Source organism: Enterococcus sp. 3G1_DIV0629 (assembly GCF_002141285.1).
GTDB classification, from domain to species: domain Bacteria; phylum Bacillota; class Bacilli; order Lactobacillales; family Enterococcaceae; genus Enterococcus_B; species Enterococcus_B lactis.
The window spans coordinates 682,884-798,226 of record NZ_NGLI01000001.1 but is presented as its reverse complement, the minus strand read 5'-3'; the positions used below and the strand labels follow the sequence as shown (position 1 = coordinate 798,226).

106 protein-coding genes (2 of these 106 cut by a window edge) are annotated in these 115,343 nt (G+C 36.9%); 18 read left to right on the top strand and 88 right to left on the bottom strand.

From position 1 onward, the window contains the following. Both cdaA and nifJ read right to left on the bottom strand, forming a co-directional pair. Positions 1–745, bottom strand: the 5' portion of a protein-coding gene (gene cdaA, locus A5816_RS04115; RefSeq protein ID WP_002287821.1) for a diadenylate cyclase CdaA. The gene continues 143 nt to the left of window position 1, outside the view; only the first 745 of its 888 coding nucleotides appear in the window; the start codon lies at positions 743–745; the stop codon falls past the left edge of the window. 188 nt (positions 746–933) lie between these two features. Next, on the bottom strand, positions 934–4,626 hold the full coding sequence (gene nifJ / locus A5816_RS04110) for a pyruvate:ferredoxin (flavodoxin) oxidoreductase (RefSeq protein WP_086310800.1): 3,693 nt from the start codon (positions 4,624–4,626) through the stop codon (positions 934–936). A 190-nt stretch (positions 4,627–4,816) separates the two neighbouring features. On the opposite strand from nifJ, the gene A5816_RS04105 reads away from it, so the two are divergent. Further along, positions 4,817–5,338, top strand: coding sequence for a DsbA family protein (locus A5816_RS04105; RefSeq protein WP_086310799.1), 522 nt, complete (start codon positions 4,817–4,819; stop codon positions 5,336–5,338). Between the two features lie 188 nt (positions 5,339–5,526). Here the strand turns inward: A5816_RS04105 and A5816_RS04095 are convergent, their stop codons facing one another. From A5816_RS04095 to uvrB, 8 genes are all read right to left on the bottom strand, one after another. Then, entirely contained in the window at positions 5,527–7,758 is a 2,232-nt protein-coding gene (locus A5816_RS04095) for an excinuclease ABC subunit UvrA (RefSeq protein ID WP_086310798.1), read from the bottom strand. Between the two features lie 169 nt (positions 7,759–7,927). Further along, a complete protein-coding gene (whiA, locus tag A5816_RS04090) occupies positions 7,928–8,863 on the bottom strand; it encodes a DNA-binding protein WhiA (RefSeq protein ID WP_002289698.1) in 936 nt (311 codons plus the stop codon). Between the two features lie 33 nt (positions 8,864–8,896). After that, positions 8,897–9,895 (bottom strand): YvcK family protein, encoded by a 999-nt coding sequence (yvcK, locus tag A5816_RS04085; RefSeq protein WP_002400289.1) that lies wholly within the window; start codon positions 9,893–9,895, stop codon positions 8,897–8,899. Then, on the bottom strand, positions 9,892–10,776 hold the full coding sequence (gene rapZ / locus A5816_RS04080) for an RNase adapter RapZ (protein WP_002292102.1): 885 nt from the start codon (positions 10,774–10,776) through the stop codon (positions 9,892–9,894). The genes yvcK and rapZ overlap by 4 nt, the downstream gene beginning before the upstream one ends. Before the next feature lie 136 nt (positions 10,777–10,912). Beyond that, positions 10,913–11,644 carry an aspartate racemase gene (locus A5816_RS04075; protein ID WP_038398745.1) on the bottom strand — a complete coding sequence of 244 codons (732 nt, stop codon included), beginning with the start codon at positions 11,642–11,644 and terminating at the stop codon, positions 10,913–10,915. A gap of 3 nt (positions 11,645–11,647) precedes the next feature. Next, the gene (locus A5816_RS04070) at positions 11,648–12,913 is read right to left on the bottom strand and encodes a D-aspartate ligase (RefSeq protein ID WP_086310797.1); all 1,266 of its coding nucleotides are present in this window, start codon (positions 12,911–12,913) and stop codon (positions 11,648–11,650) included. A gap of 262 nt (positions 12,914–13,175) precedes the next feature. Continuing rightward, complete coding sequence (gene uvrA / locus A5816_RS04065) at positions 13,176–15,992, bottom strand: excinuclease ABC subunit UvrA (protein WP_002400292.1); 2,817 nt, start codon at positions 15,990–15,992, stop codon at positions 13,176–13,178. Between the two features lie 9 nt (positions 15,993–16,001). Continuing rightward, the gene (gene uvrB / locus A5816_RS04060; RefSeq protein WP_002292109.1) at positions 16,002–17,996 is read right to left on the bottom strand and encodes an excinuclease ABC subunit UvrB; all 1,995 of its coding nucleotides are present in this window, start codon (positions 17,994–17,996) and stop codon (positions 16,002–16,004) included. Positions 17,997–18,254: 258 nt separating this feature from the next. Here uvrB and A5816_RS04050 point away from each other — a divergent pair, with 258 nt between their 5' ends. Both A5816_RS04050 and A5816_RS04045 read left to right on the top strand, forming a co-directional pair. After that, the gene (locus A5816_RS04050) at positions 18,255–19,757 is read left to right on the top strand and encodes an amino acid ABC transporter substrate-binding protein/permease (RefSeq protein ID WP_086310795.1); all 1,503 of its coding nucleotides are present in this window, start codon (positions 18,255–18,257) and stop codon (positions 19,755–19,757) included. A gap of 1 nt (position 19,758) precedes the next feature. Then, positions 19,759–20,496 (top strand): amino acid ABC transporter ATP-binding protein, encoded by a 738-nt coding sequence (locus A5816_RS04045; protein ID WP_002292113.1) that lies wholly within the window; start codon positions 19,759–19,761, stop codon positions 20,494–20,496. 126 nt (positions 20,497–20,622) lie between these two features. On the opposite strand, the gene A5816_RS04040 is transcribed toward A5816_RS04045, so the two are convergent. The 21 genes from A5816_RS04040 to A5816_RS03940 form a co-directional block, all read right to left on the bottom strand. Further along, positions 20,623–21,561 (bottom strand): hypothetical protein, encoded by a 939-nt coding sequence (locus A5816_RS04040; RefSeq protein WP_086310794.1) that lies wholly within the window; start codon positions 21,559–21,561, stop codon positions 20,623–20,625. Positions 21,562–21,563: 2 nt separating this feature from the next. Beyond that, positions 21,564–22,190, bottom strand: a complete 627-nt coding sequence (locus A5816_RS04035) for an ATP-binding cassette domain-containing protein (RefSeq protein WP_086310793.1) — start codon at positions 22,188–22,190, stop codon at positions 21,564–21,566. Positions 22,191–22,530: 340 nt separating this feature from the next. Continuing rightward, positions 22,531–23,697: a molecular chaperone DnaJ gene (gene dnaJ, locus A5816_RS04030; RefSeq protein WP_002289374.1), complete on the bottom strand. Its 1,167-nt coding sequence runs from the start codon at positions 23,695–23,697 to the stop codon at positions 22,531–22,533. Between the two features lie 150 nt (positions 23,698–23,847). Then, positions 23,848–25,677, bottom strand: coding sequence for a molecular chaperone DnaK (dnaK, locus tag A5816_RS04025; RefSeq protein WP_002400297.1), 1,830 nt, complete (start codon positions 25,675–25,677; stop codon positions 23,848–23,850). 50 nt (positions 25,678–25,727) lie between these two features. Beyond that, positions 25,728–26,291, bottom strand: coding sequence for a nucleotide exchange factor GrpE (gene grpE, locus A5816_RS04020; protein WP_002292135.1), 564 nt, complete (start codon positions 26,289–26,291; stop codon positions 25,728–25,730). A gap of 93 nt (positions 26,292–26,384) precedes the next feature. Further along, positions 26,385–27,428: a heat-inducible transcriptional repressor HrcA gene (hrcA, locus tag A5816_RS04015; RefSeq protein ID WP_086310792.1), complete on the bottom strand. Its 1,044-nt coding sequence runs from the start codon at positions 27,426–27,428 to the stop codon at positions 26,385–26,387. A 233-nt stretch (positions 27,429–27,661) separates the two neighbouring features. Beyond that, the gene (gene hemW / locus A5816_RS04010; RefSeq protein ID WP_010732441.1) at positions 27,662–28,828 is read right to left on the bottom strand and encodes a radical SAM family heme chaperone HemW; all 1,167 of its coding nucleotides are present in this window, start codon (positions 28,826–28,828) and stop codon (positions 27,662–27,664) included. Between the two features lie 89 nt (positions 28,829–28,917). Beyond that, positions 28,918–30,300 carry a site-specific integrase gene (locus A5816_RS04005; RefSeq protein ID WP_086310791.1) on the bottom strand — a complete coding sequence of 461 codons (1,383 nt, stop codon included), beginning with the start codon at positions 30,298–30,300 and terminating at the stop codon, positions 28,918–28,920. An 86-nt stretch (positions 30,301–30,386) separates the two neighbouring features. Next, a complete protein-coding gene (locus A5816_RS04000) occupies positions 30,387–32,171 on the bottom strand; it encodes a retron Ec67 family RNA-directed DNA polymerase/endonuclease (protein WP_086310790.1) in 1,785 nt (594 codons plus the stop codon). A 191-nt stretch (positions 32,172–32,362) separates the two neighbouring features. Next, positions 32,363–32,902: an EF0163 family protein gene (locus tag A5816_RS03995; protein ID WP_086310789.1), complete on the bottom strand. Its 540-nt coding sequence runs from the start codon at positions 32,900–32,902 to the stop codon at positions 32,363–32,365. After that, positions 32,899–33,126 (bottom strand): hypothetical protein, encoded by a 228-nt coding sequence (locus A5816_RS16495; protein ID WP_086310788.1) that lies wholly within the window; start codon positions 33,124–33,126, stop codon positions 32,899–32,901. Before A5816_RS16495 ends, A5816_RS03995 begins: the two co-directional genes overlap by 4 nt. Positions 33,127–33,139: 13 nt before the next feature. Continuing rightward, positions 33,140–34,174 (bottom strand): phage tail tip lysozyme, encoded by a 1,035-nt coding sequence (locus A5816_RS03985; protein ID WP_086310787.1) that lies wholly within the window; start codon positions 34,172–34,174, stop codon positions 33,140–33,142. A 57-nt stretch (positions 34,175–34,231) separates the two neighbouring features. Continuing rightward, on the bottom strand, positions 34,232–36,193 hold the full coding sequence (locus tag A5816_RS03980; protein ID WP_086310786.1) for a hypothetical protein: 1,962 nt from the start codon (positions 36,191–36,193) through the stop codon (positions 34,232–34,234). A gap of 14 nt (positions 36,194–36,207) precedes the next feature. After that, positions 36,208–38,712 carry an ATP-binding protein gene (locus A5816_RS03975; RefSeq protein WP_086310785.1) on the bottom strand — a complete coding sequence of 835 codons (2,505 nt, stop codon included), beginning with the start codon at positions 38,710–38,712 and terminating at the stop codon, positions 36,208–36,210. 19 nt (positions 38,713–38,731) lie between these two features. Continuing rightward, the gene (locus A5816_RS03970) at positions 38,732–39,121 is read right to left on the bottom strand and encodes a TcpE family conjugal transfer membrane protein (protein ID WP_086310784.1); all 390 of its coding nucleotides are present in this window, start codon (positions 39,119–39,121) and stop codon (positions 38,732–38,734) included. Between the two features lie 9 nt (positions 39,122–39,130). Further along, the gene (locus A5816_RS03965) at positions 39,131–39,355 is read right to left on the bottom strand and encodes a hypothetical protein (protein ID WP_086310783.1); all 225 of its coding nucleotides are present in this window, start codon (positions 39,353–39,355) and stop codon (positions 39,131–39,133) included. A 3-nt stretch (positions 39,356–39,358) separates the two neighbouring features. Next, the gene (locus tag A5816_RS03960; RefSeq protein ID WP_086310782.1) at positions 39,359–40,342 is read right to left on the bottom strand and encodes a conjugal transfer protein; all 984 of its coding nucleotides are present in this window, start codon (positions 40,340–40,342) and stop codon (positions 39,359–39,361) included. A 119-nt stretch (positions 40,343–40,461) separates the two neighbouring features. Continuing rightward, positions 40,462–43,545, bottom strand: a complete 3,084-nt coding sequence (locus A5816_RS03955; RefSeq protein WP_086310781.1) for a SpaA isopeptide-forming pilin-related protein — start codon at positions 43,543–43,545, stop codon at positions 40,462–40,464. A 123-nt stretch (positions 43,546–43,668) separates the two neighbouring features. Continuing rightward, positions 43,669–44,955: a hypothetical protein gene (locus A5816_RS03950; RefSeq protein WP_143354098.1), complete on the bottom strand. Its 1,287-nt coding sequence runs from the start codon at positions 44,953–44,955 to the stop codon at positions 43,669–43,671. Between the two features lie 98 nt (positions 44,956–45,053). Beyond that, positions 45,054–45,440: a hypothetical protein gene (locus A5816_RS03945; protein WP_086310780.1), complete on the bottom strand. Its 387-nt coding sequence runs from the start codon at positions 45,438–45,440 to the stop codon at positions 45,054–45,056. 8 nt (positions 45,441–45,448) lie between these two features. Continuing rightward, positions 45,449–46,003, bottom strand: coding sequence for a hypothetical protein (locus A5816_RS03940; protein ID WP_256925996.1), 555 nt, complete (start codon positions 46,001–46,003; stop codon positions 45,449–45,451). 102 nt (positions 46,004–46,105) lie between these two features. Here A5816_RS03940 and A5816_RS03935 point away from each other — a divergent pair, with 102 nt between their 5' ends. Beyond that, a complete protein-coding gene (locus tag A5816_RS03935) occupies positions 46,106–46,666 on the top strand; it encodes a hypothetical protein (protein ID WP_086310778.1) in 561 nt (186 codons plus the stop codon). A gap of 36 nt (positions 46,667–46,702) precedes the next feature. On the opposite strand, the gene A5816_RS03930 is transcribed toward A5816_RS03935, so the two are convergent. From A5816_RS03930 to A5816_RS03920, 3 genes are read right to left on the bottom strand one after another with little or no spacing between them, the layout of a single operon-like run. Continuing rightward, positions 46,703–46,915, bottom strand: a complete 213-nt coding sequence (locus A5816_RS03930) for a hypothetical protein (protein ID WP_086310777.1) — start codon at positions 46,913–46,915, stop codon at positions 46,703–46,705. A gap of 14 nt (positions 46,916–46,929) precedes the next feature. Next, complete coding sequence (locus tag A5816_RS03925; protein WP_172892055.1) at positions 46,930–47,541, bottom strand: hypothetical protein; 612 nt, start codon at positions 47,539–47,541, stop codon at positions 46,930–46,932. A gap of 14 nt (positions 47,542–47,555) precedes the next feature. Next, complete coding sequence (locus tag A5816_RS03920) at positions 47,556–48,743, bottom strand: XRE family transcriptional regulator (RefSeq protein WP_256925995.1); 1,188 nt, start codon at positions 48,741–48,743, stop codon at positions 47,556–47,558. Between the two features lie 344 nt (positions 48,744–49,087). Here A5816_RS03920 and A5816_RS03915 point away from each other — a divergent pair, with 344 nt between their 5' ends. Then, positions 49,088–49,705: a hypothetical protein gene (locus A5816_RS03915; protein WP_086310775.1), complete on the top strand. Its 618-nt coding sequence runs from the start codon at positions 49,088–49,090 to the stop codon at positions 49,703–49,705. 12 nt (positions 49,706–49,717) lie between these two features. On the opposite strand, the gene A5816_RS03910 is transcribed toward A5816_RS03915, so the two are convergent. Continuing rightward, positions 49,718–50,068, bottom strand: coding sequence for a hypothetical protein (locus tag A5816_RS03910; RefSeq protein ID WP_086310774.1), 351 nt, complete (start codon positions 50,066–50,068; stop codon positions 49,718–49,720). A 40-nt stretch (positions 50,069–50,108) separates the two neighbouring features. Here A5816_RS03910 and A5816_RS03905 point away from each other — a divergent pair, with 40 nt between their 5' ends. Further along, positions 50,109–50,849, top strand: a complete 741-nt coding sequence (locus A5816_RS03905; protein ID WP_086310773.1) for a DUF6710 family protein — start codon at positions 50,109–50,111, stop codon at positions 50,847–50,849. Between the two features lie 36 nt (positions 50,850–50,885). Here A5816_RS03905 and A5816_RS03900 read toward each other — a convergent pair whose 3' ends face one another. From A5816_RS03900 to A5816_RS03860, 10 genes are all read right to left on the bottom strand, one after another. Then, positions 50,886–52,280 carry an FtsK/SpoIIIE domain-containing protein gene (locus tag A5816_RS03900; protein WP_086310772.1) on the bottom strand — a complete coding sequence of 465 codons (1,395 nt, stop codon included), beginning with the start codon at positions 52,278–52,280 and terminating at the stop codon, positions 50,886–50,888. A 45-nt stretch (positions 52,281–52,325) separates the two neighbouring features. Beyond that, positions 52,326–52,481, bottom strand: coding sequence for a hypothetical protein (locus A5816_RS16215; RefSeq protein ID WP_174123965.1), 156 nt, complete (start codon positions 52,479–52,481; stop codon positions 52,326–52,328). Continuing rightward, entirely contained in the window at positions 52,453–52,740 is a 288-nt protein-coding gene (locus A5816_RS03895; RefSeq protein WP_256926078.1) for a DUF3850 domain-containing protein, read from the bottom strand. The genes A5816_RS16215 and A5816_RS03895 overlap by 29 nt, the downstream gene beginning before the upstream one ends. Next, the gene (locus A5816_RS03890; RefSeq protein ID WP_086310770.1) at positions 52,740–53,123 is read right to left on the bottom strand and encodes a DUF961 family protein; all 384 of its coding nucleotides are present in this window, start codon (positions 53,121–53,123) and stop codon (positions 52,740–52,742) included. Before A5816_RS03890 ends, A5816_RS03895 begins: the two co-directional genes overlap by 1 nt. 12 nt (positions 53,124–53,135) lie before the next feature. Next, entirely contained in the window at positions 53,136–53,453 is a 318-nt protein-coding gene (locus A5816_RS03885; RefSeq protein ID WP_002308940.1) for a DUF961 family protein, read from the bottom strand. Between the two features lie 72 nt (positions 53,454–53,525). Further along, entirely contained in the window at positions 53,526–53,897 is a 372-nt protein-coding gene (locus tag A5816_RS03880) for a DUF86 domain-containing protein (RefSeq protein ID WP_086310769.1), read from the bottom strand. After that, complete coding sequence (locus A5816_RS03875; protein WP_086310768.1) at positions 53,887–54,213, bottom strand: nucleotidyltransferase family protein; 327 nt, start codon at positions 54,211–54,213, stop codon at positions 53,887–53,889. The genes A5816_RS03880 and A5816_RS03875 overlap by 11 nt, the downstream gene beginning before the upstream one ends. Positions 54,214–54,256: 43 nt before the next feature. Next, on the bottom strand, positions 54,257–55,339 hold the full coding sequence (locus A5816_RS03870; protein WP_086310767.1) for a toll/interleukin-1 receptor domain-containing protein: 1,083 nt from the start codon (positions 55,337–55,339) through the stop codon (positions 54,257–54,259). A 297-nt stretch (positions 55,340–55,636) separates the two neighbouring features. Next, positions 55,637–55,861 carry a hypothetical protein gene (locus tag A5816_RS03865; protein WP_256925992.1) on the bottom strand — a complete coding sequence of 75 codons (225 nt, stop codon included), beginning with the start codon at positions 55,859–55,861 and terminating at the stop codon, positions 55,637–55,639. Positions 55,862–55,980: 119 nt separating this feature from the next. Then, complete coding sequence (locus tag A5816_RS03860; RefSeq protein WP_086310765.1) at positions 55,981–56,301, bottom strand: hypothetical protein; 321 nt, start codon at positions 56,299–56,301, stop codon at positions 55,981–55,983. 877 nt (positions 56,302–57,178) lie between these two features. On the opposite strand from A5816_RS03860, the gene A5816_RS03855 reads away from it, so the two are divergent. Together A5816_RS03855 and A5816_RS03850 are read left to right on the top strand one after the other, a co-directional pair. After that, entirely contained in the window at positions 57,179–57,553 is a 375-nt protein-coding gene (locus A5816_RS03855; protein WP_065773013.1) for a helix-turn-helix domain-containing protein, read from the top strand. 17 nt (positions 57,554–57,570) lie between these two features. After that, complete coding sequence (locus A5816_RS03850; protein WP_086310764.1) at positions 57,571–58,206, top strand: ImmA/IrrE family metallo-endopeptidase; 636 nt, start codon at positions 57,571–57,573, stop codon at positions 58,204–58,206. Positions 58,207–58,459: 253 nt separating this feature from the next. Here the strand turns inward: A5816_RS03850 and A5816_RS03845 are convergent, their stop codons facing one another. Both A5816_RS03845 and A5816_RS03840 read right to left on the bottom strand, forming a co-directional pair. Then, on the bottom strand, positions 58,460–59,251 hold the full coding sequence (locus A5816_RS03845; protein ID WP_086310763.1) for a hypothetical protein: 792 nt from the start codon (positions 59,249–59,251) through the stop codon (positions 58,460–58,462). Positions 59,252–59,367: 116 nt separating this feature from the next. Continuing rightward, complete coding sequence (locus A5816_RS03840) at positions 59,368–60,747, bottom strand: hypothetical protein (RefSeq protein ID WP_086310762.1); 1,380 nt, start codon at positions 60,745–60,747, stop codon at positions 59,368–59,370. Positions 60,748–61,451: 704 nt separating this feature from the next. Between A5816_RS03840 and A5816_RS03835 the strand changes: the two genes are divergently transcribed. Next, on the top strand, positions 61,452–63,116 hold the full coding sequence (locus tag A5816_RS03835) for a DNA/RNA helicase domain-containing protein (RefSeq protein WP_086310761.1): 1,665 nt from the start codon (positions 61,452–61,454) through the stop codon (positions 63,114–63,116). Between the two features lie 463 nt (positions 63,117–63,579). Then, positions 63,580–64,053, top strand: a complete 474-nt coding sequence (locus A5816_RS03825) for a toxin (RefSeq protein WP_256925991.1) — start codon at positions 63,580–63,582, stop codon at positions 64,051–64,053. Positions 64,054–64,109: 56 nt separating this feature from the next. On the opposite strand, the gene A5816_RS03815 is transcribed toward A5816_RS03825, so the two are convergent. The 9 genes from A5816_RS03815 to A5816_RS03770 all read right to left on the bottom strand — a co-directional run bounded on the left by A5816_RS03815 (position 64,110) and on the right by A5816_RS03770 (position 70,330). Next, the gene (locus tag A5816_RS03815; protein WP_086310760.1) at positions 64,110–64,868 is read right to left on the bottom strand and encodes a restriction endonuclease; all 759 of its coding nucleotides are present in this window, start codon (positions 64,866–64,868) and stop codon (positions 64,110–64,112) included. A 479-nt stretch (positions 64,869–65,347) separates the two neighbouring features. Continuing rightward, entirely contained in the window at positions 65,348–66,373 is a 1,026-nt protein-coding gene (locus tag A5816_RS03805; protein WP_086310758.1) for an HNH endonuclease, read from the bottom strand. Between the two features lie 484 nt (positions 66,374–66,857). Further along, positions 66,858–67,019 (bottom strand): hypothetical protein, encoded by a 162-nt coding sequence (locus A5816_RS16030; RefSeq protein ID WP_143351658.1) that lies wholly within the window; start codon positions 67,017–67,019, stop codon positions 66,858–66,860. Continuing rightward, positions 67,012–67,686, bottom strand: coding sequence for a zeta toxin family protein (locus A5816_RS03800; protein ID WP_086310757.1), 675 nt, complete (start codon positions 67,684–67,686; stop codon positions 67,012–67,014). Before A5816_RS03800 ends, A5816_RS16030 begins: the two co-directional genes overlap by 8 nt. A gap of 195 nt (positions 67,687–67,881) precedes the next feature. After that, entirely contained in the window at positions 67,882–68,109 is a 228-nt protein-coding gene (locus tag A5816_RS03795; RefSeq protein ID WP_086310756.1) for a hypothetical protein, read from the bottom strand. 250 nt (positions 68,110–68,359) lie between these two features. After that, positions 68,360–68,626 carry a type II toxin-antitoxin system RelE/ParE family toxin gene (locus tag A5816_RS03790; RefSeq protein ID WP_002400299.1) on the bottom strand — a complete coding sequence of 89 codons (267 nt, stop codon included), beginning with the start codon at positions 68,624–68,626 and terminating at the stop codon, positions 68,360–68,362. Then, the gene (relB, locus tag A5816_RS03785) at positions 68,623–68,853 is read right to left on the bottom strand and encodes a type II toxin-antitoxin system RelB family antitoxin (protein ID WP_086310755.1); all 231 of its coding nucleotides are present in this window, start codon (positions 68,851–68,853) and stop codon (positions 68,623–68,625) included. Before relB ends, A5816_RS03790 begins: the two co-directional genes overlap by 4 nt. A gap of 580 nt (positions 68,854–69,433) precedes the next feature. Next, positions 69,434–69,652, bottom strand: a complete 219-nt coding sequence (locus tag A5816_RS03775) for a hypothetical protein (RefSeq protein WP_010732437.1) — start codon at positions 69,650–69,652, stop codon at positions 69,434–69,436. Positions 69,653–69,667: 15 nt separating this feature from the next. Then, positions 69,668–70,330, bottom strand: coding sequence for a hypothetical protein (locus A5816_RS03770; RefSeq protein ID WP_010732436.1), 663 nt, complete (start codon positions 70,328–70,330; stop codon positions 69,668–69,670). A 761-nt stretch (positions 70,331–71,091) separates the two neighbouring features. On the opposite strand from A5816_RS03770, the gene A5816_RS03765 reads away from it, so the two are divergent. Beyond that, a complete protein-coding gene (locus A5816_RS03765; protein ID WP_086310754.1) occupies positions 71,092–71,682 on the top strand; it encodes a type 1 glutamine amidotransferase family protein in 591 nt (196 codons plus the stop codon). A gap of 208 nt (positions 71,683–71,890) precedes the next feature. On the opposite strand, the gene A5816_RS03760 is transcribed toward A5816_RS03765, so the two are convergent. From A5816_RS03760 to A5816_RS03745, 4 genes are all read right to left on the bottom strand, one after another. Next, the gene (locus tag A5816_RS03760) at positions 71,891–72,334 is read right to left on the bottom strand and encodes a hypothetical protein (protein ID WP_086310753.1); all 444 of its coding nucleotides are present in this window, start codon (positions 72,332–72,334) and stop codon (positions 71,891–71,893) included. Positions 72,335–72,339: 5 nt separating this feature from the next. Next, positions 72,340–73,107 carry a MurR/RpiR family transcriptional regulator gene (locus tag A5816_RS03755; protein ID WP_086310752.1) on the bottom strand — a complete coding sequence of 256 codons (768 nt, stop codon included), beginning with the start codon at positions 73,105–73,107 and terminating at the stop codon, positions 72,340–72,342. A gap of 84 nt (positions 73,108–73,191) precedes the next feature. After that, a complete protein-coding gene (locus tag A5816_RS03750; protein WP_086310751.1) occupies positions 73,192–74,523 on the bottom strand; it encodes a 6-phospho-alpha-glucosidase in 1,332 nt (443 codons plus the stop codon). A gap of 44 nt (positions 74,524–74,567) precedes the next feature. Beyond that, entirely contained in the window at positions 74,568–76,157 is a 1,590-nt protein-coding gene (locus A5816_RS03745; RefSeq protein WP_086310750.1) for an alpha-glucoside-specific PTS transporter subunit IIBC, read from the bottom strand. A 263-nt stretch (positions 76,158–76,420) separates the two neighbouring features. Here A5816_RS03745 and A5816_RS03740 point away from each other — a divergent pair, with 263 nt between their 5' ends. Next, positions 76,421–77,134, top strand: coding sequence for a hypothetical protein (locus A5816_RS03740; protein WP_086310749.1), 714 nt, complete (start codon positions 76,421–76,423; stop codon positions 77,132–77,134). A 115-nt stretch (positions 77,135–77,249) separates the two neighbouring features. On the opposite strand, the gene A5816_RS03735 is transcribed toward A5816_RS03740, so the two are convergent. Then, entirely contained in the window at positions 77,250–78,260 is a 1,011-nt protein-coding gene (locus tag A5816_RS03735; RefSeq protein ID WP_086310748.1) for a S66 peptidase family protein, read from the bottom strand. A 36-nt stretch (positions 78,261–78,296) separates the two neighbouring features. Then, positions 78,297–78,779, bottom strand: coding sequence for a YbaK/EbsC family protein (locus tag A5816_RS03730; RefSeq protein WP_086310747.1), 483 nt, complete (start codon positions 78,777–78,779; stop codon positions 78,297–78,299). A gap of 149 nt (positions 78,780–78,928) precedes the next feature. Between A5816_RS03730 and A5816_RS03720 the strand changes: the two genes are divergently transcribed. Continuing rightward, a complete protein-coding gene (locus A5816_RS03720) occupies positions 78,929–79,297 on the top strand; it encodes an iron chaperone (protein WP_086310745.1) in 369 nt (122 codons plus the stop codon). A gap of 460 nt (positions 79,298–79,757) precedes the next feature. Further along, entirely contained in the window at positions 79,758–80,210 is a 453-nt protein-coding gene (locus A5816_RS03715; RefSeq protein WP_002329339.1) for a helix-turn-helix domain-containing protein, read from the top strand. Positions 80,211–80,273: 63 nt separating this feature from the next. Here the strand turns inward: A5816_RS03715 and A5816_RS03710 are convergent, their stop codons facing one another. The 7 genes from A5816_RS03710 to A5816_RS03680 all read right to left on the bottom strand — a co-directional run bounded on the left by A5816_RS03710 (position 80,274) and on the right by A5816_RS03680 (position 89,116). Beyond that, complete coding sequence (locus A5816_RS03710) at positions 80,274–81,761, bottom strand: PH domain-containing protein (protein WP_086310744.1); 1,488 nt, start codon at positions 81,759–81,761, stop codon at positions 80,274–80,276. Next, entirely contained in the window at positions 81,754–82,245 is a 492-nt protein-coding gene (locus A5816_RS03705) for a PH domain-containing protein (RefSeq protein ID WP_086310743.1), read from the bottom strand. Before A5816_RS03705 ends, A5816_RS03710 begins: the two co-directional genes overlap by 8 nt. Before the next feature lie 228 nt (positions 82,246–82,473). After that, positions 82,474–83,325 (bottom strand): GRP family sugar transporter, encoded by an 852-nt coding sequence (locus tag A5816_RS03700; RefSeq protein WP_002288523.1) that lies wholly within the window; start codon positions 83,323–83,325, stop codon positions 82,474–82,476. Between the two features lie 12 nt (positions 83,326–83,337). Continuing rightward, positions 83,338–84,123 carry a glucose-1-dehydrogenase gene (locus A5816_RS03695; RefSeq protein ID WP_002308914.1) on the bottom strand — a complete coding sequence of 262 codons (786 nt, stop codon included), beginning with the start codon at positions 84,121–84,123 and terminating at the stop codon, positions 83,338–83,340. A gap of 392 nt (positions 84,124–84,515) precedes the next feature. Beyond that, on the bottom strand, positions 84,516–85,457 hold the full coding sequence (gene ribF, locus A5816_RS03690) for a riboflavin biosynthesis protein RibF (RefSeq protein ID WP_002400329.1): 942 nt from the start codon (positions 85,455–85,457) through the stop codon (positions 84,516–84,518). A gap of 3 nt (positions 85,458–85,460) precedes the next feature. Further along, positions 85,461–86,384, bottom strand: a complete 924-nt coding sequence (gene truB, locus A5816_RS03685) for a tRNA pseudouridine(55) synthase TruB (RefSeq protein WP_086310742.1) — start codon at positions 86,382–86,384, stop codon at positions 85,461–85,463. Between the two features lie 368 nt (positions 86,385–86,752). Then, the gene (locus A5816_RS03680; RefSeq protein ID WP_086310741.1) at positions 86,753–89,116 is read right to left on the bottom strand and encodes a phosphoketolase; all 2,364 of its coding nucleotides are present in this window, start codon (positions 89,114–89,116) and stop codon (positions 86,753–86,755) included. Positions 89,117–89,230: 114 nt separating this feature from the next. Here A5816_RS03680 and A5816_RS16630 point away from each other — a divergent pair, with 114 nt between their 5' ends. After that, on the top strand, positions 89,231–89,455 hold the full coding sequence (locus A5816_RS16630; RefSeq protein ID WP_086310740.1) for a sugar ABC transporter permease: 225 nt from the start codon (positions 89,231–89,233) through the stop codon (positions 89,453–89,455). Between the two features lie 108 nt (positions 89,456–89,563). On the opposite strand, the gene rbfA is transcribed toward A5816_RS16630, so the two are convergent. The 15 genes from rbfA to rpsB all read right to left on the bottom strand — a co-directional run bounded on the left by rbfA (position 89,564) and on the right by rpsB (position 107,444). After that, entirely contained in the window at positions 89,564–89,911 is a 348-nt protein-coding gene (rbfA, locus tag A5816_RS03670; protein WP_002308906.1) for a 30S ribosome-binding factor RbfA, read from the bottom strand. A gap of 22 nt (positions 89,912–89,933) precedes the next feature. Next, positions 89,934–92,240 carry a translation initiation factor IF-2 gene (gene infB / locus A5816_RS03665; RefSeq protein ID WP_086310739.1) on the bottom strand — a complete coding sequence of 769 codons (2,307 nt, stop codon included), beginning with the start codon at positions 92,238–92,240 and terminating at the stop codon, positions 89,934–89,936. Positions 92,241–92,252: 12 nt separating this feature from the next. After that, on the bottom strand, positions 92,253–92,564 hold the full coding sequence (locus tag A5816_RS03660) for a YlxQ-related RNA-binding protein (protein WP_086310738.1): 312 nt from the start codon (positions 92,562–92,564) through the stop codon (positions 92,253–92,255). Further along, positions 92,561–92,854, bottom strand: a complete 294-nt coding sequence (gene rnpM, locus A5816_RS03655; RefSeq protein ID WP_002288501.1) for an RNase P modulator RnpM — start codon at positions 92,852–92,854, stop codon at positions 92,561–92,563. The genes A5816_RS03660 and rnpM overlap by 4 nt, the downstream gene beginning before the upstream one ends. A 21-nt stretch (positions 92,855–92,875) precedes the next feature. Then, on the bottom strand, positions 92,876–94,051 hold the full coding sequence (gene nusA, locus A5816_RS03650; protein WP_002308903.1) for a transcription termination factor NusA: 1,176 nt from the start codon (positions 94,049–94,051) through the stop codon (positions 92,876–92,878). 22 nt (positions 94,052–94,073) lie between these two features. Further along, the gene (rimP, locus tag A5816_RS03645) at positions 94,074–94,547 is read right to left on the bottom strand and encodes a ribosome maturation factor RimP (protein ID WP_002288499.1); all 474 of its coding nucleotides are present in this window, start codon (positions 94,545–94,547) and stop codon (positions 94,074–94,076) included. A gap of 143 nt (positions 94,548–94,690) precedes the next feature. Then, complete coding sequence (locus A5816_RS03640) at positions 94,691–99,043, bottom strand: PolC-type DNA polymerase III (RefSeq protein WP_086310737.1); 4,353 nt, start codon at positions 99,041–99,043, stop codon at positions 94,691–94,693. 211 nt (positions 99,044–99,254) lie between these two features. Beyond that, complete coding sequence (locus A5816_RS03635) at positions 99,255–100,964, bottom strand: proline--tRNA ligase (RefSeq protein WP_002314809.1); 1,710 nt, start codon at positions 100,962–100,964, stop codon at positions 99,255–99,257. A gap of 67 nt (positions 100,965–101,031) precedes the next feature. Beyond that, entirely contained in the window at positions 101,032–102,300 is a 1,269-nt protein-coding gene (rseP, locus tag A5816_RS03630) for an RIP metalloprotease RseP (RefSeq protein ID WP_086310736.1), read from the bottom strand. Positions 102,301–102,460: 160 nt separating this feature from the next. Beyond that, entirely contained in the window at positions 102,461–103,261 is an 801-nt protein-coding gene (locus A5816_RS03625) for a phosphatidate cytidylyltransferase (RefSeq protein ID WP_002308898.1), read from the bottom strand. Beyond that, on the bottom strand, positions 103,258–104,070 hold the full coding sequence (locus tag A5816_RS03620; protein WP_086310735.1) for an isoprenyl transferase: 813 nt from the start codon (positions 104,068–104,070) through the stop codon (positions 103,258–103,260). The genes A5816_RS03625 and A5816_RS03620 overlap by 4 nt, the downstream gene beginning before the upstream one ends. A 194-nt stretch (positions 104,071–104,264) precedes the next feature. Then, positions 104,265–104,822: a ribosome recycling factor gene (gene frr / locus A5816_RS03615; protein WP_002293875.1), complete on the bottom strand. Its 558-nt coding sequence runs from the start codon at positions 104,820–104,822 to the stop codon at positions 104,265–104,267. Positions 104,823–104,824: 2 nt separating this feature from the next. Then, positions 104,825–105,547 (bottom strand): UMP kinase, encoded by a 723-nt coding sequence (gene pyrH / locus A5816_RS03610; RefSeq protein ID WP_002293877.1) that lies wholly within the window; start codon positions 105,545–105,547, stop codon positions 104,825–104,827. A 135-nt stretch (positions 105,548–105,682) separates the two neighbouring features. Continuing rightward, positions 105,683–106,564, bottom strand: a complete 882-nt coding sequence (gene tsf, locus A5816_RS03605) for a translation elongation factor Ts (protein ID WP_086310734.1) — start codon at positions 106,562–106,564, stop codon at positions 105,683–105,685. 97 nt (positions 106,565–106,661) lie between these two features. Next, the gene (rpsB, locus tag A5816_RS03600; RefSeq protein ID WP_002293880.1) at positions 106,662–107,444 is read right to left on the bottom strand and encodes a 30S ribosomal protein S2; all 783 of its coding nucleotides are present in this window, start codon (positions 107,442–107,444) and stop codon (positions 106,662–106,664) included. Positions 107,445–107,802: 358 nt separating this feature from the next. Here rpsB and A5816_RS03595 point away from each other — a divergent pair, with 358 nt between their 5' ends. The 3 genes from A5816_RS03595 to phnX all read left to right on the top strand — a co-directional run bounded on the left by A5816_RS03595 (position 107,803) and on the right by phnX (position 110,371). Further along, positions 107,803–108,282 carry an arginine repressor gene (locus tag A5816_RS03595; protein ID WP_086310733.1) on the top strand — a complete coding sequence of 160 codons (480 nt, stop codon included), beginning with the start codon at positions 107,803–107,805 and terminating at the stop codon, positions 108,280–108,282. Between the two features lie 219 nt (positions 108,283–108,501). Next, complete coding sequence (gene phnW, locus A5816_RS03590; RefSeq protein ID WP_086311165.1) at positions 108,502–109,593, top strand: 2-aminoethylphosphonate--pyruvate transaminase; 1,092 nt, start codon at positions 108,502–108,504, stop codon at positions 109,591–109,593. Continuing rightward, positions 109,586–110,371, top strand: coding sequence for a phosphonoacetaldehyde hydrolase (gene phnX, locus A5816_RS03585; RefSeq protein WP_086310732.1), 786 nt, complete (start codon positions 109,586–109,588; stop codon positions 110,369–110,371). The genes phnW and phnX overlap by 8 nt, the downstream gene beginning before the upstream one ends. Positions 110,372–110,550: 179 nt before the next feature. Here phnX and argS read toward each other — a convergent pair whose 3' ends face one another. The 4 genes from argS to arcA all read right to left on the bottom strand — a co-directional run. Then, positions 110,551–112,242, bottom strand: a complete 1,692-nt coding sequence (argS, locus tag A5816_RS03580; RefSeq protein ID WP_086310731.1) for an arginine--tRNA ligase — start codon at positions 112,240–112,242, stop codon at positions 110,551–110,553. A 421-nt stretch (positions 112,243–112,663) separates the two neighbouring features. Continuing rightward, the gene (gene arcC, locus A5816_RS03575; protein WP_002313642.1) at positions 112,664–113,611 is read right to left on the bottom strand and encodes a carbamate kinase; all 948 of its coding nucleotides are present in this window, start codon (positions 113,609–113,611) and stop codon (positions 112,664–112,666) included. A gap of 114 nt (positions 113,612–113,725) precedes the next feature. Further along, entirely contained in the window at positions 113,726–114,745 is a 1,020-nt protein-coding gene (argF, locus tag A5816_RS03570; RefSeq protein WP_002288437.1) for an ornithine carbamoyltransferase, read from the bottom strand. A gap of 90 nt (positions 114,746–114,835) precedes the next feature. Beyond that, positions 114,836–115,343, bottom strand: partial view of an arginine deiminase gene (gene arcA, locus A5816_RS03565; protein WP_086310730.1) — the final stretch only. It continues 722 nt past the right edge of the window; the window shows 508 of its 1,230 coding nt (coding positions 723–1,230); its start codon lies off the right edge, out of view; its stop codon occupies positions 114,836–114,838.

Below are 115,343 nucleotides of genomic sequence, written 5' to 3'. Positions count from 1 at the left end.
TATCTAACGTGATGCTGACGTCCCCGGTTTCTTCAGAGACAACGATGGTGATCGCGTCGCTGACTTCGCTTATACCGACAGCTGCCCGGTGTCGAGTCCCGAATTCTTTAGGGATCAACATACTTTCTGATAGAGGAAGATAGGCGCTTGCTACTGCGATCTTTCCTTCTTTTACAATAACTGCACCATCATGCAGCGGTGTATTAGGAATAAAGATATTGATCAGCAGCTCCCCAGTGATATCTGCATCTAAAGCAATCCCTGTCTCAATATACTCATCTAATCCAGTATGACGTTCGATAGTGATCAGCGCACCGATTTTTCGCTTGGACATATATTGGATGGCTTTGTCAAAAGACAAGATCATCTTCTCATCTTCCTGCTGTTCGCTTTTTGATTGTTTGAAAAGCGAACTGCGTCCAAGATGCTCCAGTCCTCTCCGGATTTCCGGCTGAAAAATCACGATAGCAGCTATCACCCCGTACGTAATGACTTGGTTCATCAGCCAAGACAAGGTGTGCAGACCAATGATTTCCGCTACGATTCGGATAACAATAAAAATAGCTACACCTTTCAGAAGCTGAATCGCTTTTGTGCCTCGCAGCAGTTGGATCAGTTTGTATACAAGATACCAGACAACCAGAATATCAAGTATGTTCACCAAAAAATTCAGAGAGAACAAGTCACCGGAAAACATTTGCTGCCAATAGTCCAAATTAAAAAGTTCCCCGATTTGAAATGACATAAAAAGCCTCTCTTCTCTTTTGAGATTTCCTCTCTAGTATATCATATGTTTTAATTTTAGAGGCTGATCTGCTCGTATTTTTCTTGAGAAAAACACATAATTTTCAAGAAAATTACAAGTATGCGTTTTATTTTTCTCTAGAATAAAAATTTTTAAACCTCAGAGAATTATTCATTACATTTTTTCTGTTATTTTTCACTTTTTTCTTCTGTAACGTGTTCCGTTTTTTTACGTCGTTCCGCTCTGGCGGCTCTTCGGGCAGCTCTTCTTTCTTCCGCTTCAGGATCCGTCGTTTTTTCTTTTCTCGTCTTAACGACTACATCAATAGACTCTTCTGGTTCAAGTCTTTTCTTGATTTTTTCTAATTCTCCTGACAGTGCAGCATAGTTGTAAAAACGTGTTTTAGCATCTTGGACAGTCTTTTCAAATAAAGCTTTTGCAAGATTTGGATTTGCGTTCTCTAGCGAGGAAAAGCGAACTTGTTTCCTCATGAAATCAGGCATAGCAGAGAAATCAGGTTTTTTGTAGTCCAAAGTCATTGGTTTCTTGTTTTTTTCGACCATTGCAGGGTTATATCGATATAATGACCAATAACCAGAAGAAACAGCTTCTTTTGCTTCTTTAAGCGATTCTTTCATTCCACCAAGCAAACCATGTGTGATACAAGGCGTATAGGCAATAATCAGAGAAGGACCAGGATACTTTTCTGCTTCTTCAAATGCTTTGATTGTCTGCATTTGATTGGCACCTGAAGCGATTTGTGCTACATAGACATTCCCATATGTCATCGCCATCATCCCTAAGTCTTTCTTTGAAGCATATTTTCCACTAGCTGAAAATTTAGCGATTGCCGAAGCTGGTGTTGCTTTTGAGGTTTGACCGCCGGTATTGGAATAAACTTCGTTATCCAAAACAAGGATATTTACGTCTGCTCCGCTGGCAAGTACATGATCGATTCCGCCAAAACCAATGTCGTAAGCCCATCCGTCTCCGCCAATCATCCATTGGCTGTTTTTTACGAATAGATCTCTTCTCTTGTATATATCTTCCAGTTCAGGGACAATTGATCGTTCGTTTTCGATTGCTGCTTGCAGTTTTGCTGCTCTTTGCTGCGTTCCTTCACTCTCAAAGAGATGTTCCAACCAGTCTTCCATCAATTCTCGCAGTTCTTCTGATACTTTTGGCAATACTTCTTTGATTGAATTTGCCAAAGCCTCACGACGAGTCTGTGCCGCCAGAAGCATACCATAACCAAATTCAGCATTATCTTCCAATAAAGAATTTGACCATGCAGGCCCTTGACCACATTCGTTTGTCGTATAAGGAGAAGCCGGAGAGGCACCGCCCCAAATAGAAGAACAGCCTGTCGCATTCGCGATCATCATTCGATCGCCGAACATTTGTGTCAATAATTTTACATAAGGTGTTTCGCCACAGCCTGAGCAAGCACCTGAGAATTCAAGAAGCGGTTGGTTGAATTGTGTCGATAAAACCGTATTTTTCCCTTTCACTGGATTTTCTTTTTGTCTTAGCGTCATTGCAAAAGCCCAATTCATAGCTTGTTCTTTCTGTTCTTCATAAGGTTTCATTACTAAAGCTTTGCCTTTTGCGGGACAAGCCTCTACGCAAAGACCACAACCTGTACAGTCTTCCACTGAAACTTGGATACGATATTTTACGCCGTCTGCGCCTCGCATTTCTCTCACGATAAATCCTTCTGGCGCTTCTTCCATTTCCTCTTCATCTGCTAAAAATGGACGGATGGCAGCATGAGGACAAACAAAGGCACATTCATTACACATCGTACAGCGATCACTAATCCACTCGGGTACTTCTAAAGCGACACCTCGCTTTTCAACAGAAGCCGTCCCTAAAGGCATTTCGCCAGTTGTCATTCCATTTGCTACAAGCGTACCAACAGAGAGATCATTCCCTTCCTGCGCATTCACTGGCTCAAGGATTTCTTGTACATATCCCCTGTTTCTTTTATTGATTTTTTCAGGCATCTCCAATGTTTTCCAATTTTCTGGAATCACAACTTCATGAAGCAGTTCGATTGTCCGATCGATCGCCTGTATGTTTTTTTCTACGATAGCCATTGATTTATGCCCGTAGCTTTTTAGTGCTTCTTCTTTTAGCAACGGGATCACTTCATCAAATGGAATGATGTCAGCTAATTTAAAAAATGCTGTTTCCATTGCCGTATTGATCCGGCGTCCCAAACCAACTTCTTGGGCCAATCTCATGGCATTGATCGTATAGAACCGAATGTTATTTTCAGCCAAGTAACGTTTTAATTTTATGGGCAGATGCGTTTCTAATTGTTCGTCACTCCAAAGAGTATTCAGCAAAAAGATTCCACCTGGCTTCAATCCTTTGACCAAGTCATAGCTATGCAGGTAAGCTGGTGTGTGACAAGCAACAAGGTCCGCATGCTCGACAAGATACGCTGAACGTATCGGCGTATCTCCAAAACGAAGATGAGAGACAGTTAGACCGCCAGATTTTTTCGAGTCATAATAAAAATAGCCTTGAGCATATTTGTCTGTGTGATCCCCGATAATCTTGATAGCTGATTTATTTGCACCAACTGTTCCGTCAGATCCAAATCCCCAAAACTTTGCCTGGAATGTTTGCGGTTCTGTTAAATCCAGACTTTCTTTTGTTTCCAAAGATTGATAAGTCACATCATCCACGATCCCTATGGTGAACCGTTTTTTGCGTATACTTGGATCTTTTTGCAATTCATTAAAAACTGCCGAGATTTGATCGGGCGTCACATCTTTCGAACCTAATCCGTAGCGACCACCAATAATAGCCGGGCGAAATTCAGAATCATATAACGCACTTTGAACGTCTAATAAAAGGGGTTCTCCCCCTGCTCCTGGCTCTTTACTTCGATCAAGAACAGCGATTGCTTTTACTGTATGAGGTAACTTTTGCACGAATGTTTCCACTGGAAAAGGTCGATAAAGATGGATATTCAAAAAACCTGTTTTCCGTCCGTTTGCATTCAAATAATCAACTGTTTGCTCAATCGTCTGTGCAACTGATCCCATTGAAACAATGACCTCTTCTGCATCAGCTACTCCGTAATAAGTCACCAGATCATAAGAAGTACCTCGTAATCGATTGATCTCTTTCATATATTTTTGTACGATTGCAGGTAACTTATCATAATACGGATTGATTGTTTCCCGTTGTTGAAAATGAATATCTGGATTCTGGTTCGTGCCACTAACTGTCGGGTGATTGGGATTCATCCCTCGTTTACGAAAAGAAGCTAATTTCTCCTGATTGATCAAAGGAGCTAATTCTTCATATTCCAAAACTTCGATTTTTTGAATTTCGTGACTCGTACGGAACCCATCAAAGAAATTCAAAAAAGGCAATTCACCTTCAATCGAAGCAAGATGGGCAACAGGTGCCAAATCCATCACTTCTTGCACACTGCTTTCAGCTAGCATCGCAAACCCTGTTTGTCTTGCAGCCATCACGTCTCCATGATCTCCAAATATATTTAAAGCATTCGTCGTCACTGCCCGACTAGCAACGTGAAAAACACTTGGCAGTAGTTCCCCAGCAATTTTATACATATTCGGTATCATCAAAAGCAACCCTTGTGAGGCGGTATATGTAGTTGTCAGCGCACCAGTTTTCAGTGAACCGTGAACCACGCCAGCTGCTCCTGCTTCGGACTGCATTTCCACTACTTTTACTGGTTGACCAAATACATTTTCTTTTCCTGCTGCTGACCATTGATCGACTAATTCAGCCATGGTCGAACTTGGCGTTATCGGATATATTGCAGCAATCTCGGTAAAAGCATAAGAAATATACGCGGCTGCCGTATTGCCGTCCATTGTTTTCATTTTTCGCATGATTCATCATCCTTGTTCATATTCTCTCTTATTATCTGTTCTATTATAACGTAAAATATTCCTTTTTTTCTTTTATTTAGAAAAATATTTCACATACGTCTATTTCAATCATTTTTTTAGAGAAACAGTCTAAATCGTTGCCTTTTTTTGTCAGACATGTATAAACTATAACCGAAAGAGGTGTTTTTACATGGATATATCAGTGATTGATGCAACAAAAACAACTACAGAAAAAGGTATTACTTATGGTTCATCAGATGCTCCTAAAAAAATGATCGAATTCATCAACTTAGCTTGCCCATATTGCCGACAATGGTTTGAAGAATCTCATGAGCTATTGGAAGAAGCCGTCCAAAGCGGTCAATTGCAGCGAGTGATCAAATTATTCGATAAAGAAAAAGAAAGCTTGCAGCGAGGAAACGTGATGCACCGATATATCACGATCAGCGATGGGCAACAAGCAATCAAAGAGATCAAACAAATATTCGATACTCAAGATGAGTGGAAACATCTTTCGCTCCAAGGAGTAGCGGATTTTGCAGCAGATAAATTAGGGCTGGCAGAACAAAAAGACGAACAGCTGAGCCAAGCAATCATCAACGAAGCTGAGCAAGCACATATTCGATTTGTTCCAACTGTCATCTTGAGTAAAGAAATCTTTGATGAATCTATTTCAAAAGAAAAACTAAAAGAATTGATCCAAGCAAAATAAAACAACAAGGGGGCTGTGACAAAAGTCTTGTCACAGCCCTTTTTTCCGAATAAATGGTGTTCCAGAAGTAGCTTCTTCGGAAATAAGCCGAAATTTCACAAAAATTTGAGAAGCAATTTTCGTAAATTCCTTCTTATTTCTTGAAGCTGACCACTTCTGTCACAGCCTCTCCACTAAACAGTGTTCAATCAGATATAGTTTCCAGTAATCGTTTGTGCGTTCTTTAATCCTCCTGGAATCCCTTCATAAAGAATATTTCCACCACCAGATCCACCTTCTGGTCCAAGATCAATGATCCAATCAGCACTTCGGATCACATCTAGATTATGTTCAATAACAATGACCGTGTTCCCTTTATCCACTAAGTTATTGATAATTCGAATCACATTTTCGACATCTGACATATGCAGTCCTGTTGTTGGCTCATCTAGAATGTATATTTGTCCATTTGTTTTCAATTCATTAGCTAATTTCAGCCTTTGCGCTTCTCCGCCAGACAAGGTATCCATCGGCTGTCCAAGAGTCAGGTAACCAATACCAACTTCTTTTAGATTCTCAAGCTTTCGCTGGATCTCTTTCTCATCAAAAAATTCAAGTGCTTCTTCTATGGTCATATCCATAACTTCTACGATATTTTTTCCACGATAACGATAATCCAAAACAGCTGGATCATAACGTTTCCCATGGCAATTTGAACAAACTACCTCTGATTTGTCCATAAAGGATAGATTAAGCTCGATTACACCCATTCCTTTGCATTCTGGACAAGCCCCTTTAGAATTGTAGCTGAAATATCCAGCATCAACTTGATTTTCTTTACCAAAGGCTTTCCGAATATTATTCATGATTCCACTGAATGTGGCTGGATTTGACCGTTTGTTCGTATGGATTGGATTTTGATCAATAAGTAGGCTTTCTGGAAAGTCTTTTACAAATACTTGATTGACCAATGTACTCTTGCCAGAACCAGCTACCCCTGAAACAACGGTAAAAACACCTTTAGGGATTTCTAAGCGAATATTTTTTAAATTATGCAAAGAGCTCTGGCGGCTAATGAAGGTTTCTGAAAATGTCCGTACTTCTTTTTTGATTGGTAATTGATGTCGCAAATAGTTTCCCGTTAACGTACCAGAATCCAGTAATCCATCATAATCCCCAGTATACATGATCTCACCGCCGTGACTTCCAGCATAAGGTCCTACATCCACGATATGATCGGCCACCTTGATGACATCAGGGTCATGTTCGACTACCAGAACTGTATTCCCTTCATCTCGGATTTTTTTTAATAAATCATTAAGTAGGTGGACATCTCTAGGATGCAATCCTGTACTTGGCTCATCAAAAATATACATCATATTAGTCAAACTGCTAGCTAATTGCTTCACCATTTTTACTCGCTGTGATTCCCCTCCAGATAAACTTGAAGTCTCGCGTGTCAATGTCATATAGCCTAATCCAATATCAATCAAATCTTGGATACGTTTTTTGATACTGGCAATCAATGGATGACGCTCTTTGTTATCTAACGTTTCTAGTATTTGTAATAGTGAAGATAATTCTTTTGCTGTCAAATCGTATATATTATAACCGTTTATTTTAGAGTTTAGGACTTCGTGTGAGAAACGTTTTCCTTGGCATTCTGGACAAGTGTCCATCTTGGTATACGTCTCCAGAACCTTTGCTGTTTTTTTCGTTGTTTCTTTTTCAGTATGGACATTGGTTCGCATGAATCGAGTGACAATCCCTTCATAAGTCACATTCATATCTCCCGCACTTGGTATATTGATTCTCTCTGCTTTTCCATACAATAATCGATCGTATTCTTCTGATGTGTATTCGGAGATTGGTTTGTTTGGGTCGAATAAACCAGTCTCTGCATACATTTTCCAATACCAAGTCCCTACCGTGAAATTGGGAAGCAAGATTGCTCCTTCATTTAGTGAGCGTGTCGCATCTACAGCGGCATCGATATTCAATGTTATCGTTTTTCCAATTCCTTGGCAGACAGGGCACATACCTTGAGGATCATTAAATGAATACGCATTGGCATAACCTAATGGCGTTTCAGCAAAGCGTGAAAATAAAATTCGAAAAAGTGCCTGGATATCCGTTGCAGTACCTAAAGTGGATCGAGCATTTCCTCCCAGTTTCTTCTGATTGATCAAAACAGCCGTAGATAAATGCTTGATCTCATCAATATCAGGTCTGCTATATTTAGGCAAAAAATTACGTGCAAAACTACTAAAAGTCTCATTCAGTTGTCTGCCCGCCTCCTGTGCAATCGTATCAAAAACAATAGAAGATTTGCCAGATCCTGATACGCCAGTAAAGATAGTAATTTTATTTTTTGGGATACGCAAATCAATGTTTTTCAAGTTGTTTTCTCGTGCATGAATCAATTCAATATACTCTGTCATCCTTGTTTCTCCTTTAAAATCGATTTTTAAACAAATCTATGGCGAACAACGGGCAGTAATAGGGATTTATAGTTTGACAGAAGAAGAAAAGAAAAGCAAGTAATATTTTGTTAAATAAAAAAACTGATACATCCGCATCTCTGCTTCATGTATCAGCTTTTACATTGGATTACACTGCTTCTTCACGTAGTTTTTCCGCAAATTCATTGATTTTGCGAATGCGGTGATTGATTCCCGATTTGGATATCGCACCTGAGGGAATCATTTCCCCTAACTCTTTCAAACTGACTTCTGGATGCTGAAGCCGGAGTTCAGCAATTTCCTGAAGTTTTTCAGGAAGGGCATGCAGACCGACCTTTGCTTCGATCAATTCGATGTTTTCAATTTGTTTAGAAGCCGCATCGATCGTCTTATTCAAATTTGCTGTCTCACAATTAACTAGGCGATTGACCGAATTTCTCATATCCCGTACGATCCGCACGTCTTCAAATCGAAGCATCGAATTGGTTGCACCAATCAGTGTCAAGAAATCAGCAATCTTTTCTGCACCTTTTAAATAGGAAATATAGCCATTGCGTCGTTCAAGCGTTCGAGCATGCAGTCCGTAATAATTCAACATATCGCAAATGTCTTGGTTATGCTGTTCATAAATGGAAAATATCTCTAAATGATAACGGCTTGTTTCCGGATTATTGACTGAACCCGAGGCCATAAAAGCCCCACGTAAATACGAACGCATTTTTTGCGAATTCCCCATAATCTCGTCCGAAACGTGTCCATTGAACATCATACCATCCATAATATCAAGATCCATCAACACATCTTTTGTGCCTTGCTTCAAGCGGACGATATAGACATTGTTCTTTTTTAATTTCATTTTTTTACGAACGAGTAGCTCACTTCGTACCTGATAATGATCTTTCAAAAGAGAATAGATACGTCTGGCAATTGCAGCATTTTCTGTTTGGACGTTCAAAATAAACTGCTGGTTCACAATACCTAAAGAGCCGTTCATTCGCAACAAAGCAGCTAATTCTGCTTTCGCATGTTCTCGATGAACTTCCAAACCAGTTAGTTCTTTCTTCACATCTGCAGCAAATGACATCCTATTCTCCTCCTTTCTCCAACAATAAATTGCTTAATATTTTGAACCGAAAACTAATCGGAACAATTCTTCTACCACTTTGTCTCCATCATGGAAGACACCACCGTCTTTCAATTCTAAAAAGTCGGTAGAAACCACTCGACAGCCTTCATTTCTCAATCCGTTGAAATCATGTGCGACTTGTACTAAGTACTCATCATAGATTTCCGGGTCCATATAATCTTCTGGTACTTTTTCCGTATTGACTAGTACCGTGTCGATAAAGGGCTGCTTCAAATGCTTGTGTAAGACACGTATATGATCGGCATCGGTGAAGTGTTCAGTTTCCCCTTTTTGGGTCATGATATTACAGATATACACGGTTTCAGCAGTTGTATTAATCATAGCTTCGCCAATTTCTGGTATCACTAAATTGGGAAGGATGCTGGTGAATAAACTGCCGGGACCCAAAACGACCATGTCGGCATCCATAATTGCTGAAACGACTTTTCGTGCCGCTTTAGCTTCACTTTTATCATTCGTGTTGCAAACATAGACATGATCGATCGTTTTGCGATCAATCGCGATTTTAGATTCTCCTACTGCAGTCGTTCCGTCTTTAAAGACCGCATGCAAGGTCAAAGGCGTTTCTGAAGAAGGATAGACGTGTCCATCCACATGCATCATTTTCGCTAATAATTGAATCGCCTCGTATGTGCTTCCTCGCATTTCGGAAACTGCAGCAATGATCAGGTTACCGATCGTATGATTGGCTAAGAACTGATCTTCTTTTTTAAAACGATATTGGAAAATATCTTCATAGAATTGCGGCATATCCGATAACGCTACTAAGACATTTCTCAAGTCACCAGGAGGAGCCATAGCAATCGATTCTCTGATTGCGCCGCTGCTTCCACCATCATCCGCAACAGTCACTACTGCCGTGATATCTGCTCCCTGATTTCGTAAACTTTTTAGGATAACCGGCAGACCCGTGCCACCGCCGACCACTACGATCTTTGGTTTTCTTATCCGGTAGGTTTTCATTTTCACGACCGGTTCACCGTCTCTTTCCTTTTATCCTTGTCCCGATGTGTCACATTGACTTTATATGTTTTTCCTAAAGCATTTGCCAAACGTTCAGTCAACGCCACAGAACGGTGTTGGCCACCTGTACAGCCGATTGCGACCGTCAAGCTGCTTTTTCCTTCTTTGATATATCCAGGTAATACGGTTTCCAGAAGATCCAAGAATTTATGGTAGAAAGATTGTGTTTCATCAAAGGACATCACATAATCATAGACTGGCTGGTCTTTACCGGTTAGTGGTCTTAGTTCTGGAATATAATGAGGATTTGGCAAAAAACGTACATCCATCACGATATCAGAGTCAATCGGCAACCCATATTTAAAGCCAAATGATACAAATTCAATTCGAAATCCTTGGTCTCCCTTTGACTTGAAAGACTCGTTGATTTTTTCGCGTAATTGTCGTGGTGTCAATGTCGTGGTGTCAATGATCACGGAAGCTTGTGCTTTCAAATCGTCTAGTATTGCCCGCTCTTTACGGATTCCTTCAGTGATCAAACCGTCCATTGCCATCGGATGCGCTCGTCTTGTTTCTTTGTAACGAGCAACTAGTTCTTCGTCCGAAGCATCTAAAAACAAGATAGAAGTGTCGATGAAGTTCGTATTTTCGATTTCAATCAGCATGTTTTGAATTTCTTCAAAGAAGGAACGAGAACGTAAATCTACTCCTAAAGCCATTTTTGTGACTTTACCTGATTCTTTGATCAATTCCCAGAATTTTGGAATCAATCGAGGTGGCATATTATCGATACAAAAATAGCCCATATCCTCAAAACTTTGGATAGCTACTGTTTTTCCTGCACCGCTCATACCTGTTATGATGACTAATTGCAAATTATCTGTCATATTTACGAACCCCTCTCACATTGTACATAATAAAATTATATCATTCCGGGCGTATCATTACCAGCTTTCTTTCTCTTTTACAAAAAGATTTGGGGCAAATATCTTTTAGGATATTTGCCCCAAATCCAAGATTTTTCTACTTTTCAGATACTGTATCTAATGCTTCGTTTCTTTCAGCTAATGCTCGTTCGATCGTCCGATCCGCTAAAATAGATTGAGCATCGATCACTGGGTAATGATTATCTTCAGCAAATTCATTCATCAAAGATAATTCCGTGCAACCTAGGATAACTTTTTCACAGTTTAATCGCTCTACCGCTTCTTCCAAAATCTCATAGTAGAGTTCTTGATTCAAGTGATCTGACTCTTTGATTTCATGATAGATCAAATAATTGATTTTTTCTTGAAGCGCAGTATCAGGAATCACTGTTTCGAATCCAAGATTTTTGACTTCGCGTTCATAGATTCCAGCTTTCATACTTCCTTCTGTTCCTAGAATCGCTACTCTCCCTGTCGTATGCTGACGGACAAGTTCATTTGCTGCTTCTCTTGGCATATGCAGGATAGGAATATCCGTTGCCGCTTGTAATTCTTCAAAAAAGTAATGTGCTGTGTTACAAGTCAACACAATGAAGTTTGGTCGCAATAAATTTTGTTTCTCAATATCATCCAGCAGAAACGGCATTGGATTTTCTTCTGATCGATCTAAAATATAAGCTGTACGATCAGGAACTGTTGCATGATTGAATAAGACATAATTCAAATATTCTTGATCTTTTGTAGCTTTCGTTCGGTGGTTAATCAAGCGAACAAAACTTTCTGTCGCCATCGTGCCCATTCCGCCTAAAATACTGAAAAAATTCTCCATGAACTAGCCTTCTTTCACATGAAAATACTTTTTGAATCTTGGAATATAGTTATGGAACATATATTTCATCAACATCCAGCGTTTGATTGACCGGTCTTTTTCATAAAATACAGTAGTGCCGTAACGATTTTCTTTGATCATTTGCTCAGCTAGTTTTTTGTCTTTATTTTCCCGAGCATATTCCAAAAAGATTTTTTTGGGCACACCCATCCATAATCTTGCCTTATCTGATTGATTCGTTCCATAGGTCGTTTCAACAAAGGGTTTGTTGAACACTCGATCTTCTGTGACGAAACGAGCCAGATTCAAGCCGTTCAATGTCACAAAGAAACTGCTACGACCTTGTCTCAAATTGATTTCAAATAATTTATATTCTCCATCTCTAGGATCATACTTCATATCGAAATTGGCAAAGCCGGTATATTCGATTTTTTCCAAAAATGCTTTAATGGTTTGATAGATTTTTTCGTTATAATCTGGCATGATCACAACGTAATTCCCAATCGATGCTGGTGTAGGATCTTCTAACAGTGGATGACCAAGACACATCATCCGAACTTGATGATCTTCATCTACATACGCATTTAGCACACGCATATTACTATCATCACCCGGGATAAAATCTTGTACGATCATTTCACTAGTATAACCGGCTTCATAGATCCGACCTAAGATCAAATCAAACTCTTCTCTCGTTTCTAGAATAAACGCTTTTTTTCTTCCTTCAAATTGAACAGAAAGGTACTCCACACTGTTTGCGGGTTTCAAAGCAACCGGGAATTCAAAAGGTAATTCCTGTTCCAAGCGTCCATTTACTAACATTTCTTCTCTGACGATCAATGTTTTAGGATACGGAAGATCATATTCTTCACAAACTTCATAAAAGCTTACTTTATTGATCAGTCTTTCAAATAAAGAATAATCAATATACGGACAGATAAAATATTCTGACAGCTCTTGCTTATGTTGAGAGATCAATTCTGCATACCCATCACCACAAGCGATCAAAAGATATTTTTCACTCTTATCAGAATATCTTTCTTTTGCCAAACGAAGCATCGTCTCGATAAATACAGGATCTTTATCAAATCCTGGAATGACTTCTACATTGACGATTTTACTGTAGCGGGTAGGGGCTAATTGATCAGAAGCATATGCTTGGCAGACTTTGCCGTATGCTTCGTTAAAAGAACGTGCCATACCATAAACGTTCATGTCGCTTCCTAATAATATAGGGATAAATTCTTCATTTTCAATACTGTTCATCATTATCTCTCACTTACTCATAATCTCTTGTTTTTCTTTTCTAACTACACAAGGAATATCATACCATAAAGAAAAAAGCAATCAAAGGAAACTCCTCCGATTGCTCAATTCTTTTTTGAACGGATTGAACTTATAGGAAGTTTTTATCTATACCAATCAGTGTAGAAAGAACTACCATGTAATGATTCTAGAACACTGGTATTAAGAAAACAAGCAAAAATTCATTTTTTTATGTTTTTTTAACTATCTCAGCGATCTATCTTCTTTATACCATTATTTTTTTCAAATAGTGACCTGTATAGCTTTCTTTTACATCAATGATTTCTTCTGGAGTTCCAGTCGCAAGGATCGTTCCTCCGCCTTCTCCGCCTTCTGGCCCTAAATCAATGATATGATCGGCTGTTTTGATTACATCTAGATTGTGTTCGATCACTAAAACTGTGTTACCAGCGTCTACTAATCTTTGTAATACTTGCAGCAAACGGGCGATATCGTCGCTATGAAGACCAGTCGTTGGTTCATCTAATATATAGAAATTCTTTCCATTAGAGATTTTGTGTAATTCACTGGCAAGTTTCATCCGTTGCGCCTCTCCACCGGACAATGTCGTTGCTGGTTGTCCCATCGTCACATACCCTAAGCCAACATCAACGATCGTTTGCAGTTTGCGATGGATCTTTGGAATATGCTTGAAGAATTCTACAGCATCTTCTACCGTCATTTCCAAAACATCTGCAATGCTTTTTCCTTTGTAATGCACTTCTAATGTTTCAGAGTTATATCGTTTGCCATGACATACTTCACAAGGAACATAGACATCAGGCAAAAAGTGCATTTCGATCTTAATAATTCCATCCCCGCGACACGCTTCACAACGACCGCCTTTTACGTTGAAACTAAAACGACCTTTCTTATATCCCCGCATTTTTGCCTCGTTTGTTTGAGCAAATAACCCACGGATATCATCAAAGACACTCGTATAAGTCGCTGGATTACTTCTCGGCGTCCGTCCGATTGGGCTTTGATCGATATCGATGATTTTTTCGATACTTTCGTAGCCGGAAATTGTCTTGAATTTACCTGGCTTGGCAGAATTCTTATTTAATTTCTGCGCTAATGATTTCTTTAAGATACTATTGACCAATGTACTCTTCCCAGAACCAGACACACCTGTTACTGCTACAAATTCTCCTAAAGGAAATTCGACACTGATATTTTTCAGATTGTTTTCTGAAGCACCAGTGATCTTGATTGCTTTCCCATTACCTTTACGGCGTTCTTTTGGCACCGGGATCGATTTTTTCCCTGAAAGATATTTCCCTGTCAAAGAATTTTCATCATTAGCTACTTCTTCAGGAGTGCCTGCAGCAACGATTTGTCCGCCTTGTTCCCCTGCTCCAGGTCCAACGTCGATCAGATAATCTGCTGCCCACATCGTATCTTCATCATGTTCGACCACAACGAGTGTATTGCCAAGATCACGCATTTTCTTCAATGAGCCAATCAGTCGATCATTGTCGCGTTGATGTAATCCGATCGATGGTTCATCTAAAATATACAAAACTCCAGAAAGATTCGATCCAATTTGCGTAGCCAATCTGATTCGCTGTGCTTCTCCTCCAGATAACGTTCCCGAAGCACGACTCAAGGTTAGATAATCTAATCCGACATTTTCTAAGAATGAAAGTCTGTCATTCACTTCTTTTAAAATTGGTTTGGCAATCACTTTTTCTTGTTCAGATAATGTAAGGTTTGAGAAGAAGTCTACTGCTTTTTGGATAGACAATTCATTTGTTTGCCCAATATTCGTTCCATTGATTTGAACAGATAATGCTTGGGGATTCAACCGATAACCTTTACACGTCTGACAAGTCAATTCGGTCATATAAAGTCGCATTTGCTCACGCGTGAAATCACTGTTCGTATCATGATAACGACGTTTGATATTTTTCAATACTCCTTCGAAAGTTGTTTCTACATCGCGAACGCCACCAAAATCATTTTCATAATGGAAATGGAAAAGTTCATCTGTCCCATTTAAGATGATCTCCTGATGTTCTTCCGGTAATTCTTCGAATGGTGTATCCAAATCGATACCGAAACTTTCGCAAGCCTGCGCTAACATTTGAGGATAATACTGAGAGCTGATTGGATTCCATGGAACGATTGCACCTTGACTAAGCGTCTTCGTTCTATCTGGAATGACTAAATCTTGATCGACTTCTAATTTGACGCCTAATCCGTCACAGTCTGGACAAGCTCCAAAAGGCGCATTGAAGGAGAACAGTCTTGGTTCTAGTTCACCAACAGTAAATCCGCAATAAGGACAAGCATAGTGTTCACTAAACAACATTTCTTCTTCGCCAATCACGTCAACCAAAGCATAGCCGTCTGCCAGTCGCAAGGCTGCCTCTAAAGAATCAAATAGACGAGAACGAATCCCTTCTTTCACAATGATCCGGTCGATGACGATCGCGATATCGTGTTTTTTATTTTTCTCCAGCTCAGGCACTTCACTTAAATCATAGATTTCGCCATCGACTCGAACGCGGACGTATCCTTCTTTTTGGATTCGTTCGAATATTTTTTTATGTTGTCCTTTTTTCTTTACCACGATCGGTGCCAATACTTGGATCTTTGTGCGCTCAGGCAAAGCCATTACTTGATCTGCCATTTGATCTACTGATTGACTGGTAATCTCGATATGATCGTTGGGACAAATCGGATGTCCTACACGAGCAAACAACAAGCGTAAATAGTCATTGATTTCCGTCACAGTACCTACTGTCGAACGAGGGTTTTTACTTGTTGTTTTCTGATCAATAGAAATCGCCGGACTCAATCCGTCGATGCTGTCTACATCTGGTTTATCCATTTGACCTAAAAACTGGCGGGCATACGCAGAAAGACTTTCTACGTATCTACGCTGTCCTTCGGCATACAGTGTATCAAATGCTAAGGAACTTTTTCCAGAACCGGACAAACCTGTAACGACCACGAATTTGTCTCGTGGAATCGTGACATCTATATTTTTCAAGTTATGGGCACGTGCACCATGAATCGTAATTTTATCGTTAGCCATGTTGTCCTCCTACTTCGAAGCTTTTAATTCTAAAATCATATCTCGCACATTAGCGGCTGTTTCAAAATCCAAAGCTTTTGCCGCATCTTTCATTTCTTTTTCTAATTTCATCAATAACGTGTCTTTTTCTTCCTTCGTCATTTCTTCGTACGAGACTTGTACCGCTTCTTTTGTATCATCTTCCGATTCTTTCGTAATAGAAATCAAATCTCGGATTTCTTTAATGATCGTTTTTGGAACGATCCCATGTTCTTCATTGTACTTCTGCTGAATCGTACGACGTCTTGACGTTTCATCCATCGCTAAACGCATAGAATCCGTCACCTTGTCTGCGTACATGATTACTTTCCCTTCTTCATTACGAGCAGCTCGCCCAATCGTTTGGACTAAGGAACGTTCGCTACGTAAAAAGCCTTCTTTATCTGCATCCAAGATAGCAACAAGGGAAACTTCAGGTACATCTAATCCCTCACGAAGTAAATTGATTCCGACTAACACATCAAATTCGCCTAATCGTAAATCTCGAATGATCTCTGTTCGTTCCAACGTTTTGATATCGCTATGCAGATATTTGACTTTGATTCCTAATTCTTTGAAATAATCTGTGAGGTCTTCTGCCATTTTTTTCGTCAATGTGGTTACAAACACCCGTTGATCTTTTTCGACCCGTTCATTTATTTCGCCTACTAGATCATCGATTTGTCCCATGATTGGACGGACTTCGATTACTGGATCAAGCAGCCCTGTCGGACGGATGATTTGTTGGATAACGGTATCAGTTTGTTCATATTCATATGGTCCTGGTGTCGCAGAGACATAAATGATCTGATTGACATGTTTTTCAAATTCTTCTAGACGAAGCGGCCGATTATCTAAAGCAGATGGCAAGCGGAAACCGTAATCTACTAGCATCTGTTTTCTCGCTCGGTCGCCATTATACATTCCTCTGATTTGAGGCATGGTCACGTGCGATTCGTCAGCCACGATTAAAAAATCTTCAGGAAAGAAATCCAATAGCGTATAAGGCGGTTCGCCTTCTTTACGTCCGTCCATATGCCGAGAATAATTTTCGATTCCTGAAGTGTAGCCCATTTCTAACATCATTTCAATATCATAATTGGTTCGCTGTTCTAAACGTTGAGCTTCTAGAAGTTTGTTTTCATTTCGTAAAACAGCTAAACGCTGCTCTAATTCTGCTTTGATATTCGCTACGGCATGCTCCATATGTTCGTCATTCGTCACAAAGTGAGTTGCCGGGAAGATTGCTACATGTTCCGTTTCTCCTAAAACTTCACCTGTCAGCGCATTGACTTCTCGGATACGTTCGACTTCATCTCCAAAAAACTCCACTCGTAAGGCACGTTCATCTCTTGAAGCCGGGAAAATCTCCACGACGTCACCACGCACTCGAAAACGACCGCGCTGAAAATCTATATCATTTCTTTCGAACTGGATACTGACTAAGTCACGAATCAACTGGTTGCGATCTAATTCTGCTCCTTGTCGAATCGAAACGACTTGTTTTTGATACTCAAAAGGCGAACCTAATCCAAAAATACATGAAACGGATGCAATGACGATCACATCATTTCTTTCTAATAATGAACTAGTAGCCGAATGTCGTAATTTATCGATCTCATCATTTACACTTGAATCTTTTTCGATATACGTATCGCTTGAAGGCACATAAGCTTCAGGCTGATAATAATCATAATAAGAAACAAAATATTCAACAGCATTGTTAGGGAAAAATTCCTTGAATTCCCCGTACAGCTGACCAGCCAATGTTTTGTTATGGGCAATAATCAGTGTTGGTTTATTCACTTTCTCAATAAGATTGGAAATCGTATATGTTTTCCCTGTTCCAGTCGCACCTAATAAAATTTGTGCTTTTTTCCCGCCGACTACGCCATCCACTAATTGGTTAATCGCTTCAGGCTGATCACCAGCCGGTTGGTATTTCGAGACAAGCTCAAAGCGTCGGGAGGTATCTCTTTCAATCATTCTTTGTCCTCCTTTTCATTCATTCCTTTTCATTTTACGACCAATAAAAAGAAAAGGAAAGCAAAGGCATTCCTTACTAAAAAATTATACCACACCGAACATACTTTCGCCACATTTTTCTCTCGATATATATGTTACTTTTTATAACATCGAATGTTAGAAATTCGCATTTTTTTCATTTTTTCAAGCTTACAGTCTTGTCTGATTCAGCACTTTTCGCCTATAATAATAAAATATTGGAAATTTAGGAGGTTGATTATGAAAAGAAAGCATTTATTTCACTCATTTGTTTTCTTAATGACAGGACTTGTGACACTTGCGTTTGGTCATGTTGCACAAGCTGACAACACTACAACGGCAGAGTCAAGCACAAGCGAGACAATGCAAAAAATAGAGCCCAAAAAAGACGTATACGTAATTGCCAGCGACTCTGCTTTTGCTCCATTTGAATTTCAAAACGCAAACGGTGAGTACGAGGGCATCGATGTAAAATTGATGGAAAGCATCGCCAAGCTGCAAGGATTCAACATCCGAATGGACTATCGTGGATTCTCCGCCGCTTTGCAAGCTTTAGAATCAGGACAAGCAGACGGGATGATTGCCGGAATGACGGTAACGGACGAAAGAAAGAAAAGCTACGATTTTTCTGATTCTTACTTTGACAGCGGAATTCAATTAGCTGTCAAAAAAGGCGACACTTCGATCAAGTCTTATGAAGATTTGAAAGGAAAAACAGTCGGAGCAAAAGTTGGAACCGAAAGTGCAGAATTTTTAAGCGATCATGAATCTGAATACGGCTATTCTATCAAATATTTTGATGCTGCTGATCAATTGTATGACGGGTTGAAAGTTGGCGCAATCGATGCCATGATGGATGATTATCCAGTAATTGGTTATGCGATCAAACAAGGACAAGAATTGGAAACACCGATTGAAAAAGAATCTGGCGGAAAGTATGCATTTGCCGTCAAAAAAGGGCAAAACCCTGAACTTCTTAATATGTTCAATGAAGGATTGAAAGAATTAAAAAGAACAGGCGAGTACGATAAGATCATCAAAGAATATGTAGCAGATGGTTCAGAATCTTCTAGTGATTCTTCCACAGCTGATGAATCGACATTTCTTGGACTTATCCAAAACAACTATCAAGCATTGTTAAAAGGACTTTGGCGAACGATTCTCTTGACTTTGATCTCCTTTGCTTTGGCTATAGTAATCGGTGTGATTTTTGGATTATTCAGTGTAGCACCAATACGCGCGCTTCGCATGGTAGCTAGCATTTATGTCGATATCATCCGTGGGATTCCGATGATGGTTCTTGCATTCTTTATTTTCTTTGGATTGCCTGGTATCGTTGGATTTACGATCCCCGACTTCATCGCTGGTGTTATCACCTTGACTCTTAACGCAAGTGCTTATATCGCAGAGATTGTTCGAGGCGGAATCAATGCCGTTCCTGTCGGACAAATGGAAGCTTCTAGAAGTTTGGGTCTTTCTTATAATCGGACGATGCAAAAAATCATTTTACCACAAGCGATACGCATCATGATTCCATCATTCGTGAATCAGTTCGTTATCTCATTGAAAGATACAACGATCATTTCCGCAATCGGTGTAGTCGAATTGCTACAAACTGGTAAGATCATCGTTGCACGTACGACACAAAGTACGTATGTTTATTTGATCATCGCGATCATGTACTTGATCTTGATTACAGCATTGACAAAATTAGCGAAAGTTTTAGAAAAGAAGGTGAAGTAAGATGGCAGAAAAAATCTTAGTTGAGCATCTAGTCAAAAAATACGGCGATAACACAGTATTAAACGACATCAACGTATCCATCAACGAAGGAGATGTCGTCTGTATCATCGGCCCTTCAGGTTCAGGAAAAAGTACATTCTTGCGTTGCTTGAATCGTTTAGAAGAACCTTCTGACGGTGAGATCATTATTGACGGCGCCCACTTGATGGATAAAAGCACAGACATCAACTTGGTGAGACAACATATCGGAATGGTATTCCAGCATTTTAACCTGTTCCCTCATCTTTCTATTTTGGAAAACATCATTTTAGCACCGATGGATCTGAAGAAAGAATCCAGAGAAGAAGCAGAGAAAAAAGCAATCAAATTGCTACAGACAGTTGGTCTAGAAGATAAAAAAGATATGTATCCTGAAATGCTTTCCGGTGGACAAAAACAACGTGTAGCTATCGCTCGTGCTCTAGCGATGAATCCTGACATCATGCTTTTTGATGAGCCTACTTCTGCACTCGATCCTGAAATGGTCGGTGATGTCTTGAACGTCATGAAAAAATTGGCAGAACAAGGTATGACGATGGTTATCGTTACGCACGAAATGGGGTTCGCTAAAGAAGTGGCCAATCGCGTCATGTTCATTGACGACGGAAACTTTTTAGAAGATGGAACGCCTCAACAGATCTTTGAAAATCCGCAAAACGAACGGACAAAAGATTTCTTGAATAAAGTATTAAATATTTAAATTTACTCCTATAGACTGAGACAAAGTCACTGAAAACAGGTATCTCCAAAAGATTGATGTATGAAGTTACAAAGAAATACACCTATCTCTTGGAGACCTATTTACTTGACTTATGTTTCAGCCTTTTTATTTTTCCGTGATAACACTATATTTTTGTTGCACGAATTCCATCAAGTATACATATAGAACAATCATTCCACATAGAATGCACACATGGAACATACCAAACTCAACCCTCATCCCCGAATTTATCCTAAAAGTTGAAGCGTTTGTATTAAATATTTTAGGATATAGATATAACAAAATATTCTTGAGATCATATTTTCCTAGTGGTGGTAAAAAAAGAAAATAGCTTCCTAAGAGACATAGGCTGATAAAAGAATTCTTTACGACTGTTGTAAAATAATAACAAACTAAAAAGGAAAGAAATGCAAACCCCAATAGGACACTCAATTGAAGCGGCGCTTTCTCAAGATAAGATATTTGCCTAATTAACGCTTCATCGATTTGTGTCGATTTGTCAGCATGAACAAAAAATCTTGAAAAAGACTGCAACATCAAAAATAAACTGAGAGAAGCAAGTATAAAAATAGTCAAACTAAGAAACCCCGCTCCTATCTTATGTCGATTGATTTGCCATTGAGAATCCAAACAGCGCCTGATTTTCATTGTATGGTATTTGATATCTGCATTTGCTATTACTATCTCGTATACCCCCGAAAAAAAAGGAAAGAGAACAAAAAACGAAGAAGACAATAATTGATTGATCCCGTTTTGGACATTTAAAGCTGCAAAACTGGAATGATAAGCAACGTAATGATATTTCAACGGATTGTCAACTATTTCAGTATTTTGGTTCATACTGATAGAAAAAGGTTGTTCAAGTATTTCTTGGATCGTTTCACCCCTTGCCAAGGCTTCCTCTACATAATATTGGAAATGACGAAGATGACTTTGAATGAGCATTATTTGAGAAACGAACATTAAAGTAGAAAGCAACAATATTACTGAAAGAAAAAGGTAAAATATTTTCGAACGTCTTTGATAATAAAATTCAAAAAGCATTTTTACCTCCTTTTTGTTGAAATAAAAAAGCTGCGTAGATCCTCGGATGTGATAAGTTCTATTTTTCCGTTTTTTACATTTAATAACTCATCAGCCATTTCCAAGTAATATTCTTCATGACCACTTAAGATGACAGTAGCTTCTTTTTTCAGCTGAACCAAGCAATAAAGTAGCACTTTTCGATTCTTTTGATCTAATCCATTCAACACTTCATCTAATAAAACAACTCGGGGCGCAAGCAACAATAGCAATAGCAGCGAAAGTATCTTTTTTTCTCCCAGAGAATAGTTCTTAACTTTCACATACGATAAAAATGAAAGGGGTAAAAAATCGATTTTTTGTTTAGAGATTAGTTCTTTTATTTGCCGATTTTTTGTCAGTAAAATCAGATTATCTAATCCAGTTAGATTCAAGTAAAAAGGGGTAGAGTCAAAAACACAAAAACAACTACCTGTTTTTTCAATCGTTCCCGAGTAGCTATCAATACCGACAATGCAGCGAAATAAAGTCGTTTTGCCAATGCCATTATCCCCATAAAGATAATAGATTTTATTTTGATCAAATGTGAATGACAGATGATCAAATAAGATTTTTTGCCCAAATCGTTTAGAAAAATCAATAACTTTCATAGACAAACTCCTGAATAGATTAGTACCATGTAGAACCACCATTACCATATACTTTTTTAACTTTTTCAATCAAAATGAACTAATTCAATCAATCGACTTTTTTATTTATTTATATTTTACCAAAATATAGTAATGGCTCATTATCAACTTTTTATCAATATAGAAAGTGATGGCCATCCCCTTATCTCATCTCCCAGATTCCTTTTTCCCCCTAATAAACGCTATTGAAAACTAACATTACTAAGTGTTAATACATAAAAAATAAAAGACTTACCAATTTTTTCTAGAAATAGAAAATTTTGGTAAGTCTTTTTGACACTTGTATTTTTTACTAGAAAAGCTACTTCCGCTTTTTCCCGCCAAAAGCATCTTTGAATTTATCGAAGAAACCATCTTCTTGTTGTTCTTCTACTTTGATGCCGCCAGCTTCAGCGAATGCACGTAACGCTTCTCTTTGTTGTTCATTTAGATTTTTCGGCGTGATCAGTTTTACTTTGACATGTTGGTCACCTGTTGCGCCACCACGTAACTTCGGTGCACCTTTTCCACGTAAACGGAAGTTCGTACCTGTCTGTGTACCAGCAGGAATCTTCAGTTTCACATCTCCATGGACAGTTGGTACTTGCACTTCGTCACCCAAAGCTGCTTGTACAAAACTTAAAGGCAATTCATAGTAAATTTCAGAGCCTTCACGGTCAAAGATATCACTTTCTTCTACACGGAAGACCACATACAAATCACCAAATGGGCCGCCGTTTTCTCCGGCTTCTCCTTGACCAGCTAAACGCATTTGTTGTCCTTCTTCTACCCCAGCTGGTACATTCACTTTGACTGAGTGAGCTTTCTTCTCATGACCTGAGCCATGACATGTTGGACAAGGTTCTTTGATTTCTTTTCCTGTCCCATGACAAACATCACAAGTTTGACGGCTCATCACTCGTCCAAGCGGTGTTTGGCGTTCTACATTGATCGTACCTGCACCATGGCATTTATGACAAGTAGTTGGTTGCGTACCTGGTTTTGCTCCATTTCCGCCACAAGTATGACAGATTTCTTCCCGATTGTACTTGATTTCTTTCTCTACGCCAAAAATTGCTTCTTCAAAAGATAAGTCGACCGTATATTGCAAATCAGCTCCTTGACGAGGCGCATTGGGATCGACTGAACGACCGCCTCCTCCAAAGAACGAGTCGAAGATATCTTCAAAACCACCGAAGCCGCCGCCAGAGAAGCCGCCGAATCCACCAAATCCGCCACCAGCTCCTCCGGCACCGTAATTTGGATCTGTACCTGCATGCCCGTATTGGTCGTATGCAGCGCGTTTTTGCGGATCACTTAAAATTTCATAAGCTTCTGATACTTCTTTGAATTTTTCTTCCGCATCAGGTTCTTTATTGATATCAGGATGGTATTTTTTTGAAAGCTTACGATAAGCTTTCTTTATTTCATCTTCTGATGCTCCTTTTGAGAGCCCTAAGACTTCATAATAATCACGTTTTGTTGCCATAGGCTTTCCTCCTATTGGTTCTCATCATTTTCACGTCGCTTGTTATCATATCATATTTTGTTTGAAACAAAAACCGATACTTCAAACTATTTTTCAAAAGAAAAAGCCAAAGTAGCAACTTTGGCCTTCTCTCGAAATTCAGTGAACTGATTATTTATCGTCGCCATCGACTTCTTCAAAATCAGCATCAACGACATCATCTGCTCCGCCTTGAGCTGCTTCTGGGTTTTCTTGAGCTTGTTGTTGTGCCGCTTGTTCGTATAGTTTAACAGTCAAGTTTTGAACGATTTCGTTCAATGCATCACGTTTAGTTTTCATTTCTTCGATGTTGTTTGCTTCAACAGCGGCTTTCAATTCATCGCGAGCTGTTTCTGCTTTTTTCACTTCTTCTTCGTCCACTTTGCCTTCTAATTCTTTCAATGTTTTATCAACAGAGAATAGCAATGCGTCTACATCATTACGTAGGTCAACTTCCTCTTTACGAGCTTTATCTGCTTCAGCGTTTGCCTCTGCATCTTTTACCATACGTTCGATTTCTTCGTCTGTTAGACCTGAAGAAGATTTGATCGTGATTTTTTGTTCTTTTTGTGTACCTAGATCTTTCGCAGATACATTTACAATCCCGTTTTTATCAATGTCGAATGTTACTTCGATTTGTGGGATACCACGAGGAGCTGCTGGAATATCTGTCAATTGGAATCTTCCTAGAGTTTTGTTGTCAGCAGCCATTGGACGTTCACCTTGCAATACATGGATATCTACTGCTGGTTGATTATCTGCCGCAGTTGAGAATACTTGTGATTTACTTGTTGGAATCGTTGTATTGCGGTCAATCAATTTAGTGAACACACCACCCATTGTTTCGATACCTAATGACAATGGTGTAACGTCAAGTAAAACAACATCTTTCACATCACCAGTGATCACGCCACCTTGGATAGCAGCACCCATCGCAACTACTTCATCAGGGTTAACTGATTTGTTTGGTTCTTTTCCTGTTTCTTTACGTACTGCTTCTACAACTGCAGGGATACGAGTAGATCCACCGACTAAAATAACTTCGTCGATTTCTGATTGTGATAGACCTGCATCTTTTAGCGCTTGACGTACTGGTACTTTCGTACGTTCTACTAAGTCAGCTGTTAATTCATCAAATTTTGCACGTGTCAATGTCATTTCCAAGTGCAATGGTCCAGCTTCTCCTGCTGTGATAAATGGTAAGCTGATTTGTGTGCTTGATACGCCAGATAAATCTTTTTTCGCTTTTTCAGCAGCATCTTTCAAGCGTTGTAACGCCATTTTATCTTGAGATAAGTCAATGCTGTTTTCTTTTTTGAATTCTGCTACCATGTAGTCGATGATTTTGTTATCAAAGTCATCCCCACCTAGATGGTTGTCACCAGCTGTTGACAATACATCAAAGACACCGTCTCCTAATTCAAGGATTGATACGTCAAAAGTACCACCACCAAGGTCGAATACTAAGATTTTTTCGTCACGATCTGTTTTATCCAAACCATAAGCAAGAGCAGCTGCAGTTGGTTCATTGACGATACGTTCTACTTCTAAACCAGCGATTTTACCAGCATCTTTTGTTGCTTGACGTTGTGCATCGTTAAAGTAAGCTGGTACAGTAATAACTGCTTTTTCGACTTTTTCACCTAAGTAATCTTCTGCAAATCCTTTGATATATTGAAGAATCATTGCTGAGATTTCTTGAGGTGTGTATGATTTGCCTTCTACGTCTACTTTGTAACCAGCTTCACCGATATGGCGTTTGATTGATGAAATCGTATTTGGGTTTGTCACAGCTTGACGTTTTGCCACTTCCCCTACTTGGATTTCTCCATTTTTGAATGATACAACAGAAGGTGTTGTACGGTTTCCTTCTGGGTTAGCGATGATTTTTGCTTCGTTTCCTTCTAGTACTGCTACTGCAGAGTTAGTCGTACCTAAGTCAATACCGATAATTTTACTCATAATTAACGTCTCCTTCTTTAATTGAAAGTGTAAGTTTTATATCCGCACAATTATTGTGCAACAATGACCATAGTTGGTCTTAACACGCGATCATGTAATTTATAGCCTTCTTGTAGTACTTCTACAATCGTATCGGCTGGTGTATCTTCAGTCGCTGGAACAGTTTGTACTGCTTGATGAAGATTAGGATCAAAGGATTCTCCTTTAGCAGGGATTTTCTCGATACCTTCTTCTTCCAGTGCATTACGTAAACTTTCCAAGACCATTTCCACGCCTTTTTTCAAGCTTGCTCCTTGATCATCTGACACTTCGGTGGCTAATGCACGTTCCAGATTGTCAATTGATGGAAGCAATTTTTTGGCTAAATCTTGTGAACGGTATTTTTGTAATTGCTCACGTTCATTTTTTCCTCGATTTGCCATATTTGCGATTTCCGCACGAGCTCGCAAATATTTATCTTCCATTTCTTCTAATTCAGCTTTTAATTTTGCTGATTCGAATTCTTCCGCTTCAACTTCTGAAATGCCTGAATCTTCTGCAGCTTCGACATCGATTTCCGGTTCTGGCTGAGCATCTGTCATTTCTTTATCTAGTTCTTCTTGATTTTCTTTCACGATACAGTCTTCCTTTCATTATTCAGTCAGCTGTTTGATTGCTCTTACTAAGAAAGAGAGAACGATCAGCTGCAAATAGCTTCGTTATTCACATTACGAGTTTGACAAGTCAAGTGATCGATAGTAATCAGCAAGCTTAGTTGCTAGTTCTCTTCGATAAACATCCACTAGACCAAACATCCGAGAATAAGGCATACTAGTCGGCCCCAACAAGGCTATTGTACCTCTTCCATGACCATCTATCTCGTAACTTGCTTGAATCATGCTCATATTCTGCAATAAATCATTACCTAATTCAGCACCGATCTTGATATGAATATTACTATCCATCGGAGTGATCATTTGTGTAAGTCCATCGGAGTCTTTCATAAAAGAAAACATCGATTTAAACTGATCAAGATCTTGACGGGGCTCATAATCCAAGAGATTCATTTGTCCACTGACATAAACTTTTTCTTCAAATACATGACCAAGAACGGTGTCAAACAACTGGGACATCCCTTCTGTCGTCTGGAAATATTTATGAAGAATCATCGGAATCTCTGTACGTAGTTTATGGTACACCGTCATCAGAGGATCCCCGACTAGACGGTCGTTTACAATTTGCACCATTTTTTCTAGTTCCTGACTTCCCATGTATTCGGGAAGAGTGAACACTTGGCTTTCTACATTTCCCATATCTGTCACGACAATCGCAATGATCTGTCGATTATTCAAGGGTACGATACGAAAGCCAGTTAGTCGGCGGTCTTTTATTTCAGGTCCCAACGAAAAAGTCGTATAACTTGTCAGCTCAGATAAGATCTCAGCAGATTGTTTAATGATCTCATTGATCTCATGAAATTCTCTACCTAAAGACTGACGTATCAGCAGCAGATCATCTTCTGCTACGCGAGCAGGTTTTAACAAATGATCCACATAATAACGATAGCCTAAAGCAGATGGAATCCGCCCAGAAGAAGAGTGAGTCTTCAACAGCAACCCTTCATCTTCTAATGCCTTCATATCATTGCGAATCGTTGCTGAGCTGGCCTTGACTCCCTCAGACATCAATGTTTTGGAACCAACGGGCACGCCACTACTCGTATAGTGTTGGATGATCAGACGTAAAATGTCGTTTTGTCGCTTTGTTAACATCTTCCTCACCTCTCATTAGCACTCATAGATTCTAAGTGCTAATCCACTTATAAATATAGCAAGAAGCCCTTCTCCTGTCAAGAGAAAGACTTCATTTTTTAGCACTCTATCGTTCAGAGTGCTAATTCTGAGCAATTGCTATAAATTCAGTTATATCAACGTTTCAATAGTCCTTTATTGTATTTTTGAACTTTTTTTATTTAAATTCCGATAAAAAACAAATATTCTTTAAACTATTTTTCAAACAAAAAACGCTCAAACACATTGTTTCCCAAAAAAGTCCCTCTAGGTGTCAAATAAATACGGTCTTCTTCATTAACAAGTAACCCTTCTTCCTCTAACTTCATCAACACATCTCCGTACACCGATTCAATCGTTTGTTGATAGCGATCATAGAAGTGTTTTTTAGCAATCCCAGTTTTTTTTCTTAGCCCCAAGAACATTTCTTCTTCTATTTGATTTTTTCGTGTCAATTTTTCTTCTTCCAATACCGGGCGTTCATTGACTCGTAATGGACGTAAATAGTGTTGAATTGGTCCTTTGTTGCGGTAACGAATATTTCCAAGATAACCGCTAGCTCCTGCTCCAAACCCAAAATAATGGTCATTGTTCCAATACATCAAGTTATGCTGCGACTCGTGTCCGGAAAGCCCAAAGTTACTTATTTCATATTGGTGACGTCCATGCTTTTCCATTGCTTCAATGGTCTCTTCAAACATTTTAGTTTCCGTTTCCTGATCAGGCAGTTCGAGTCTTCCTTGTCGTACCCAGTTCATGAACATTGTTTTGTTTTCTAGGATCAATGAGTACAAAGAATAGTGAGGCAGATCCAAAGCCAAAGCTTTTTCCAAAGTATCCCGATACCCTTCTAGTGTTTGTCCCGGTAATGCATAAATCAAATCGATGCTTACATTGGTAAAATTTTCTGCTTCTAAAAATTGCATCGTTTGATACACATCTTCTGCGGTGTGTTTACGTCCAATTTTTTTCAATAAGCGATTGTCAAATGTCTGAACCCCCATGGATAAACGATTGACGCCATAGTTTTTCATCACTTGAAGCTTTTCACGGGTCAAATCACCAGGATTCGCTTCTACAGTAAACTCTTTACCATCCTGGAAAGGCAAGATCTCTCTAGCTCCTGATAACAATCGATCAAGTTGTTTAGCAGATAAAGAGGTTGGTGTTCCGCCCCCTACATAAAGTGTTTCCAAATTCGCTGTTGGATGACTTTCCAGCATTAATCTCATTTCATTCAGCAGCATTTCCACATACTCATCTACCGGTTGCCCTTCTAAAAAAACTTTATTAAAGTCACAGTAATAGCAGATATGCTCGCAAAATGGGATATGAATGTACGCAGAAACCTTATTTTCTGCGGGATTATTTGTTTCTTTCATTGAAATTCTTTCTCCTTACGTCGAAAAGTCGTACCAATTTTCGACCACTCTTATATACGCATACTAAACGTATTTGGCAAACAAATCCACTAAAAAATCCAAGAATCGACTTCTTGGATGATTTTTTCTTTCATTGAACTGGTTACCTGGTTATAGATCTCTAGGGTTGTTTTCATGTCTGAGTGACCAACACGATCCATGATAGCTTTTATAGGTAATCCAGCTTCTGCTAATAAAGAGATATGGGTATAGCGAAACGTATGTGTACTAACCTTCTTTTGGAATTCCGGGTATTTTTCTTTCAAGATATCTTGGACACTACGAACGGTTTTTTTATTGTTGCCACGACCATTCAGAAATTCATTTAGCGAATGGTAAACAACTGGCGTACCATTTTGTGTTTGGAAGATCGTTTCAGAAAAAATGAATTTTTTAGAAGCAGCTATCCTTCTATTATAAGTTGCGTTTTCTGTTCGTTTGTATGTTTGATAAAAATTGCCTTCTTCTCGTTGTTTCATTTCTACTTGGCGTGCTTGATTGATCCTGATCCTATTTTGAATAATTTCTACAGAGCGTGTATCTAAAGCAATTTCTCTAATGGAAGCAATTGTTTTTGGTGGACTGCGTACATACTCTTTTACGGATCGTCCTGCCGCCACTACTCCTTCGTTAATTAAAAGCTTTTTCGCAGAAAAGTCGACTTTCTCAATCGTCAAAGCACTTACTTCTCCAATACGCAGACCATTTCGAATCATAAATTCGACTAAGTCTAAATAAAGCATGCCCATTTTGTTGATTTCTTTATTAGTTTCGTATTTTTCATGGATTGCCGCTAATAAAATGCGTACTTCCTGTTTTTCTAAGAATTTCTTTTTCCTACGCTGAATCGCTCGAATTTTTCGATCATTGGGAATTTTTAATACAATCTTATTCAAATCAAATAAGATTAAATCATGACGATACCCATAGGAAAGGATTTGTTTGAGTAAGGAGCGGATCTTTTCTAACGTTGCTTTTTCTAAAAGGGTTTTGGTTTGTTTCGAGCGAACCATCAGAATATCCGCCCACGCCCCCTCAACAAATAAAGGAGTCAGCTGTTTAAGTCGCAGATTGTCTACAAAATGCGGTTGGAGGTATCGGTGAAGAATCTCTTTCTGATAATGTACAGTTGTTTGACGAACCGTTGGCGACCACGCCTTCAGCCAAAGATCCGTCAATTCGCCAAACGTCTCACATTGATTTACATCAGAAAACATTGTATATTTGTTGAACTCTTTTTCAATCTGTTCTTTCAGATAGCGTAGTGCTTGTTTTTCACTCTTGAAACTTTTTGCTTTCCAATTGACACTTTTCTTTCTCGTCTTCCCTTTGACCGGATCATAATAAGTCTGGAACGTACGCAAATAATTCTTTTTATCGATTGTTGTATACGAACTTCGCAAATACTGTTTCCATTCTGACGACCGCAGCAACTCCTCCTCCTTTCACCAAAATAAAAAGCACACAAGCAAAAGATTTCTCTTTTTTCTTGTGTGCTTTTTTACTATAATTAATTCTTCTAATTTTTATACTCAGTAATTATCTTATTTATATTATCAAGCATAGGTCGAAAATTTTCAAAATTTATATACTTATAATTTTTCAAAATATATTTTGAAAATATCTCTTTACCATAATGATTGTTAGAATCTCCTTTCGGAGAAAATGTCTTCCCTCCAATTATATGGCCTCTCGTTTTTTCATCAAATAAATCTTCTATCTCATTTTCTTTACATCCATCTAAAACTTGATGAGTAACTATATACAAATTTTCTTCAATTTTTAAATATAATTTTTCTTTCATCTCTTCTGCTTTAGCGCTTTGAGACTTAGCATACACGTAATTAATAAATGTTTTTAATGGTTTATCTTTATTAGAAATTTCATTATCAAATATAAAAAAGTTAGGACTAGCTGGTTTACTTGATTCAAATGAACTGAAGTATTTTAAGTAGTTTGGACACAAAGTGTTTTTATCAGAAAAAAAGTTATATAAATTTTTCATTGCATCTGCTCCATCAATTGGTAAGTTGAAAAAATATTTAAAGCGTGAGACTTCTCTCTTATCTTTCTTTTTACTTCTCTTCAAAAAATATACTTTAAAATTAAAGTTTTCTCCCACTTTTTCAACCAAATTAGGATAATCTTTATATAAACTTTTTAATGCTGCCATCAAATACCTAATATCTGTTTTACCTTCCGTCACTATTGTTGATTTTTCATTACTATAAAAGTATTTATAATAAAGAAATTTTTGATATTCTCGTTCACGTCTATTTAACAATTTAAGCATATTGTAATGATTTTTTTCTTTTCTTTTTATTGTTAAAAGGTGTTTTTGATATTCAAGATTGTTGTTATCTAGAGAAGTCTCATATTCTAATACATTATTCCATTTATCAATTTGATTGATGAAAGCAAAACGCCCTTCCAATTGATTGATAGTACCTGGAACATTATCAATAAAATATTCTTTATTTTTGTAAAGATTATACGCCATTGCCCGAGTTTTTTTATAGTATTCTTTTGGTACGCTAATTTTTTTATTTACCACAAGACCTGTGACTTCTTGACGTGAATTACTAAATTGAATTCGAGTTTTTTTAGGGTTTACTTTAAATCCAGCTCGAACTATTTCTTTTTCTAGTTTAATTAAAAATTCTTTTTCAAAATGCAAGAAAACGATATCGTTTGTTGAAAAAGTCAAATCATCTGCATATCTTGTATAATCTAATTTATACTTTCTGGCTAATTTTAATATTCTGAGATCCATTATGTTACATATTAGATTTGTGATTATTGGAGAACTAGGAGCCCCTTGTGGCAAAACACCTTTATAACATGTAAGTTGAGCAATCACTAAAGCAACTTCTTGAGGTACTTTAAAATTTCTGTCTTTCTCAAAGAAACCTTTTACACGTCCAAAGTGAAAACTAGAAAAAAAGTCTTCTAAATCAATATTTAAAACAAATTTTTTATTTCTGTGAATTCTAGCATTAGTAATTATACTTTTATTTTTTTCAAAGCCATGAGATATAGTGGATTTAATATTGTTTTCTCTCCATATCTTTTTTTGAGTAACCCATAGTAGATTAGCCAACCGTCTTTGTACAAATTTTAATTCATTATTTGGAGCACAGATTATCCTATCTTCTCCATTCCTTTTTTTTATTGTGAACGTAGTATAAGAATTTTCAGTGCCTTTTTTGTCTTTATTATAAAGTAAGTAAGTCATATTTTTTTTAGGTATATTTAATAATCTAAACAAATCTTCACGACTCTTAATTTCAGAAAGATTGCTCATTAGAATACCTCCTTAAAAGCGTGTGGCAACTCATTAGGCTGAAATATGCGAAGAAAAAGGTTAAACACCCTTATACCTACTGGCTATTGTCCCTAGCAATTTAATCAATACTTGCGAAACACAAGTACAAAATCTAGCCACACGCAAGTTTATTATATCACAATATCTTTATTCTTGTAATAAATTATTTCTTAATACTCCCGCTTCAACGTATTATAGGTCATTTCTGCTATTTTGTTGTCTTCGACTTTTGCAAGCAGTAGGATTCGGATGGGCGATCCGTTTTGAATACATTCTAGTAAAACAGCGTATTCGTCTCGATCGTTTTGATAAATGGACGTGACTTTGCCTTCGCTTCCTAAGGCGTTCCCAGTCTCGACATCGATGCCGTTCATTTGGATACATTCTTCTGTCATCAATTCTTTTAATTTTTCATTGCGGTGATTGATTGTTTTGAAATTCGCATAAGCTTCTCCATATGCTTGGAGTAATTCCATATGATCTTCTGTAGGATTTTCTCCTCTATCCTCTTCTACGATTTCTTGTGTTTCTGTTGGTTGACTAGACTCTGCTTTTGCATTCTCAAGCTTCAAGGAACTGTTTTCTACAGCTTCCATGATACTGGAATCTTTTACACTCTCAGTAGTTTCAACTTGTTCATCTGGTGAACTACATGCTACCAAAGTAAGTACGGATAAGGTCGTTCCTAATAGAAATAATATTCGTTTCATCTTCTTCCCTGCTTTCTATTTGATGTCACTCGAATCATTTCTTTCGCAAAGACGATCTGAGAAAATCTTCCTGGTGAAAACTTTACCCGATACTCTTTATTTCTCAATGATACTAAAAAACCATCTTCAAATCTTCTGGCAACAAATTCGTTTTGTGAACACTGGAATTTGGCGCAGATTTCCTTTACTTGCCTTCTTGTTAATCCTGGGTGAGTAAAAAACATAACTGATCTCCTTTTATTTTTTTCGCACAACACTGGCTACTCGATTGAATTCTCTCCCCCATTGCCGTGCGTATTTGGCACAAATTTGTCCTTGTTCTGCATTTTGTTCATAGGTAATAAATTTCCCTTCACTTTCGACACTTGCAATGATTCCTGTATGTCCATAGATTCCTGGAGATAGAACTTCTCCTGCATACCAATTAATGACGTCTCCTGCTTTGATTTCTGAAGGTTTAGGATCAAATATGACCGCCCATCCGTATTTCTGCCAATCATAATCACTGCCAATCGATTGAGCATACATAAATCCTGAACCCATCATCTGTGGTCCACCTAGTTTTCGAACATAATAAGCCGTGAGCCCATAACATTGACCACCATTGATCGTTTGCCCCATGACAGATTCTAAAATATCGATTTTGCCTCCACCAATATTAGCGGAGCCTCCTCCTAAAGAACCTTCGAATAATCGTTTATACCAATTTACGGCACTTGTCTTCCGCTTATTTTGTTCGACTGGATCATCTTTTGTTCCGGCACGTTCCCAATATTTCAATATATCGACTGCCAACTTTTCAATTTCTGTTCCATTAGACATATTCTTCAATAAGTCACTATCCGATCCATCATGATACCAGGCAAAATCCATTTGAAAAGCCACAGTCTTCCAATCTTCATTTTGCTCTCTGGCAAGATTCAACATGTTCACACGGCGACTACTATCCCACTGCGCTAATCCCATCGCATAGCCACCAATTTCAGGATTATATGCCCATACTGGATTAAAGGCCAAATCACTTTGGATGCGGGAAGGGATCAATCCACTCTCATGTTCCATGTTACCGATCCATGCTGCTGCAAATTCTTTTGTTCCTCCCTGTTGTTGCACATATTGAGCCACTTCTAAAGCAACTTGTTCTTGAGGTGTACCTGGTTCAAATTCTGACGTACTTCCATTTTGATTGGCGGAAAATATACCTATAAATAAAAGAAACGGTAACAAAAAGGCAAAACAAGTTCCTAAAATGATATACGCAATTTTTTTCATTTTTCACCTCGCTTTATAAAAAAACTTTGTTTATCTACAAAAAAGAAGACTGATCAATCACCAGTCTTCCATTGGTTCCTGTTGTTCTTCTTCCCATGCATCAAAAAATGTTTCTTCAGACTCCAAACTTTTGAAATTCTCCTCTATTTGATCAATCGGTTCTACTTCCGACGAATAGTTGGCAATCAACTCTGGATCATATGCATGATCAAAATAGGCTTGTTCCTCTTGTGCTAATTGTAGTTCATCGAAATTATCGACTGTCACATTCATTTTTTCAGATAAAACCGTTGGATCAATTGGTATTTCATTCTCACTCATTGCTACCTCATCCTGTTCAAACAACACTTCTGGGTCATTCGTCAAATCAGAATCAGATAAATCAGACATAAGAACATCATCCGAAACCAACGCATCTGATTCACTTAAGGATTGATCAAAAGTCGGATCTGCTTCATTGATTTCTGCTAATACACCTTCTAATGCTTTGTCATCTACTTCTTCATCAACTAGCACTTCATCTTCTACTTGCTGATCTACTTGATCCATTTCCATTTTATCTTCTTCAGGGATAGACAATTCTGTATCATCATAATCAGACGGACGGAATAGGGATCCCAATCCTTGCTTGACACCAGTAAATTGATTTTCTTCATCCAAAAAGTGTTCTTTCCCAAGAGTCATTGCTTTATCCGGTAGTATTTTTGATAACCCATTTAAGGCTATGTTCGGATTTCCTGTGTACGCACCAGCAGCTAATTGCGCTGCCCCTATGCTCGCACCACTAATTTGTTCTGCTCCTTCCTTAGCCTTTTCGTTTACCTTCTTTTCGAATATCGGCTGTTGTATCTGACCATCAGCAAAGAATCCTAGTATTCGGTAACGATTTTTCCACACTGTACTTATAAAAACAATTTTTACAAGAACCATGATCAATCTAGTTCCTAATAGAAGAATACTGCCTGATAAGACATTCAATAGATTTTCATTGATTCCTTGAGCAGCATGTAAAAATACTTGATCGATTAGTTGATTGACCCAAAAAAGAACTGAAATAAATACACCATAGATCACTGGCATAAATAAAATGCCAATCAGTGTTTTGAAAAATTTAAACATGAGCATTTGACATCTAGGAAAAAAAGAGGCTAATGCAAGGATTGGAAATGCAAGAATCAAGAGGTTCACTAAAATCTGAATGATAGTTAACATAATATTAATGTATAAAACTGGTAAGGCAAGGATAAACAAATTCGCAACACCTACCCAAATCGCAAAGCTTTTTTCCATTGTCTTTGTCCCATCTTGAGCAAAATAAGGATTTTCATTTTCAAGTGAATCGATATATTGTTCTCTATCTTTTTTGAAAGTCTCTTTTTCTTCTTTGGACAAATTCGGTACTTGTAATAGTTTTGCCTCGTCCAATTTCTCTCCATTCTCCATCGTTCCATCCAATGAACCACTATTCACAAAATAAAATGTCTGTTTGACTGTTGCATTAAACATCGGGCTTTGATCTGAATCTGAACCATAATTCGTGCCAGAAATAAACTGATTTTGAACTGTCTTTACTATACTGTTGACAGATTGGATAAAGAAACTAGACATATTGTATGTTCCTTGCCTAGTGGTTATTTGTCCAAACCAACCAAAAAACAACAAAAGGACCACGACATAGTGCAATAAAGATTGAGAAAAATTATGTCGATTGGAAAAGAAATGATACAGCAAGTAGTAAGCACTTAACATAATTGCTAACCCCATCAACGTGCCTCTACCAAATCCTGTGCCACCAAAATTCCTTAAAATTTGTACAGACATATCAAACATCTCTGCTTGTTTAGCGATAAAATAATCTGACTGATTCAATACACTTTCACAGAACAAAAAGAAGGACACACATAGTTTCAGAAAAAAGAAAGGCAAGCCTACAAAGAACCAATTAACGACTTGCCACCCTTTATCTAATAATCCACCACCGACCATATAAGCATCATAGCTATCGATCAAAAACTTCATTGCAGTCCTCCTTTCTAAACAGCAAAGTGATTTTCCATTACTGAGGCATCTGAATCGTCTACTGTCTTGAAAAGCTCCAACCATTCATCAAAAAGGACATGGACAACCACTCGATTGACTTGGTTGAACATGTCTTTTAATAAGCATTGACCTTGCACCATATTCGAGACCCATTTCATATTTTGTTCGTTTATCGGCAAATTCAAATACTGCAGGATTCCCTCTCGATTCTGCACTTCATCAAAGCAAATAACCGTACCAAATCCTGTGCCATCTTCTTTATCATCCAGATCATTGACTGATTGCGTGATTAACACTAAAAAATTATTGAAGGAACGACCGATCCGTTTCATAGATTTCAAAATCGCTTTTCCTTCTGGCGACGATTGAAAGATCCAACTTTCATCAAAGAAAGTCACTGTTTCTTGTTTTGGATTGCGTGAACCGAATTTCGAACAAAAGGTGCCTAAAGCGAACATCAAAGTCACAGACAAACGCTTGTTTTCATCCATGTGTTCATTTTTATCTGTTGGCAGATCCAAATCTTCAATTTCTAAAATCGTCACTTTCTTTTCAAAGGATAGGCCTGGAACTTCTCCATGAGAAAATGCCAACTCTAAAATTGTTCCTTTGATTGTCGAAATCAAAAATCTGCCCATATCTTGTACATCTGGAATACTACTAGAAGCTAACCTTTCAACAACCTGCCAAAATCCTACTTTTTTGCCGGACTTACGTTCTTTTACAACTGTTGCAATGGTTTCATTGATCTCCGTTTTTTGCTTTAAGTTCCAAATTCCTTCGTAGATATTGGTCAGCATGGCTTTGGCTGTCGCAATGGCTTCTGTTTCATCAAATAGAACGATTGGGTCAAGTACGCCTAGGTTATTTTTATCTCGTATATCTAAAGTCACAAAATTAAAGGAACGGACAAAAGCTGTATCTAAAGGATATTTTTTCTGATACGCTGGATCGTTGATCGTTCGCATGAATTGTCGTCGCATCTCTTTTTTGGGATCGATATATAGTACTCGATCTTTCAATGTAGCACATTCCATGAACAATTTTTTAGCAGTCACTGATTTTCCATTTCCGGTATCACCAGTTAATGCCCAATGCGGATTATTGGTTTTCTTACCGACAATATCTTGTTTATTTGCTAAAAATAGATTCATATAGATCAGATTCTTAGAATTCAATAAAATACTTTTCCGGTCTTCTTTTTCTTCCAACGTCGTATCGACACGACCAAAATAATAGCCTAAGTTTGTTCCAGCTTTAAGCGAAGTGAAGAAATTCAACTCTGCAAAAGATTCAATGGTACTCGTATGTTGCCATTTTTTGTCTTTCATTCGCAGGAAGTTCCCAAATAAAGTGGATTGGAAAAGATACGGATCATCGAATGTTGCTTTTAATAATGGGATACCTAATCCATCAAATCGATTGATCAAATATTTCTTCCGTGCTTGCAGTTGTTTTTTAGTGTTACCACTAACAACTAAGACAACTTTCCAATCAAGAATATCCACACCATCATCGATTTTCTGATCTAGATCGTCTAAAGAAAGCTGTCCTTCTACGATTTTTCGTTTCTGCTTTGATCCGGCTAAATGCGCTTCTTGCATGATATTTTTCGTTCGAGTACGTGCACGAGCGGAACGACCAGATAATGCTAATTGCCCTTTACTTTCCGCAAAAGAAGCTTGGATTTTCACTTCTACTGGAAAAGGCATTTTTTGCACGATTTCCAGCAAATGATTTCCATCTAAAAACACGCCGATATCTCCGACTGGCAAATAGGAAACATAGCTTTCGCCATAATCACACTGAAAGTGTAAGCCACCAGAAAAAATAGGTTGGATCTTTGTTTCCATCAAATTCTCAAATGTTTGGCTCGCTAAGACATCTTGACGTTCATGAGGAATATTCTTCAGAAATTGGTAGGCTTGATAATAATACAGTTCGTCTTCTGTCAAACGTTCGATCAATAGTTCGGATAAATTCTGATAGATTTCTTGCTCCTGTTCCTGGTAATCTTTCGCCCACTCTTTTTCCAATGCCACATCAAATCCTAGCCCTTTCACAATTGTTTCTGTTACATGATTGACTGCTTTGGAAATATTTTCTTTTAGATCGATAGCAATCTCTTTTTTCACCAATGGCACCCCAATGATCCAGGCATATTCATAGACCATGCCCATTTCATTTTCTAAAATTTGTGCTGTTTTCATCAATTTATCAACACCTACTGCGTGATTTTCAGGATCGATCAATGAACGCATGGCGCCCATCTTCCCTCGAATATCTGCATTTACAGGTAATAGATTGATTTCAAAGCCGCCGCTGCCTTTTAACCGTTTCAGCGCACGGGCAACTTTTTTCTTCGTTTTTTGTTTCTTTTCAAAATCCGTCAACATCACCGTTTCAGAACGTATCCTGTAATAAGCAATCGCAGTTTTCTCTTGCGTCAGAAGCATATTTTCATGCATATATTCTGACAAAGGGTATTCTAATTGCATCTCATTCTCCTTTTCTTTTTTATCGTTTGAATGAAAATTCTTCTAGTTGATCCACTCGTTCAAAAGCTATGATTGGACGCTGATCCACCACAAAATTCTTTAAATAAACGATAAAATCCTTCAAAAACAAATTCGTTGATTTACCGTCTAATTCTGCCTCGGAGTACCATCTCGCTACTTTATGGGGAACAGAAAGCATCAGCAATAAATTCAGGTTGATTCCAGCTATATTGGGAATCCTTACTTTATACCAAAAGACACCTGTGACAAAAAGCAGAAAGAATAACATCAATAGATAAGACATATTCAATGGCTGAGCGAAGACCCACAGCGCCTTCCCTTTTGGTGACGAGATCACCTGGATCGAGTATGGGGCTTTCAGTCCTCTGGAGTAATCGTAATGTTTCATTGTCCCACCTCACATAGTAATTCCAAATAGACCAAGGAACCATTTCACTACATTAAAAATATTTCTTCCTTGATTCGTCGCAAAATCATTTAAAATCAATGCAATCAAAATGACCGAACCAATCTTAAGCCATTCTGCTCCTCGCCAATGTTTAAAGATCAGCAAAATGACTGCAAAACTTAAAAGCGTGATAAAACCTGTTCGCATAAAATTATCTAAATTACTCACATTCATAAATTAATTTCCTTCCTTTTCCGTAAAGTAATGTTTGAGGGTACGCACAAAATAAGAATTTTCTGTTTGAGTAAGCCACAACGAAAAATCTTCTGTGTGGGTCATTCCCGTTTGTTTGTCGGCAAAAGTGACTGAAACTTGTATCCCCTTGACTTCTTTTTGCTTAGTTTCAAAGTATTTGATTTCATTCTCATTTAACGAAATAAACTCTGTAACGCCAGAAGTTTGAACGGGTTCTTTCATCAATAACATCAACTCTTGCTTCTCACCGTTTGCATATTTTTCAAAAAATAGAGTCAAGAATTTTTCGATAGCCTCTTTTTCTTGCTGAGGTACATCTAAACTCGCTTCTGCTTGTTTTAGTTCTGTTGTTTTACCTTGTGGCAAGGTGGTAGCTAAGAAATAAGGGCGCCCGATTATCGAAAATAACTGATCTTCTGTTTGGATCGGTAACACCATTTCTTGCGTTACCGTTTGTTTTGTTTCCTCGTCTTCCGTTTCATAAATGACATTCAAAGAAACCAATAAGCACTCTGATTCCTCTTTGATTTGAACGACTGCAGCACTCTTGAATCTCCGAACAAACTCTTTTTGACTCTTACTTGTCTCATCCACTGCATCAACATCGACTGATAAATACTTCTCTAAGCGATCGAGTCGCTCCTTTTTTTCTTCTTCACTCGCCGAAGCATCGTAATTTAGATATTCTTCTGCAAAACTAGTCGCATAAAAAGAGAGCGCTGAATAATCAAATACTTCTTTTTGTATCGACTTTTCATTTTTAGATTTAGCTAACTGATCTACTTTATCTGTTAGATTATCAAAATTTGTAGCTACGACATTGGCTCGAATTACACCTACTGCAGAAGCGATCATTAGTATACTCATACCTATAAACACAATTTTATTTGCTCGTTTTTGTGATAATTTTTTGACTTTCGGTTTCTTTTCTTTTTTCTTTTTCTTTTTGATGGTTTTTAGTTTCATGGGTCCTCCTATTTCTTTTTTTAGGCAAAAAAATAGACCTAGTTAAACTTGATTTTTCAAGGAAATAACTAGATCTATATGCTATAAATGACAAAAAATAGCCGTTAATTTAGCTAAGACTACTTTTTGGCTCTGCTTAGCCACACGAATACAACTAATGTAACCAGCAAGCCCCCTAGTACTACCCCAAGAATCGTGTGGACACTTCCCGTTTTCGGCAAGGTCGTTTGTTTTTTGGGCGTCTCTGACTTGTTTTCTTTTGGCTGTTCAGGTGTTTTGAAGCTAACGGTTTGTTCTTTGTTGGTGAGATCATCTTCTCGAGCGACTTCATTGAGTTGCTCTTCTTCGTAATAGAGAACGTGTGTAGCGGTCAGCTGATCCCCGTCTTTCACTGTGTTGCCTTTGAGATCTAAAAAGACTTCGAACTCATCTTCTTTGCTTTTAGCCGTATACGTCGAGGCGGCTTCACTGACGACTTCTCCTGTTTTAGTATTTTTGTATTGAGTGAAGACAGTGTAAGTATGCCCAATTTCAATTGCTTCTCCTTTGACCCAAACGACGTCTCTCAAGCGGTGATCAATGGTTGGATCAAGTTCTTTCTTCCCATTTATATCCGTAAATAAAGACCTCAATTCCAACTGTTCTCGTTCATTAAACGCTTCTAGTACGATCAATTCCCCATCATTTTCAACCGTAACTGAAAAATCGATTGATTCTTCTAATGGTAAGTAACCTTCCAACGGTTCGCCTTCCACAAATTTGTACTCTCCATAAGGCAATCCTTCGATGTTAATTTCGCCTGCCTCATCTGTCAAATATTCATCGATCAACACTTCTGTCGATTCCCCTGCTTCGTCTGTTTCCAGTTTAAACAAGTTGAATGGCACGTTGGCTAATGGTTGTTCATTCAAACGATCTCGCTTGATCAATTGAATATTTTGTCGGGCTAAGCGGTTTGGCACTTCTAGTCGGATCAATGCACCAGCATCTTCTTCCGTCACACTGAAGACAAGTGGTTCTTCTAATGGTACATACCCTTCTGGTGCTTTGATCTCGTGGAGTTCATACCGATCGATTCCCCAAGCCAGACTTTCAGTTGTGACGATTTCGCCTTTTTCGTTGGTTTCAAAAATATCGGTGCTTTCGGTGTCATTGGAACGTTGCATGGAGACAAAATCGCCTTCACCCTCATTGGCCCAGGTGTCGAAGATTTTGAATTGAGCGCCGGCATAAGGAATGTTTTCGCCTGTCTCCTCATCCACTTTGACAATGTGCAAACGAGATTCAATGATCTTGTCTTCCAACAAGAAGAAATGCGTGTAACCTTCCTCAGTAATCGTCACGTCAAAAGGTTCAATCAACAAGTAACCATCGACGCCTTTTGTTTCTTCAATCGTGTAGGTGTCGTACGGCAGATTTTCAAATTTGAAGTACCCATTTTTGCCAGTCACTTGTACATATTCTTGTCCTGTGGTATGAGAGGTAGCAGTTAACTCTACGCCTTCTAATGGTGGTTTGATATCTTGGTTTTTATTGCCTATCTGGTTCAAAATTTCGGTGATTGTTTGTGGTATCAGTGGACGAGAACCGAATTTATAACCTTCGACATGTCCTTTAATGACGCGATCAGTCACCGATTTACGATGGATTGCCACAGTCTCATTCTGTCCAGCATACGTTAACTGAACGGTATATTTGGTTGGATCTAAATTGTATCCTTTTGGCGGTTCAATTTCTTGTAGATAATAGGTACCTAATTTTAAGCCTTTCAATTCTGCTTGCGCTACGCCATTTACATCTGCCATCGTCAATTGACCAACAGAGGCCCCATTCCCATCTGTTAGCTCATAAACAGCCCCGATCAGCTGTGCCGCTCCTTGCGGTGTATGACCTGTTTCTTCGTCTTCTTTGATCACCGTTAGATTCGCTAGTTGTTCTTTATTATCCATCGTGACGGTCGTGGTCTCATTGGCACGAATCGTGATAGTTTGTGGTGTTGAATTCAAGATATAGCCATTTGGCGCTTTGATTTCTTGAATGGTAACACGTGTATCCACGAGCAAATCATTCCAGGTCGCATAGCCATCTGATCCAGTGGTGATTTCTCTAGATTGACCATCAGACGTAGTAAACCGAAAAACGGCACCTGCTAACGGTTGTTTGGTCGTTTCATCGACCTTACGAATGCGGGTATTGCCGTTTTTTAAGACGTTGATATTAACAGTTGTTCTCGTAGGGTCACTCGCTCGTCCCAAGACTACATTTTGTGTAAAAGGATTAGTATAAACAACAGGAACTCCTTGATAATTCGCTGGTATAGCATACGCAAAACCAACGGTTCCTTTTTCATTAGAATTTCTATTAGCGGTTATCGTAAGAGAGTTATTATCTTTTCTCACACTTACTCCCGCTGAATTACCGAATGGCATACTTTCATAATTACTAAATGCACCAGTTGTATCTGTTAAAGTAATACTTTCCCCAACTTTTAAAGTAATTGTTCGTCCATCAAATGAAGGTTTTGTATAAAATTTATTGACATTCGTCATTACATTTGTCTTGAAAACTTGATAGTCTGCCATAGAAAAGATACCAGAAATACTAGTAGGATAGATTCCTTGTTGTTCATAAGCTAGTATCTGAGTCATGATTTCTCTTTGTAGCGTATGCCCCGGTAAGATTATACCGTAATACTTGATCAATGAGATTCTTTTCATCAGTTCTGTATCCTGTAAAACCGCTGTATATCCTCCATTTGAGCCTACATTAACCGCTACACCTTGTTCGATACAAAGGGCAATTTGTCCGTTCACTCGTTTTCCATACCAGCCATATTCCCGGCTTCCATTCGATAAGTGAATATCAATATTTGTCACATTCGTAGATGGATCTACGTATACTACTTGATTCGCTGCTTTCGTCAATTGATTGCCAGATAGAATATCATGGATCGATTTCTTGACATAGGTTGAAGGAGTCGTGGTATACAGCTTTCCGTCCTCTCCTCGAATCAAATTGTTTTTTTGAAGAAACTGTTCAACTATGTCTGATTCGTTTTCTTTTTCGTTTTGGACATTTTCATTTTTTTCCGACTGTCCTTGATCATTAGTAATAGCTAAAGCTGTCATGGGTTGACTCAAAAATGAGCCAAATAAAATGCCGAGCATCAACCAAATTCTCAGCTTGATTTGATATTTTTTCATATGTTCCTCCAGTTTTTATTTGAATGCACGAGAAAAAGCCCTTCAACAAGAAGGACTTCGACAATAGTTACTCAATTTAATAGTTCACCTCACAAAAAAAGAAGACGAATGCTCGTCTTCCCATTAATAAAATTCTAAATAATATTTTTCTGTGCCATCTGACCAATATTGCGTAATGATATTATATCCTCTAATATTTGAATTTATGTCTCGTAATTTCTCTTCTCCTGCAGAAGAAGCTGCTGCAAAGGTTGAATATTGTGTACCATTACCAGTATAAGGTACTAATGGGTACGGTGCTTCTGGCATAGGTATCGGTGTCGTGCTTCCTCCTGTTGAACCACTGGAGTTTCCACCTGCAGATCCACCACTCGTGTTGCCTCCTGGAGTGGTAGCTCCTCCTGTATTTGAACCATTTCCTGAATTCGTTGGTGGTACCACGGGTGTTGTGGGTTGTACTGTAATATTTTCAGTTACATTTTGCCCCGGTGTATTCGGTGTTGCAGGAGAAGCTACAGGATCAATTGCTTCAGATTGGGTTTCCGGTACTTCCGTTTGTTGCGTTGCTTGGTTCGCAACTACTTGTTCTTCTTGACGTTTGGCTTCTTCTGCAGCCACTCGTTCAGCCTCGGCTTTTTCGTCTGCAGTCACTTTTTCTTCGATAACTTTTAACGATTCATTAAACGATTTTTTTGCTTTTACGTTTTTGATCAGTTCCACTTCTTTTTTAGCAGATTCCAATGTTTCTCTGGTTACATTATCTGTTGGCTTGCCATCTTTGTAAAGTTCTTCGACTACTTTTCGAGCTCTTTCAATTTGGGATAGTTGATTTCCAGCAGCTTCCATTGCTTGGCTAACAATTGAAGTAAACTCATTTTCTTCTAGATTTTCAAGTTCAATTTTTTCTTTCTTTTCTTCAATCATTTCACTGTTTAAATCATCGATAATGATTGCTTCTTCATTGATCTCAGCATTTTCGATATAAGGTGTTGAAAATAAACTGTTTACTGCTTGCGTTTGATCAAAAATCATTTGAACTTCGTTGATTTTCTCGTCTAGCTTGATTATATCTCCTAAGTCTTTTTGACAAGTTTCTTGGTCTTGCTTTCTTAACGTCTCTACTTTCTTAGCATGAGTCGTAGCGTCCGATTTGTATTTTTCAATCGTCTTCTTCAATGAATCAATCTTCGCTTGAGTTACATCACTGGATAGAAACTGTTTATGCTCATCGGCATACAGACCAGCAATTTCCGTCTCGATTCTTAGCAATTGTTTTTTGTGTGTACTCAATTCACTGGTCACTGCTTCAACTTTTTTGCTATAACTTTGCTCATTCACTATGAATAGCGTAATAGAGGCAGTCACTATCGCTACAGCAATGTACACCCATTTCAAATTCTTTTTATTCACATGGAACTCCTCTCGTTCTTAAAAACAGCATCAGACAACATTCTTTTAGAAATCGTTTTCTATATAGTAGCATGTTCAAGCTTATTCTTTCTTTACAGTTATTTTAAAATACATTCATTTTTTAAAAAGTTAAAACTTTGGAGCGCTCGTAGGACATGTTTTCTATTGGATTGCTCGCAATACATGTTTATTTTTTGTGCCCGATCTCCATAAAAATAAGTTGCTTTATAAAAGCAATACTCCTGTCGAAGGACAACGCCATGTTTATTTCTTACACAAAGTCCTTCAATAATTAAATACGTATATTTCGATATTCTTCTTTCATAGCAAACGTCTAATACGGGGCGAAAAGGCAGATCAGGTCGCTTCAGACGTTCCCGAACTTTCTCATACACTTCATAATCTTTTTGAATCGGACTGGCCGTCAACATCACAAAGCCATAATCGCGTTTTAAAATCACCGATAATGGTTCCAAAAACGGCATTGCTTCTCTCACCTCTTTTCTGTTTTTCTTAATGATTGGATCAATGAGTCTTCTAAAAATTCTTTTTTCAACTTTTTGTACGCTAGCTGCTGAATGTGTTTGTTGACTGAAATACGATCCTGTTCGTAACCAGGAAGATATTCATCTTGCATCTCAAAGTATTTCTCTGCCCGATTACGTTCATATTTTTCGACAAAAAAAAGATCCTGTTCTTCAAAAACAAGACCTGTCAGCAGCTTTTCAATTTTCAGTAATTCAATATATTTATGAATGAAATTATCAACGGAAAGAATTTCTTCTGGCTGAAACAATTCTAACCGATGTACTCCAAATTCGGTAATTTTCCTCTGCAAAAAAGCATAATCAGGCTCTCTACGATTTTGGTCATAAAAGATATAAAAAGAAGTTTCTGCTTTACGCATTTCTGCTCTTAATAAAGCTTTTATTTTTTCTGAATCAAAATCTACAAAAGACAATTCACTTAAAACATGACGAATCATTTTTTCGTAACGATCCATATATTCGCCAAATTTGATTGGTTCTCCGAGTTGTTCAAAGTTCATAATTCAATACCTTTCTATTGCTCATACTTACACATCCTCATGAAATATTTAAATACAATATATTAAAACCATGTTATTATATAATTTGAGGAGAGTGAAATAATGAAAAAAAATATTTGGTTGTTATTACTTGTGTCAACGATTACTTTATTTGCTGGTTGTTCTAATCAAAGTACCGAGCCAACCACCGAAAAAGATAGTTCTACAACGAGTAGTACGGTTGAACAAACAAAAATATCAAGCAGTGAAGCAACTTCTGAATCATCATTAAAAGAATATCCTGCAAGTGAATGGCACCCTGGAAAAATGGATATTCAAGGTATGATTAATGCTGCTCAAGGCGACGAAACTAAAGCTTTGCAGGATGCCTCTATGGTTGCAGAATTGAGTTTATCACCTTATTTTTCTGATAATACTGGCAAAGCTGAAATTGAGTTAACTAAAACAGGAGATAACTTCTATAGTCTAAGCATTACTAATAATTATTTAGAGAGTGAACAAGATTTAGAACGTTTTGAAAAGAACTCAGAGCTCTTGATGGCACAACAACCAGTAAATAAATCAATTAATCTTTATATATTTACTGGAACAGGAATGGGACTGAGTCGCCAAGTAGTTACTAGTTATCAATTAAAAGATGATGGTACTATCGCAAAAATTTAGATTAATCTATCCAGTCTTCGGACTGGATTTTTTTCTCTAAAAATCTTCCAAAATCAGTTGCATCACCTTGCTAGTAATCTCGCCCCTTCGCATTAAACTTTTCAATACTTTCTCAGCATATAAATGTGGAGAAATTGGAAAAAACGGATTTGTTTCAAATGCTCTGTATAATTGTCTTAACTCATCGATTGCCTTTGGAGTTAATTGATAACTATCTGGATCATTTAAAATCTGTCTCAACATCTTCATACTTGATTGACCCCCTACACAATAATTTCATTGTCTTTTATTTCCCATTCAAACCATTCTGCAAAATCTTGTTTGAATCCATCTACTCTATGCTTATTCTGTAAATATGCTTCTTTCTCATTTGTCGGATCTAGATATGTCGGTTTATCTTCTGGACGAGCGTATACCCCAATCCAAGTGACATAATCTCCTTCAAAGTAACCATCTACGACGAATCCCTTTTCGGCTAATAAATTTCGTACTTTCTCTTTTAATTGAGGAACATTTCTTGGTAAATATCCTTTATAACTGTTCGCAAACTCTCTAAATATTGTTGCTTCTCTAAAAAATTCTTTGTTTTTTTCGAGGTATTCTTGACATCGAATTTTTTCAGTTTGATTTAATTCTCTTTCGTAAGTTTCATATAAATTACGCAGTACTCGATATTGGTTCTCCTGGTACCCAATTTCAAGCTCACAGTTATCCAATGTTGTTCTTAGCGTTGGAATCGCTAAACTATCATGTAGCGCTAGATCTTGAATTATTCTCTTCGTTTTCCTTAAAGTTGCTGTGACTTGGTCTAATTTCGCAATTTCCATTAACACTCTTTGCATCAAAGCAATGTCAATAAATTCCTTTGTGCTCATATATTTCCTCCTTCTCATTCAATAACCATCTCTTGAATAGCAGCCGTTTGTGCTTCAATCATGTGTAAATGCTTATCACTCAACTCCGCTTCATCAATAATTTCCCACGTTTCTTCCGTATCGTTATAGTCATCCACTTCCATCAACATTTTGACAGTTGGAGCTACTGTTCGCTTAAACCAATTTTTTGAACGCTCATATAATTTTTCATTTGGTTCAGTAATTAATTTCACATTTTCTACACCGCCAATGAAATGATGCCATTTTTTATTGATGGGCCAATATTTACGAGAAACATCAGGTCGCTTATCAGTGAAACAAAGATAATCATTTAATATGCCCAATAATAAATCTGATAACATCCCACTTTCCACATATCGAGTGATCGCATCCATTGCTCGTTCATCTTTAAAACGCAATTCGTAACGATTTTTGATCGGTACTTCCTCTACAGGAATCCCTAATTTTTTTGCTTGCTCGTAATTTTTTTGGTAAAAAGCAATATAAAAAAGGCTTTTCTTAGACCCAAGATAAATCGAGACACCTCCTCTTTTTTTCTTTGAAATCGAGCCTGACCCATTAAATTCATAGACTTCAAAACGCGAAATCAATTCTTGCCGTTCAATTTTGTTCAGCAACACAGGTATATTCAGATACTCTTTGTAATCATTAATCGCTAGATCAACTCGTGTAAATTTGGCTTTATGATCAAAGCAAACATAAAAAAAGTCAAACCATGTTCGCCCTTGCGCTTCAAGAAACGCTTCAAATTGGCGACAGCCTTGACCTGATAATTGAATTAGAATCCCTCGATCATCATTCTTTTTGGAATAAAGAACATGTATATAATCAAGTTGAAACCCACCAACATAACCATATAAATGACTAGAAGTTTCCGCAAAGAATTCTTTTTTGATTTTTAAAACCTCATTAAAAATCCTTTCTACATCGTGAAAAGGAAAGCTTATACGCAAGTAATCAATAATACTTTCTAACGGTTCATGTTCTTCTTTTGTTGCAAGTAGATCGTAAATTTCTATCATTTTTTCTTCTGATGGAAAACTTTCACCTCTCTCAATATTACTAATTGATTTACGGGATAATCCTACCAAATTACCAAACTCCGTTTGGGTCATCCTCATCTTTTTCCGAGACATTCGAATACTCAGTCCAATTTCACTTAATTCATCCAACTTATTCACTATTAAAAACACTTCCCAAAATCACACTTTTTTTCGAGCACCATGGGAACTAATAAAATCCTTATATACCAATGGTTTAATTACTACTTTTTTATCATTTTACATCTTCATTACCCCCCTGTTAGAAGATGGGGGTTCCAGGGGTGCCTAGCGGAGCACAGCTCCACCAGACACCCCCAAAAAGTCTATCGGCGCCCCTTTGCTAGCGCAGTGGCGCCTGCTACGGCTGCACAGCAGCCTAGCCACGCCTTTTTTCTTTATTCATTAAATAAGCTAGTTTTTTTAAATTAAAGCGATTACAATCATAGTAGATAAAAATACAATGTATCAAGAAAGGAATATTGATGAATCCATCTTCTTTAACTGAGATCATTTTTTCTGCTGGAAATTTGCTGCTCCTCTTTTTAAGTCTTCTCTTTAATTTTTATCAATTTAAAACGAATCAAAAAGAAAAAGTTTCATCGGAAATTGCTGAAAGAGTCATAAAGCAAATTTTTATTCCGTATCAAAATTCTTTGGGTATCTATTTGTATAAAAAAATCACTCATCAAAATTGGGAGGAATTACGGAATACTTTAATTCATTTCAAGGAGACACTAGATTGTTCAACAGAATCTTATTATTTATCTGACGACATTCAACTTTCGATTAATAAACTATCTCTATTTTTAAAACTAGATCACTTAAATAAAAAAGAATTTAAACACTTAAACAAACAATTTCAAAAGTTCTCAAAAAGCTATTTAAGAGAACACTCCTATTTTCGTGAAACACTGCATTTACCAATTAAAGGAGCACTTCATCGCCTACAGTTTAAATTGTATTCAAGTACCTGGAACTACTTATACTTAATGTCCAAACTTAGTTTAGTAGTTGTTATTTTTCTTATTATTTTTGTACCCCTGCATTTAATTTTTGCCTTGCGTTTATTAAATTGGCTCTATCCATTCCTTTCACCATAACTTTGCTCTATCTCAATTACCTTTATCCATCATATCCTTAATCTCGGGAAAATATGAACGAACAGAAAAATGTAACTTAGTGATATCTATATTCGTCGATTGTACTCTTAGTACGTCAGTCAAAAGACAATCTTCCACATATCTTAATGCTTCAAGTTTAATCAATTCATCTTTTGTGAAGTTACAACTATTTTTTAAGTACTCTTCTACATTAGACATCTTTAAAACATTTGAAATTAAAAAACGCGATAACCTATTTCTTTTTTCAATAAGAAGTAACTTTTTATTTAAACTACCCATTTGCATGTACTGATAAAGAATTACAACAAAAGAAACAATATTAAGACCAAACAGTAGTATCATTTTTATCACCTCCAACTTACTTAGAAAGGACTCAATCACTATGCTAAAATTATTTTTTTCAACAGAGCCATTCATAAAAATACAACATATGATTTTTTCAAAGAAAATAACTAATAATAAGAAGATTCTAGATGCTTATTTAGAGAGCATAGAAAAAATCATTAAAGATAATTCTCTAAAAAGTGAACAAAAGAAAGCAGTCATCAATGGGTTAATTAAATCACTCACTTGTGGGATTCAATCAGATTTAAATCTTAAGCTCATAACAACAGGTTATGAAACCTTTGATATTCATTTTGATAATAGCTTTCCAAGGTTATCGTTTTGTCCACATTGCTATCAACTTTTACCTTCAAAAACAACTTTCAATTACAAAACTGCTGTTTCTTTAGCACACGATCCAATAATTTCCCCTATTTGGAGACACGATCGTCTTATAAAGACTCTTGCTTTCGTTGGTATGGATGTCAATAATCCTTTTAAATACGATAAAACAAACCATTTTGATTTAAGTTATATTAAATATTTAGGTATCTTTTGGAATGGTAATGGGCTACATTCTACTAATTCGGGAATTTTAAAAGGTGAAGGCACCCTCTTCACAAATGGTATAATTGATATGACAGAGATACTCAAATGCTACAATTTCGATGGCATGTTTTATATTCATAAAAACTGTAATCAACCTATCCTAAAAGCTAGTGACTTTAGATTTGGCATTATTTTTGAAATTGGAAAAATACTTTTAAAATATAAGATAGATTTTGTTGTCCCCGACTAAATTTTTCATTTATGAAGAGCTCCATTTTTAGAACACTTAAACTTCTACTTTTTCAGCATGTTTATCGAAATCAAAAATAATCATCTTCTCGTATGTTCTAAAATATTCTAAAAAGTTAAAGGTTATTGGCACGAGGGGTGTGTAAAATTCTCTTACCACTCCTTCTCCTTCATTTTCTTTAGCACCACCACCCGTATCAATGTAGCCACGTCCCTTGATTTTCTTATTAAAGAAAGCTTTATTCTTGTTTTCTTCTCCAAAAACCATATGATAGGCGACTTGTGCGAGTATTCCTACTGTTACTTTACACATCAGATTATCTCTAACTCCTGCTGGAAAATCTGCAGCATCTGGTCTTTGCGTCGCTAAAACGAGGAAGATCCCTGCTTGTCTAGCTTTTAATACTAACTGTTGGACAGCAGTGTCAACTCGTTCCTTCACTCTATAATCTAATGAGGTATAAAACGCCTTCCATTCATCAAAGATGATAAAATGCGGCGGGATATCGTAAAAAGCATAATTCTTTCCTGATTGGTAATTAGACAAAGATTTCATATACTTAAATCGTTTGTCCATCAACTTTACACCATTTTCCAAACAGCGGATCATGGTTTCTCCTGAACCATAATGAACATGTCCCTTGAATACTGGTAAATCACTTAAATCAGCTAAATCGGCATTTTTGGGGTCACAAATGTCAATCGTTCCCACATCCAACATGGCTTTAATCAGCGAATAAAGAAAGTAAGTTTTTCCACCTCCTGTGCCTCCAGCAATGAGCATATGAGGCGCTGAATCGTAGTTCCAATAGACACCTTCCATTAATTTAATCGAACCATTTTTAGCCACTACATCTTTGATTTCAATTCTTTTGCCGATCACGTCAGTCATAAATCCATAGGTCACAAAACCAAAATCGCGTTCTTCAGAAACTAAATCTGCCATAAACATTTCTTCTAGTTTTTTCCCTAGTTGTAAAAAACGATCATGATGTTGACCACCATCTAAAGGTAAAGTCACTTTTGTGGTATGCTTGTTCTTCTTGACATATACTTTTGGGAATTTTTCAGTTGCTTTCTTTCCAGATTGTTTCGCTTCTATTCTGATCATAAAACCAGCTAATTTCAGCATATCTGCTATCGCATTATAATATCTAACAGACAAAAAATAGCCTCCCTTAAGTTGCGAGCGACGCATCAAAATAAAGACGAATAAATTAGCTATTATGATTAATGGAACAATCACTATAACAGGCAAGATGAACTGTTTAGGATCGTTGAAACTTACTACTATTGGATAAACCCAATAATAAACCAGCATAACTAAAGGAATTAAAAATGGTGTTAAAAACAATAGATAATGGATAGCCCAATAATGTAAATGGTACTTCCTGATCCTTCTTCCTCTATATTTAAAAATTTCTTTTAACATGTCGAAACAATTCTTTCTCTCACTACAAACATAGCATCACTCCTGTCATTCAATGCTTAGCTCACGTCTAGTCCCTGTAAATCGGTGAATAATCACTACTCGATCACCAATTCTTCGCTCAACAAACCAATTATAGGGACTTAAATGTTTCCCCAATAAAGCTTCTTTCACTTTACGAGTGGGTCTCTTTAATTGTTTCATAGAAATACTCCTTTTCATTTCTTTTCTTAAAGCTAAAAACAATAAAATGATCTTTTTGTTCATAGTCTGTTAAATAAGTGATTTCTGCCTGTATTTCTCTTCCAGTATAATTCCCCAAACGATCCACTTCCCGTAAAAGTATGTGATCGCCTGTTTGAAAATCTCGGTCGTTATACCTTATTTCAAAGGTCTTCATATCCTTACAAACTGCAGAAAAATATTGCGTTTTTATTTTTAATACGTGTCTCTTTGGCTTCATCATGATTTATTTTCTACTGATATTTTTTTCTTAGGTTCCTCGTTCTTATGAGTAGGCGCTTTGACAATATCATCTGCTACAATCTTTAAATAATTATCTGTACGTCGTCCCTGTCGGAAAGAATAATACTCGATCCTCGGATTAACTAACTGAACTAAATCACCAAAATGAAAGATTTTCTTTTCCACTGAAATATCAATACTGATTACCTCTTCTGACAATTGTTGTTCTGATTGAACCACGTATCGACTTTGTGTGGATACCAATTCGCCCTCTTCATCTTCTTTACGTTTATCTTCTTTCATCCTCAAAAATTTTAGATTGCCAAATGATTGCTTGATGTCCAACGCGATCCCTTTATTCAATTCGTTCATTTTTGCCATGTTTTTCTCCCCCTATTTTACTTTTACAATTTCTTTTACTTTGATGGTCCAACCAGATACAGCTCCTGTATCCCCTGCTACTTGTGAAAATGGTTCACATCGGACCTCTTTTAATTCCACTTCATCCCCATAATTCAGTTTCAAAGCAGAGGAATTTCCTCTGTTAGGTAAGATCACTTCGATTGTTTCTTGCTGCTTCACAGATAACAATGCATGATAATGACCAACAACTTTTCGATTGCCATTCACATACTCTGCATATTCATCTTTTCGACCCACATACTCCAACTTTCCAAATGTTTCTTTTGGTTCTGCAATCGCAAATTCCATAAATATTCCTCTTTTCTTCTCATTTTTTGATATAAAAAAATAGCCACTGCTTAAATGTGTAGTGACTAGATCTTAACTATTTTTATTCTGTAAAATAATAATTTCTTGACGACAAAACTCCGTGTAAATGGGTGTAAAGACCGTCGCGAATTGCCAAACATTCCTTTTATTGATATTGCTATACGCATGGGCAAATAAATTACGGATTGCCTTAAGCTTATACCAATTGACCTTTCCATTGGTTCTTTCTTTAAACTCAGCTGATAGTTTATTTGCCATCTCTCCTACCTGCATCAACGACATACTGATGGCATGAAAAAACACTCGATCGTGTGTAAAAACTTCATAGTTTCTACCAAAACGATTGAGTGTTGCTTCAATATCTTCACAATAAATAAGCGTTCCTTTTAAAATACGCAAATCCTTCTCATTATTATTTTTCAAATACTTTTATTCGCTCCTCCATCATTTTTTCTAAAAATTGTTTTTGATAATTGGTCAAATGTTGCTCTGTTAGAGCCTCCATTTCAACTAGATCAATATCGTGATCCATCGCTTCTTTTAATTCTTCGAAAAATTCACCATAAAGTACCCAGTAATTTGATTCAGGCATCCCTTTTGTCTCTACTAAAAAATCAATATCACTTTCTTTTGTTGCTTCATTCCTTGCATACGAACCAAAAATATAAACTACAGGAATCTCATATTTTTCAGCTACTGGCTTTACACGTTTTTGGATTTCTTCCACGGAGAAAAGCATACTAAAGACTCCTTCATCATTTTAGACGTATTTTTTATATCGATCATGCTTCAACTTTTTTTAATTTTTTATCAACAATTGTATAAAGTATTTCTTCTGCTCCTAGTTGATAATCAAAATATTTATAATTACCTAATCCAAAATAGATTTTGTTAAGATCTATTTCGTCTAATCGCACAAGTATCCAGCTTTTCAATGACTCTTGATAAATAATTTTGCTAAATAATGCATTCAATTCATGGCGAGCACCTTTTGCTTTATGGGTATGGTTACTTAAAAAAACAAGTGCTAAATCACATTCTTCCAATCCCATCGAAACTTTTTCCAAAATGTTATCCCCAAAGTCAATCTCTTGTTCATCCAACCAGACATTTAAACCAAAAGATTTTAACTGATCTACAATATAATACACTTTCTTTTTATCTTTATGGCAATAGGAAATAAATACTTTTTTCTTGATCTTTTTGTTTTTTATTAACCCTTTTTCTTGTTCCTCTTTTAAACTAGGAAAACTAAATCCAAAACCAAATAGTGTCAAAATTAATTCTTCAGAAGAATGGGGTGGAATCGGAAACATTGTTTTATATCCATAAGACATTTCCTCTATTTTTTCTTCCAAGCCTTGATCATTAACCACTGACATCTTAGCTTTTTTTGCAATTTTTAGAATTTCCTCATAATTTTCTGAGGTATGGATCAAAATAGATGCTTCTAATTCATAAATGTGATTATTTACAAAAACTTCCAACACTCCCGAATTAGATACTAATTCATTCATTTCCATAATTACAGAAACATACTCAGGATAATTCTTATACGGAAAATTCAACATGACTTTTTTGTCCATAGGATGCTTTTCACCTACTAATAAATAGTTATTGTAGGTATATTTTACCATATTATCAATTGACATTTTAAATAAATAAGTAGAAACCATTTTGGCAATATCATTTTTGACCCAAACTGGAGCATATCTTAAGTCCTCATCCAAATCAGATAAAGGAATAAGATAACGACGCCTGTTCTTATCTTTGTATCTTTTTAATATCTCATCTAATTTCTCCAAATTATATGGTGCTGGTATCTCATTTAAGAATGATTTATCAATCCCCTTTCGATGAGGCATTTTTATCTATTCATCCTTTCCTTTAAAATCAAAAATTTCTTAGTTGCATATGCAGAATATATTTTTGGTACAGCATATTTGGTTATACAATTATTTCTTATATTTTATTCTTTATTTAAGAAGTAGGTACATCATCGTCAATTCAAGCGAAAATAATACAAAGCAAAAAAAATAAACATCTCGCTCATTTTCTTTGATTCCATAAATTACTCCACAAAAAGAAACAATTAATGCAGCAATCATAATATAATAGTCACTCAAAAATTATCAACTCCTCTTTATTATTTAAGTAGGGATTTATTCAATAATATATTTTTCAATCGCTTCTTTAATCGTCTTTGCGGGAAACGAATTAATCCCGTTTTCGTCTTCTTCTCCTGAATAATACGTAGTTATTTTACTTTGATCAGTTACTAAAATATCAAAAGCTTGTTTACTTTCTGGATGATAAAAACAAAAAATAGTGTCAAGAGGTCGTTCGTCCAACGTCCATCCTTCAATCTCAATCTGTTCATTTCTCATCTTTCTTATTACCTTCTTCAATGTTCTTTTCGTATCTGAAGAAAAAAATATTCTGCCACATTCAAAATCTGATAGTAGAACTGCCATATTGATTTATCCCTCATTTCTTAGATTATCTGTCAACGCCACAATTCTCCATTATTCATCCATTTCGTGATAAATTCATTGACTGGCCTTCTAAATGACATCTCCGCTCGATCAAACTCTCTTCGAACTGCTTGATGATCCATTTCTTTTTCCGAGAATTTATCATTGAGTCTGCTCAATCTTTTTTCCATTAATTGCCCTACTTGAAGTTTTACCAGGTGAATTCCATCTGATTGTTTTTCTATATTGATACCAGCTTTATAAATGGCTTGATCCACTCGGTTAAAGAATTCTTGTTCCAGTTGAATCCAAAAATCTTCCATTTCTTGAATGGACGTAAATAATTTCGACATTTTTTGTCCTCCTGTTTAAATAAAAAAAGCACAACCAGAATTTTCTAGCTGTGCCCATAGGTTAAATTGTTGGTTACGTTCTTTTTTATCCGTACGCAAATTACAATAATTATACGATTCTTTTTTCATGGTAGTAGAATGTGCAGCTTCTGCTAATGATTGGCTATAAGTTCGCTTATGCTATGAAATAGCCACTCATCCATTCGTTTCATAGAATCATCTTCAACGGCTAACGATCAACTCGTATCACGGCACGTTAGATAGATCTACCACATACGGTGTACAACACTCCTCCTTTTGCTAAGCTTTCGTATACCTTCTCATTTGATATACTTCAGCAACCACTTCCAACCTGTCCTCACGACATTGTTATAGGAAATGATCTGATCGTTCAAAAATAGACACCCTTCAATCACCAAGCGGAAATTACTCCAATGTTTTCAATGCCCTACCACAATATGTAGTCAAAACGGAAAACCTAGTCCTTGATAAAAGTTAGAAACCTTCTACTTCAATTGATCGTTAGTATGGCTCTACTTAAAGATTCCATTGCCACCTTGTGCGCCATTCAGCGGCTGGCACACGCCACCTCAACAAGACTTATAACCGTAAAGGAAAATATCCTTCTTGTATTATTCTGTCAAATCGCTTAAAATAAAATTGTCTAGGTTTTATCTTAAGTGTTTGCGGAACAGAAATTTATTTTCTTCTCGTGAACGCTTTTTTGTTTATTTTTTTGCATTTATAAAGAACCTCGAGTTCTATAACAGAACTATATCATCTTGTATCAGAACCGTCAATACCAAAACGGAACTTTTTTCATTTTTTTCTAAATTCTTGTGATAAACTATATTAAAATAGAGCTAGGAGTTCTGAAATGGAAGCATATGATAAGATTAAACAATTAAGAGAAGATAGGAATTTTTCTCAAAAAGAAGTAGCTGATGCTATTGGTTTAAACATAAGTGTATATAAAAAAATTGAATTAGGCTCTCGTCCTATTCGTGAAAATGAATTGGCTGTAATAGCAGATTTCTTCAATGTTTCTACAGATTTTCTACTAAATAGAACCTCTGATCCGACTCCTCCAAAACGCAGTGAAGAAGATCAGCTTGGAGACAGTATCCTTTCTCACTTCAGATTGAATACTGCAGATATGGAAGTAGAAGACATTGAAGAACTAGAAGAAGAATTAAATGAATATATGGACTTTTTAGTTCAACGTGCAAAAGCAAAGAAAAACAAAAAATAGCCAGGAGAATTATTGGATTGAATGTGATTTCTGAAGAACTTTATTTTGAAGCTGCAGACCTTGCAAATGAACTCTCAGAAGAAGTGAGTTATTACTGTTCAAAGAAAATGGAACATGTAAAATGCTACGACATTGAGAATTATGTGAATGAAGTGGAAAATGTAGAATTCATCGATTACGACTTCAAAGATAACTTAAGTAAGAAAATGCTTGGTTCCATTACAAAAGTTCATGGCGAAATCCTCATTACCACCAATCAACATTTAATGCTTGAACGCAAAAATTTTACAAAAATGCATGAGATTATCCATTATTATAGGGACATACCCTATCTTGGAGAATCTCATGCATTTTCTGATATGATTTTAGAAAATACTTATTTGCCAGAAGACTATGAAAAAGAACTTCGAGCAAATGTAGGTGCCAGCATCCTCATGGCGAATGATCGGGCTCTTCCCTACGCCCTAAGGAAGTTTAGAAATTTTAACGAAGTAGCCAACTACTTTTTCATGAGTAAAGCAGCACTAAGAAAAAGAATCCTCCAGTACTTGGAATTTACTGGAGGATGTACATATGAAACAGCATATAAACTATTTAAAGATTATTACTATAAAAATGGACGAGAGTTGCTAAAGTATTTTTACAGCATTTAATATTTGATGTTTAACTATAATATTAGGATTTAATGATTAAACGAGTAATTATTTTTAAAGTTCATAACTGTTGTTTCGTCCAGTTTTATGGGCTTCCCCTTAAAGTATTAGCCTTATCAAAAGAAGGAGTATTATTAGAAACTTTAATCAAAAAAGCACTAATTGCTTTTTAGCAATGTCGTTATATCAATACTTTTTCTATATCTCGGAAACCACTAACCAATACTCATGTTGTTTTCTACAGGCTTATTTTTCAATCATTAAAGTTTATGTTCTTTTCTTTCTTTATCAAACTTTTAGCTAGTTCTGATAAAGTATCTTCTCTTAATTTATCATCTTGGATTTGCGAAGCAAGTACATTACCCAGATAAGCTTGTGTTGTTTCTAACATCCCATATTGACTTAAGTTAGCAGATTTTATAATTTTAGAATACATTGAAATGAAAATTGCTCCTATAAAATCAACCAATGCTCCACCAATCAAACTACATATTAGTATAATATCATTGACCATTTTTGGTTTAAAAAACATTAAAATAATAGTTCCGACAATAATAAACGTTCCAAATAGTACTATAGTTTTACCAAGATTGAATATTTTACTTACATGTGAAATATTCAGCTGGTAATAGTTATCTAAGTCTAACTGGCTCTTATTTAGTTGTTTTACTGCTCGTTCTTCCTGTGTAGCATTAGATATCTCCTCAGAAAAAATTAAATTTTCAATCACTTGTAATTTAACTATAAACTCTCTACGTGTTTTATTATCAGTTTTATCTTGATCTAATACATAGATTAAACCGCATATGGATAAAATAAAACCGAATGAAACAATCCAAAAAGGAATTTTAAAATCGAGTAAAAAAATACTATTGAGTATCGGAAAAAATATAGAGCCAACAAACATGCTTCCCCACATGTAACTCCATTTTTTTCTTTTTAAAATTTTAGTTTCTAATTCTTCAATTTGGTTGAGAACACTAGCTTTTTCTGCATAATTATCTTGTTGTTCTTCTGTATGATATACTTCTGTTGAATCCAGCATCCACTAAATCTCCTTACACAGTTTTTCTATGAGATTATTCACTTCTCTAGGAATCTTCTATCTTAGTGAACCTCATTTTTTTTCTATTTTATCTTTAAAGGCGAATATAAAGAGAACTAATCTAAGTCCCTTTCTTCTTCATCATCTATGTTATCTGCTATTTCTTCCTGATAAGGAATTATATCATCAAGGTTACTAAGATTTTGTATTGTACTGCTAGTATTTAACTCTTGCATTTTTGATATTACACTTCCCAGTCTACTAGTATTCATCTCTTGTATTCTTGACACTGCACTTACAAGGCCACTAGTATTCATCTCTTGTATTCTTGACACTGCGCTTCCAAGGCCACTGGTATTCATCTCTTGTATTCTTGATATTAAGTTTCCAAGGCCACTGGTATTCATCTCTTGTATTCTTGATACTGCGCTTCCAAATCCATCAGTATTCATCTCTTGTATTCTTGATATTAAGTTTCCAAGGCCACTAGTATTCATCTCTTGCAGTCTTGACATTACGCTTTCCATACTACCGAGCGTCTGCTTCATAGTATTTAATTTTGTCGCATCCAATTTATAATTTATATAACCATTAAGATCATCAGCCATTATATCCAGTTCTTCGTTCCCAATGTCACCAATTAATATCTTTTGAAAAGCATTATCTAAGTGTTTTATATACTTTTTTAATTTTTTTAGCAAGACTTGGCACAAAGACACATTTAGCTCTTTATTATGTCCTACAGTATTTCTTCCTTCTCTTATTAATTGCATATCAGTCTGAATCTCATCTAGTTCAACCTCCAAATATTTATCAAAAATTTCTTCCCATAAAGAATATGCTTTAGATAAAGAAATTTTCCCCCCTTGGATCAGATCTAAAAGTTCTTTTGCACTAAGTTCTTTAATTTTCAAAACACTTTTTTCATTTTCTCCATTAATTTGTACGTAATTTTCACCAAATAAATACTCTTCAAAATCTGATAAGTCCATCCACTGTAAAGGATTGTCAGGATTCCACTCATTTTTGGCTTTTTTTCTCATTTTTTTAAACTCTTCTTCTGGAATTGAGTCTTCTAACCAGTTTTCAATAAAATAAGTCGGTGCTATTAAATAAATCAGTTTTCTCATAGACCACTCATATTTGTGAAGATAAGGAAGCAACTTTTTTGAAAGAAATAATGAACTTGTATCTAAAAGGGTTGTATGTTTCAATCTAGATTTACTTAACTCCGTATTTACTTTTTTTAGCGTTTCTTGAAACGCGCGTACTTCTTTTAGCCCTATTTTTCCTAATTTTTCATATTTAAAAACGACATGTAATGAGTCATTATACGGAACTATATCATAGTCGCACATTAATTTTTCTCCCTGAACTTCACATTTAAGCTGTGAATCCACTACATAAGGAGATATTGATTTTTTAAATACTTTACTAATCTCTTCAGGCAGTTCTTTTTTGGCAAAATACAAATATTCAACAATCAGTTCACTCATTACTAACACCTCACATCTTTCAAAATAAATACCAAGAGTTTGCAAAGTCATTTTTATATGACTCAATTATATAAAATATTTTAAAGGTTATCTATGCCTGAAAATTTGGCAATTCTAATTTATTTTAGAAGTAACTAGGATTTGGTGTTTTTTTGCCTTTTCTTTAGATAGAAATAGCATATTTTTAATCTCAAAAAAGTAACATAAATGATATGTTAAATTAACACTACGATTTATCTAGTTTACATAATGCACATTATCCTAAGCTCAGATTTTCTATAAAAGTGATCAACCTCATGCACTGATTATAAAAAATGTTATTCCATTTAAATTATTAAAAATATGACTAGACATTCAACTGACATAAAAAGAAAATCACACTTTCAAATTACTACTAATTCCATAACTATTTTGAAAAATCATGAACTTACTTGATGTTTAAGTCAACTGTTATTAATAAGTCACTTTCATTATACAACAGTTTGATTGATATATACTGTTTTTATCAAGAGTTTAACATCATTAATGCATACTAATTAATAAAAAATTTGTTTGCACTATTAGTCTTTATCACAAAAAAATTCCTTAGGATAGTGTGCTAAAAGTAACACAATCTTCCATAATAATTTTTTAAAATTAAATTATAAGAAAAGTTCTATTTTAAATAACCATACGGTATACTTAGTATAAGAAAGGAAGTTGAATTGACTTTGCTTAGAAAGTATAACGTTATTACCATGGATATAGATTTAGATGGTAAATTAAACACAAAAGAGTTATCCGGGACAGAAATACATTTGTTGTCTAATAGAGATGTTGTATATGTTTATGTTGGAGAAAAGAAATATTATATAGGACAAACTAAAAATTTGTTAAGACGTCACCAACAGCATAATAGTAATTCTAATAAAAACTTTGTCATGAAAAATTATGATAGACTAATTGTTATTTATGGAAAATTGATTGATAAAAATCTTGATTATCTTGAAAAGCGTTTGATTACTTTATTTGTAACTGATAACGAAAAAAGAAAAAAACAAGTTGTCATTGATAATCGTACAATGGGTAATAGTTCTAATTACTATCAAGATGTTAAAGAACTAGAATCATTAGTAATTTGTCCTCTATGGGAAGAAGAATTAACAAGATTAGGAGTAACGAACAATACAAAAATAAGTACTTTAAAACAAAGAATACTAGCAAAATACTCTCCTTTTATGGATCTCACAGATCAACAACAAGCAATAATTGAACAAATCACAATCAATCGTAACAATTATATAATTGAAGGCGGCTCTGGTACTGGTAAAACAGTGTTAATGACTAACTTAGTTGCGCAAATTTTTGATAAATTTAATGGTACCAAAAAAATTGGAGTTGTTATAAAAGCAAATTGGAGAGAAAATGCTAAAAAAATTTTCAAGGACTATGGTATTAATAAGAATGTACAAGTAGGTACTTGGGGCTCTCTATTAACAAGTAAGCAATACTTCGACTATATTATTGTTGACGAGGCACATCGTTTGCCTAGATTCTATGGAAAGCTCCACCCATCTGAACTTAAATACTTTAACAATAAAAAAGACAAAAATAGTTTAGAACTTTTAAGGGAATTTACATCCTCCCTAGTCTTATTTTATGATCGATATCAGACAATTAGACCCTCTGATATTCCGGTATATACCTACGATAACTATATTCTCAATAACAAGTTTAAGAAAATTGTATTAAAAACACAGTTTAGAATTAATATTCACGATGAAGGAAAGACATATACGTCTGATGATTATTTAAAAGGAATAAAATATGCTCTTCAAATTTCTAATGATAATTCTTTTGATCACTCACTTTTTAGAAATAATGATAAAGACAGTTATTTTGGTTTTGTAAATTCAATATCAGAATTGTTTGATTATATTGAGCGAATGGATAATTTACTTCAAGATAGTCAAAACCGTGTGATTGCTGGATATGCAAGAGAGTGGCTAAGCAAAAAAGACAAAGATGCTTATGATTGGTTTGAAGACGATAAAAAGTGGCGCTGGAATAGCACACATGAAAACTGGATAAACAAAAAGAACAGTTGTGAGGAAATTGGTTCTATACATGCTGTTCAAGGAATTGATATTAATTGTGTAGGTTTAATAATTGGAAAAGATCTAACTATTTCTAACGGTAAAATTATTGGTTTAAAAGATAACTACTATGATAGAAATGGAAAACCTATACAAGAAGAATATACAGAAGAACAGTTTACAGATTTTATAAAAAATATTTATTACACTTTAATGACTAGAGGTATAGATGGTATCCGTATTTTTATTGAAGATGAAAAACTTCGCAATTATTTTATTAGTGTACTCTCTTAACCTTTAAAAATTTTAATATAATTAATATGACTTAAATTAAAATTTTTACTACCAGATAGATTTAATTTATTTAAATCAAAAGAATGGATATAGTGCATCAATGCACACTTTCGATGTACTATGTTTTTTTCATTATATAGATATGAAAATAAAATTAAGTTAACTTTACCAATTAATAAAAATGTATTACTCAATACTTTTCAGTCACAGTAACAATAATAGCAGATTTCTTCAATGTTTCTACAGATTTTCTACTAAATAGAACCTCTGATCCAACTCCTCCAAAACGTAGTGAAGAAGATCAGCTTGGAGACAGTATCCTTCCTCACTTCAGATTGAATACTGCAGATATGGAAGTAGAAGATATTGAAGAATTGCAAGAAGAATTAAATGAATATATGGACTTTTTAGTTCAACGTGCAAAAGCTAAAAAAATAAGAAGTAGTTATGGAGAATGTTTGTTTTGGACTGTATTTGCGATGGTCTTTTTTTTGAAGTGTCCGATCTTGCAAATGAACTCTCAGAAGAAGTGAGTTATTACTGTTCAAAGAAAATGGAACATTTAAAATGCTACGACATTGAGAATTATGTAAATGAAGTTGAAAATATTGAGTTTATAGAGTACAAATTCAAAAATAACTTAAGTAAGAAATTGCTTGGTTCCATTACAAAAGTCCATGGCGAAATCATTATTACCACCAATCAACAATTAATGCTCGAACGTAAAGATTTTACAAAAATGCATGAGATCATCCATTATTATAGGGAAATATCCTATTTTGGAGAATCTCATGCTTTTTCTGATATGATTTTAGAAGATACTTATCTGCCAGAGGACTACGAAAAAGAATCCTCCAGTACTTGGAATTTACTGGAGGATATACTTCAGAAGAAGCGTATAGGTTATTTAAAAATTATTACTACAGGAATGAACTAGAGATACATCGACATTTAGAGTAGAACTTGATACTTTTAAGTTATAGTGTTTTCAATTTAATACTTCTTTATACTTTCTGTATGACCAAAATAGCGTGAACAAGCATTAAAATACTGTCCAGTTCCCCCGTTCTTGCGTGGAATCATAATTCCTTCATTACATTTAGGACATGATTTTATATCTTTAGGCAAGGAATTCAATAATTGACATTTTAGCATTGTCTCTGGGATCAACTGATTTAACAGTTTTAAAAGTTCATACCTACCATACCACTCGATTTTATGTGCTTTTTCATTTTCTGCTATTTGTTTATAGGCATGGGTATTAAAAAAAGACGAAGTGATAAACATCTTTTTAGTCCAGTTTTTATCAGATATTCCTGCAAAATTTTTTACATCATTATCAGTGATCAACCGTTCATTACTTGTGCTATTTAAGCGCTTTGATTTTGCTTGAACCGCTATACGCTCATTTTCTTTAGTTAAAATCAAATCCACGCCACCATCGCCAGTATAGACACGCTTATCCTTCATATACCTTTTCTTGGTTATTTCAACTTCATACCCAGCCAATCTAAACACCGCGGCTAAAAATCTCTCAAAATGATCACCTTGTCTCACTCGATCTCGAATACTACTTCCAAAATCCCTATCCATATCGTTTACGAAATCTACGACAATTTTTTCGTCACTGTTTAGCGCCAGTGACGCTTTTTCCAAGCCCATTTTTACTTCAGAAATAATCTCATGAACCTCTGTTTCATCTTCTGACTGACTCGATTTTCCATTTAACTTCTGTAAAAATTTTAGAACCAATTTATTGTCTCCCTTCACAAAGTTATATATCACTTTTTATTGTAAATTAATAACAAGAGTATTAATTTGTTTGACCACAAAAAAATGATTTTTTGTAAAAGGAAGATTGAACTTTAGAACAATATAAAAATGCATAAGATATTCCACTTTATAAAGATATACCCTTGAAGAATCTCATGCTTTTTTTGATATGAAATTTAAAAAAATTTACTTGCTAGAAAACTGTGAAAAAGTACTTCGTGCAAATGTAAGTGTCAGCATCCTCATGGCGAATAATCGAGCACTTCCCTATGCGTTAAGAAATTTTGACGAAGTAGCCAACTACTTTTTCCTGAGCAAGGCTGCACTACAAAAAAGAATCCTCCAGTATTTGGGATTTACTGGAGAAATGAACTAGAAATACTTTGTTACTTATCATAGAACTAAGTTTCACATAGAAGGCATAGCACCCATTAGCTTATTTGTCCCATAAAAATAAATTACGTTATTTTAGAAAAGCTATTTTCTCTTTTTTCAACGATCTTCAGCAATTTTTCTTTATCATCAGGTAACTCAAGTTCATGAATTCTAGCATGACAATTGGGGCATAACGCGATACAGTTTTCAATCACATCTTTTCCACCTTGCGACAAATATTCTATGTGGTGACAATGTAAATAAGGTACACCGTCTTTTATAAATGGTCCTTTTTCTTGGCAAAGTTGACAAATACCTTTTGCAAGTCGTTTAACATATTCAGATACGAAGGGATTACGTTTATATACTTTTGTTTTTGAGAAGAAAAACTCCTCTTTGTTAACATATTTTGCAGCCATTTTTTTGTTATAACTACTAATTTTTCTTGCTTCTTCTTCTAATTTAGTATCAGATAAATTATGAACATGCCTAGTTTGACTTTTTTCCTGATTATATATGTCTTTATCTTCAATCAATTGCTCTTGATTTATTAAAGCTAAAGGAAATTTATATACTTTTCTTCTGTTACCCGAACTATCTTTTTCATTATCAGTATATATTTGTCCTGCTAAATATACTTCTCCCAAATACGTGTGTTCTTTTGGTTTAAATGTTTCAAATAAATGAATCTTTACAAAATTACTTTTTGAATTGGCTAAAACTTTATTTTGATTCTTGTCCAATACTTGATCCCCTTTTAGCCCCATACCGGTATATTGTAAAATACCATTTAACCACTTATCTTTATAAACATTACTTCCTGTTTGATCACTAAACAGTACAAGAGTATTAGTTTGATGAGATCTTCTCATTCCACCCTGTTTAGAACATTTAAACTTCTCTGAAATTTCTTTATTAGTATATACTCTACCAACTTCTAACTCACCTAATATGTTTTTAGACCAATTTTCTCGCCATGCGATAATTTTATCAAGATTAAACATTTCTCCCTCTTTTGGCATGCCATTTCTAATTAAATCAGCTAATACACCAGTAGAAATATCTAATTTTTTTAGTAATTCTTTCTTAGTAATCAATGTTGGATTCATAGCAATGCAGCTCCTAATGATATCAATATAATTGGCATTAGATAACTTGAAAATCGAAAAATCTCATTTTATGTTCAAGTTATCTATAATATATAAAAACATCATTATTATACCTCATCTATGTTAATTTTTACTATTCCTATCTTAGCATATTCTTTATAGGGATATCAGAGCCAATCAAACTAAAAAATATCCGAAGGCTTCTTATGTAAAAAACGCCGGTTATTACTTAAATACGACTTATGTAAAACAATGGGTGATCCAATTATAAAATTTTATGGCGAATAACTTGGTAAACGTTACATATGGAAAGGTTTAGAAATTTTGAAAAAGTAGCTAGTTCCTTTTATACCTGAAAAGTAAACCTAATAAAAAAACACAACTAATTTTTAGCTGTGTTTTTAAGTTACAATAATTATCTATTTAATAGTCTTAGTTCATTAAAATAAAAAACTCAACTTTACAAGGATATGGTTTAAAAAATTTACTTATCCAACCCCACTAATTTACGCTGCTTACGATTTGCCTCATCTGCTATATACTTCATCACTGTTTTAAATTCTTTCGCTGAGGCATTTTCTGATAGATCAGCAATACTTTTATTATACTTCTTCACGATTTGTTGTACTTGTTCTTTCTCAGTCATGTAATTCCTCCTCCAACTCTTTTGAAGTATATTGTATTGGTAGTACTAATTGAATATTATCTGCTGCATAGTGTACTTCAGAAATATTATTTTGATAATCTTTAATCATTATGTGAAGGACTACTTCAGGATGTCTATCTTTGACTTTTTCAATATTCTCTCTTGACTTAAAAAACGCATTGATAAACGTTTCTTTTGGCACATGACGTCCCTCAGCTAGTTCACGTTTTCGAGTGAAATCCCAGGCAACTTTGGGATATTGGTAAACATAGAAAATCGTAACGCGAAAGTTATTTTTAAGGGCTCGAATAATGTTTTTCTCTGCACTAAGGATAGCAAAAGTAGCATCTAATATGAAAGAATAGCCATGTTCCAGTACATATTTTAATGATTGTTCAACTAACCAAGAAGAAGCTTTCTGAAAAACACTTGAGTTCTTTCCATTGTATTCTGGAAATTGTGTTCTAAAATAGTCCGCATCAATCACAACATGGTTGTCATAATTTTCAGCTAAACCTAGTGCAACCTCTGTTTTACCTGCTCCTGGGCTTCCGGCCATGAATACCGCGTCTTTTTCATCGTCAGGGATTTTCCCCTTGATAATTGTTTCAATAAATTTATCTTTATTGACCCTAGCGTAATCTAAATACTTGTCTTTAGATTCCAAGATTGCACCTTCTTTCCTTCTTCTATATTTATACTAATTATACGATATTTATATAAAAAATATAACGGTCAATTTAACCATATTAACATTTAAGTCACAGTAATAGCAGATATGCTCGCAAAATGGGATATGAATGTACGCAGAAACCTTGTTTTCTGCGGGATTTATTGTTTCTATCATTGAAATTCTTTCTCCTTACGTCGAAAAGTCGTACCTGTTTTCGACCTTCTTTAAACGGTGTTCAAGCACCAGCTCCTTGAAATAAGCCGCATGTTTATGATCTAAGAAGTCTAGTTCCAAAAATGCTTGCTTATTGTCGTCGGAGCTACATGGGGCTTTCACAACCTCTCGATAAACGGTGTTCACAAAGCTGACCTTCGGCATTAACTCAAAATCTGCAAAAATATGAAAAGCTATTTTCACAGATTCCTCCTTAAGTGCTCAGGTCACAACGCTTTGCTTACAACCTCTCATATACGCATACTAAACGTATTTGACGAACAAATCCACTAAAAAATCCAAGAATCGACTTCTTGGATGATTTTTTTACGTTCATGATTCCCCTAAACAATCTTGTCCTTATTTTATTCATAAAAAAATCTAGTTAAATCTCTCACTTCAAGAGGTTTAACTAGAATCCAATTATTATTTTTTTGTAAAAATAAACAGTATCTTAATCATAGATATTTCTTCGGTGTCCTACTTGAATAGCGATAACAACCAATTGTTTATCTTCTATCTCTACCAACACACGATATTTGCCAATTCGATAACGCCATTGTCCTGAACGATTAGCGGTCAATCCTTTTCCGAATTTTCTCGGATCGTCAATACCATCAATATGTTGATACAGCCATCGAACGATCAGCATCGCTTGATGCTTGTCCATTTTACGAAGTTGTTTCTGAATTTCAGGCGTGAATTCTAAACGGTAGGTCATCCCAGCCCTCCAAATTCATGAAGGATTTCTTCCATAGATACTGTTGTTTTTCCACTTTCTACCCAATGTTTATGGGCAATTTCAGCCGTTTGACGATCGTATTCATCTTCTAGTTGTTCCATCGAATAGGTTTTTAGAAGCTCAGATAAAGTAATCCCATAAAATTCCGCCATATAAGAAAGCCATTCTTTTTCGGCATCACTCACACGAACCGTAATCATAGCCATATTATCGCCTCCCTTTTGTATCACATTGTAATACAAAAGGGACAAGATGTCAATTTTGTATGATTTACTTAGCTTATTTTGAGATTTTTCCATTTTTTTAACCAATAAAAAAAGTCAGGAGAATTATTGGATTGAATGTGATTTCTGAAGAACTTTATTTTGAAGCTGCAGACCTTGCAAATGAACTCTCAGAAGAAGGGTAGTTTTTTTAAACACACCAAAATTAAACTTATCGCAAGAAACACAAAGCCCCAAAAAACAAATAGCTTGTACTTTTTTAAATATGTTTCTACCTTTATATAATCTGTTTTTGACATTTCTTTTCCTAAATTGAAACGAACAATTGTTTTTACTTTCAAGAGAAATCGTGTGCCACTGATAAAGCAGTACACACTCAATACTCCTAGCAGTATTCTACCTAAAAAATTCAAATTTTCTCCTATTGTCACTTATAGCTCCTCATCCATTTGAATTTTAAACTTGTCTAGCGCTATGCCCAAAGATAATTATCATTTCTTCCATCTACTCGATCAAGGCCATCGCTTATAACAACAAATCCTGTTTTTGCTTAACGAAGCATTCAATTATTATCATGAAAACCAGCTTCTTCAATCGACTTCATTTCTTTTTTTAAATTCCAAAAAGAAGCAATACCAACCATCATTCCAATCATACTCAAAAATGCCCAAAAATATCTTTTTTGAAGAAGTAAAATGACCGAGAAAATAGCCATAATAATCGAACAGAATATGCCAATATTGATCAAATGATTGATTTTTTCTTTTGTTTTTCTTCGCATCCAAGTATACTCCTGTTATGCTAAAATATAATTGTCGTTCTTTCCATCAGCACGGTCCAACCCTTCTGCTAAGACTCCCCCGACTGATGTACTTGCAATTGTAAGTGCAATATTGAACATACTATTTAATAGACCACTTACTCCAATACCAATTTTAGCTAAAATTTGTCTTTCAACCATTCTAGTTATATTTGTTCTATTGTTTCTTAATAATGTTCTAACGGCTGAGACACTCCCACCAGTCGTCCATAGTCCAATCGCTATTAACCCTACATCAATGACACCAGCCACAAAACCAGTTGAGTTCCACCAATTTTTCCCTACGCCTCGCATTCTTGGATTGAATCCAATCATTGCTAAATACTGATTGATTGCTTGTTCCATTCTTAATTCATCTTCAGGTGTTAATAATATTTCTCCGTTTTCGTTAAATTTAGGTTGAACATCTCCATATTCTTCCTTGATTTTTTCAAGGGCTAGTTCGGAATTCTTTTTTTCTTCCGAGTAATAAACTGACAAGTCTTCAGAACTAAAATTGCTTTCACTATTCTGAGTTTCATCTAGAATCAACTCATTAGCTGAAATAATCATACTCCCACTTGTTGCTACTACGGACAAAACAAAAGTTACTGCTATTACACTAATCCACATTTTTAAGTCCAAATATTTCTTTTTCATTATGAATCCTCCAAAATTTAAATTTGCCTTATAAAGACAACATAACTATAAATTAATAACAAGTTTAATATTTTATAGCATCTTAAAAAGTTTTTTTAGACTCATAATCGTTACTACTTTTATATTCTATAAAAAAACAGATTAAATTTCAAAAAATCCAAATTTAATTACCTTGTTGTCGAATTATCAGCTAGTCACAGTAATAGCAGATATGCTCGCAAAATGGGATAAGGATGTTCGCAGAAACTTTATTTTCTGCGGCTTTCACTATTTTCTTAATGAACTGGTTACATGGTTATATATATCATGCTGAGTGTTTGACACATTTTATTGTTTCTTTTTTATAAATACTTTTTGCCTTCCAATTTCTTTTTAGATTGTATTCTAATAAATAGAGAAGCTAGTCAGAGCCTCTACTTAGAAGACCAGTTAATTTTTCTCTTTTTGGTACTCAATTTTTCCATCACTCGAAGAAACTTTCCGAGAGTGTCTTTTTAATTCGAATAGATTCGCAGAATAGAATCAATAGTAGACTTTCTGACTCAATCTAAGATTCTTTCATAGACAGTAACGTTAAGGCAGCTGGTTCTTTGTCATCCACGTATGCAAAATGTTATAATGCTAGTAAATAAAGTTGGCTGCCTATGTACTCTGTCTAAAACTTAAGAATTGTTGTTTCCTCTGTCGCTATCCAAATTTAATGAATGTCTATATATTAAGAACTGTTGTCCTTGTCATAGATAATAAAGGAGAGCTTGAAAATGAAAACTGCGATTACGTTTCTATTAGAGGATTATGCCGATTGGGAAGGTGCTTATATTACTAGCACACTAAACCAAAATGAGGGATGGCAAAATAAAACTGCTTCTATCCAATCAGAGGTCACTTCCATTGGAGGGCTAAAAACAAACATCGATTATTTAATCGAACAAATACCTGAAAAAATTGACCTCTTTATTATGATTGGTGGTAATTCATGGGACATAGAAAACCACCATTTACATTTAATAATCGATAAATTTTTAAAAACAGGCGTACCAGTAGCTGCTATTTGTGGGGCAGTTGATTATTTAGCACAGAGCGGATTATTGCAAGGTTACAAACACACCGGAAATGCGCAATTTCCTTGGTTAGAATCGGAAAATTATCAAAATAAAGAAGATTTTATAGACCAACAAGCTGTGAAAGATCATAACTTGATTACCGCGAATGGAACAGCTCCTATAGAATTCACAGATTTGATTCTTCAAGCAGTCCATTTTGAAACAGAAGAAATAAGACAAAAAACGATTCGTCTATACAAACTTGGATACTATGATTACTATGAAAAGTACGGAGACCCTTTCTCCTAATCATTCTCTTCAATTGGATACTCTTATCAATGTTATGACAAGCAATCTAATAATGGTTGCTTGTCACGCTTTTTTATGGTATTTATCAAAGAAGATACACTCTATTTATGTTCACTATAGAAGATTCCATTAATTTACAAATTTATATATCGTGTTAAACTTTTTCTCTTATCTTTCTATTTTAAATTAAAAATGGAGAACCAACTTATTAACTCATTCGTAAAAGCAAAAATATTGCTAGCAGACTAATGGTTCCTATAAAAATTGTGCTAGATAAAACTAGTACTTTGCTGTATATAGTGGACTTCTTCCCACATTTTTTTAAACTTCTTACATAGAGAAAAGCTAAAAGAGCTCCTATTAAATTTCCTGTTATAACTTGTTGGACAACCGTAATTTGTAGGTATATTCTTAACAAGCTGGTTTCAATTGTTCTTTTTTCTAAAAAATAAAGAATACTTGCTTGAAATAACATTAAAAAAGGAAATAAGGACCCAAGAGCGATATATGGATTATGGAAAAAAGCTTCGTGTATCATTCCATTCATTCTGATCGTCATTAATATAGCATAGAAATAAAAAAGGAAAGCTGCGGCTATCCAATAACCAAGTAAAATGTGTTTCCAGAGTCCTTCTATCCTGTCTCTTCTCATCTCATCTAGCTCTCCTCTCTCAGCGTATATACACCATAAGCACGAACTAAATAATCTGCTAAGCAACTCAAGCTGATCAATGATTGAAATGGTTTATTTTCTTTTCCAAGGATAAAGCAATTACAATAATAATTTAAATGATAAGTACTATGGCGTGCGAAATAATTATCTCCAGCTGCAGTAATGGTCAAAACTGGAATTTTCTGTAATTCAAAGGCAGTCAGATTTTCTTTGACCTCATGTGTTTCACCGCTCAAAGAAACAATAATGACCATATCTTCTAATGTTATTAGTGGCATGGCCATATCAAACTCCGTCTTATTTGGCAATACCATTACTCTCTTTCCAATACCTAGCATCATTTTATAAAACTCATCGATTACTTTCTTTTGTGAAAATCCCGTTGCATAGCAATAGATCATCTTACTTAGGTCTAAGCATTGAAGGATTGGCTTTAAGTTGACAGCCTTCATATAATGAAGCGTCTGCTGGATATCTTCCAGTTGTTTTTCAAAAATATCTTCTTGTGTTCTAAGTCCATTTTCTTTATTTTTTACATGTCGTAAAAAATATTTGAACTCAGAATAACCAGAAAACCCCAATTTCTTAGTTGTTCTCATAATGGAAGATTTTGAGACATAAAGTCTCTCCGCTAAGTCAGTTATTTTCAAATTTTGTATCAAGCTAGGATCCGATAAAATAAAGTTCAAGATTCCTCGGTCTAGTTCGCTTAATTTTTCTGCATGTTGATGAATCAATTTTTCTAGTTCCATACTATCCCTCCTCTATTATTAGTATATGCAATAACATGAAACTATTTTTTAATAGAGGAGGACCACGATGTATTTGGGATACTGCTATTTCAACTCAGGCCAGTATTCTTGGTTTACACTCACCAGATCATCCAATAGATCTTTTGCAATTTTTGCGTTTGGAACAATCTTTGATAATGTCAGTGCTTGCCATAATTTCTGATAAGACCTTTCTTCCCAAGCTTCGACTACTAATTTTTCGACAGCTACTTGTTGTTCCATCAATCCCTTTTGGAAGCGTGGAATCTTTCCTTGTATCAATGGTTCTGGTCCATTGCTGCCAACTATACAGGGTATTTCTACCATCGCCGACTCATCAAAATTCTCGATAGCTCCGTTATTAGGTACAATCAGCAACATCCTTTCATGAGTGTTATAGGCGATTGCTCGTGCTAAATCAACGATATAGCTAGCATGTTCATCGATTTCCAGTATTGTATTTTCTGCTGAACCACTATTAGTGATACGATCACATTCATTAAATACTTGTTTTTCGCGTCCAACCATCACTTCATTTGCACGCGTAAACTCTGGGTTGGTATGCGCTACTTCATCTTGCGGATAAAAGTAATATTTCAAATAAGTGTTAGGAAGAGTAGTTGGGTCAATGTCATACACTTCTTTTGCTTTCATAAATGTATGTTTCCAACTTGCATCGGTTTGTTGTGATTCTTGAGATTCCGATGGTAGAGCGTAACCAAACTGACTAACATATTCTTGAATTTTAGGCATCAAATCATTTCCTTCTGTATCTCGGATATCCGTCCACCAACCAAAATGATTCAAGCCATAGTAGCGTACGACCATTTCTTTGCGTGAAGCTAAGCCGATAGCTTGAGCCATACGCTCTTCAATTCCCACCGGCATATCACATATATTGATGATCTTTGCTTTAGGACGCAATTTTCGAGTCGCTTCTGCCACAATCGCCGCTGGATTAGAGTAATTGAGCATCCACGCATTTGGTGAATATTTTTCCATATAATCTATCAACTCTAAAACACCGCCAATTGAACGCATCCCATAAGCAATTCCGCCAGGTCCACAAGTTTCCTGACCAACTACCCCATACTTCAACGGAATTTTTTCATCTTTTTCCCGCATCGCATATAAGCCAACACGAATATGTGCCATAACAAAATCAACATCAGTGAATGCTATTTCTGGATCAGTAGTGGCTGTAAACAAAATATCTGGTGCTCTTTCCTTCAATAAAATCTCACACGCAGAAGCAATACGTGCTTGTCTTTCCTCCAGATTGTCATAAAATTTGATTTGCCGGATAGGAAATTTATCCAGATGTTTCAAAAGCATCAAAACAATTCCAGGAGTAAATGTACTCCCTCCGCCGGCAATCGTGATTGAAAATTTTTTCATATTAACATTCCCCTTTCTATTTGTCTGTTAAGATTTTTGTGAAACTATTGTTCTATTTCTAATAAACGTTCAAATTGTTCACGTACTTGTGGCACGTCCAAACCAACTATTACTTGAAAAGCATTGCCGTTTCTCACTACACCGTGTGCTCCACCTTCTTTAAAAACCGTATCTTCTAAAACCAACGTTTCATTTTTTACAGTTATTCTTAAGCGTGTAGCACAATTTGTGACTTTTTCGATATTGTCAGCCCCTCCAAAACCTTCTAAATAAACAGCAGCCTGAATTGCATATAGATTTTCAATTTCTGTTTTTGAAGTTTTCCCCTGTTTTTCTTTGTAGTCTTTTTTAGTATATAATTTAACAGCGTCGGTATTCTCTTCTCTCCCCGTAGTGGCAATATCGAATTTGAGAATCAGGTATCGGAACACAATAAAATAGATTCCTGTAAAAGCTAGACCAATCACTAGTTGGGTAAAGATCATTCCTTTATGGTTTTGAAATAATGGAATCCAGACTTTCACGAACAAGTCAATAAATCCACCACCAATATCCCCTACCACACCAAAACCATACATCATTGCCGCCATTGTAGCAGCCAAAAGTGAATGAACAGCAAACAAAGGTGGAGATATAAATAGAAACGTAAATTCTAATGGCTCAGTGATACCCGCCAAAACAGCTGTCAAAGTGGCTGGGATCAGGATCGTCAGCACTTTTTTCCTATTCTCAGGTCTTGCAGTGAAGTAAAACGCTGCGGCAATACCTGGAGAAGCGAATATCTTTGAATTCCCGTGCAAAGCAAAACCGCCTTCTGGAAAGAGCTGCTTAAGTGGCTGTTCGCTGCGAGCAAACTCCTGAAGATGTGTCATCCAGTATCTCGCAATCCCTTCTTCTACTACTGCTGGACCAAATGCAAACGGTGCGTAAATAAAATGATGTAAACCGGTTGGAATCAAAATACGTTCTAAAAAAGTGTAAAGCCAGACACCAAAGATACCAGCACCCGCTAAGAAACCTTGCAATGAACTGATTGCCGACTGGATCTTAGGCCAGATAAGGCAGATCAAAAATGCAATAGGTAACATGATGAAAAAACTAATAATCACAACAAATGATGACCCTTGGTAGATTCCTAAAAAATCCGGCAGCTTTTTATCAAAGAATCGATTATGCAGATACACTACAACAGCTGAAATCAAGATTGCCCCTATAATTCCTGTATCCAATGTTTTGATACCCGCAATCATTTTCAGTCCACTCGCACCGCCCGGATCGGCAGAAAAATCAACACCAAAAAATCCGCTATAAAAGCCTAACATAGTAGAAATGAAATAATTACAAGTAATATAGACTACAAATGCTTCCATCACTGCTCTAGCACTTGCTTTTTTAGCCAATCCGATAGGTAATCCAATAACAAACAACAACTCCATTTGATTGAATACGGTCCAAGCACCACTTTCAACCACTGACCAGATCGAATACCATGCTGTTCCTTCTGTAGCAATACTCCCTACTAACATAGGGTTTTTGAAGATAATACATAAAGCTACCATGATCCCCGAAAAAGAAAAGAGCAAAACCGGTGTAAACATAGCTCCGCCAAAGCGTTGAATCTTTTCCATTATCATAATAAGTCAACTCCTTCCATACACATCTTGTGTCGCAGATTTAGTATAAGCACAAAAGAAATCGGTTACAATAGCTATTACATTTTAAGAACCTTGATTTCAATAGTAGTTCTTAGGTTGCAGATAATGGGAAATTTTCCTAAATACATAAATAAAAAACAGACTTAAACAGTGTATATAAATTTTTTCTATGCTTCTCCTTTAACCAGAGAAATTTAGAATTATGCTATACTGGTATTAAATAAAATGACGAGGTGTTTTATATGAAAAAGTTAGGGTTTATTTTAGCGTCGATCTCCTTATTCCTTGTAGGATGTACATCTGCTAGTAAAGAAACCAGTGAGTCATCTGCGACCGCAGTCAAAAGTTCCATCAGACAAACTAGTTCAGCTGAAAAATCAAGTACACAGAAATCAGCTTCTTCTGAATCGAATACATCTTCAACCACCAGCAAACTTTCAGAGTCTAACCCTTCTTCTATATCTAGTGGTACAGTTGACACGAGTCTTTCTTCTTCTACAGCAGACACATCCTTCTCACAGTCTTCTCAGTCAGTAGATCCGTTAGCAGGATATTCTGATCTGCAAATTGAGTACGCACGCGTTTGGCTGGCTGTCAAGGGGAATACTTTTAAAGATGCATCAGGCGATTTTGAACTACATGTTATTCATTATCCGGCAGGAACACCTATCGATCCCTATGATGCAGGGAGCGTAGGTTATCCAAAAGACGTAGTTATGCTTACTGGAAAATACGGCTACCAGGGAATTTTAGTGTATTCTAGTAACCACGACGGGACGATCACTAGTTATCCAGTTCCTTCACATTGGCAAATACCTGCAGATCAAGCCTCTGATCCAGCATTCATTAAAAAAACAACTCAAGAAATCATTGATCATGCATCTGTGGTTGCTATTCCTACAGGCAAACCCAATGACGTGAAACAGTTAATCGATGTGACAGTTATAGATAATTAGACTTTCTAATAGATCATAGGAAAAGAAGCTGACAAAATACTGTCAGCTTCTTTCATTTTCTTTTCTATTTAGATTTATTGGTCTTTGATAGACTCCAAGGCAGGAAAAAATTTTATTAAATAAACGTTTGCAAAATAGTCGCTTTTCCATCTTCTACCGCTACTTCTGCGTAGGCACCGTTGATCAATGTTAGTTGTGGCGGTACATGACCGCAATCAATATCATACAAGATTGGTATGTTCAATTCTTTTGAAAGATCTTCATATACATCCTTCATTCGATAATCTAGCAGATCCTCTGCTGCACTTCTGCCGAACATGATACCAGAGCTGTCCTCGAACCATCCTGCTAGTTTCATCTGAATAAGTGATCTTCGTAAATCAACGGACGATAGCTCACAGTTTTCTAGAAACCACAAGATTGGCTTTCCATCATTATACGTTCTTTTAAACGTTTGGACATCTCCATAAGGTGTACCAATTAAATGTCTGATCGTATCTATACAACCACCTAATAATCGACCTTTTATCCTTACTGCATCTCCGCTGACTGATTGCCAATTTGTTGGTTCAGTAAGATGGAAAACTGAAGGTGACGGTTGCTCATGATGCCATTCTTTTTGATATTTTTCAGAAGAATGCTGTAAGATTGATTCTCCTTTGCCTGTTTCTAGTACACTTTTCCACATCGCTGTCGTTTGATCTGAATAATTTCCTCTTAAATCAATAAGGTTGGTCCCATGTGCAGTGGCTATCCCTGTTTTTAATGTGACGGCGAGTAGCAACGTACTAATATCTGAATAACCTACTATCCATTTTGGCTGTAGCGCATCGAAATCGACAGAATCGAGGATCTCAATCAATAATTCTCCTCCCCAAGGCGGAAGGATCATTTGGATATTCTCATCTTGCATCATTTGATTGAATTCATCTGCTCGTTCTCTTGCTGGAGCTGATTTTTCTTTATCTTGCGTCCACAGCGACTTTCCAGTAACGACATGAAAAGATTTTTCTTCCATACTCTTTAAAGCCATTCCTAGTAACAGGTGGTGTTCTTCTGGTACGCCCGATGATGGTGCAGTAACCCCAATCGTCGTATTTCTACCTAATAACGGATATCTTATCATATTGCTTCAGCTCCTAGTACGCGCTATTTTGTTTGATTAGTTGTTATTTTCATTTGCTGGCATCAAAAATATTGGTATTTCAAGTAGCTGAATGATTTTGTTTAGGTCAACCGTTTTGATGACCATCGTTTGATCTGGCCTCCCTGGTGCAAAAACAAGTTTTTCTTTTGACAATAGTTCTTCGTCAATAATAAGCGGTATCTGTTCTTCGTAACCAAATGGAGAAACAGCACCCTGTTTTTGTCCCGTTTGTTCTTCCATCCGTTCTGATGAAACAATAGAAAGCCTTTTACCGATGATCTTTCCTAATGCTTTGAAATCCGTTTGTTTCGTAGTAAAAGTCAGATATACATAATTATTATCTTTTTTATCTTTTAAGAATAAGCTTTTGGTCTCTGTGCCTGTAAATCCTTGCTCTTTCTTCACCACCAAAGCATCTTCATTTGTATAAATAGTTCGATGATGATACAACTCAAAATAAATATTTGCGTGTGAGAATTTCTTTGCCAAGTCGATCATTTTTATGCCTCTTTTCTATTTTGGTCTTTGAGCCATCTTATCATCAAAATATACCGGATACAATATTGCTTGTTTTCTAATTTATTTTTATACATAACCATTGTTTTTCTGGTAAAATAAATCAAACCACTTAATGGAGGCGTTTTAGAATGGAAAAATTTCGGCTGATTATTGATCAAATAAAAGAAAAAGAAAATCAACAAAAGATCAATGACCTTTTCTCTAAGATAGCGAAGACATATCCCCAGCTAGACACAACTGTAAAATGGAACCAGCCTATCTTTACTGATCATGGTACCTTTATTATTGCATTCAGTTTTGCTAAAAATCATTTTTCCATCGCACCAGAAAAACCAGCGATTCGTGCCCTTGAAAAGACTATCCAAGAAATTGGCTACATATATACGGATAATGTCATCAAAGTTCCTTGGAAAAGTGCAATCAATTGGGAACTGATTGACCAATTGATTGCATTTAATATTGAAGACAAGAAAGATCATGATAAATTTTGGCGATAAAGCTTTATACAAACAAAACCTGTACTGGTGAAGAATCTATCCATTACCTTGTACAGGCTTTGTTCTATCCTTTTTATCCTCACTGGTTAAACACTTAATTGGCAAAGTATCTGCTGTTTTTATAAGGAGTCTTTCTTGTGCTGAAAAAAAACACTGATACGAATGACCTTGAATTTTCAACTTAGTAAAATTATTTTTTCAGCAATTTTCCTGCAAATCTTTTGAATAAGGAAAAAATACGAGAAAATATCAGCAATCTTTCATAATACTATCCATTATTTTCAGGTATATTTAAATATAATATCACTTTAGAAGAGAATGAATTTCTTTAGAGAAAGAAAAGTTAGAATTTTCTGATTCGTTTTTTGCAATGACTTTAAGTGAGATCGTTCTTTCTACATCTCGTGATAAAGCAACTAACAACCAAACCAATAGAACCATTCACATAGGAGGGTGAACATTGAAAGATTTTTACTCAGTAAATGAATTAGCCGAACAATTAGGTGTTACTACACGTTCTATCAGAAATTATCTTCATGAAGGAAAACTAAAAGGAACAAAGGTCGGCGGACAATGGAAATTTTCTGAACGTAATCTTTTTGAATTTCTTTACGGAGATCAAGCAGATGAAGCAGCAAAAGACATGCAACGATTCATGCTAGATGCACCAATCACGATGCGTTTCAACCTTCAGTATCGTGATTTTACAGCGATCAATCAATTCCGAGAACAATTAGTCCAGTACCATAACGATGTTTATGCAAATAAAAAAGACCGTCTTTTACAATACGACCTTTATAAAGATAATCATGCGGAGATACTGATAGGTGGTAATTTTAATTATGTAACGAACTTTAGTCAATGGATCAATGGAAAATTATTGATGCAGACAGATATTTCACTTGTATCTTAAACAATTAAAAAGCGCTAGAAATTCCAGAGATGTTGGAAATTCTAGCGCTATTTTTTCTAATAATTACTTATTGTTTATTTTAAAGGACTCAGTTCTATTATATCCCTTTATCATTCTATTTTTCAAAAATGTATTCTTCAACACATCGATTGTTTGCTTTTCTACATAACGTAATGCAACTTTTTCCGCAGAAGTCCCTGTTTTCAAACAAAACTTTATATGACCAATTCTTTTCTTGAATAGTCGGTGAGTCGTTTTTTCCGTAAAGGATTGGATCTTATCTCTATCAACAATAGTTTGGATTTTTGTCAGAACTGTAAAAGTCTGTATACAAATTCGTGATGTGGTTTGAATAGCGAATCCTTGATAATAAGCATTCAACCAGGTCAATAGGAGAAGAGTCATTAAAAATAGAGAACCTAACAGTCCCAACCAAAGATTGAAATGAAAAGCTCCTACGATCATTGGTAATAATAGAATTAACGGCCAACGCCAAAAATACCATAATTTTTTTCGAGAAATATACTGGATTTCAGGATTTGAAAATGACCACTCTGGTAGTAATCTATGGAGATTCTCATACAACTCGTCATCAGCAATGATCGGTAAAAAATAGATTTTCGCACTCTCTCTTTCTTCTTGCCCACCTGCCAGTAAAAGTTCGACAGACGAAATCCTTAATAACTTTCGAATCAATTGCTGACGAATTTTAATTCCTTGTATTTTCTTTAAAGGAATTTTTTGTATACGTCGTTCTAACAAACCGCTCTCTATTGTTAACGTTGTTTCTTGTCGGCTTACTCTAAAATGATAGTATTTAAAAAAATTCCTGACGATTGATAAAAAAGCGAGTAGTAACAAAATAAGGGCAATAATCCCCACAAACACCAGTAGGCCGAATCTTATCAATTTTTGTGAAGCAGATAAAGCCTGCTCTATCCAATCATCTGGGATAAAATCATCAAGAAAAATGGAAATAGCAGCTGCCACTGTTAGCATATTGAGATCTGTAATACCAAATAACAGTATTTGTCTGTTTGTTACCTGATATGAGTAGAAGGAATCTTCAACTTTATATGTTATCTTTGACTGGGAGCATTCAAATTTTTTACTGATACGATAGTTCTCAATTACTTCTATCAATTCTTCGCTAACTGCTAGCAAAGATGCTTCTGCTTTTTCGGTGGAACCGCCGCTAGCGGTTTCAATCATTAACTCTACCACACGAAATGGTTGCAAGAAAAACCATTGTTTCTGCTTGATTGTTTGAATCCGTTCATAAGGAATATCTGTTTCGTGTTTGCGAAATACCCCATGATAAATAATGATTTTTTCAGGATAAATTTGATATCCTTGTGTAAGATATCTCAACAGTGCTGAGATAGATATGATAACAAAAATCAATAATACAGCGGAGACTGCTAACCAGACGTTACCAGCTAGTCGTTGTATATTGATGAAGATAAAGAAAAAAAGGAAGGACCAGGTTTTTAGTTCTTGAAAAAATAAAAGTATCAAAGCTAAAGGGTGAAATCTCTTTTTTTCAAGCATCCTCTTTTACCACCTTAATCAGTTCAATAATCTGCTGACGTAAATCCATTGCTTCTTGTACATCTAAACCTGCAATATGATGACTAGTAGCAGCGGTATGGATAACGATTTCCATTAAATTCTCTTGTCTTAAGAATGGCCCTTGTTCCGTTTCTACATGCTGAATACGATTCATTGGAACATAAGTAAGGGAGCGGAAAATAAATCCTTTTTGAAACGCAAGATCCTCTGCTGTGATTTCGTATCGATAAAATTTATAGCGATAAGGAATCAATAGCATCGAGAAAACGAAAATTATTAAACCAACTAAGAAATAGCTGCCCAAAAGCCATATCCAAACACCATTCAAATGATTAAACCATGCTAAAGTGCCTACTGCTACGACTCCAATCAGCATAAAAATAGTGCTAGATACATAGGTGCTTTTACGCCAAACAGTTTTAATTTTATACGACATTTTTTTTGATAGTAATGGATAATTCATCATTTCACACTTTCATCTTTACTTCAGCAAACTACTAGCTGTTATTTTTATTACTTCCATGTTACCGCATAATTTTGTATTCCGTCTATCATTATATGAAAAATTTTTTCGGAAATTTTACGCTGAAGCTTAATTGATAATAAAAAATAAGGAACGAAAAAACATTTTTTATGTTTTCTCGTTCCTTAGACATATCTAGGAGTCATCAAATTTTTACCATCTTTATCCTCAAATAAAGACCGTGACCATACTTCCTACTACGATCAGCAACAAGCCGATAATCGTTAATTTTTTTTCTTTTGGTGTCTTATTTTCATGCAGGATGTACATACCGCCTAATGTAGAGATAACTACGTTTAGCTGTGTAATGATATATGCAGTAGCAACCCCATTTTCATTCGCTGAAAAAATATAAGCCAACGCTGACACACTGAAGATGGCTCCAACTATTGTTGCTTTCCAACTCTTGTCTTCAGAAAATGCAGTTGGTTTTCGGAAAATCACATAAATAACTGCCCCTAAAAAGACACCGATCATTTGCGGAAAGAAAATGGAAAGTCCGCTTGCATCAACTAGTTTGGGCAATGCACTGTAAACCCAATAACCAATACTTGTTGATGCTAATAGACTGATTCCTTTTGTGATACCGCCTTTTTTTCCAGGATCATCACTGATTGCCGTTAAAGCAGAACCAAATACAAGAAGAATGATCGCTGCTGCACCAATGATTTTCCCCATACTTCCAGACCATTCTCCAAAAGCGAAGACACCAATCAACGAGGTTCCGACTAACTGTAATGCAGTCGAGATAGGCATCGTTTTAGAAACACCAATCAAGTTGAAAGATGTATACTGTCCTGTTTGTCCAATAACCCAAAATGCACCAGAAAGTAAACTAATCAAAAATGTAGTCACTGAAATACCAGCTGGAGAAGCGAATAATTGAACAAGTAAGCCAACGAGCACGGCTCCAATACCAGTTCCTAATATCTCATTTGTTGGTCTGCCGCCAATCTTTTTCAAAATCAGCGGTTGGATCCCCCACCCAACTGCCGGGATCAATGCAATCAATAAACCCATTTTCATTCACCCTTATCCTTTTCCACCTTGGAAAGAAGGATATAAAGTCATCCCACCATCTGCAAATAGTGTAATACCTGTAACATAACTGGATTCGTCTGAAGCCAACCATGCAGCTGCCGCTGCTATTTCTTTGGGTTCACCTACGCGTCCTAGCGGGATCATACTTTCCAAGAGTTCTTTTTGTTCAGGATCATCAAATTTTGCCGCATTAATAGGTGTACGGATAGCGCCAGGTCCTATACTATTGATTCTGATTCCCTTAGGTGCGTACTCCATTGCTACCGTTTCGGTAAATAATTTTACCCCGCCTTTTGAAGCAGCGTAATGAGCAAATGTTGGCCATGGGATTTGTTCATGAACAGAAGACATATTGATGATATTTCCTTTTTTATCATTCTCTGTAAAATAATTCAAAGCTGCTTTCGTTCCGATAAAAACGCCAGTCAAATTGACTTTTAATACTCTTTCCCAATCTTCAAGGCTAAGTTCATGGGTCGGATGCTGATTTTCCATCCCAGCATTATTAACCCAAATGTCCAGTGTCCCAAAATTTTCTAAAGCCGTATCAAGTAAACGCTGTATTCCTTCTTCAGAACTGACATCTGCTTGTACAGAGACTGCTTTTCCGCCTGCCTCTTCGATTGCTTTGACTGCTTTTTCTGCCCCTTCTTTATCCGAATTATAGTTGACGACTACATTCATTTTTTCTTTCCCGAATCGTTGAGCAATCGCTGTTCCAATCCCTTTTGATCCGCCAGTTACTACTGCGACTTTGTTTTCTAATTCCTTGTACATAGTACCCACTCCTTTTTTATACCTAAACCTGTTATTACGGATAACTTTTATTTCCGCCTTAAAGTGAGTGTACACCAATATATATAGTCTAAAGCAAATGATACGCTCCAGTAATCGTTTTCATCGATTGGTAGCATCCTTCTATTTTTATAAAGAAAGAGGTTGTGACAGAAGTGTTCAGCTTCAAGAAATAAGAAGGAATTGACGAAAATGGATTCTCAAATTTTTGTGAAATTTCGGCTTATTTCCGTAGAAGCTACTTCTGGAACACCGTTTATTCGGAAAAAGGGCTGTGACAAGACTTTTGTCACAGCCCTTTCATGCGCTTATTTATCAACCATTTCGTTGTAATTGCTAGTTATGCATAAAGATTAGCTCTCACGGACATTATTTTATTGCTGAGAAAAATATTCAGCTGTTGCTTGTTCATCCTCTTTGAGTTGTTCAATCAATTCCTCTACACTTGAAAATTTCACTTGATCTCTTAAAAATTGATTCCAACGTACTTTGACATGCTCGCCATAGATATCTTGATTAAAGTCCAAAATATACAACTCTACAGTCAGCTCTCGTCCTTCACCAAATGTATCATTATGTCCAATTGAACCCATGGCTGGATACCAAGTTTCCCCAATTTTTATTTCCGATACATAAACACCTTCTTTAGGTAAATGGACTGTGCTCTTTACTTTGACATTTGCTGTAGGGAATCCTAATAATCTTCCTCGTGCATCGCCATGAACAACTACCCCTTCTACCTCGTATATGCAACCTAATAGTTTTGCCGCTTCTTTTACTTGACCGCTGTCTAGCAATCCTCGAATACGTGTAGAGCTGATTTTTTCGCCTTGTTCTTCTTCTTTAGAGACTGTGACGATTTTGAATCTTCCCTTAGCATATTCAGGAAAATGAGCGACGTCCGCGATGTCTTTTGGTCCATAGGTGTAATCAAAACCGGAAACAGCATATTTCGCATGTAATCCTACGATATATTGATCAACAAACTCTTGTGGCGCTAAATGAGCAAAAGAAGAAGTAAAATCGACTTCATATAAATAATCGATACCCAAAGCTGCCATTTTTTCTTCTTTTTGCTTCAGGCTAGTCAAATACTTCACACTGCTAGGATCGATCTTCTTAAAAACAATCGATGGATGTTGATTGAAAGTCATCAATGCTAGTTTCAATCCTTCTTTTTGTGCAATTTCCATACCTGTCTTTATGACTTTCTGGTGTCCAATATGCACGCCGTCAAAAAATCCCAGTACTAAAACGACATCGTCTTCTGGAATTTGTTCTGGTTGGTAAGGATGTCTGATCTTGATGATATTCATTCGTTATTCCTCATTTCTCAATACTTTACTAGGTTTTAGTTTATTTTTTTCTTTCGGGTTTGGCTGATAGATACTTACGACTTTTTCTTTATAAAATAAGGCAATTTCCTCTGAAGGCATTTCTGGGAGCGCGAATACAGTATAATCAAGTCTCATACCGTTTTTTACTTTCTGCCATACCTCATCAGTGATATCTACTCGTTTGAACCGTTCCACTCCTTTTTCAATTGGCAGCAAATACTCATCGATCGTACCGTTTTCTACAGCTTGAGCTACTTCTTCTAATGTTAACGCTTCTTTTTGGGCCATACCGGCACTTGCTGTTCGAGTGAGATCAGACATGTGTGCAGGGTAACCAAGTTTCTTGCCTGTATCCACAGCTAATGTACGGACATAGGTTCCTTTCCCACATTCTACTTCGAAACGCCAAGAAATGGTTCCTGCCACTTCGTCTCTTGTTAGTTCACTTGTTCGGATAAAACGGTAAATTTGAGCCTTTCTAACAGGCCGCTCCACTGGTTCGTTATTCCGTGCATATTCATATAACCGCTTACCGTTTACTTTTACTGCTGAGTACATGGGCGGTATCTGGGTAATCTCACCAATAAATGAAGCCATCGCTTCATCTATTTTTTCTTCAGATAAAGACATATCCACTGGTTTTGTTTCTACTCGTTCTCCGGATCGATCTTCCGTCGTTGTACTGAAACCTAGAGTCATCTCGCCCACATAGATTTTCCCAGAATCTGTCAAATATTCGATAACTTTTGTGGCTTTCCCGATACAAATAGGCAATACACCGTCTACATCCGGGTCAAGCGTACCCCCATGTCCGATTTTTTTCGTATGTAAGATTTTTCTTAATTTAAATACGCAATCATGACTTGTCATTCCGCGTTCTTTCCATAAAGGTAATAACCCGTCCATGTCTTTTCTCCATTTCATTTTTGATTTAACTAAATTATTATAACACATTGCATCTATTACTGACGAATTTGACATCATAATGAACGGTTTTTATTTTTCGGCAATAAAAACGTAACAAAATTCATGCTCACGTAAATAGAAATCGTGTTATGCTTTTTTTAAAGGAGGGAATAGAATGGAAGATTTTTTCTTTGCACCATTTGATTGGATTTATGGGTGGCTTACAGGTAAATAGATTGGTTTTCACTTCCCAAAAACGAAAAAAAAGACTGGTCATTCTTCCAGTCTTTTTTCCGTTTTTTTTATTTATTTTTTCAGTTTCTTGATCAATGTAAAAAAATCTGTTTTTCAGGGTCGATTTTATCACTTTATTGGCCAAGATTTTTCCATTTCCAATCCAATACTTCTGGCAGATCAATACCATTTTCACGAATATAGTTTTGATGTTCTTGTAATTTCTGATCCATTTTTTTTGCAAAATCTTCTGCTTGACTTCCTTTGATTTTTAAAGCTGCATCTTTTGCCAAATGATAACGGTCAAGTTCATTTACCACACGCATGTCAAATGGTGTCGTGATATCTCCGTTTTCTTTGTAGCCATGAATCATTAAATGATGGTTATGACGATCAAAGAAAATCGTGCGGACCAATGTTTCATAACCGTGGAAAGCAAATAAGATCGGTTTGTCTTTTGTAAAATATTGGTCAAATTCTTCATCGCTCAACCCACGCGGATCTTGACTTGGATGACGTAATTTCAATAAATCTACGACATTGATGAACCGGATTTTTAGTTTTGGGAATTCTTCCAGCAGCAAAGTCACAGCTGCTAATGCTTCTAAGTTAGATTCCGTTCCTGCAGCAGCAATGACCAATTCAGGTTCCTCCTCTTTTGCTGTCGAAGCCCAATCAATGATTTTCAAGCCTTCATTCACTAAGACGGCTGCTTCTTCTGCTGAGTAAAATTGAGCACGCGGATGTTTGGAAGAGATGATCAAATTGATTTTTTCTGACGAGCGGAATACTTTATCCATGACTGCGAGCAATGTATTTGCATCTGCAGGCAGATATTCACGGATGAACTCCGCCTTCTTTTCTGCCAAATGTGTCAATATTCCTGGATCTTGGTGGCTATATCCATTGTGATCTTGCTGGAAGACTGTTGAACTTGCAATGAGATTCAGCGAAGGATAATCATTTCGCCAAGAAAGGTCATGTGATTTCCGCATCCATTTGAAGTGCTGAGTCAGCATAGAGTCAACCACTCGCAAGAATGATTCGTAACTTGCAAAAAAACCATGCCGTCCAGTCAGAACGTACCCTTCTAAGAACCCTTCATCTTGGTGTTCCGATAATTGGCTGTCAATGACGCGACCAGATGGCGAAAGCCATTCATCGTTTTCTAGTTCTATTTTTTCCATCCATTGGCGATTTGTCGTTTTGAAAACTTGATTCAATCGGTTTGATTTTGTTTCATCTGGACCAAATATACGGAAATTTTCTGGATTTTTCTCAATGATCTCGCGAACGAATTTACCAAGTTCGGTCATATCTTCTGCTTTAACGGAGCCCGGTTGTTCAAATTGCAAAGTATATTTTTTCCAATCTGGCATAACAAGCGGTTTCGGATCGATTCCGCCATTGGTGATAGGATTTTTTGCCATTCTTTGGTCACCAGTGGGCGCGATTTCTCTGATTTCTTCTAAAATACGTCCTTGTGCATCAAATAATTTTTCTGGTTCATAGGATTTCAACCAACGGAGTAAAGCATCTGCATGATCCATATGTTCTTGATCTACAGGAATCGGTACTTGGTGTGCACGGAAGGTTCCTTCAATTGGCTCCCCGTCCCATTCTTCTGGACCGGTCCATCCTTTTGGTGTGCGTACGATCAATACTGGCCATTTTGGCATCGCGACATCTGTTGCTGTCTTCAGGCGAGCTTCTTTTTGGATGGATTTGATTTTCTCGATTGCTTGATCCATTTTTTCAGCCATAACAGGATTTAATTTTTCTGGATCATTTCCTTCAATAAAGAAAGGTTCCCAGCCAAGTCCGTTAAAGTAATTTGCTAATTCTCCATCTGATTTACGTGCCAAGATCGTTGGGTTGGCTATTTTAGCACCATTTAAATGAAGGATTGGTAAAACAGCTCCATCTTTCACCGGATTGATAAAGACATTTGAGAACCAGCTTCCAGCTAAAGGACCGGTTTCTGCTTCACCATCACCAATCACGACAGCAGAGATTACTTCAGGATTGTCTAATACAGCTCCGACTCCATGTGAAAGAGAGTATCCAAGCTCTCCCCCTTCATGGATAGAACCTGGTGTTTCTGGTGCTGCATGAGAAGCAATGCCTCCAGGAAATGAAAATCGCTTGAATAATTTTTGCATTCCTGTCTCATCTTCCGTTACTTCTGGATAGATTTCTGTGTAACTTCCATCTAAATAAGCATTCGATACCATGACTTGTCCGCCGTGTCCTGGTCCTTCGATATAAAACATGTTCAAATCATATTTATTGATGACTCGGTTCAAATGGACATAAATAAAATTTTGACCAGGAATCGTTCCCCAATGACCGATTGGATGTTTTTTGACATCTTCTGGTTTCAATGTATGTCTCAGTAAGGGGTTATCTTTAAGATAAATTTGCCCGACAGAAAGATAATTGGCAGCACGCCACCAAGCCGTCATTTTATCAAAGTATTCTTTACTAGAATAATCCATACGTAACACTCCTTTTCATTATTACTCTTATTCTAGCGCAGATACTCCTAATTGAAACCTAATAAGCACTTCTGTTCATTTGCTTAGATTTTATATCTAGTCAAAAACTTCAACGTGATTTTTCTTTTAATTAGTGGCGGACCGACAAATTCAAACTTTTATAGTGTAGGTTCCACTGATCTTCTAGTTACTTGGCTATATAACCTGACTGTCACTACAATGGATTACAATCTAGCTTCCGTCATCGGTATCTTGATCTTTATCTATATGCAAAAATTTATATACTATAGAAAAAAGAAAGTCGAATTTTTTTCTTTTCTTTTTCTCTTTTTTGGTTAGCTGACACGCCGCAAGACTAAAGTCATGGAACTCTTAGGTAATACGTCTTAATGAAAACAAAAAAAATCCCGCAACCCCTGATTTCACAGGATTTACGGGATTTTTTGATTAGTCTTTGTTCAAGTCGCGAAGCAATTCATCGATATGGTTGCCATAGACAACTGATTCATCTAATTCAAAGGACAATTCAGGTGTTTTGTAAATACTTAGATTGTGCCCTAGCTCTCGACGAATCAATCCTGATGCTTTATCCAATCCTTCTTGTGCTTTTTTCTTTTCAGAAGCTAAATCAGAAAGGATACTGTAATAGATTGTTGCTTGTTGAAGATCGCCTGTTACGTGTACATCAGTGATCGTTACATCTTGCACACGAGGATCTCTTACTTTTTTACGTAGGATCGCATTGACTTCTTTTAAGATTTCTTGACCAACTCGACGGTCGCGATAATTTGCCATATCGAGGAACCTCCTTTAGATATTAGTCTTTTTTGATTTCTTCCATAACGAATCCTTCAATTACGTCATCTACTTTGATGTCATTGAATTTTTCAATCATAGCACCGCATTCATAGCCCATTTTGACTTCTTTTACGTCATCTTTGAAACGTTTCAAACTTGCCAATTGGCCTTCATAGATAACGATACCGTCACGGATCACACGGACACCGCTATCTCTGCGGATATAGCCTTCTGTTACATATGCACCAGCGATCGTGCCGACTTTGGATACTTTGAATGTTTCACGTACAATCATTTGACCAGTGATTTTTTCTTCATATTCTGGGTCAAGCATTCCTTTCATCGCTGTTTCGATTTCATCAATAGCTTTGTAAATGATACGGTGTAAACGAATGTCTACTTCTTCAGCTTCTGCTTGCGCTTTTGCTTGAGGTGTAGGACGGACATTAAATCCAATGATGATCGCATTACTTGCTGCTGCAAGTGTTACGTCACTTTCATTGATTGCACCTACCGCTGAATGGACGATTTTCACACGTACGCCTTCAACTTCGATTTTTTTCAATGAGGCAGCTAATGCTTCTGCTGACCCTTGAACGTCGGCTTTGATAATGACGTTAACTTCTTTCAACTCGCCTTCTTTCAAGCTTTCAAACAAGTTGTCCAAGGTTACACGGCTGCTTGCAGCACGGTTTTCCAATAATGCACGTTTTGCGCGTTCTTCCCCCGCTGCACGTGCTGTCTTTTCGTCTTCGAAGACTACGAAACGGTCACCTGCTTGAGGTACATCATTCAAGCCAGTGATTTCTACTGGCGTTGCAGGTCCTGCTTCTTTATCGCGACGGCCAAGATCGTTTGTCATTACACGGACACGTCCGTAAGTATTACCGACAACGATTGGGTCACCAACATGAAGTGTTCCTTCTTGGACAAGTAAGGTTGACACAGGACCTTTACCTTTATCAAGACGTGCTTCGATCACAGTTCCGATTGCGCGTTGTGTTGGATCTGCTTTTAAATCTTCTACTTCTGCGACTAACAGGATCATTTCTAGCAATTCTTCGATGTTTTGGCCGAATTTCGCTGAGATCTCAACAAAGATCGTTTCTCCACCCCATGCTTCAGGAATTAACTCATACTCACTTAATTCTTGCATAACATGTTGAGGGTTTGCACCTGGTTTATCAATTTTGTTTACAGCGACGATAATTGGAACGCCTGCTGCTTTGGCATGGTTGATTGCTTCAACGGTTTGCGGCATGACACCGTCATCTGCAGCGACAACTAAAATCGTGATATCTGTGATACTTGCTCCACGTGCACGCATACTTGTAAAGGCCGCATGTCCTGGTGTATCCAAGAAAGTGATTGGTTTGCCATCAATATCAATCTGATAGGCACCGATATGCTGTGTGATTCCGCCGGCTTCGCCGCTTGTTACACGTGAATGGCGCAATGTATCCAATAAGGTTGTTTTCCCGTGGTCTACGTGTCCCATAATTGTTACTACTGGCGGACGTGAGACTAATTTGTCTGGATCAACTTCTTCTGACTCGAAGAATTTATCGATATCTGCAATATCAACTTGGACTTTTTCTTGTGGTTCCATACCATAGTCCGTGGCTAACAGTTCAATCGTATCTTTATCCAGTGCTTGGTTTTGATTGACCATGACGCCAAGCATAAATAATTTTTTAATGATTTCTGCTGGTTCACGATGAATTTTTTTCGCGATATCTGCTACGTTCATGCCTTCAGTATACTCTAATACATCTGGCAATTCACGGAATTTGCGTGGTGGTACAGCTGGCTTAGTTGATTGTTGCTGTTTGCCTTTTTTACCCTTTTTATTATAACGATTACGGTTGTTATTATTAAATTTGCCGCGATTGTTATTGTTTGGTTTGTTGTTATTGTTGGTACGGTTTTGATTGCCGCCTTGGCTCGTTCCTGGACGATTTTGACTGCTAGTATTCCCCGTATTATTTTGGTTTGTTGTTGGTTTTTTTCCTTGATTCACTTGACCGCTCCCTTGACCGCGATCTTGATAACTGCGGTTATTTTTATTTTTTTGTTGAGTATTTGTTGTTTCTTTTTTACGTTGATCGTTCGGCTGTTGATTGGCTGGTTTTCTGCTTGCTTGTTGTGCAGCTTGTTGTTTCGTGCTTGGGTTTTTGAACGCTTGTTGCAATTTCTTCTCATCACTGCTAGTAATCGCACCCATATGGTTTTTCACATCGATGCCAAGTTGTTGTGCTTTTTCCACGACGTCTTTACTAGATTTTTTGAGTTCTTTTGCTAATTCATAGATTCTTTTATTGCCCATGCAATCACCTTCCTAACCTTCAATTAGCTCCTTGGTCTTCTTCGCAAATCCGGCATCCATTATTCCGAATACCTTGCGAGGTTTTCCGATCATCTGCGTGATTTCTGCTTCAGAAAATAGCTCAAAGCAAGGAACTTCATAGTATGAACTCTTATCTTTTATCTTTTTTCTTGTATTCTCACTTGCATCTGTTGCCACAAACACCAATTTTGCTTTTTGTTTGCGGATTTCAGCTATGATCAGTTCTTCGCCCGTAATCAGTTTTCCCGCGCGCATCGCCAGACCCATGAGATTCATGGCTTTTTGCCGATTGACTGTGTTCATTTTCCAAATAACTCTTTACGTGCTTTTTGGTGAGTGACATAGTCAAGAAGTTCTTGATAAAACTCATCTGTTAAAGTTGTTTCGAGTACTCGATCGAGAATTTTTTTATCCCAAGCTTGTTGTACTTCTTCCGGCTCAAGTGAGACATACGCTCCTCGTCCAGGCATTTTTCCAGTTGGATCGATCGATACTTCCCCTTCTTTTGAACGGGTGATTCGGACCATCTCTTTTTTAGGTTTCATTTCACCTGAAACCACGGATTTGCGTAAAGGAATTTTCCTTTGTTTCATCTCTTTGCCTCCTTACTAAAGTTAAGCTTCTGGTTTTTCTTCGACCGTTTCATTATTGAACGCAATTGCTTCATACTCATCGTCTGTCAAATCTGACTGAACGATTGCTTCGTCATGCAATTCTTCTGTTTCGTTTTGTTGTTCTTGTTTTTCATAAAATTCCGCCATATCAGATTCTGATTTGATATCGATTTTATGGTTAGTCAATTTAGCAGCTAAACGTGCGTTTTGTCCACGTTTACCGATTGCTAACGATAATTGATAGTCTGGAACGACAACTGTGCAAGCTTTAGGATTTGTTTCATCAAAAATCACATCCATGACTTGTGCAGGATTCAATGCATTTGCAATGAATACAGCTGGGTCTTCATTCCATTCAACGATATCCATGTTTTCGCCTTTTAATTCATTGACGATTGCTTGGACACGTTGTCCTTTTGGTCCAACACATGTACCGACTGCGTCGATGTTCTGATCGTTTGAACGGACAGCTACTTTTGATCGATCGCCGGCTTCACGGGCAATGCTGACGATTTCAACGATTCCATCATAAACTTCTGGGACTTCTTGCTCAAATAAGCGACGCAATAGATCCGGATGGCTGCGGCTAACAAATACTTGCGGACCTTTAGATGTATTTTCTACTCGAGAAACATAGACTTTGATACGATCGTGAGGTTGGTAAAATTCGTTTGGCATTTGATCTTGTTTAGAAAGAACTGCCTCTATTTTGCCAAGGTTGACATAAATATAACGTTTATCCTGACGTTCGACGATTCCTTGCATGATGTCTTTTTCATAAGCACTGAATTCGTTATAAATGATCGTTCTTTCTGCTTCACGTACACGCTGCAAAATAACTTGTTTAGCTGTTTGCGCAGCAATCCGCCCAAAATCTTTTGGTGTGACTTCAAAACGGATCGTATCACCGATCTCATATGCTGGATTAATCAAAAGTGCATCTTTCAATGAGACTTCCAACTGTGAATCCATCACTTCTTCCGTTACTTCTTTTACTGCATAGACATGGATCTTTCCTTTTTTCTGATCAAATTCCACTTCGACATTTTGTGCTTGGCCATAGTGGCGTTTGTATGCAGAAACCAATGCTGCTTCTAAAGCATCGATCACGATTTCTTTTGAGATCCCTTTTTCAGCTTCTAAAGCGTCTAACGCATTTAACATTTCTTTACTCATTTTTTCTGATTCCTCTCCGTGATTAAAATTGGATAGCTAAGCGAGCTTTTGCAATATTTTTTCGGTCAAAAGTCAATTCTTTTTCTCGTGTTTTTATGCGTATTTTCAATGTAAGCTGTTCAGCATCAAATGATTGAAGAAATCCTTCGTATTGTTTTTCGCCATCTACTGGTTGGTATAAGGAGACATGGACATAATCGCCAAGTGCCTTTTCATAGTCGCTTTCTTTTTTCAATGGCCGCTCTGCTCCAGGGGAGGATACCTCCAGGAAATAAGCTTGAGGAATCGGATCTGGATCTGCTGCATCAAGTTTTTCGCTCAGTTTCTCACTGACAAAGGCACATTCTTCGATATCGATTCCGCCTTCTTTGTCAATAAATACTCGTAAGAACCAGCTTTTTCCTTCTTTTACAAATTCGACTTCGACAAGTTCAAAATTTTGTTCATCTAAAATCGGTGTCACCATTTCCGTGACTGTTTCAACGACGCTACTCAAAAGTTTCGCCTCCTTAAAAATTAAGTACGTAATTCCATTAAAAAGAGTGAGCGAAAAATCCGCTCACTCACAGTTAGTATCATTACCTATAAAAACTATACCATACTCTGCTTAAAATTACAAGCAGACAAGATAACAGATGCTTATAACATATCGAATAACGATAATTGGTTTTCGTCTGGTAAATCTTTCAATACACCATTATCGTTCATATATTCGATCAATGTTTTTGAAACTTTCCCGCGAGTAGCAAGATCTTCTTTAGATAAAAATGGACCATCTTTTCTTGCCTCAACGATTTGTTTTGCTACATTGGTTCCCAAACTAGGGACAGCTCTAAATGGCGCAATCAACGTATCTCCTTCGATAACAAAATTAACAGCATCCGATTTGTACAGATCGATCATCCCAAATTTGAATCCTCGTTCTAACATTTCATTGGCTAATTCTAGCACGGTCAGCTGATTTTTTTCTTTTACGGAAGCATCTAGCCCTTTGTCCGTGATTTCTTTCATTGCTTGTTTCACAGCATCTTTTCCTTTGCACATGGAAACTAGATCAAAATCATCCGCACGTACAGAAAAGTATGCACAGTAATACAAAATAGGGAAATAAACTTTAAAATAAGCAACACGAAGAGCCATCAATACATAAGCTGCAGCATGGGCTTTCGGAAACATATACTTGATCTTTGAACAAGAATCGATATACCAATCAGGCACATTATTTTCTTTCATCGCGGATAGATAGGTTTCTCTCAATTCATCAGGAATCTTGTTCCATTGCCCTTTACGAACAGTTTCCATGATCTTAAATGCCATCCCGCTGTCTAATCCAGCATGAATCAAATAAACCATGATATCATCACGACAGCCGATTACTTCCGCCAATGTCGCATCCCCACGTCGAATCAATTCTTCGGCATTTCCTAACCATACATCTGTACCATGAGATAGTCCGGATATTTGAAGTAGTTCTGCAAAAGTTGTAGGATGTGTTTCTTCTAGCATTCCTCGAACAAAACGAGTGCCGAATTCTGGAATACCTAATGTTCCTGTTTTAGAATAAATCTGTTCCTGGGTTACCCCTAGTACTTCAGGACCAGCAAATATCCGCATCACTTCCGGGTCATCTGTAGGAATCGTTTGTGGATCAATCCCTGATAAATCTTGAAGCATCCGTATAACAGTTGGGTCATCGTGTCCTAGAATATCCAATTTCAATACATTATCGTGAATTGAGTGGAAATCAAAGTGGGTCGTTTTCCATTCCGAATTTTGATCGTCTGCTGGATATTGGATCGGCGTAAAGTCGTAAACATCCATATAATCTGGAATAACGATGATCCCCCCAGGATGCTGACCAGTTGTCCGTTTGACTCCTGTTGCACCCTTTGCCAATCTGTCGACTTCTGCACTTCGAAACTGCAGATTATTGTCCCTTTCATAACCTTTTACATAGCCATATGCTGTTTTGTCGGCGACTGTACCAATCGTTCCGGCACGGTAAACATAGTCTTCACCAAACAATACTTTCGTATAGTTATGTGCTTCTGCTTGATAATCACCTGAGAAGTTCAAATCAATATCGGGCACTTTGTCTCCATGGAAACCTAAAAATGTCTCAAATGGGATATCATGACCATCTTTATTTAAGCGTGCACCACATTTTGGACATTGTTTTTCTGGCATATCAAATCCAGAACCGTACGTGCCATCTTCAAAGAACTCGGAATATTGGCACTCTGGACAGTAATAATGGGGAGCTAAAGGATTCACTTCAGTGATCCCAGTCATCGTTGCAACAAAGCTAGAGCCAACAGAGCCACGTGAACCTACTAGATAGCCATCTTCATTACTTTTATGCACAAGCTTTTGGGCGATCAGATAAATAACCGAGAAACCATTACCATTAATAGAATTCAACTCTTTTTCTAATCGTTTTTGGATAATTTCAGGTAACGGATCTCCGTACATTTGTTTTGCTTTTGTGTAACTCAATTCTGATATCTCATCTTCTGAACCTGGAATCTTCGGTGTATAAAGTTCATCTTTGACTGGAATCACTTCTTCGCAGATATCTGCGATTTTATTCGTATTATCCACTACGATCTCTTTTGCTGTTTCTTCCCCTAAAAAGTGAAAAGCGGTGAGCATCTCATCGGTTGTTCGGAAATGGACATCTGGCAAACTATGACGATTCAACGGATTCGCTCCGCCCATAGAATTGATCAAAATTTTTCGGTAAATGGCATCTTCTTCGTTGAGATAATGAACGTTGCCTGTTGCAACAACGATTTTATCCAAACTTTTTCCGATTTCTACTAAGTTTTGGATAATTTCTTCCAAATCATGTTCATTTTTTACCAATTCTTGCTCGATCAAAGGTGCATAGACCGGTTTTGGCATAACTTCAATATAATCGTAGAATTTTGCTCGGTTTCTTGCCTCTTCTACCCCTTTTTGCATCATGGCTTCGAAGATTTCTCCCTTATCACAAGCTGAGCCGATCAATAGATTTTCACGCATCTTTTTCAATTGGGAGCGTGGTATTCGCGGGACACGTTCGAAGTATTCGACATTCGACATTGAAATCAGTTTGAACAGATCTTTCAGTCCTGCCTGATTCTTTGCTAAAATCGTTACATGGAAAGGTCGGGCTCGTTTGTAAGAATCTCCTTCTCCGATATGCTCATTTAGCTGATCATGATAAAGCATGTGATGATTGTCCATTGCTTCTTTGACAAAAATCCAAGCTAAGTGACCTGTTGCTTCAGCATCATAGATTGCTCGGTGATGCTGTTCCAAGCTGACACCAAATTTTTTGGATAACACACCTAATCCGAAACGTTTGAATTGCGGATACAGATATCTGGCTAATTCTAAGGTATCAATAACTGGATTAGTTGCTTCAGGAATGCCATATCTTGCGTAGCTAGTATTCAAGAACCCCATATCAAAAGCCGCGTTGTGGGCTACCAGAATTGTATCTTTTGAAAATTCAAGAAACATCCGCAGGACTTCTTCTTCTGACTTCGATCCTCGAACCATTTCATCCGTAATACCAGTCAGATCCACCGTTGTTCGTGATAAAGGGTGTCCTGGATCGATAAATTCATCAAAGCTTTCGATCACATTTCCTTTGTACATTTTGACTGCAGCGAGCTCGATAATGGTATCGTATACCGCAGACAATCCTGTCGTTTCCACGTCAAATACGACATATGTGGCTTCGTTCAGTGCTTCATGTGCATCATTATAAGCAATAGGTACACCGTCATCTACGACATTTGCTTCCACACCGTATAAGATTTTCACGCCTGCTTTTTTTCCGGCACTATGAGCTTCTGGAAAGGCTTGTGCGCCACCATGGTCTGTAATGGCGATGGCACGGTGTCCCCATTTTCCTGCTTGTGCCACAAGATCAGAAATGCTATTCGTTGCATCCATCGTACTCATATTGCTGTGAACATGAAGTTCTACCCGTTTTTCCCCTTCAGGAGCATAATCTTTACGAGGGGTATGTTTGACTTCAACGATATCTTGGGCATTCATGACCAAATCACGGACAAACGTATCTTCCTGAATACTTCCACGTACCTTTAACCAGCTGCCGACACTGATCGCATCAAATATCTGTTCATCTTTTTCGCCATTTGAGAATTTTTTGACAATAAATGATGAAGTATAATCTGTGATTTTCAAAGTCAAGATCTTGCGTTTTGAGCGTAGTTCTCTGACTTCTTTATCGAACACATACCCTTCAAGAGTGACTCGCCGTTCTTCTTCGACGATATTGATCATTGGTGTTGTGGGCTCATCTGCTGGAATATTTCGTCCTAGTTGGATGGGTCCTTCAAGAGATGGCGACTGTTCTTTTCTTTCTTTTTTCTTTTGTTCATGAACAACTAGACTTTCAGCTGCTTGCTTCATAAAGGCTTCTGCCTGTTCTTGTTTACGTTCTTCAAAAAGTTTCAATACACGTTCCGCTTGCTGCTCATCCACTTCTGGTTCGATACGAAATTTTGGGAATCCGTAACTGACGAACAACTCTTCTACTAATGGTAAGTATTGCTGTTTCAAATATGAAATAGCCCCTGTACTGTCGATTGGCAAGATAACTTTACGATCTTTTATCACAGGTACTTGCGTTTTTAATACTTGCTGTGCTAGTGGTGTATCGCATTGCTGATTTTCCAAAGCTTGGGCCCAGTAATCTTGCAAGAGCTGTTCATCGAATGTCTGGTCATCTGCTAAGATGTTCAATTTGACTTGTGCAATCTCTTTAAAAGCGACAGTCAGATGCTGAGCCAATGACCGATACAGCATAATAGGCAAAATTTTAGAAAAATGCAGCGTAAATTCCCATAAACGCGATTTACGATGGACCACTACACTATCCATTTCACCAGCAGTAAGCAGTGGATGATTTTTTTCTGCTTCCTCTAGTTGGATTTGTTCCAACAGTTTTTCAAATAAATCTCGTTTTTCTGACAAAGATATACGCCCTTTCTGATGAGAAACTATGCAATTGATTACATCGTATCCTCTTCTTTTTCAGTACCTTTTAGTATACTCGTTTTTTCTGAGTTTTACATTAAAAAATTGGAACTGTGATTCACATCACAGTTCCAATTTTAAAAGCGAAACATCAGGTTGTCAAAAACAGCTGATTCAGCTGTTTTACTTTTCTGTGTTTTAACGCTTATTATTCGCCTTGGTTCAAGAGGATTGGTAAAGTATTCGCCAATTCTTCTTTACGTACTTCAACCATTTCGCCAGTTTTCTTGATTTTCACTTCTACGATTCCATCCACTGCTTTTTTACCGACAGTAATTCTGATTGGACAGCCAATCAAATCAGAATCTGCGAATTTCACTCCTGCGCGTTCATTTCTGTCATCAACCAGTACTTCATAACCAGCTTTTGTCATCGCTTCTTCTAGTTCATTCGTCAAGTTTGTTTGGTATTCGTCTTTTAGATTCATTTGGACGATATGCAGATCAAATGGCGCAATTCCTTTTGGCCAATTGATTCCTTGTTCATCTGAATGTTGTTCTACGATTGCTGATAATAACCGGCTCACACCGATACCATAACAGCCCATAATCACAAATTTTTCCCGTCCGTTTTCGTCTAGAACGGTTGCTCCCATAGATTCACTGTAACGAGTGCCAATTTTGAAGATATGTCCGATTTCGATTCCTCGAGTAAAGGCAAGAACACCGTTGTTGTCTGGTGAAGGATCTCCTTCTTGTACAAAACGAAGATCTTCATAAGAAAGCACAGTGAAATCGCGTTCTGGATTCACATTTTTATAGTGGAATCCTGTTTCGTTCGCTCCAGTAATGGCATTCGCTAAATCTTGGACATAACGGTCTGCATATACTTTTACGTCATCTGAAACACCGATTGGTCCGACAGAACCAAACTCAGCACCTAGATATTTTTGTGCTTCTTCTTCCGTCGCTTCTTCTAAAAAGTCAGCAGATAAATAGTTTTTCAGTTTTACGTCATTGACTTCATGGTCTCCGCGTACCAAAACAAGGACAGGTTGTTCATCCGCAATGAACAATACAGACTTGATGATTTTTTGAGGTTCAACAGAAAAGAAATCTGCTACTTCATCAATTGATTTTACGTTAGGTGTAGCTACTTTCTCTAACTCAAGCTGTGTTTCATGCGATTTTTTTGATACATAGTAGCTTGTAGCCATCTCCAAGTTTGCAGCATAGTCACTTTCAGTCGAATAACAGATCGTATCCTCCCCAATCTCTGAGATTGCCATGAATTCCTTTGAGTCTTTCCCGCCCATTGCGCCACCGTCTCCGATGATTGAACGAAATTCCAAACCGCAACGCTTGAAAACTTCGGTATAGGCTTTTTCATAATCTTTATATGTTTCGTCTAAACTTTCTTCCGTTGCATGGAAAGAATACGCATCTTTCATGATAAACTCACGTCCGCGAAGCAAACCAAAGCGAGGACGTTTTTCGTCACGATACTTAGGTTGGATTTGATAAAGATTCAAAGGTAGTTTCTTATACGAATTGATTTCATTACGCATCAAATCAGTGAAAGTTTCTTCGTGAGTTGGTCCAAGAATCATTTTTCGATCATTACGGTCCTTGAAACGATACAAGTTTGGGCCATATGTTTCGTAACGTCCTGACTCTTCCCAAAGTTCTGCTGGCAAGATAGCAGGCATCAGCATCTCTACCGCACCGATTTTTTCAAATTCTTCCCGCATGATACGTTTCAGCTTTTCTAATACACGATTTGCTAATGGCAGATAAGAATAGATACCCGCTGATACTTGACGGATATATCCAGCTCTTAGCAAGATTTGATGACTTAATACTTCTGCATCATTTGGAACTTCACGTAATGTTGGAATCAACATTTTTGATTGTCTCATTCTATATACTCCTTTATTTCCTCAAAATAGTTATCGTTTGTTATTATACCCTATTTGTCAACTTTTTCTAGAAAAAGAATCGTTGAATATCGTTCCATGTAACTAGCACCATCAACAACATCAAAAATCCAAAGCCAGCTAATGTCAATATTCCTTCTTTTTCTTGACTTAATGGTTTCCCACGAATCCCTTCAAAAATATTCAAGACTAATTTTCCACCATCTAAGGCAGGGATTGGAAGCAGATTGACGATTCCAAGGTTCATTGAAAGAAGCGCCATCAAACCAATAACAGTTGTTACACCTTGGTTTGCTGCTTCTGAAGACAATTGGTACATCATAACAGGTCCGCCTAATTTATCTAAACTAAAACCTGTAAACAGTGATCCTAAGGCTTTGAAAATTTCCAATGAACCGCTAAAAGCTTGACGTGTTCCGCCGATGATCTTATCCATAAAACCTGTATTCATTGGGGCTTGTATGCCAAGTTGGCCAACTTTTTCGCCATTTGACTCTACAGATTTCGGTGTCACGTCGACAGATTGCATCTTACCTTCTCGTTCGATCTCAAAATCTAATGTTTTACCTGGATTTTTCGTGATGACTGTTGTCAAATCGTTCCAAGAGTGGATTTCTTTACCGTTCACACTAACTACCTTATCATTTTCTTTTAAGCCTGCTTCTGCCGCAGCACCATTAGGGATAATCTCTCCTACACGATTAGTATTTGTCACTTGAACACCGCCTTGCATGAATGCAAGAATAATGAATAACACGATTGCCAAGATAAAGTTATTCATCGGACCGGCAAAATTGGTCAGCATACGCTGCCACAGTTTAGCCGATTGGAACTGTACATCTTTTGGTGCAATTCTGATTTCTGTTCCGTCGGTTTCAATAATCGTCGCATCGTGATCAACAGGATAGGTCACTACTTCTGTTTCATCCCCATTCACATAACCAGTGATAGTCAGCTCATCTTCTAAATCATAACGGCTCAATTCCATTGGGATAGCATTTGTCAATTGGATTTTCTTACTTAAATTTATCTTCTCTACGATGCCGTCAGAATTTAGTAAAAGAGAAAGAGGCATACCTGGTGCCATTTCTGTTTCATCATCCCCATTGCCTGCCATTCGAACATAACCGCCAATAGGTAATAGGCGAAGCGTATATGTTGTCCCGTCTTTTGCTTGATGCCCATAAATCTTCGGACCCATACCGATAGCAAATTCGCGAACGAGGATTCCTGATCGTTTCGCAAAGAAGAAATGACCAAACTCATGAACAATCACTAATATACCAAAAACAATGATAAATGTTAGTATCGTTTTCATAGCTTTTTTCTCCTTTACTTGTTTTTTGTGTGTTTTTTTAAACAACGTTAAAACACTATAATTTTACCATAGTATACCTAAGACACCAATAGTATCAATAAAATGAGAAACAAAAACCTGCGTCTTTTATGAAAATCACAAAGAAACGCAGGTATACTTACTAAATAATGCCAAATAAATGCATGATAGGGAATACAAACAGCAAGCTATCGAAACGGTCTAAGATTCCTCCGTGGCCCGGTAAGATATTTCCTGAGTCTTTCACATCATAATGGCGTTTGATTGCTGATTCGACCAAATCGCCAAATTGTCCGACTGCCGAAAAAATAATCGTCATCAGAAGCATGACAAACATACCATGATTGAATAGTTCTTTTGCTGGATACAACAATAGATAAAGAAATGCGACTACAACAGCACTTCCAATCCCGCCTAGCGCGCCTTCAATCGTTTTGTTCGGTGAAATATCCGGACTTAACTTGTGTTGTCCATAACGACGGCCAACCATATAAGCACCAATATCAGTTGCCCAAACGATAAACAGACCAAAAATCAAAACAGCTAAACTTTCTGTTCGTGCATTGACGAAATTCTGGAAGCCTATTCCTACATACAAACTGACAAGCACTGGGAAACCCGCTTCATCAATCGTATACGTATTTTTAGAAATAACTGACGTCCCCAACAGGATCATAACGATAAGATAAAATAGCATAAATGTACTGACGTTCTCTGGAAGAAAGAAGAACCATCTTTCTTTTGGCAAGACAAGGAGCACTGCACCAATAGCGGATAAAACTCCTTCAAAACTTAGGAGGGTCAATCCTTTCATCCGGAAAAGCTCATAAACTCCTACCACAGCTAAGACTGCTGCGGTAAGCTCAACCGCTATGCCCCCAATCCATATAATCGGAATAAACAAGACAAGCGCCACGGCTGCTGTGATTACACGTTGTTTCATGACTGATCCCCTTTCTCATTTTCTGTTTTTTTTACACCGCCGAATCGACGATCTCGATTTTGATAAGAGGCAATTGCTTCTTCAAAATGTGCACCGTCAAAATCAGGCCAAAGTGCTTTTGTAAAATACAATTCACTATATGCAATCTGCCATAACAGAAAATTACTGATCCGCTCTTCTCCGCTTGTACGGATCATCAACTCAGGATCTTGTAATTCTTTGGGCAAGAAACCTGTCATTAGATGGTTGGCAATCAATTCATCATCGATTTCTTCTGCCTGTATTTCTCCCTTTGCTACTTCTTCAGCAATGTTTTGGACTGCAGTCACGATTTCTGCTCTGCTTCCGTAATTCAAAGCAAAGTTTAACACCATTCCGGTATTGTCTTTTGTTTGCTCAATTGCACGTTTTACAGCGTCTTGCGTATGTTCTGGTAACACGTTCTCATACCCCATGACATGGACTTTGACGTTTTCTTTGATCAATTCTGGTACGAACGTATCAAAAAAGTCGACAGGTAGTTGCATGAGAAAACTTACTTCATCTTTTGGACGCTTCCAGTTTTCAGTTGAAAAAGCATAAAGCGTCAATACTTTCACTCCAAGCCTTGATGCTTTCTTTGTGACTTTCTTTACTGTTTCCATACCTTCTTTATGGCCAGCGACTCTGGGCAAACGCCGGTTTTGCGCCCAACGACCATTGCCGTCCATGATGATGGCAACGTGTTGAGGAATTGGTCCATCGACATTAAATTGAAATTCGCTTTTTTCTTGAATATATTTGTTTTTTTGCGGAAAAAAACGTAACATTCTTTTTCCTCCTATACTTAAAAGATTCCCACTATCTTAAGTATTATAGCAATATCTAAACGTTTTTCCTATGGAATCATTGTTTTTTTATTTAAAAACTGAATAATTTTTTCTTTTTTTAATCTTTAAATAAAAGAAACATAAATAAAAACAGAGGAAGCGGAATGATCCGCCCCTCTGTTTTTATGGTTTTATTAAACTTCCAATAATTCTTTTTCTTTATCAGCAGCGATCTTATCTACTTCTTTAATGCTGTTATCTGTCAATGTTTGTACGTCTTTTTCTAGTCCGCGCAAATCATCTTCGGTAATGTCACCATTTTTTTGTTGTTTTTTATATTCATCGATCGCATCACGTCGGATGTTACGAATCGCGATTTTTGCATTTTCTGCTTCTTTTTTCACATCTTTAGCTAATTCTTTTCTGCGTTCTTCTGTCAGTTGCGGGATAACCAAACGAATAACATTTCCATCATTGGTAGGACTGATTCCGATATCACTTGCCATAATAGCTTTTTCAACATCTTGAAGAATGCTCTTGTCAAAAGGCGTGATCATTAAAACACGTGCTTCTGGGATTTGGATTGACGCCATTTGGTTCAATGGAGTTGGTGCACCGTAATAATTCACAGTGATTCGATCCAAAAGGCTAGCATTCGCGCGACCTGCGCGGATTTGTCCAAGTTCACGTTGAAGATTTTGTGCTGCTTTTTTCATTTTTTCTTTTGCTTCTGTCATAATTGCATCTGCCATTTTTATTTCCCCCTTACAGTCGTTCCGATATTTTCGCCTAAGATTGCCCGGCGAATATTTCCGTGTTCATTTAAATTGAAGACAAGCAATGGAATGTCATTATCCATGCTTAGTGAACTTGCAGTTGAATCCATGACTTGTAATCCTTTAGCAATAACTTCCAGATGAGTCAGTTCTTCAAATTTCACTGCATTTGCATCTACTTTCGGATCAGCAGAATAAACACCGTCTACATTGTTTTTAGCCATCAGGATAACATCTGCGCCGATTTCTGCTGCGCGTAATGCTGCTGTTGTATCTGTCGAGAAGTACGGGTTGCCGGTACCCCCCGCAAAAATAACAATCCGTCCTTTTTCTAAATGACGTTCTGCTTTACGGCGAATGTATGGCTCTGCGATTTGACGCATTTCAATCGAAGTTTGCACGCGTGTCGGTACACCCACGTTTTCCAACGTATCCTGTAAAGCTAAGGCATTCATAACTGTAGCTAACATACCCATGTAATCAGCTTGAGCGCGTTCCATGCCCATTTGTGCTCCGATTTGTCCGCGCCAGATATTTCCGCCGCCCACAACGATTGCCATTTCAACGCCCAGTTCATGAACTTCTTTGATTTCTTGGATGATTTCTTTGATTACTGGTGGTTTGATTCCAAATCCTGCATCCCCAGCTAAAGCTTCTCCACTCAATTTTAAGACTACACGCTGATATTTCGGTGTGACCATGTTCATTCCTCCAATATTTTCTATTGCCATTTTACCATACTTAGATGATTTCGACACGCTAAGCCTGGTTTTTCTTGTTTTGCTTAAAAAAAGGGAGCGCACAAAGCGTGCGTTCCCGTCTGTCATTCAACAGAATTATTTTTTCACTTGGCTCATAACTTCTTCTACAAAGTTATCTTCGCGTTTTTCGATACCTTCGCCAACTTCGAAACGTACGAATGTTTTAACAGTTGCGCCTTTTGAAGCAACGTATTTTTCAACAGTCATATCAGGATCTTTAACGAATGGTTGGTCAACCAAAGCGATTTCTGCTTTGAATTTCTTCAAGCGTCCTTCTACCATTTTTTCAACGATATTCGCTGGTTTGCCTTCGTTCAATGCTTGTTCTGTAAGAACAGTTTTTTCATGTTCTAATTCAGCTTCTGGAATTTGTGATTCGTTTACATAGCGAGGATTGATAGCTGCTACGTGCATAGCTACGTCTCTTGCAACTGTTTCATCTGTTGTTCCGTCTAGAACAGTCAATACAGCAATACGTCCGCCCATATGCAAGTATCCGCCAAATGCAGCATTGTCGTCTTTTTCTACAACTTCAAAGCGACGGAAGCTGATTTTTTCTCCGATAACTTGAGTTGCTTCGATCAAGTCAGATTCAATCGTTCCTTTATCTGTTTTGATTTTCATTGCAGCTTCCATGTCTGCTGGTTTGTTTTCAGCAATAAGTTCTGCGATTTCTTTTACTAAGTCTTGGAACATTTCATTTTTAGATACAAAGTCTGTTTCTGAGTTTACTTCAACGATTGCTGCAGTGTTACCTTTCACAGCAACTGAAGCTAATCCTTCAGCGGCAATGCGGTCATTTTTCTTTGCAGCCTTTGCCATTCCTTTTTCACGTAAAAGATCAACTGCTTTTTCCATATCGCCTTCTACTTCAACTAATGCTTTTTTCGCATCCATCATTCCTACGCCAGTCATTTCGCGTAGTTCTTTTACCATTTTAGCTGTAACGTCTGCCATGTTTAACTCCTCCTGTGTGTGTTCTTTTTAAAAAAAGCTGCTTCAAAGGAGAGTGAGGCTTGTCGCCCAGCCTTTGAAACAGCTCCATCATTCAAAATTATTCTGCTGAAGAATTGTCGCCTTCAACAACATCTACGATTTCTTCGATTGATGTTGCTGTGTTTTCTTCTGTGAAATCTTCTTCAACTACTTGATCTTCACCTTGGTTTCCTTCGATGAAAGCATCAGCCATTTTTGAAGTAATCAATTTAACGGCACGAATTGCGTCGTCGTTTGAAGGGATTACTACGTCGATTTCATCTGGATCGCAGTTTGTATCAACCATAGCTACGATTGGGATATTTAATTTGTGTGCTTCTTGAACAGCAATACGTTCTTTACGTGGGTCAACGATGTACATTACATCTGGGATTCTTGGCATATCAGCGATACCGCCTAAGAATTTTTCAAGACGTTCGCGTTCTTTGTTCAAACCAGCAACTTCTTTTTTAGGTAGAACTTCAAAAGTTCCATCTTCTTCCATTGCATTGATTTGTTTCAAACGGCTGATACGTTTTTGGATAGTATCCCAGTTTGTCAATGTTCCGCCTAACCAACGATGGTTAACGAAGTATTGTCCTGCACGAGTTGCTTCTTCTTTGATTGCTTCTTGTGCTTGTTTTTTTGTACCTACGAATAATGCTACGCCGCCTTCTTCAGCAACGCTCTTCATGTAATCATAAGCTGCATCTACTAATTTAACTGTTTTTTGTAAGTCAATAATGTAGATTCCGTTTCTTTCTGTGAAGATATATTTCTTCATTTTTGGGTTCCAGCGACGAGTTTGGTGACCAAAGTGTACGCCGGCTTCTAGTAATTGTTTCATAGAAATTACTGCCATGTTTGTTTCCTCCGATTTGGTTTTATTTTCCCTCTTCTTATCTTCTACCTTGCCGGCAAACTTTTTCAAGCACCTACCGACAATCCAATAAGAATGTGGATTTGCTGATGCATAAAGCACCCTCAGCTATTATACAGACAAAAGATCCGTATCGCAAGAGCAAATGTACTTTTCTGCTCAACATTCAATAGTTTACCTGAAAGACAAAAAGAATTCAAGAAAAACAGTAGATTTCTCTTTGTTTCTTTATTCTCTTTTTTCCATAAAATAATTTTAGGTGTAAAAGACGAATATTATTGGGCAATCCTTCTTTTTTTTGTTATGATACATGTGAAATCTTTCGTAAAGGAGAAAGAAAATGCGCAAAGCTCAAAGACATTTGCTGATTAAACAAGTCATTGAAGAATTCCCGATCCGTACGCAAGAAGAACTATTAAACAAACTTGGGCATTATGGCGTTACCGCAACGCAAGCAACGATTTCTCGAGATATCCGTGATCTGAAAATCGTGAAGGCGCCTGATGAAAACGGTATTTCCCGTTTTGTGTTGTTTCGCGAAAAAGGTACTCCTGATACTAGGACTGAAGAAGAGGATCGGCTGATTCAAATGATCGAAGACATTGTGTTGAAAGTCGAACGAGTCCACTTTTTGACAATCGTTAATACCTTGCCAGACAATGCTCATTTATTTGCATCTGTTTTAGATGAGATCAAGCCTCCTCCTATCGTCAGTACGATTGCTGGATTTGATACGATTATGATCATCTCAGAAAATGAGGAGGATGCAAAACAAGTAGAAGAATTTCTTCACCATCCGACTGAAGTATCACTTTTTTAATCAGAGCACGTGTTCCTAATAAGGAATGCGTGTTTTTTTATTTTCAATATTTTCCTTGTTAAATAAACCTTTACACTCTTTACAAAAATACATCAGTTTTTATTTAAACTTTTCATAACTTTGATTAAATCACAATACTCATCATTTATATTGGATGTTAGCAAGAGCAGAGTCTTGCTCTTTGTGTATGTCAATAAAAAAGAAATGAAAGGAAATCGCATGTATAAATTATTAACGCCTGGACCATTAACGACTTCTGAAACAGTGAAAAAAGCTATGCTGACCGATCATTGTACCTGGGATCAAGAATACAAAGAGATGACACAATGGATAAGAAAAAAATTGCTGCAACTTGCTCAAGTACCGGAAGAACTATACACAACGGTCTTGATGCAAGGCAGCGGCTCCTTTGGGGTAGAATCTGTTTTAAGTTCTGTGATCAGACCAGATGATACTTTGCTAATTTGTTCAAATGGCGCATACGGTCAACGAATGATTGCCATGTGCAAATGTCTGCAACTAAACTATGCAGTTTATGAAGTACCTGAACACCAAATCCCCCAAGCACATATGATTACACAGTTGATTGAAGAGAATCCTTCTATCTCCGCACTTGCAATGGTCCATAGTGAGACTACTTCCGGTATTTTGAATGATTTGGAAGAAATTGCTGCTGTCACACGGGAAAGAGATCTTTTGTTTATAGTGGATGCGATGTCCAGCTTTGGTGGGATACCGATTCATGTAGCGGAACTAGGGATCGATTTTTTGATTTCCAGCTCAAACAAATGTATTCAAGGTGTTCCAGGTTTTTCTTTTGTACTTGCTAATAAAGCGGAACTAGAAAAGCGAAAAAATATCAGTCGAAGTTTGTCACTTGATCTGTATGACCAGTACCGCGTGATGGAAAACGAGAATGGCAAATGGCGTTTCACTTCCCCTACTCATACGGTTTTGGCTTTTCAACAGGCATTGAAGGAACTAGAGCTAGAAGGAGGGATCGAAACTCGATATTCACGTTATCTCGCCAATAATCATGTGCTACGACAAAAAATGACAGAGATGGGGTTCCAGCCTTTCATCCAAGAGTATCAGGGGCCATTCATTACCTCTTTTCTTTACCCTAAAGACTGGCGATTTGATTTCAATCATTTCTATCAGCATTTAAAACAAAACGGATTTGTGATCTATCCTGGGAAAATCAGCGATCATGAATGTTTTCGTATCGGTAATATTGGCGAGATTTATCCAGAAGACATTTTAGAACTAACAGCAATTATCAAAGACTATAAGGAGAACATTAATGATTAAAACTGTAATTTTTGATTGGGCAGGAACAACTGTGGACTTTGGCTGTATGGCTCCTGTCCACGCTTTTAGAAATGCTTTTCTAGAAAAAGGGATCCAACTGACTGACAAAGAGATCCGCGAACCGATGGGAAAATTAAAATGGGATCATATCCAACAGCTTCTTTCCCTCCCTTCTGTCAAAGAACAATGGATAGCGATTCATGGACAACTACCTCAGGAAAAAGAGGTGGAGGAATTGTATCAGCAATTTGAACATTATCTGTTTAAAGATTTGGCCCAGCATTCTACCTTGAAACCCGACACATTGGAAACGATCGAACGGTTGAGAAACGCTGGGATCAATATTGGTTCCACGACTGGATTTACTGCTCCTATGATGGCAATCGTAGCAGAAACCGCAAAAAAAGAAGGGTATTCACCAGACTTCATGGCAACTTCTGAAGACGTCGAAGGATATGGACGACCATTTCCTTATATGATTCATAAAAACATACAGTATTTCAAAAACAACTCGGTTGATGAAGTAATCAAAGTCGGAGATACGGTCTCAGATATCCAAGAAGGGAAAAATGCAGGGGTGTTTACAGTAGGTGTGATTGAAGGTAGTTCGCTGATGGGACTTTCTTATGATGCATACCAACAAATAGAGACGGAGGAAAAAGATCGCTTAAAACAGTCTGTTGCACTTAGGTTCCAACAAGCTGGTGCTGATCTTTGCGTAAATAACTTGAAGGAGTTAACAGAATACATTTTGTACGCTGACAAGAACCCAGAATGACTTTTATACAAAATAAGAGCTGTGACAAAAATATTGTCACAGCCCTTATTGCGAATAAATGGTGTTCTCCTACCAACTCCTCGGTCACAAGTCACAATATCCAACAAACATGAGAAGCTGTTTTTTGAAATTGTTCCTTGTGACTCGGAGCTGAACACTGATTTCACATTCTTTTTTTCTTACATCTTATCTGGTGCATGAAGTCCTAGCAAACGAAGATCTTCTTTCAATAATACAGTCACTGCATACACTAAAGCTAAGCGTGCTTCTTTTTGTTCATCGTCAGCTAAAATCTTCGTATGAGCATAGTATTTGTTGAATGCCTGTGCTAATTTGATTGCATGTTTCGCAATCACTGAAGGTTCATATTTTTCCCCAGCTGATAAGACTATTTCAGGATATTTTTGAACCAATTTGACTACTTCCCAGCTGATATCGTCATTCAACGCATAATTTGCTGTTTCTGAAGGGACGAATCCTGCTTTTTCCAACAGACTGACTGCACGAGCATGTGTATATTGCACATAAGGTCCAGTTTCTCCTTCAAAACGAACCACTTCTTCCAAGTTGAAGTCAAATGTATTGAGACGATCGTTTTTCAAATCATGGAAGATGACTGCCCCAACCCCTACTTGTTTAGCTACAACATCTTTGTTTTCTAAATCAGGGTTTTTCTCGCTGATCTGTTCTTTAGCAGATTGGATTGCTTCATTCAATACTTCTTCTAGTAAGACGATTTTTCCTTTACGAGTTGATAATTTTTTACCACCTTGTGTGATCAAACCAAATGGGATATGGTGCATATCGTCAGACCAGTCAAAGCCCATTTCCTTCAAGACAGCTTTCAATTGTTTGAAATGATAACTTTGTTCATTCCCTACTACATATAGAGATTGTTTGAAGTCATAGGTACGTTTACGATACAATGCGGCAGCTAAGTCACGTGTGATGTATAGTGTCGCGCCATCTGATTTCTTGATTAATGCTGGATTCAAATCGTAAGCAGAAAGGTCAACGATCTCCGCACCTTTATCTTCGTTCAGCAAATGTTTTTCTTCTAAAAGTTCGACGATTTCATCCATTTTGTCATTATAGAAAGCTTCACCGTTCAATGAATCAAACTGTACTTCCAGTAGATCATAGATTTTGTTGAATTCTTTCATCGATTCATCACGGAACCATTGCCACAATTGGATAGCTTCTTCATCGCCTTCTTCTAGACGTTTGAACCAAGCACGAGCTTCTTCATTTAATTCTGGTTCTGTTTCAGCTACTTCATGGAATTGGACATACAAACGAAGCAGTTCATTGATTGGCTCTGCTTTGACCGCTTCTTCTGAACCCCATTTTTTGTAAGCAACAATCAGTTTTCCGAATTGCGTGCCCCAGTCACCTAAATGATTGATGCGGATTGGCTGGTATCCGATTTTTTCCATAATGAAGCCAATCGAATTACCGATAACTGTCGAACGTAAATGTCCCATTGAGATTGGTTTTGCAATATTTGGAGAAGACATATCGATCGGTACGGTTCCTTGATTCCCGATATTGCTGTCCCCATAATGTTCTTTTTCTTTCACTACTGTTTGCAAAACTTTTTTGCTGATAAGTTCTTTATTCATGAAAAAGTTCAAGTAAGGTCCAACCACTTCGATTTTTTCAAAGTTGGCAGAGTCGATTTTTTCTGCTAAATCTGCAGCGATTTGCTGTGGCGCTTTTCGGTAAACTTTTGCTAATGAAAAGGCTGGAAATGCCACATCCCCGTGTTCGGCTGATTTTGGATTTTCTAGTAATTGTTCGACTTGTTCAAGTGTCAAATCGTCTTTGACAACGTCATAGACGGCTTTTGCGACAAGATCTTTATTATTCATCTTTATTCCTCCTAAAATACACTCTTATTTGTTCAACAAAAAAAATCTCTAATGACGACATACTTAGTATGCCATCATTAGAGACGAGATTTCCCGCGGTACCACTCCAATTGTCCTAAAAAAGGACCAGCTCCATCTGATATCGGTAGACGACCGTCTGTTTAAAACAGAATTCTCCAAGTGCGCTTCGTTGTATCTCCTTCATTCGGCTTCCACCACTTCCGAATTCGCTAGCCAAGAATGATACAAGTACTCTCTTGTTCAACAAATCTTAATCTTATTAAACTTTCTTGAATTATATCAGAAAAAAAAACGAAAGGCTAGTCGTTTTTAATAAAAAAACAATCCAGATGGCCTAAAGGAGAAGAAATACCACCTGGATAGTTATAAATCATTTCGTAAATACGAAAGACTTAACAAATTAATCAGCTACGATAATCGTTCCTTCTTCAGAAGCTAAAAGATTTTCAATGTTTTCTAAAGAAGTGATGATTGCCTTAGCGTTCGGTTTTGCTTCAACAAATGCAATAGCTGCTTCTACTTTCGGAAGCATGCTTCCTGGAGCGAACTGTTTTTCATCAATGTATTGTTTCATTTCTGAAACAGTAACAGTTTCTAGTTTCTTTTGATCCGGTTTTTGGTAATTGACATACACATTGTCTACACCTGTCAATACGATCAGCAAATCCGCATCGATGATTTCGGCTAATTTTTCTGAAGCAAAATCTTTATCGATCACGGCTTCTCGCCCTTCTAATCCGGTCGCTGTTTCTACAACAGGAATCCCGCCACCGCCGACAGACACCGTGATAACTCCTTGTTCGACTAGCGTTTCGATGACACGTGCTTCTTTAATCGAAATTGGTTTAGGGGAAGCGACTACTTTTCTCCATCCACGTCCAGCGTCTTCTTTGAATGTCACAGTAGAATCAGCATTCATTTGTTCTTTCGCTTCTTCTTCCGTGTAGAATGGGCCGACTGGTTTACTTGGATTTTTGAAGGAAGGATCGTTTTCATCCACAATGACTTGAGTGACTAAAGAAACTACATCTTTATCGATCCCTTTTTCCTTCAGTACTTCACCCATCGCGTTTTGGAGCCAGTAGCCGATTGACCCTTCTGTCATTGCGACACATGTATCTAAAGGCATTGCTGGTGTTTTCTCAGAATCAGCAGCTTGCTGCTGAATCAATAGGTTGCCGACTTGCGGACCATTTCCGTGAGAGATGATTAATTCATCTCCTTGTTCGATAAATTTCACTAAATACTTTGCTGTTTCCATTAACGCTTCTTGTTGGGCTTTTGCACTTGCATCCGTAGACAAGATGGCATTGCCTCCTAAAGCGACAACTACTTTTCGTTTGGCCATTTCATTCGTCCTTTCTTCAGTTCTCCTGAATTTTCTAGATAACAAAACGAGCCAGCGTTTTGTGATTTTCCCTCAATGCTGACTCGTTTTTTCGTGAGATGAATGTGGTTATGCTTAAACGCGAGGGATAAACAAGTTACCTAATGTTGCTGCCATGATTGCTTTGATTGAATGCATACGATTTTCTGCTTGGTCAAATTGACGAGCATATTTGCTACGGAAGACTTCATCTGTTACTTCCATTTCAGTGATGCCAAAGCGTTCTTTCATTTGTTCACCGTAAACAGTGTTTGTATCATGGAAAGCTGGTAAGCAGTGCAAGAAGATCAAACGATCTGTATTGTGTGTTTTTTCTACCATTTCCATATTGATTTGGTAAGGTTTCAACAATTTGATCCGTTCTTCAAATTTATCTTCTTCACCCATTGATACCCATACATCAGAATAAAGCACGTCTGCTCCGTCTACACCTTTATCAACATCGTCGGTAATCATCAATTGTGCCCCTGATTTTTCAGCAAAACCTTCTGCCATTTTGACGATTTCTTCTTCAGGTTGTAATTCTTTTGGTGCAACGATACGCATGTTTGCTCCCAAAATTGCACCTGTTACTAATAAAGAGTTAGCCATATTGTTTCGACCATCTCCACAGTATGCAACAGTGATACCTTCTACAGTTCCAAAGTTTTCCTGGATAGTTAAAAAGTCAGCGATCATTTGTGTTGGATGCCATTCGTCAGTCAAGCCATTCCAAACTGGAACGCCAGAGAATTCTGCTAGTTCCTCTACCATTTTTTGACTGAATCCACGGAATTCGATTCCGTCAAACATACGACCTAACACTTTAGCTGTATCTTCTGTTGATTCTTTTTTACCTAATTGGATGTCATTCGCACCTAGGTATTCAGGATGTGCGCCTAGATCGATTGCTGCAGTGGTAAATGCAGAACGAGTACGTGTAGATGTTTTTTCAAATAAAAGTGCGATATTTTTTCCTTCTAGATAGTGATGTGGGATCCCACGTTTTTTCAAGTCTTTCAAGTGTTCTGAAAAATCGATCAAATATTGTAACTCTTCTTTTGTAAAATCTTTTTCTGCTAATAAACTTCTTCCTTGGAATACTGATTCTTTCATATTAAACATTCTCCTTTAGATTGTTTTTATTTAAGATTAAAGAGGAAATCCTGACGACAGCTGACAGTAAGACTGCCGTCAGGTTATAAACTACTTCAAGTCTTCACGGACAAGTGGTTGACTCATGCAACGTGGACCGCCACGACCTCGTGACAATTCACTTGAATTGATTTCCAACACTTTGATACCATAGCTACGAAGCAATTCATTCGATACGTAATTCCGATTGTAAGTGACTACGACACCTGGAGCGATTGCCAATGTATTGGATCCGTCATTCCATTGTTCTCTAGGGGCAACGATCTCATCCCCATTACCAGTTGGAATCAATACAAGATCATCTAATCCAAGAGCAGCTTTCATCGTTTCGTGTAAGTTATCTGAATGAGTAATCTTGATATCATCACCATCTGGTTCGATCGTAAAGACATCCATCTTACCGTCTTTACTTTGGATTGCTGGATGGATAGTGAATTTGTCATGGTCTACCATTGTGAATACGGTGTCCAAATGCATCATTGCACGGTTGTTCGGGATTTTGATTGCTAATACTTTTTCAAATCCTGAATTTTTTGCGAATAGATGGCGTGCTAATTTT

Coding starts and splice junctions, on each gene's coding strand:
- nifJ (WP_086310800.1), bottom strand. CDS start 4,626: ATGCGAAAAATGAAAACAATGGACGGCAATACGGCAGCCGCGTATATT.
- A5816_RS04105 (WP_086310799.1), top strand. CDS start 4,817: ATGGATATATCAGTGATTGATGCAACAAAAACAACTACAGAAAAAGGT.
- A5816_RS04095 (WP_086310798.1), bottom strand. CDS start 7,758: ATGACAGAGTATATTGAATTGATTCATGCACGAGAAAACAACTTGAAA.
- whiA (WP_002289698.1), bottom strand. CDS start 8,863: ATGTCATTTGCTGCAGATGTGAAGAAAGAACTAACTGGTTTGGAAGTT.
- rapZ (WP_002292102.1), bottom strand. CDS start 10,776: ATGACAGATAATTTGCAATTAGTCATCATAACAGGTATGAGCGGTGCA.
- A5816_RS04075 (WP_038398745.1), bottom strand. CDS start 11,644: ATGGAGAATTTTTTCAGTATTTTAGGCGGAATGGGCACGATGGCGACA.
- A5816_RS04070 (WP_086310797.1), bottom strand. CDS start 12,913: ATGATGAACAGTATTGAAAATGAAGAATTTATCCCTATATTATTAGGA.
- uvrA (WP_002400292.1), bottom strand. CDS start 15,992: ATGGCTAACGATAAAATTACGATTCATGGTGCACGTGCCCATAACTTG.
- uvrB (WP_002292109.1), bottom strand. CDS start 17,996: ATGATTGAAAGAGATACCTCCCGACGCTTTGAGCTTGTCTCGAAATAC.
- A5816_RS04050 (WP_086310795.1), top strand. CDS start 18,255: ATGAAAAGAAAGCATTTATTTCACTCATTTGTTTTCTTAATGACAGGA.
- A5816_RS04045 (WP_002292113.1), top strand. CDS start 19,759: ATGGCAGAAAAAATCTTAGTTGAGCATCTAGTCAAAAAATACGGCGAT.
- A5816_RS04040 (WP_086310794.1), bottom strand. CDS start 21,561: ATGCTTTTTGAATTTTATTATCAAAGACGTTCGAAAATATTTTACCTT.
- A5816_RS04035 (WP_086310793.1), bottom strand. CDS start 22,190: ATGAAAGTTATTGATTTTTCTAAACGATTTGGGCAAAAAATCTTATTT.
- dnaJ (WP_002289374.1), bottom strand. CDS start 23,697: ATGGCAACAAAACGTGATTATTATGAAGTCTTAGGGCTCTCAAAAGGA.
- dnaK (WP_002400297.1), bottom strand. CDS start 25,677: ATGAGTAAAATTATCGGTATTGACTTAGGTACGACTAACTCTGCAGTA.
- hrcA (WP_086310792.1), bottom strand. CDS start 27,428: ATGTTAACAAAGCGACAAAACGACATTTTACGTCTGATCATCCAACAC.
- hemW (WP_010732441.1), bottom strand. CDS start 28,828: ATGAAAGAAACAAATAATCCCGCAGAAAATAAGGTTTCTGCGTACATT.
- A5816_RS04000 (WP_086310790.1), bottom strand. CDS start 32,171: ATGAGCAATCTTTCTGAAATTAAGAGTCGTGAAGATTTGTTTAGATTA.
- A5816_RS03995 (WP_086310789.1), bottom strand. CDS start 32,902: ATGAAACGAATATTATTTCTATTAGGAACGACCTTATCCGTACTTACT.
- A5816_RS16495 (WP_086310788.1), bottom strand. CDS start 33,126: ATGTTTTTTACTCACCCAGGATTAACAAGAAGGCAAGTAAAGGAAATC.
- A5816_RS03985 (WP_086310787.1), bottom strand. CDS start 34,174: ATGAAAAAAATTGCGTATATCATTTTAGGAACTTGTTTTGCCTTTTTG.
- A5816_RS03980 (WP_086310786.1), bottom strand. CDS start 36,193: ATGAAGTTTTTGATCGATAGCTATGATGCTTATATGGTCGGTGGTGGA.
- A5816_RS03975 (WP_086310785.1), bottom strand. CDS start 38,712: ATGCAATTAGAATACCCTTTGTCAGAATATATGCATGAAAATATGCTT.
- A5816_RS03970 (WP_086310784.1), bottom strand. CDS start 39,121: ATGAAACATTACGATTACTCCAGAGGACTGAAAGCCCCATACTCGATC.
- A5816_RS03965 (WP_086310783.1), bottom strand. CDS start 39,355: ATGAATGTGAGTAATTTAGATAATTTTATGCGAACAGGTTTTATCACG.
- A5816_RS03960 (WP_086310782.1), bottom strand. CDS start 40,342: ATGAAACTAAAAACCATCAAAAAGAAAAAGAAAAAAGAAAAGAAACCG.
- A5816_RS03955 (WP_086310781.1), bottom strand. CDS start 43,545: ATGAAAAAATATCAAATCAAGCTGAGAATTTGGTTGATGCTCGGCATT.
- A5816_RS03945 (WP_086310780.1), bottom strand. CDS start 45,440: ATGCCGTTTTTGGAACCATTATCGGTGATTTTAAAACGCGATTATGGC.
- A5816_RS03940 (WP_256925996.1), bottom strand. CDS start 46,003: ATGAACTTTGAACAACTCGGAGAACCAATCAAATTTGGCGAATATATG.
- A5816_RS03935 (WP_086310778.1), top strand. CDS start 46,106: ATGAAAAAAAATATTTGGTTGTTATTACTTGTGTCAACGATTACTTTA.
- A5816_RS03930 (WP_086310777.1), bottom strand. CDS start 46,915: ATGAAGATGTTGAGACAGATTTTAAATGATCCAGATAGTTATCAATTA.
- A5816_RS03925 (WP_172892055.1), bottom strand. CDS start 47,541: ATGAGCACAAAGGAATTTATTGACATTGCTTTGATGCAAAGAGTGTTA.
- A5816_RS03915 (WP_086310775.1), top strand. CDS start 49,088: ATGAATCCATCTTCTTTAACTGAGATCATTTTTTCTGCTGGAAATTTG.
- A5816_RS03910 (WP_086310774.1), bottom strand. CDS start 50,068: ATGATACTACTGTTTGGTCTTAATATTGTTTCTTTTGTTGTAATTCTT.
- A5816_RS03905 (WP_086310773.1), top strand. CDS start 50,109: ATGCTAAAATTATTTTTTTCAACAGAGCCATTCATAAAAATACAACAT.
- A5816_RS03900 (WP_086310772.1), bottom strand. CDS start 52,280: ATGTTAAAAGAAATTTTTAAATATAGAGGAAGAAGGATCAGGAAGTAC.
- A5816_RS16215 (WP_174123965.1), bottom strand. CDS start 52,481: ATGAAACAATTAAAGAGACCCACTCGTAAAGTGAAAGAAGCTTTATTG.
- A5816_RS03895 (WP_256926078.1), bottom strand. CDS start 52,740: ATGAAGCCAAAGAGACACGTATTAAAAATAAAAACGCAATATTTTTCT.
- A5816_RS03890 (WP_086310770.1), bottom strand. CDS start 53,123: ATGGCAAAAATGAACGAATTGAATAAAGGGATCGCGTTGGACATCAAG.
- A5816_RS03885 (WP_002308940.1), bottom strand. CDS start 53,453: ATGGAATTTGCGATTGCAGAACCAAAAGAAACATTTGGAAAGTTGGAG.
- A5816_RS03875 (WP_086310768.1), bottom strand. CDS start 54,213: ATGCTTTTCTCCGTGGAAGAAATCCAAAAACGTGTAAAGCCAGTAGCT.
- A5816_RS03870 (WP_086310767.1), bottom strand. CDS start 55,339: ATGCCTCATCGAAAGGGGATTGATAAATCATTCTTAAATGAGATACCA.
- A5816_RS03865 (WP_256925992.1), bottom strand. CDS start 55,861: ATGAGAAATGAACAGATTGAGATTGAAGGATGGACGTTGGACGAACGA.
- A5816_RS03860 (WP_086310765.1), bottom strand. CDS start 56,301: ATGTCGAAATTATTTACGTCCATTCAAGAAATGGAAGATTTTTGGATT.
- A5816_RS03855 (WP_065773013.1), top strand. CDS start 57,179: ATGGAAGCATATGATAAGATTAAACAATTAAGAGAAGATAGGAATTTT.
- A5816_RS03845 (WP_086310763.1), bottom strand. CDS start 59,251: ATGCTGGATTCAACAGAAGTATATCATACAGAAGAACAACAAGATAAT.
- A5816_RS03840 (WP_086310762.1), bottom strand. CDS start 60,747: ATGAGTGAACTGATTGTTGAATATTTGTATTTTGCCAAAAAAGAACTG.
- A5816_RS03805 (WP_086310758.1), bottom strand. CDS start 66,373: ATGAATCCAACATTGATTACTAAGAAAGAATTACTAAAAAAATTAGAT.
- A5816_RS16030 (WP_143351658.1), bottom strand. CDS start 67,019: ATGACTGAGAAAGAACAAGTACAACAAATCGTGAAGAAGTATAATAAA.
- A5816_RS03790 (WP_002400299.1), bottom strand. CDS start 68,626: ATGACCTACCGTTTAGAATTCACGCCTGAAATTCAGAAACAACTTCGT.
- relB (WP_086310755.1), bottom strand. CDS start 68,853: ATGGCTATGATTACGGTTCGTGTGAGTGATGCCGAAAAAGAATGGCTT.
- A5816_RS03775 (WP_010732437.1), bottom strand. CDS start 69,652: ATGCGAAGAAAAACAAAAGAAAAAATCAATCATTTGATCAATATTGGC.
- A5816_RS03770 (WP_010732436.1), bottom strand. CDS start 70,330: ATGAAAAAGAAATATTTGGACTTAAAAATGTGGATTAGTGTAATAGCA.
- A5816_RS03765 (WP_086310754.1), top strand. CDS start 71,092: ATGAAAACTGCGATTACGTTTCTATTAGAGGATTATGCCGATTGGGAA.
- A5816_RS03760 (WP_086310753.1), bottom strand. CDS start 72,334: ATGAGAAGAGACAGGATAGAAGGACTCTGGAAACACATTTTACTTGGT.
- A5816_RS03755 (WP_086310752.1), bottom strand. CDS start 73,107: ATGGAACTAGAAAAATTGATTCATCAACATGCAGAAAAATTAAGCGAA.
- A5816_RS03750 (WP_086310751.1), bottom strand. CDS start 74,523: ATGAAAAAATTTTCAATCACGATTGCCGGCGGAGGGAGTACATTTACT.
- A5816_RS03745 (WP_086310750.1), bottom strand. CDS start 76,157: ATGATAATGGAAAAGATTCAACGCTTTGGCGGAGCTATGTTTACACCG.
- A5816_RS03740 (WP_086310749.1), top strand. CDS start 76,421: ATGAAAAAGTTAGGGTTTATTTTAGCGTCGATCTCCTTATTCCTTGTA.
- A5816_RS03735 (WP_086310748.1), bottom strand. CDS start 78,260: ATGATAAGATATCCGTTATTAGGTAGAAATACGACGATTGGGGTTACT.
- A5816_RS03730 (WP_086310747.1), bottom strand. CDS start 78,779: ATGATCGACTTGGCAAAGAAATTCTCACACGCAAATATTTATTTTGAG.
- A5816_RS03720 (WP_086310745.1), top strand. CDS start 78,929: ATGGAAAAATTTCGGCTGATTATTGATCAAATAAAAGAAAAAGAAAAT.
- A5816_RS03710 (WP_086310744.1), bottom strand. CDS start 81,761: ATGCTTGAAAAAAAGAGATTTCACCCTTTAGCTTTGATACTTTTATTT.
- A5816_RS03705 (WP_086310743.1), bottom strand. CDS start 82,245: ATGAATTATCCATTACTATCAAAAAAAATGTCGTATAAAATTAAAACT.
- A5816_RS03700 (WP_002288523.1), bottom strand. CDS start 83,325: ATGGGTTTATTGATTGCATTGATCCCGGCAGTTGGGTGGGGGATCCAA.
- A5816_RS03695 (WP_002308914.1), bottom strand. CDS start 84,123: ATGTACAAGGAATTAGAAAACAAAGTCGCAGTAGTAACTGGCGGATCA.
- ribF (WP_002400329.1), bottom strand. CDS start 85,457: ATGAATATCATCAAGATCAGACATCCTTACCAACCAGAACAAATTCCA.
- truB (WP_086310742.1), bottom strand. CDS start 86,384: ATGGACGGGTTATTACCTTTATGGAAAGAACGCGGAATGACAAGTCAT.
- A5816_RS03680 (WP_086310741.1), bottom strand. CDS start 89,116: ATGGATTATTCTAGTAAAGAATACTTTGATAAAATGACGGCTTGGTGG.
- rbfA (WP_002308906.1), bottom strand. CDS start 89,911: ATGGCAAATTATCGCGACCGTCGAGTTGGTCAAGAAATCTTAAAAGAA.
- infB (WP_086310739.1), bottom strand. CDS start 92,240: ATGGGCAATAAAAGAATCTATGAATTAGCAAAAGAACTCAAAAAATCT.
- A5816_RS03660 (WP_086310738.1), bottom strand. CDS start 92,564: ATGAACACAGTCAATCGGCAAAAAGCCATGAATCTCATGGGTCTGGCG.
- rnpM (WP_002288501.1), bottom strand. CDS start 92,854: ATGAAACAAAGGAAAATTCCTTTACGCAAATCCGTGGTTTCAGGTGAA.
- nusA (WP_002308903.1), bottom strand. CDS start 94,051: ATGAGTAAAGAAATGTTAAATGCGTTAGACGCTTTAGAAGCTGAAAAA.
- A5816_RS03635 (WP_002314809.1), bottom strand. CDS start 100,964: ATGAGACAATCAAAAATGTTGATTCCAACATTACGTGAAGTTCCAAAT.
- rseP (WP_086310736.1), bottom strand. CDS start 102,300: ATGAAAACGATACTAACATTTATCATTGTTTTTGGTATATTAGTGATT.
- A5816_RS03625 (WP_002308898.1), bottom strand. CDS start 103,261: ATGAAACAACGTGTAATCACAGCAGCCGTGGCGCTTGTCTTGTTTATT.
- A5816_RS03620 (WP_086310735.1), bottom strand. CDS start 104,070: ATGTTACGTTTTTTTCCGCAAAAAAACAAATATATTCAAGAAAAAAGC.
- frr (WP_002293875.1), bottom strand. CDS start 104,822: ATGGCAGATGCAATTATGACAGAAGCAAAAGAAAAAATGAAAAAAGCA.
- pyrH (WP_002293877.1), bottom strand. CDS start 105,547: ATGGTCACACCGAAATATCAGCGTGTAGTCTTAAAATTGAGTGGAGAA.
- tsf (WP_086310734.1), bottom strand. CDS start 106,564: ATGGCAGACGTTACAGCTAAAATGGTAAAAGAACTACGCGAAATGACT.
- rpsB (WP_002293880.1), bottom strand. CDS start 107,444: ATGGCAGTAATTTCTATGAAACAATTACTAGAAGCCGGCGTACACTTT.
- A5816_RS03595 (WP_086310733.1), top strand. CDS start 107,803: ATGCGCAAAGCTCAAAGACATTTGCTGATTAAACAAGTCATTGAAGAA.
- phnW (WP_086311165.1), top strand. CDS start 108,502: ATGTATAAATTATTAACGCCTGGACCATTAACGACTTCTGAAACAGTG.
- phnX (WP_086310732.1), top strand. CDS start 109,586: ATGATTAAAACTGTAATTTTTGATTGGGCAGGAACAACTGTGGACTTT.
- argS (WP_086310731.1), bottom strand. CDS start 112,242: ATGAATAATAAAGATCTTGTCGCAAAAGCCGTCTATGACGTTGTCAAA.
- arcC (WP_002313642.1), bottom strand. CDS start 113,611: ATGGCCAAACGAAAAGTAGTTGTCGCTTTAGGAGGCAATGCCATCTTG.
- argF (WP_002288437.1), bottom strand. CDS start 114,745: ATGAAAGAATCAGTATTCCAAGGAAGAAGTTTATTAGCAGAAAAAGAT.